Below are 94,434 nucleotides of genomic sequence, written 5' to 3'. Positions count from 1 at the left end.
AATGTAAGGATACGACAGAGTCGAATGGTATTTATCCCGTCAAGATCCCTCAGTAATGACACTACCAGCAGGCCTACTACCAGCAGGCCTACTGTATGGTCTATCCGCGACTAACCAGCGGATGTGTAAGATCGAGTATGAGTTACTACACATCAGTCAAGTCAGTAGTGAATTAGTACAAACTAGTTGTATAAGTACGCCTTATATGGACTTGGCAGGCAGACCATCATCAAGTGTAGAAACTAACTTATTGAGATCGACGCCATCCATTTTCTGAAGGTTGTATTGCCATCTCGCAAATCTTTCAAGCAACATATCGTTTTGAGAATTAAGCCTTTTATTTTCTGAACTAAGCCTTTCATTCTCTTTTTCAAGTTTTTCTACTTGCTTGATTAATTCTGCAATCGCTACGTCATCATTCCCTAGATTAGAAATAAGATCACTTAATTTGTCAGCACTTTCGAACAACGACTTGGCATCTTGGATAGCTTCTGATTTCTTTTGCCTTAGCTGCTCTTTCTTCAAATCAAAAGCATGCTTAATTTCATCATACTTGGTGAATGTGAAACGTGATGGCGGCTTTTTTAGGCCAAGTTCTAACTGTAATTTCTCAGCTAAAAGCTCATAACTAAGTTTGCCAGTCCACCCATCGATGATAGCCAGTATCGTTTCTTTGTTATCTGGAACAAAAGCCATTATGCCTCCCTCATATCAGATAGTGCTAAAGCCATAAGATCAAACCCTTGGATAGCGCTTTGTTCATTTATGTTCAATGAGCGCTTCACAGGAGATGGTGATAGCTCATCAGGTATTCTAACGTGTGCACCATCCGCTTTTTTTGGATCTTCAAGAAGAAAAATGAGTGTTTTTATCTTAGACAAGCGAAAGCCCAGAGCTGTAACCCATCTATCCGCGCCAAAAACCTGATCTTCTGCGGCGGCTTTCGCATGCCTCAATTGCTCTTCATATAGCGCTTCAAGAGTTTTTAACTCATCAAGAGAGTGAGGCATACCTTTAAGGCAAACATGTTCATTGCAGACCTCACAGTCACCATTTTTAACACATGGACTTTCGGCATAGTTGTGAACACAGAAGCCTAACCCTGTGAACTGAGCAACACCATTCCTATCAATCCCAAGAGCTTTCAGTGAGATGGGAAGTCCAAGGTCATGTAAAACCATTGGCGGTGGCGGCGCTTCGGCAGTGTAAAGTTCTAACAACTGGTTAGCTTGAGCAACAGTCATGACACCAGATCCAATCGTAACATGCCCAATACGCTGAGTTAGACGTGACTTTTGCTTTTCAGTTCGTCCGTCGTAAGCTTTGTTTTGCTTGATATCAGCTCGCCCTGACCATTTGGCGATAAGCCAATCAGCTTCACCTGCTAACTTTAATTTCGTGTTTAACCAGTGACGAAATTGGTGACTATTTAGCTTGAGAGGTGTCCCATCTTCATCTGTGATACCTAGCTCATCAAAAATTGATTCTATGCCTCTGTCAGAGCCGATAGCATCACTCAGAGAGCCATGTCCAAGATGAACCCATGAGAAGGGCTTAACAGCGAATTCCTTGTGAAATTCATGATCTCTGACTAATGTGATGCAATCCCATACTTTCATGTCGCCATAATTTGGGAAATCCAGCGTCTTGTATTGTTCATCAATAACAGAACGGAGATCCCTGTAACTAGGAAATCGAATGACGATTCCTGTTGGCTTACCAGTGTATCTATTTACGATCTCATTGTTCGGGAGAACGATGTGTCCTTGACACAAGTCCTTTTTCCAATCGTTCACATTGTTCAAGTCGCTAATTAAACGATTTAACCACTTGACGTTGCTACCATACGTCGTCCAAGTGATGTCGGTTCCTCTTTCTGATTTACCTGTTTTAAATCCCATTACTTTCGCGAACTGATTATATGTCAACGGCTTGTCTTGGGAGCTTTCTGAGTCACTACCCAACATGAACAGATCAGGATTGTCATACGCAAATTTTGCAGCAGACCTGGCTGGAGCAGAAATCTCCACAAGTCTTTCAAATGCCTGTTTAACAACGTCTTCTAGCAAAGCTGGCACCCACTTTCGAACGGGATCCCCTCCTTTGGCAGGATGCCACATCAAGTACCAACGACCTTTATCACTTTGCTGTAATGAATTGACAGTCAAACCATTCAATTCAGTATGTCTGCTGGGCTGGCACATCAACATAACGCAAAGACTACTAAAATACTTCTGGCGTGGTGTCTTAGCTTTATGAAAAGCGTCTGCTACCTGCAACATCTGATAATCTGACGGACATTTATCTTCCATTTCCTTGCGACTTTTTTCGTCTAGTTTTATGCTCGCGTCAGATTGACGAGGAAACGGGTTCGACCAATCTTGTAGATCTAGTTTAAATCGTTTTTCTTTGATGAATTTCAATACCTTTTCGAACGAAAGGCCGATATTGCGTTTGCCGCCAGCGCCTAAATCACTGCTCCGTATCTTCTGCTCTACGCGATCAATCACATTATTGTTGATGTTCATTATATCAACTGATGATTTATCATTGTGAACAGCGTGCTCTTCTAATGCTTGATAGAGGAAGACTAGCGATGAAGCCCAAGTAGTTGAATCTTTCTTGTTAAGCGATTGCTGGTAGCGAACATATGCTTTCGCAAAGTCAGAAAAAGGAGGCTGGAAAGGTGTATATTTTGAATGACTCTGACTTGCCCCAAAAACAATCGTCAGCTTTTTTCCTTTTTCCGTCTTCCACGACCACTTATCACATTCCCAGCCATTCTGAATAATGCCTTCAGGGGTTTTGAACTGAATGTCGTCAAACAGACTCAGATCATTTTTTGCAAAAGCGATAAAATCATCATAATTTTTTTGAAAATCAATTTGATGCTTAGGAGTAAACAGCAAAACATTAGACATTTAACGCTCCTTCATTTTCTAACTCTTGCTTTCTTGCGTTGCACTTTCGAATGACCGCCTTAATAGCATTGATACTGCGGTTATGTCCTTGCAAAACAAACTCACTGGCTCCCATTTCACGCTTTCGATCTCGTTTCAAAACGACGCTTTTCAGCATTTTCTCATGAGGAGCATTTAACCAAGGTTGAAATTTATTGCATGTGTAGCAATGCACAGAGCCATTAGCACAAAAGCCAAATGTTCCACAGTTTCCTAAAGGGTTGCCTTCGTCATTGTTAATTCTGCTTCGAGGATCGTTAGCTCGAATTGCGTCTTTTTCACTGTCTATTAACGTGCCAGAAAAAGCTTGAGCTAATGGGGTAAGATCGGTAGCTAGCGCCTCGTCGATTCTATCCGCCATCTCTTCATTAAACTCGGTATACACGGTGACCTGTTGAGTATCTTCATGCCCTAACTCCTCAGCTATCGTATGCTCGCTGGCTCCAAGCATAGCCATGTTCGTCGCATGAGTGTAACGAAATCGACGTGGATTAATATGCAAATCTCCATAATCGCCATCCAATTTAATTCGGGTTGTTTTTAAGGGACAAAGCCGAGCTAACCTTCTTACTATTTCTGCAACTGATGGTTTTGCACCATTAGTCCGTAAGCACAATAAATCAGGCGTTTTCTGTTGTATTTTTTCAAATGCACTAAAGTCAGTGAGATTCGATATCTCTCGCTCATTGATAAAAATGGGGATCTGCTTTTTCTGCTGACTAGTAAGGCTGACGTTGAAATGCTCTTCAACCATTTTTATTGATTGTTTTGCCTGTGCAGTCAGCACCAATATTAGGTCTTCACTAACATCTTTTTTGACTTGATAAGACCCTCTAAACGTTTCATTACGTTTTTTGGCGTTGGGGATTCGTAAATCAAAGTGCTCAATGCCAGCCTCTGTTCTTGTGAGTAGATCCTCATAATACAGATGGGTTAATTGAAGAGGCCGAGCACCCGTGTATTGCAATGCCATGATGAACGCATAGTCATATAATGAAATGAGCTGCTCTGTAAATGCATCTACGTACCACGTAATGAACGCAGATTGCTCATCCAGTGTATAAGCACCACTATATGGGCAGCCTAGTGCAACCGCTTTCCCTTTTTTATTTCCTGAAATTTTGAGCGCTGAGAGCAAGCCAACAACTTTCTTATCAACACCGTAGATTTCCTTGTCATGCCAATCAAGCAAAAAAGCACGAATATAGCCTAACTTGTATTCCGTAGTTTTACTAAGAGTTGCATTGTAGTTTATTACGTGCTGCTCAGTTACTTTGCTAGTAACACCAACCGCGAATAGCCAGCGACAATATCTAAAAAGATTATCGGTATATCGTGATGAAAACTCAGCAGCATAGTCTGCCAAAGCAAGTCTAAAGCTTTCTGTAAACTTTGGAGTTAGATTCAATGACTCCAGAAGTTCGAAATTCAAACGCACATTGGCATCCAACTGCCAATTATCCGAATAAACGTCAAACTCATAGTTAGCCTTACTTAGCCGCTTTTCTGACTTTGACTTTATATCTCTATAAATACTGTTTTTTTTCGCATTAATAGCCATAAACACCTACTTCAGCCTTGTGTTTTAAATTTGCATGCATCTTTCTCCGCATCTTATTGGCTTGTTCTATAACTGTTCGTTTCAAGTAAGGTCTGCCAGAGTTTAGGTCGGAATGTCCATTCTTCTCAGCTCTAATCTCTAGCTCGCGCGCTTCGGTGATTTTATTTTCATCTGCATATAGTTTGGCTGCTTGGGGCTTCCCTTCGGCTTCCAATCGCTTCACTTCTTCCTCAACCGCTTTTTTTTCTTGGTCAATACTTTTGGATAGCATATGGTTGAAATAATGCCTAAAGCTGTGTGGCGTGATCCCCCAAAAACGTTCAAAATTAACCTTACGAATACGATTAAAAATATCGTTTATCGTTTGCTTTACAATCGGTTGACCTGATTCATAGCTTCCGCTTTTGGCTTTGTGAGAGACAAATATAAATGGATGTTTTTTGGCCGCCTTTGTCTGAAAACGATGTGTTCTAACGTAGATATTTAGTAAATCTCTCAGTTCTTTCGAGATTGGGACGGCTCTACCAAGCGTCTTCGCTGTAGGCTCATCTAAACGAGGATCTTCTTTACTATTATGTCTGCGTACAACTGATAAGGTGGGGTTGTCAGAGTCAGTACCGATGTCACCAATTCTTAGAGCTGCTAGTTCACTGCGTCTAAACCCCGTTTCATACAAGATTTGAACGATGAGGTAATTTCGAAACCGAATGACAGAGTTACAAAATGGATTGTGTTCAGAGTTGGGTTTCGCCACGGCAACAAAATCTTCAAATACATCATCTGGTATCCCTGATTTATCTAAAGCCATTTGTTTGCTTTTTAAACGATCCTTTGGCATGTCGCTTTTTAGCTGCGTCTTCATTAAATCAAGCGCATCAGATAACTGCGAAGCAGACGGTTTCTTCTTAACTCGCTCTTTACCACAAAAGTGGAGATATTCAGTAATGTGAGCCATGCGAGAGATATACTGAGGCTTTGTGACAGTGGGCTTATCTTTTGATTTAGAGAGATAAAATTTGCCCATATCGGTAACATTTGTTTTAGTCTGATTTTTGAAGACACTAGCTCGATAGCTACAATGCTCTTTCAGAGCATTGATATCATCAAGGGTTGGAATGGCCCCATTGTAAATTTCTTCAAGCAGATCTCTACCATTTATACTTTCCCAAAGTTTTAAGTGTTTGATGGACTTTAGATACTGTTGAATTGAAGATGTGGTTAAATTCTTCCTGAGTTTATTAGTGACAAAGTGCGTTACCCAAAAATCAGGCATGCCGTCATCGTCTAGTAAAAAGACATAACGCTCACCGCTCATAAACTTCTTTATCTCAATCTTCATACCCAACCCAAAAATCAACATAAAAATTTGTAATTTAATAATACAAACGTTCAACCTTAAAAATAAACACTTTTTTTCAGCCAATAAAAGAAAAGACCGCTATTAGCGGCCTTTGGGGTGTTTTTCAACATTTTTATTTTTGTCTTTGTCTAGAATGGGATGTCGTCATCAAAATCCATCGGCGGCTCATTATATTGAGGTTGGCTCGGAGTTTGGTGTGATGGTTGAGAGTAACTTGGCTGACCTTGAGGTGGCTGACTTTGCTGCATTGTCGGCTGCTGAGGCTGCCCCCAGCTTTGCTGTTGAGGCTGTCCCATTGTCTGGCCTTGCATACCACCTTGAGCTCGACCACCTAACATTTGCATTATACCATTGTACCCTTGCACAACCACTTCCGTAGTGTATCTGTCCTGGCCATTCTGATCTTGCCACTTACGCGTTTGTAATTGTCCTTCAATGTACACTTGTGAACCTTTTCGCAAGTATTCTCCAGCGACTTCAGCTAGCTTGCCAAACAAGGACACTCGGTGCCATTCTGTTTTTTCACGCTGCTCTCCCGTGGTCTTATCACGCCAACTTTCAGACGTCGCAATGGTAATATTTGCAACGGCACCACCATTTGGCATATAACGTACCTCTGGGTCAGAGCCCAGATTACCGACTAAAATAACTTTGTTGATTCCACGGCTCGCCATGATTCGCTCCGTATAAATTCTTTGATTAACGTACAATAGCTAACAAGGATAACACGCTTTAGTCTGTGAACAAATTGCAATCCACGCAATGAACTTGTTTAGCACCTACCCACAAACTATTTTAGAGTATCTTTCTACCATTAAGTGACTGATAGATCTAAAACTTACCTATTTATATGAAACAAAACGCAATCCTGTAATAATAATTCGCACTATTAGCAATTCTCCTTCACCCTGCTCACATGTTCACACTACTGGCAAATTCGAATCTTATGGCAAAAAACATCTATGCTCGAACCATTTACTTCCTCACTGAGAAAAGTGACCAAAACAACCCCATTGTTGAGAGTATTCAAAATCAGCTCCATATCAATATACCGTACATAGAGCCAAGCGACCTCATGTACGCAATGCAACGACATAAACATAAGATACTGATGATAGATCATCAGTATTATCAATCTCTCAATAATCAAATTCGTGATCTGCCTTTATCAAACAAAATGTTTGAGATTATTTTATTTAATGTCATAAAGCGTCTGACAACAGAAGAATTACTGTGCTTTGGCAACATAAAAGCTTTGTTCTACCGCCACGAATCCATAGAATCCATCGCCCGTGGCTGCGAAGAAGTGATTAATAGCCAAAACTGGCTTCCACGTAAGGTTGCCGCGCAACTCCTCCATTACTACCGACATGTGATATTAAGCCAAACATCGCCGGCAACCGTCGATTTGACGTCTCGAGAGATACAAATATTACGTTGCCTCAAAACAGGCGCGTCGAATATACAAATTGCAGACGACCTATTTATTAGTGAATTTACGGTTAAATCTCACCTATATCAGATTTTTAAAAAGTTATCGGTCAAAAACCGAGTTCAAGCTATTGCTTGGGCAAACCAGCATATGTTGTCTTAATTGTGAACCCAAAAGTTCAAATCACTCTCATGACAATTTAGCAATGGGAAAAAAAATGCTATGGTTACGCCGGAAATACAAACCATCTTAATGACAAAGGTATTATCATGATCAAAAAGTGTCTTTTTCCGGCAGCTGGCTACGGTACACGCTTTCTTCCAGCAACTAAATCAATGCCGAAAGAAATGATGCCTGTGGTCAATAAACCCTTAATTGAGTACGGTGTCGAAGAGGCTATTCAAGCTGGGATGGACGGTATGTGTATTGTTACAGGACGTGGCAAACACTCAATCATGGACCACTTTGATAAAAATTATGAATTAGAACATCAAATTAGTGGAACGAACAAAGAAGCGCTTCTTGTCGATATTCGTGACATCATCGACAGTGCTAATTTTACGTATATCCGTCAAAGGGAGATGAAAGGTCTCGGTCATGCCATATTAACGGGTCGTGAACTTATTGGTGACGAGCCGTTTGCCGTTGTTTTGGCTGATGACTTATGTGTGAACGATCAAGAAGGCGTACTTGCACAAATGGTCGCTTTATTTAAGCAATTCCGTTGTTCTATCGTCGCAGTTCAAGAAGTGCCTGATGATGAGACACACAAATACGGGGTTATTTCTGGTGAAATGATCAAAGATGATATCTATCGTGTCGATAATATGGTTGAAAAACCGGAGCAAGGAACGGCACCAAGTAACTTAGCTATCATAGGACGCTACATCTTAACTCCGGACATTTTCGAGCTGATCGAAAATACAGAACCAGGGAAAGGAGGCGAGATCCAAATTACAGATGCTTTATTAAAACAGGCTAAAGCAGGTTGTGTTCTAGCCTATAAATTTAAGGGGACGCGATTTGATTGTGGTAGCGTAGAAGGCTATATCGAAGCGACAAATTATTGTTTCGAAAACCTGTACCTCAAAGACAGTAAAAAATCCGAGCTCGGAAAGCAATCCACCACCAAAGAATCTTAAACTCTTCAATAAAACAATCAGTAAAGATGCCTTAAACATGCGCATTTTTACTGTTTTTTTATCCAGTATTTCTTTGAACATTACTCACTCTATGTAATACTTAGGCCACTTATTTTTACATTGAGTGATAGTAATGGATAAGATCGACGTTCGCGGCGCACGCACCCACAATTTAAAAAATGTTAACCTCACAATTCCACGTGACAAACTAATCGTTATTACTGGGTTATCCGGCTCAGGTAAATCATCATTAGCGTTTGACACTCTTTATGCTGAAGGCCAACGCCGGTATGTAGAATCTCTCTCCGCCTACGCTCGACAGTTTTTGTCACTAATGGAAAAACCAGACGTCGATCATATCGAAGGTTTATCTCCTGCTATCTCTATCGAACAAAAATCCACTTCTCATAACCCACGTTCGACAGTCGGCACAATCACTGAAGTCTACGACTACCTGCGCCTACTTTATGCTCGTGTCGGTGAGCCTCGTTGCCCTGAACATAAAGTTCCTTTGGCCGCTCAAACCGTATCACAAATGGTGGATAAAGTACTGGAACTGCCTGAAGGCTCAAAAATGATGCTACTTGCACCAATCATTAAAGAGCGCAAAGGTGAGCATGTTAAAACACTTGAAAACTTGGCTGCGCAAGGGTTTATTCGCGCTAGAATTGACGGTGAGATTTGTGATTTATCCGATCCACCAACATTAGAACTCCATAAAAAGCACACCATTGAAGTTGTCGTTGATCGTTTCAAAGTGCGCAAAGATCTCCAGCAAAGACTGGCAGAATCTTTCGAAACAACACTTGAATTATCAGGAGGGATAGCCGTTGTTACCAGTATGGCTGGGAATGACGATGAGATAATATTCTCAGCTAATTTTGCTTGTCCACATTGTGGATACAGCATGCAAGAACTTGAGCCCAGACTATTTTCATTCAATAACCCAGCAGGTGCTTGCCATACTTGCGATGGTTTAGGTGTACAACAATACTTCGATCCTCAAAGAGTGATCATCGATGACAATCTCAGCCTTGCCGACGGCGCAATACGAGGCTGGGACAAAAAAAACTATTATTATTTTCAAATGCTCTCTTCATTATCTGAGCATTTTAAATTTGATTTATGCAGCCCGTTTAAGTCTCTACCAAGTAAAATTCAGAATGTGATCCTGAAAGGCTCAGGAAGAGTCGAAATAGAATTCAAATACATCAATGACAGAGGTGACATTAGAGTCAAACGTCATCCTTTTGAGGGTATTTTAAATAATTTGGAACGTCGATATCGTGATACTGAATCTAATTCAGTTCGGGAAGACCTTGCTAAATATATTTCCACTAGGGCGTGTAGCAGTTGTAATGGCAGTCGACTCAGACTTGAAGCTCGAAATGTCTTTATCTGTGATACTAGCCTGCCAGAGATTGTAGAACTCAGCATCGCTGATGCACTTACATTCTTCGAATCAATCCAGTTAGCCGGGCAACGTGCTCAAATCGCTGAAAAGGTCATGAAAGAAATCAATGATCGTCTGCAATTTTTGGTGAACGTAGGGCTCAATTATCTCACTCTTTCTCGAAGCGCTGAAACACTATCAGGAGGAGAAGCTCAACGTATTCGACTGGCCAGCCAAATTGGAGCTGGGTTGGTTGGCGTAATGTATGTGTTAGATGAGCCTTCAATTGGACTCCATCAACGTGATAACGAACGGCTATTAAAAACACTCACTCACCTACGCGATTTAGGGAATACAGTACTTGTGGTCGAACATGACGAAGATGCCATAAAAATGGCTGATCATGTCATTGATATCGGTCCTGGTGCGGGAGTTCATGGTGGTGAGATTGTTGCCGAAGGAACGGTGGCAGAAATCATAGCAACGCCAAAATCACTGACAGGGCAATACCTAAGTGGTAAAAAAGAAATTGCTATCCCTACTCAACGTACAGCAAAAGATAACGATAAAGTGGTAACCCTTAGCGGAGCTTCGGGAAATAATCTAAAAAATGTCACACTAGAGATCCCTGTCGGTTTATTTAGCTGCATTACAGGCGTCTCGGGTTCAGGAAAGTCAACGCTTGTCAACGATACCTTCTTCAAAATCGCTCACACCCAACTCAATGGAGCCACAACGGCTACACCAGCTCCTTATAAAAAAATCACGGGTTTAGAGCATTTTGATAAGGTAATTGATATTGACCAAAGTCCAATAGGCCGTACTCCTCGTTCAAATCCAGCGACTTATACGGGCATTTTTACTCCAATTCGAGAGTTATTTTCTGGCACTCAAGAGTCTCGTTCGCGCGGCTATAAGCCTGGGCGTTTTAGCTTCAATGTTCGCGGAGGAAGGTGTGAGGCTTGTCAGGGGGATGGCGTTATTAAAGTTGAGATGCATTTTCTACCTGATGTTTACGTACCTTGCGATGTGTGCAAAGGAAAACGCTACAATCGAGAGACTCTTGAAGTCCACTATAAAGGTAAAACCATTGATCAGGTGCTATCAATGACAGTCGAAGATGCACGTGAGTTTTTTGATCCTGTACCTGTCATTGCCCGAAAGTTACAAACTCTCATTGATGTAGGACTTGCATATATCCGCCTTGGTCAAGCGGCTACAACGTTATCAGGGGGAGAAGCTCAGCGAGTCAAGCTAGCTCGAGAACTCTCTAAAAGAGACACAGGGAAAACATTGTATATTCTCGATGAGCCAACGACAGGTTTGCATTTCCACGATATTCAACAGTTACTCACCGTACTCCATCGTTTAAGAGATCATGGCAACACGGTCGTTGTGATTGAACATAACCTTGATGTCATCAAAACCTCCGACTGGATAATCGATTTAGGCCCCGAAGGGGGGCAAGGAGGGGGAGAAATTATCGCTCAAGGTACGCCAGAAGAAGTCGCAAAAATAACTGGCTCTCATACAGCAAGATTTCTAAGGCCTATGTTAAAATAAACAAAAACCTATGCATAACAGACCATCTTGGGTCTGTTATCTTTTGAGGACATGATAAGCAATGGCAAGTATTCATCTCACTGGAACCAGTTTAGAGCCCCAGAAGCCCAAGCTGCCGATGACCAAACCTTTTCTTGCCTCTGTTGCGATCATTTTCCTACTCAGTATGCATATCTTTATGCCGAACCCTGGTGGCTCTGGATTAGAATTGTCGTTCAACAGTACAACATGGATTGCTGTTAGTATATCTTTGGCTCTAGGGCTTTATCAAATAGGCACTCAAGGGTTTATAAGATACAACAAGCTAACGCTCGGTCTATTTGTTTGCTGTGTATTATTAACCGTACCTGTATTCTATCCAAAGTCAGATATTTCTCTTTCACTAGGTCGACTTGTTGGACTGTGGTCTGGCATGGCAATATTTTTTATCCTTCAGCAATTTCGCTTTAGCAATAAACAAAAACAACGCCTGCTATGGTTTATCATCATCGCGGTTTTCATTCAGGCCATATTTGGCTGGGTTCAATACCTTGTTCTAGAACCCAATAATGCGTTTGGCTATAATACCCTGCAAAATCGTCCCTATGGCATTTTTCAGCAACCTAATGTCATGGCAAGCTTTCTTGCCACTGGTCTCACTCTGTCAGGATACCTACTGACTAAACATCCGAAAAAATACCATAACCGGCTCAGCGAAGTAGTACTTCTTTATTTGATGCCAACAATTACTGTCCCATTATTATTATTTCTTGCTTCTCGAACTGGCTGGTTAAGTACTTTTATTTCAACAATTTGCTTACTTCCCTACTTGTATCGATTTGCAACCTCCAAACGGTTTTGGGGCTGGATTCTATCTATATTAACCGGCTTGGTTATTGGCGTTGGTATTATCAGCGTAACCGGTGAATCTGAGATCATCGACGAGAAAGTACGGGTGACAGATAAAGCTAGAGAGCTTATTTTTCCACAGGCTCTAGACATGTTGATTGAAAAGCCCTTTACTGGCTATGGCTACGGGCGATTTGAACCAGAATACATGATTTACACGGCACGCCAGCATCAGTTGAATGCCAATTACAACCCTGGTTTTCCTTCCTTGAATCACCCCCACAATGAATTACTTTTTTGGGGCGTTGAAGGTGGACTGTTAGCGATTTTGGCGATAATCATCGCTTCTACAATAGTGTTGGTAAGGATCTACAATGCCAAACAAGGGACTCGCCTTGCTATGTTTGCTTTGTTTGTTCCTATCGTATTACATAGCCAACTCGAATACCCCTTTTACCACTCAGCAATCCACTGGATAACATTTGTCATTTTACTTTTTTGGGTTGATCAACGGGCTCGTTCATACCGAAGTACTTCGATTACATTTGCCACCAAAACTTCGCTCAGAGTGATGAGTTTAATCATCCCTATTACAGTGAGTGTCTATATGTTGACCGCCTTGCATACTAACTACATACTCACTCAATTTGAAACGTCAATGAACAAAGATCCGCAACTTCTTGAGCGAGTATCAAATCCTATACTATGGCGCGATAGATATGATTGGGACATATACAGCACTTACCTCAATATTGGCCTTTATCAACAAGAAGCGAAGTATATCCAGCCTTATATAGATTGGTCGTTAAAAATCATCAAAGATAAACCAAGGCCAGCCTTTTACAACAACCTGATCATTGCCTATCAAGGGTTAGGTGACACTGAAAGAGCTGAACAAATACGTAGCGAAGCACAATACCTATTCCCAATACGTGATTTTTCCAACGTTCATTATATCGCGCCAAACATTGATGCGCTAAAACCTGATAGCCATCAATAAGGGGATTCAATCAGGGCGGCAGATATGCCGCCTGAGTGTTTACTGCGCCATGACTTCTTCTAGGGCTTTTACACACAAAGAAACATTCTCATTTCTCGCGCCATAGCCCATAATTCCAATTCGCCAAGCCTTTCCTGCAAATGAACCTAACCCTGCACCTATTTCAAGGTTGTAATGGTTCAACAAATGCCCTCTAATTTTTGCGTCATCAATGCCTTGTGGAATAAAGACCGTGTTAAGCTGCGGCAAACGCACATCGGCCTTTACGACAAATTCAAAGCCTAAATCTTCTAGGCCTAATTTAAGTTTATTGTGTACCTCTTGATGGCGTTTCCATGCATTTTCCAGCCCCTCATTGTTAAGCATAATTAAAGACTCATGCAAAGCGTACAGACTGTTTACTGGAGCGGTATGATGATAGCTACGCTTACCCTTGCCACTCCAATACCCAAGCACCAAACTTTGGTCTAAAAACCAACTTTGTACAGGTGATCGCCTCGCTAGAATTTTCTCAATCGCAAGCGGTGAAAAAGTAACCGGCGATAACCCAGGAACACAAGATAAACATTTCTGACTTCCTGAATACACAGCATCTAACTGCCATTCATCCACTTTTAGAGGTATCCCAGCAAGCGATGTAACAGCATCAACAATGGTCAAGGCACCATGTTGTTTCGCTAATTTGCCAAGAGCCTCAGCATCACTCCGTGCGCCTGTCGAGGTTTCCGCATGAACAAAAGCCAGTATCTTAGTATCAGGGTGTGCTTTGAGAGCGCTTTCCACTTTATCCAAACAGACCGCCTCTCCCCAGTTATCATCAACAACAACGGCAATGCCTCCGGCGCGAATAACGTTTTCACGCATCCGCTCACCAAATACACCATTACGGCACACTATCACTTTGTCGCCAGGTTCAATCAGATTGACAAAACAGGCTTCCATACCCGCACTTCCTGGTGCCGATACTGCAATCGTAAAATCATTGTCAGTTTGGAAAGCATATTGAAGAAGTTGCTTCACTTCATCCATCATTTGGATAAAAAGTGGATCAAGATGGCCAACGGTTGGGCGGCTTAGAGCTTGCAAAACCTGCGGTGCAATATCTGAAGGCCCCGGCCCCATGAGAATACGCCTTGGCGGGTTAAAGCTTTGAATAGTCATCCTGTGGTCCTTAACGCTGTGAATTTAAAAAGTTTAACTATCACGATAAAACATATTGACCAGTGCAGCAATTTGACTACATGTCTGAAACATACATCTTCGTCACAAGTTTACGCATATCCCAAAGCTGAGTTCTTAAAGCATCAATCTCAGCTTGTAAGAAAACTAAAAAAATAGATCTTCGCAACCATTTAATAAATTTTGTACCGAGATTTAGAACTTAAAACTGGCATTCGATCAACGTTTAGTTGGCTTTTCTTCCAGCATAGTAAGAACGACTTTTTGCAAGCAAAAAATCTTTAATAATCATCAATATTTCTATAGAAACATATGGAAATTAAACAAGAATACTGTTTAAATATACAGTACTTATCCTGTTCTTTATCGAGGTAACAATGAACTTTGATGCAACCGAGCACATTCAGTGTGCGGACGTAAAAGTACAGCAACTCACAGCCGTTGCAACTGTAGCGGGAGAAGCAGCAAACCAAATAGATCACGCTACTTTATCTCTCTGTTTTCAAGTTATCGAACAGCTAGGAAGAGAATGCCAACAACACATTAACCACGCAGAACTCACAAGCGAAACTTAAAAAACACCATGAGTAAAATGCCCGCATCATCAATTGACCTTTTTCCTATCATGATGATTTTTCATCATAAATTCCACTAACGACTTACGGGCAGCAGCACTGAGCGTCCGTGCTGCCGCCGCAACATCGCATGCCATCACTGGTTTTAAATTAAGCAAGTCTAAAGCTAAGTCCAAATAGGTGATGTTTAAAAACTTCATCGCATCGACAAATTGTGACAGCTTCAATTCTGCTTTTCCTGACTCACATCGAACATAATGTCGCCGACTAACACCTATCACCTTTGCCATATCCATTTGTGTCAAATGGTCTCGTTCACGCCTTCTTTTTATAACCAGCATTAAGTCATGATGCGACATACGCCTACCTTGATGTGATTGTTCAATCCCTAATATAACTAAAAAGAGATTCATAGAGTTGAAGGTATTTACGTGTTATGCGTTTCCGATATTATGAAATTTAACTATATGCCAATTAGTTAATAAAAGGGATATGGAAATTTAATATAATAAAAACTAAGCTAGGAAAACATGACTTTATTTAACCTTATATTAGAAACGTATTATAAAAAAACTAAAATGCCACAGCTAATAGTTTTCATTCTAATCTCTCTGTTCATTGGTTGGATAAATCTTACCACAATAGAGTGGAAGTATTTCTCAATGATCGGAGTGACTGTATGAATAATGAGGAAAACTTGGATTTACTGGAGAGCGCAAAAGGCTTGGCTGCTTGCGGAAGTGAAGCTGCCACAAACTGGGAACAAGCGCATCTCGTCTGCTTGTTCATCGAAATAGAAAGGAAAATTGAAAGGGTCTTACAAAACTTAAATGAAGCTGAGGCTGTCTAATTTAAGCAACAGGAATTCAGGCCCAACACTACACCAGTTGGGCCAAGTGTTATGTTTAAGCACTACATAATTTTAGCTGAGCAATGTAGTGTTGCAGGCCTTTAAAACTTTGCTCAGGTAAATAAACCCCTTGCTCACCATTATCGTTAACCTTATACCACTCAAGATTTATCGGTGCCGGAGGGCAGTTTACGTCGGATACTGTTATCGAGCTGCACGCTACCAGAAGCGGCGCCAAAGTCATCACTAAAAGTTTCGATAGGGTTTTCATTAATACGCTCCATATGCTTATTGCTATTTTTTATTATTCTTTCTCTACGTTTATCTTGGTAGCTATCAACTAAATAAGGCGCAATTTTTAACATTTCCATAATTAATTTCAGGTATGGCATTTTCATCTCCACTTGAAGCACATTGGATTATTATCCAGATTGTTCTCGCGTAACCTAAATTGGAAGAATTTTTTTTAGTATCACAATCAACCAAACCGGTGATTTTGCCATTACTTATGGTTTAATAAACCAATTAATTGCAAGCATAAAAACCAGCCATACTATCGTTATAAGATAGTGGTATTTAAATTCATATCCAATAAAATTAATATCATCTTCATTGAAAGTAAAGTCATTACAAATAAGAGACAAGACAAAGTTCATTATCAAATATAATACTTAAAATAACTTCATATTAAATATATGGATAAAATCTAATACTATTTGATACCATTCAGTTATCACTCGCTGCGAGGCGCAGGTTATCGGCAATACGTTGTGACCATCCGCGTGAAAACAACGACCAAGTTTTAACATCTTTCATAAAGTCCAAACGTTCGGCTAAAAACTTTAAAAGAAGGTCATTATGGTCTGCCGCTTTTACCGCAGCATGGGTTTTCACGCCATAGTGGCCATCATCTTTGGTTCCTACAGAACGCTGCAGAAACTGAACGGCTCGCCAGCTGCCATGATGAATCGCGGCGTCAAAAAGCTGATACATAACGGCTTTATGGACTTTATCTCCGCCTAATTTCAACCAAAAATCACGATAATAAATACCTTTAGCTTGCTCTATGGTTAATTGCTTAATATTCAGGCTCGGGTAACTCATGGCCGAAATACCAAACTTAGTGCCTTTGCGAATACCTTTACCCACAGTTCCGCTTGTCCAATTTCCACGGTCGTAATACGAATTCTGATATTTACCTTCGTGGCCTATTACTCTGTTAAATGCAATTAAATATGATTGAGGGTATTTCATAATACCTCCTTATAATTATATGGGCCGAGTCGCTTCAACTTGAATAGTGTAAGAAGTACGGGTGCCTGTTAATATCACGCTGTCGATTGACCAATGACCTTTTGCACGAGGAGATTGAAAGCCTTGTAATATCATTACTGACTCTGCAAATAAGCCAGGCTGACCGCGCAAAGTAGCGCTAAACTTTTGTATTTTCCGCTTAAATTCCGCCAATTTAGCCTCTGCTGCCACTTGAGCTTCACCAGGGTGTTTAAACACGTCTTTAATACTAAAGTAAGGCTTAGAACCAATCACTTGAGTGTCACTCAGGCCGGTATCCGGTGTTTGCCAATATGCTTTAACGCCGTTAAAGCGCACAAAGCTGGGGTGGGCTAATTTCGCACTGCCTTGTTGTACATCTTGCGGAGTAATGGTCACCACTGGCTGCTCATGACCAGATAAGGTTTTCAGGCTACCGCGCTGACCAAACACATACATACGATCAATAGGCTTAGCAATGGCGTCGTGCTTTGCTGCCAAACGAGCAATAAAAGCTGAGTCTGTTTCCTCATTCTGATTGAGATGCTCGGTTGGCTTGTACGCAAACTTGGGACTCACTCTCACCTCATAACCATGTGGTTCCATCACTGCTTTAACCACATCTTGTATTCTTGCTGGTGGAAAGGTTCGTCGCCTTGGCTCTTTAAAGCCTTTTTCGTCCGCCACACAAAAAATGGCAGGGGTCAATTGCACAACCAATTTGACCGGATGTAGATACTCAGATATCGAAGAGATTTGGTAAACTCCCCTCTTCTCACCATCGATAAATACACGCCATTCAGTGCCACTTTTAGGAATAAGAGTTTGTGACTCCATGCCAGAAAAGGTTAATGATAACCGGTCAGACTGCATACCTTCACTGTCCGACAACGACCAGTTGGTCAGAAGCGGCATCAGACTTGCCGCTCCGTCACCTTTGATATCAATTACGTCCATACAATAATATCATCGCTTGTAGTCTCTAAGTCCTCCTCGAGATAAGGAAGCTCTATTTCTTGGTTAGCCCTTAAAAAAGGGGTGTTCTGAGTAGGATTAAGTCTGTAAAACTCTTCTTCAAGGTCGTCACAATCCACACCAAACACCCGGTAAAGTAAGGTATTAACGGTTTCGTACGGTTTTGCTCGGGTTTTCATCTTGTTGTCGATATTCCTTCAACGTCAGGGTCATTTTGACAATTTGGGCTTGGCCTTTTTCAACAATGCGTGTGTAGCTAGTTTTGATATTGCGAAGAGTAAACCTGCCCCATTTTTGCCCTTTGCCATCGGTAACGGTAATAATTTCATGCGACTTCATCATAGTTCGCAGAGCCTGTGCTTCACTCTCCCCATTGCCAGTGAAAGCAACCAGGTTCAGTGTCCAGTTATCCAAAGGGTTAGCGGTTGGGTCTTGTCGTGGACTGTGTATAGCGTCAAAATCAGACCATCCAGCAGAAGAGTCATACGAGTGCTCTTCTAATGGATTGCCTTTCACTACGCTTAACACATGATCGTTAAGTGCTAAGTGCTGCATTAGTTCACCAGTGAATGTTCAAAATCTTGAGTAAGATTGTCAGAATCTAGGCCATGTTCGCGAGCAAACTGTGCTAAGGCTTGTTGTATTGCGTCCATAGTCAAAGCCGCCGTTTTTTCGGGTTGTTCAGAACCCGTTACCTGAACCACAGGAGAGAAAGTCACGTTTGGCTTTTGCGCCTGTTCTACCTTTTGAATTTGCGCTGCTTTTATTTCTTCAGATTTGTTGGGTAAGTCATCTTTCGAAAACCAATCAAACAAGCTAGATGCGATATCCGAACCCGCGGAGTCTCCCAACATACCGCCAATAGTGGCACCGACTATAGTACCTACCCCTGGCAGTATCATAGTTCCCAAAGCGGCTCCTGCAGCGGCTCCCCCCATACCTCCCAATAACCCACCACCACTCTCAACGGCTGAAGCCGTATCGCCTTGAGCTAGGCTGGTTCCAATATCAATAGCTCTTAGCCCCATTTTTAAAGGACCAAAAGCCAACAGTTTTTTAGGTAGCGGATAAACACGCTTATCTTTTAACTTGTCACAAATTGTATGTGTGGTTTGGGCTACCTTCTTAGCTCCATTGGAAATAAGACTAGGCACCCCCTTCGCTTTATCAGCAAGGAAAGAAGCAGCACTAGTAGCAAAACTTAGGATACGAGGTTTGAGCTTATTTCGAGGACGAGAGCGGGGCTGTCTTGTTTTGGGATTACTTCTGGTTCTAACTTGATCTCCAGACTGATTCACACGCCTACTGCGGTTGGCTTTTTCTCGGCCATCGACATCATCACAATGTGTGCAAGCCGCATTCGATGCCCCATCAATAGCACTAGGCTGCTTTTTCATCCCCAGCGCTTCTTTGGTAATACCAGCAAGAGTACCAATAAACTTAGCACCTCGATATGCTTTATACGCAGCGAGGCCACCAAGTATTGCTCCCCCAAAACCTAAAATAGCAGAAGCCGCACCTTCTGATTCGGCTATCCACTGAGTGGTGGCTATGGTTACATCAGTAATGGCGTTTAATATTCCACTAAATGCGGGCCATATTTTATCTCCGACAACAATGGATAAATTGTTAAAAGCGTCTAACGAACGCTCCATATCCGCTTGCTTGGTATCTGCGCTTGCAGCGTACTCTTTGGTTACCGAATCAGGATTAGCATTCTCCGCTTGATTCTTAGTCTCGATAAGCTTTGTAGGATCGTTCAAAAGACTTTCAATGTAAGATACTGAGGCATTAGGAGAGTTAGCGCCAAATAAAGTCTTCACCGTAGCGAATTGATCTTGTTTATTAAGTCCTTTTATACCCTCAAGTACTTTAACAAGAGTCCCCATCGCATCCGTTTTCATTGCGGTTGATACTGACGTTGCATCCATGCCCAGCTTTTCAAAGGCAGCAACTTGATCATCGTTTGCCAAAGAGCCAAGGTTAAGAGCTGATGCAATATCTTCTGCCGATCTTGCCGCATCGTCTTTGTTCGCGCCGGCTAGCAAAAGTGAATTGGCGAGACTCAGAGCTTCTTGTTCTGTAAAACCTGAGTTTGACAAGCGAGGAGCAGCCTTGATCATGACATCAATCAGATCTTTCTCTGCTATACCGCTATTTTTGTTCACCTCATTGATCATGTTTGCCATTTGCATAAACTGCTTTTGGCCAACCTCTCCCTCTTCATACCCCATAGACGTACGAAGCGCTATACCTTTCTGAGCAGACTCCTCTTTAGTCATCCCCCAAGCTTGTGCCGTCATTATGGTATCACGGGTAAACACTTCTAGGTCTTGCTTGGCAATCCCTCCATTTGCGCCTAACTCGGCAATGTTTAATACATCACCATGCTTTGCCCCTGCCATTTCAACCGCTAGAGCGTTGAGAGCATGACGTAATTCTTTAGCCTCTTCACTAAGAAGCCCTTGTTCGCCAAAATCTAAATTATTGGCAACATTGATATAGGACGCCTCATTGTTCATTGACGAATACAATGCAGTACTCGCAGCAGTCATCATCACTTCCATAGCCTTATCGGACACGCCTGGCAAAGCTTCTAAAGCCTCTTGCTTTTGTTTTTCCCAGCGACTTTCTACGTCTTGGCCTGACTGCGATCTAGGCTTCGTTAACTCTGACTCTTTGGCTGAGTCTTTTAATCCTGCATTCGTTAACCTAAGTTTTTCATTTAATGCACTAAATTGTTTCTGGGTTTGCTCTAGTGTGGTGATTAACCCTTGTTGCACACTCTCTAGTGTTTTGAACCCAGCGACCACCTGTTGTGCGCTTATGGTGATGCCAGGTTGTGTTTTTTTATCCACGCTTCACCCCCAAATGAGCCAAAGCTAGCTCATAACGCCTTAAGGCAATTTCCGTTGTCCACTCAAGTGCATCCGTGGCGCAATAGCCCGCCAAGGGCACAATATCTAAAATGGTTTCAACGCTTTTTACTGAAAGTAAGCCGCTGGTTTGGTTAAAAAATGGGAGGCTGCACTAACAAGGCTGCGATAATCAGGCAGGGGTAAGTTCATGATCTCTGCTTCTTCTAAGTCAGTCAGGTTGGCCAAAATGAAGCAAGCACGCTTGATATCATCACTCATTTTATCTGCCATTTTTGATAGTTTGAGCGTAGGAAGTTCTAACGATACTTTTCGCTCACCACTGAAAAAGAGGATCGCGTCTTTAGCGGTATCAGCTTGTTTTTCACCCGCCAATTGGTAGCCTGTTTGATGATAAAAATCGTACGATGCGCTATACAATGTCAGCCAATCTGGACTTGATAAGGCATCAAGCTCTTCTTGATTCAAACCGGTAGAGGCCATCACTAGGGCTTCTTTCTCTTCTTGAGTAAAGGTGTCTCCCTTAGGTTCTATCTCCATGCTCGATTGACGACTCATGGGTTTTACTGTGACTTGGCGGTGATCTGCAACGGGCTTCAAAAGCGTGAAAGTGCGTTCTAGATAGTGAGTTTGGCTCATGCTCGTGTCTCTTTTCTGGTATAAAAAAGGCCACCGATTAGGTGGCCTTTAGTCAGGTAAATAAATGGTTTAAACGTTAAATTGCTTACCGCCTATGATGTATCGACCATTGTCAATATCAACATCAGCAAGCGTGCTACCGTTTTCTTTCCACAAATGCTTAGTGATTTGCCCCGTTAGGGTTAGCGTTTGCTGCTCACGCATCTTATTTGCGGCGTATTCAACCACTACTTCGCCTGTCATTGCGTGCTCAGCGTCATAACGTTTATGTTTATTGACACCATTTTCGTTGTAGATGATGACAGTTTTATCTGCATCTTTTAGTGCGCTTTTTACTACCGCAGCCATTTCACCTTTAATGGTGACTGACCACTCAGAGGCTTCGTAGCCAACACACACTTTCTTGCCCATAAAGGATCCCGGCACATCTGCATACACCTTGGTGTATTTGGGTGGCGTGAACTCTTCCATGTTGTTAGTGATTTTAATACCGCCTGGCAGCGTTAGTTTTCTCGCGTGAGTAACTCTATTAGACATATTTAACCTTTATTAACCGAATGTTTTAATTGCGTCGTCGACGTAGACTTTAAGCAGTTCATCGTTTTGATTGAGTTCAATAATGGAGTGCTCATTCGGACGATAAGCGCCCCAATCGATAACCAAGACCCATTCGCCGTTTTTATATCTTTGCAAGTTGTTGCGAGTTTCATGAAGATAGCATCGCGCGCCGATGATCTCGCCATCAGCTTGTAGGCTGGACAGCCAGTTGCTTAACTGAGCAATGCGCTGTTTAAAGAAATCAAAGTCTAGGTTGTATTTCATTGTGTCGCGGTGCGACTTAATGAGCTCGCGGCACAACTGGTTTTCAATCCCGATGATATTGCCAAAACTACCATCAGCGGTGCGAGTGCCAAGGAACATCAAGCCGCCATTTGGATCGCGAATCGTCACCGATACTCCGGTTTTATTCAACTCAACCCCTTCACTGTTTTGATCATTCACGCGGTATCCGACAATACGTGAAATATCATCCAAAGGAGTCGAAGCACCATTTGGTGTTTGAGAAGGTTTAACACTGCATCGCGCCGCCATACCAATCACAGAAGGTGGAATAGTATGATCCCAGCGCTCACCATTAACATCACAACACCATACACGCTTGTGTGTCTCTCCAAGCAATGCAGCAAATGTCTTCGCCGCTTCTGTGGTACCGTTGGGGCCATCGACCCAAGCTTCACAGTAGGTTTGGTTGGCAACACCAGCCAGTGCATTAGCAACTTCAATACTGTGAAAACCTGGTGCGGCAATATTGGTTGGCGCTTCAGGGCAAGCTTTAAAGGCGTGAATACCCGTTAAACGGCCGGCACTTGAAGTCCCACCAATCACATTGTTAAGGTTGGTTGCTTTGTTAGCATTTTCTTCGTACATAATGACGTAACATGGCACCTGAGCCACTTCTAGAAAATACTTGACGCTGTTGTACAAAACGCCGGCTGGCTTTTCTCTTGTGTCAATCAGTGCTAAGTCAGCAAGGGTGCGAATTTTCACTGGCTCGCCATAGTCAACATCTTCACTCTTGTGTTTGGTCGTACCAATAAAGCCACCAAGCTGGTTGTCTACGCCGCCCATAGGGCCTAGCGGTTCACTCACTTCCAGAGAGATTCCGTTATGAGTTTGTGTGGTTATCGTTGCCATTATTTACTCTCTTCGTTTAATTCAAGGACATTATTCATCAGGTAATATTCAGCTTGAGAAGGCATCAAACTGATGATCTCACCGGGCTCGCGCCAGCGTTGAAGAATGCGCTTTTCCACCAGCATTCGGTAATCACGCGGATCGTTTTCTCCCTTAGCGCGAGAGGTTGAGGCTTTTTTGCTTGCCATTGACATTTGCTCCATATAAAAAGCCCTGCAAAAGTGCAGGGCCAAAGTTGATATTTAGATATAAAAAAACCGCCGAATTGGCGGTTGGTTATAGCTCTTGGGGTAGTGGGTATCGAGTATTAATCTGTTCGACTTTTTCTCGGCACGCTTGCTCTTTTTGCGCATCTCGCTCAAATTGCAAATCAAGCAGCATGGGGTAGACTTCTTTTTGATACGCGGCGTTTCTTTTGTCTAACACAGCTTGCTGTTGCGCCTCCAAAACAATGCGCGCTTTTTCTTCTGCCGGAATATCGAGCGATTCAAATAGCTCTGAGCTAGGGTCAAAGTTGACATAACTTTGGTTATTGTAATTAAAAGAGATTTCCATGCTGCCTCCTATGACTTAAATCGAGCATCAGATAGAGTATTATCTTTATTCGCTTTTAGGATAAGGTCCTCTACATATTCAAAGCCTGTGGATTCGCTCGCCGTTAGATGACAAGGATTTGAAAGATAGCCTTTGTTTATTTGAATATCAGCCTGTCGCAGCGCAACTTTGTTGGGGCTTATGTAGCTATATGGTCCGCCCAAGAATACGGTGTTATCCGCAGAAAAGTTTAGAATTACACGACTGCGTGCAAGCGTAAAGCCGCCTCCAGCATAGAAAGTAAATCGAGCTGAATCATTCTTACTTGTACCGCTGGCTTCGACAATAATCGATTCCTGATAAGAGCCTATTGTGATGCTGCCGTATAAGACGGCTTTGCCTTGCATATCTAACACTGGAGTTGATGTATCATAGTGGTACTCATGACGCGTATCTTGGTTTTTAGTCCAAGGCACAATGTAAATATGATTAGCAAAAACACTAGTATCACCTGTTACCACATGCCTTTGATTCCGTTGCAATCGGATGGTACATACGGCACCTGAATGAGCAGAGCGGAGCGCTTTGTTTACGGTTTTAAAAGGGCGCTGGTCTGAGCCTGTTGCCAAGTCATCACCCGCTTCGGCATCAACATAAAACACCTGCTTTTGAGTAAGCCCTGTGTTAGCACGAATGTCATTGGCTACCGAATCCACTTTTCTGTCTATATCAGCGATTTTATCTTGAACGGTTTGGGTCAAACGATTCACCGCCTGAATCAACTGACCCGTCTCTGAACTTGCCATTACTTTCCTCATTAAAGATAGAAAAACGCCCTATCGGCTATTGGTTTTACCAACACAGATAGGGGCATTATTTAGATATAAAAAAACCGCCGAATTGGCGGTGGGTTATGCTTTGGGGGGCAATGGATAGCGGGCTTTAATTTCAGTCACCTTATCGCGCCATTGTTGTTCTTTTTCGGCTGTTTTGTCATATTGCCATTCTAGATACAGAGGATCGGATTCTTGATAGTAAGCCTTTTGACGCAAGCTAAGTACATTTAGACTCTCAATTTCTGCTATTTCATCTGATATCTCTGCAATATTCTCTACAATCTTTCCATGTTTAGAATAAGGGCCATCGACCAAATGGTAACCAGTTGGTCGCTCTTCAAGAGTAAAGTCACCAACACCGCTGATTTTTCCAGTTTCGGTTTCAACAAGTAACATTATCGATTACCTCCTATGTTTGTGTATACCATTGCGTTAAATTTCACGGTTAAAAATGGCAGAAATATTTCCCAAGTTGTCTCATCATTCATAACAGCAGAAAATATCTTGCCGTCATCAATATCACCGGCACTGAACTTCAGCCCGTCAATAGCACCAAACTTCCAAGACTGGCCTGTCTTTTTTGTAAAACCTCCCATATCAACTAAAGGCACATACAATGGTTTAGAAGCCACATTGGAAGCTCGACATTGAAAGCGGACAGAAGACCTAGTTGTTCCTTTTCTTGTTTGTTTGATAACCACTTTCTTGGGCAAATCATTACTTGGCCAAAATGCATTAGCATTTCTAGGAGTGAAGGCATTAGGGTTGCCCAGCACTTGAGAAATTTCTTGTTTATCTTGTTCAGTAAGCTCCACCACTTCAATTGTTGATTCACCCCCATAGAGGTTTGCTAACAAGTATTGATTTGGCGCACCTGGACCCACAGGTGAATTCTGAAATCCGGGATCGGGCAATAGGTTGATCGCTGGAATCAAACTTTGCAATTGCGACTTGAACGATTGAAAATCCTTCTCCGCAACATCTACATGCTGGTCGATATCCGCCATTTTATCTCTAACAGTTTGGGTTAACTCCGTCACCGCGGTAATTAAGTTGGCTATTTCACTTGTATTGGCCATGGTATTCCTTATTAAATGGGTTAGCGGCACTGCTTAATGACACGGTTGGGCACAGCCGCATGATTTGGGCTTAATTTAGGCATAAAAAAACCGCCGAATTGGCGGTGGGTTATGCTTTGGGTGGCAATGGGTAGCAGGCTTTAATTTCAGCGACTTTATCGCGCCATTGTTGTTCTTTTTCGGCTGTTTTATCATATTGCCATTCAGTGTAAATCGGATCAGATTCCAGTGCATAAGCTTGGCGACGCTCGGCCACCAAACTATCGTATATTGCCTCTTGCTGCGCTTGGTTGATCACCGCCTCGGGGATGTTTGCTTGCTGAGCATCCTCTACTGTGTAGTTGATATAATGCGCACCTTGATAAAAAAACGTTAATAACATGATCTACCCTTTCTTTTTTGTTAATACATCGCTGGCTAATAAATTGGTGGCATAGCCATGCAAACCATATCGCAACCCACCAAATAACTCTCGAGCTTCTACCTTAGCGCCAGACGAGTCGAACACTTTTGAATTGTGCATACTAAAACGCATGGTAGCTCCACCATATTGCAAATCAAACAGTGGTTTTCGATCGGTTGTTTCAATACGAACATAGGACAAGGCAACTGACATGTCGCCTTTCGTCTCACGCGCACTGGAGCGTAGAAAAGGGACTGGAGCTTCACTTGAACCATTACTTTCAACAAAAATGCCTGGGTCCTTAAGGTTGTAATTGTGCTGTTTGAATGTAATGGCACCACTAATAAAAGCTCCATAGTAATAATGCCCTGGTTCAGTATTTGGGAATAGGCGCGGAAGCATGGTTCTTACGTAAAGGAATCTCAACTCTCCTCCTGTGCGCCCATAAAAGTAGCCTTTCAATTCAGTCCTTTCGTGTTGTTCAGTCAACTTTTTGATTGGTTTAATGATTGTAGGTTTGTAGCCTTCACTCTCCATAGAGGAATAGCCACCAACAATAGTCACCTTTCTTGAGCCAATATTGATAGCGCTATCGAGCTCATAAATAAACCCTTCTTTAGTTTGTGGCAAATTGACTTTCACCTTCCCTCCGTCTGGAACACTATAAATAGCCGCCTTTAGGGTTTTAAATGGTCCATCGGGATTACTGTCATCGCCAATGTTTACATCGACGGTAACTCTTTTTTCTTCAAACATTGCAGGGATTTTGGCGACCGCTCTGTCTACGGTTTGGTCGATATCCGCCATTTTATCTCTAACAGTTTCGGTTAACTTCGTCACCGCGGTAATTAGGTTGGCTATTTCGCTTGTATTGGCCATGGTATTCCTTATTTGTGTTTATTTAATGCGACTTTCTAATGCGTTGAGTCGCAGCTCTTGCTTAATGACACTCAGCTGAGTCGAGACATGGCCTTCGGCCAAACTGGTAAAATCGTTACTTAATTGTTCACGAGACCTGTCCAAGTCTGCGATGATGGATTCTAGTTTTGTCGAGTGGCTCTCAAGCTGCTCACGCATCTGACGAGTAAACTGGTTGTACTCTTTGTTAGCTGCCAGCAAGTCCAGCTGCTGCTGAATATCATTGGTTTGGACACTCACTAGGCTTGTGCTTAGCGCAGTAAGCTCGGTATTGATACGGCCTTGAAAGCGCTCTATCTGACTATCGAGACTGCGCAAATGGGTGGTTTGAACTTCAAGCGTTTGGTTAACTTGCCCAGCAAACTCATCGCGCTGTTTTTCTGACTCAGCCATGCGCAGCTCTTGCTTTAACGATTGAGCCTGATTATTGACCACACTGGCGCTTAGCGCAGCGAAGTCTTCATCAATGAGAATATTAAGATTCTCTACCCCAACATTGACCTTGACTGAATCGGTCGGCAGCGCCGATAAGTCCATGGTAAATGGGATAATGACGTGTGCATTGGTGGCTTTATAGTTGAGGGTTTTGTCTTTTTCTGAGATAACCCCGAGCAAGGTGCCGCTTGATAACCAGATACCGATTTCCCGAATGGCAAATTCGCTATCGCCGGAAAACTTGGCGGTACATTGTAGTGATGCTTCTCCTGTGTCCCTGTATTCTGAAATTTCAACCCGCTGCTTTTCATTGCGCAGGCTAGTTTGAGTCGCGCTAGGTGTGTAGTCTCGGTCACCAACAGAAATCCATTTGATCTCAGCATGAATTCCTTTGGTTTTCTTGTTCACACACTCAGCTAACCCTTGCTCTGTGATGGTGACAGCTAGTGTCATAGCATTCTCACTTTAGTAAAAATAGGTAGTGTGGATAGACAGGGATAACCCTCTTGCTATAAGAAAGCGCTCAATATCTTGTGATTGATGTCCGCCGTTAGGCCAACGTCGGCGGTAGTATTGAGAAGATAGAGAAAATAGCTTGGGGTTATCCCCGTCACATCAAAAGCGGATGTCGACCAAGGTGTTACTTGGTATCGCTTGATTTTACTGCGTCGGTTTTACTGCGCCGACTTTCACCAAAAGATTCGTTATTCTCCCTGGTTGTACATCGGTTGGCTTTGTCGGCCACCTTACGTTAGCAAACACTTGTCCCTTGTCGGTAATGTCTCTAAGCGCTTGGCGATAGTCGCGTGCAGGCTTAATATCAAGGCCTTTATCCAACGCAATATTGACCAAGTGATCCGCTTCAATCAATAAAGGCGCGCGATAAGCGCGTATTTTCTCAAGCTCTTTTTCTGCTTGGTAAGCGCTCAAGGCTTGCTCTGCTTCGGCTTTAGATAAACCCATTTCGAGTAGTATGTGCATATCAGCGGGAACATTAATAAGCGTTTCACCGCGAAAGTTAAGTTGTTTGATCATGGTGATATTACTCCTTTGAAGTCATAGCTTAAATGATGGGGGGCTAGGTTGAGAGAGATCGTAACTTATGTACTCAGGTGGGACATTATTGTTCTCGTCTCCTGCTTCCGCCTCCGCCAAAGACACCGTTTTCGATAGCCAGTTGACATTGTTGTGGCTGCTCGAACTCCAACCAATCACTTCTCCATCAGTTTGATATAAATTAAAATTAATAAGTTTATTTGAGTAGATTTGGTATTTAAGTTTGCCGCCCCTAAGCATAAATACAGACCTGTTTGGCTCTATGTAACCAACTCCGGATTGGTTTCTATTTGTATTAAGGCCATCAGGGTCCCTCTTTTGGGCTTCACACCACGCTTTAAAACCGATGTGGGCCACACATTTTCGATAACGCTGTACGTTAACTACTGTGCGCAGATAATTGGCATTACCGCTCCAGCCACACGCTTGACCTTTAAGGATGACCAGGGCAGAAGCCACATGAGGATTGGCATTAAAATCATTATCATTTTTGTTCCAATCATAATGTCTATATATTTGAATTTCGTTTTCGTCCCCTGAATGCATTTGGAAATACACCGGATAAAACGTATCTTTATCGCCATCAACAAAGAGCTCAGTCATATAACGGCCTTGGCCTTTAATCTCTTCTGCTTTGACTTTCCCCTTCCATGCATCAAAACTTTGTTTGGCTTGTTGCAGTGTTTGGTCAATTTGGCCCATTTTATTGGCCACTTCGGTGGTTTGCGCCTGACTGGCCTCGGTTTGGGCTTGCGCCGCCAGTTTGACCTCTTGCAATTGGTTTAAAATTTCAGACATTAGTGTGTCTCCAGTTGTCTTAATCGCTCTGCTTGTTGCATTAGCATATGAGATTGTTGAGTTTGGACTGCTTGCGAGCGCATAAACGCCAGTGCATCTTTCATCATCTCGCTATCAATCAAAATATTGAGGTTTTCCACCCCAACGGATACCTGCACCGAATCGGTTGGCAGTACAGATAGGTCCATGGTAAAGGGAATGATCACCTGGGCTTTGGCTGCTTTATAGTTCAGGGTTCTATTCAGCGCTGAAATGACACCAAGTAAGGTGCCGCTTGCTAACCAAATGCCTATCTCTCGAATGGCAAACTCTGAATCACCGTCAAATTTGGCGGTGCATTGCAGCGAGGTGTCACCTGTGTCTTTATACTCTGATATCTTTACCCGCTGCTTTTCGCTGCGCAGCTTGGTTTGAGTTGGGCTTGGGCTATAGGCTTTATCGCCTGCCGAGATCCATTCAATCTTGGCATGCAGTCCTTTTTCTTTGGCGCTGATACATTCAGCTAACCCGCGCTCTGTAATAGTTACGGCTAGTGTCATGGCATTCTCGCAGTTATATAAATAGGGTTAACAGATAGGGGATGAAGACCAAGGGCTGAGCCCAAATAGTCATTACCAACTAACTTGGTTTGAGCCAGCTGAGCTTTAACTAACATGGGGCTAACCGAAATGGGTGCTCCGCCACCGGCGCCAAGTGAAACACGTCCACTGGTGCTTATCGGCCATAGCTTAACTTGGGCTTTAGTCGGCTGAATATTGACTCTCGGCAACACCGCCGCCTGAGCTCTAAATTTTTGCTCGACATCGTAGGCCAAGGTTAAATCGACCGTATCACGCTCAGATTTAACGTGATTTAACCGCTCAATAAGGCGGTGCGCCCGCTCTTTGGTAACATTTTGCGTGGTATTAGCCCGCGCCGTGACATAAACCGTGTAAGGCAAACCGCCTTGCACCTTGGTCCAATGCTCAATCTTGGCAGAGAAGTCCACCGCTTCCAGCGCCAGCTCAATCCCTGCATTAGTGCCGCTGGTTTGATGCACTGAATAAGAAACCTTGGTTATCGCGCGTTTTTGATCTTCAGTATCACTAAAAAACCAATCATTCACCCCTCGCTCTGAGGCGATGATGGGCAAAATCTCTTGGCTGGTGGTGCAAGGGTCTGCGATGGCGGCTAGCACATCTGTGCTTTTAACCAGTTTTTTAAACCCCTCTTCAAAGCTGCGTTCAAAAGAGGTGCGGTTGTCAGGTAAAAGAGTCTGCTCATCGATTGGCTTTGACATGCACATCCACCTCCTGACAATACGGCGCTTCAAACCATTCACACACCAGATCGGCTGATGGCTGCAAGATATTGAGCTTGGTGGCGTTGTGGTTATGCGCAATTTGACTTATCCGCGAACGCTGGATTTTTGCGCCGAGTTTATGCTGCTGCTCAGTGTAGTCTCTAAGCGCTTGCTCTAAAGCCTCTTCATCTATCAAACGGGTAGGCGCGGTTTCTTCCCAAGCCTCAATCTCAATCTTGTAGGGCTTGATGCTGGCAGAGCGCACGCTAATATGGTCAGACTCTTGAGCAATATCAGGGCGGCGACAATACTCTAACACCTCATCTTGCAGTTTTTGGCTCGCTTGACCATTTCCTTCAGGCGAGAGTATGCGTATTTCCACCTCCCCTGAATTTTTTTTCAGCATTCGTGCTTTAGCATCTTTGGGCCGAATCACACCCTCGGTTGGCGTGAACTCAAAGCGTTGAGTCACCACATTATCCGACTCGCTAGAAATCGTGATCAAAGGGCGCGCTCCCAACGTCATGGCATGGAATTTATAGCCACTTCGGGTTCCTGTGGTCGCCAAACCATAGGGTGCTAAGCTGTAGCGATGCAGTAACGAGGCATCCGATTCCTTTACAGCGGGAATGTTAGGCGAGACCGTATCATCACCAGCTTTAATGATTTGACGTTTCAAACCCAAGCGGGAAACCACCACATCCACCATTTCAGAGTCAGTCACGGTTTTTGCAAAGTGTTGTAAGTATTTGTAGTTATCGTTACGGGTTTCTTGTTGGCGAAATAAAATCATGGCATCAAGCAAAAGGGCAGCAGACTCGTTGGGGCTACGTAAGCCCGCGGTTAAGTTGCGCGCTTTTTCATTACCCACTTCCTTTTCGGCGTGTGGAAGAAAAAAGTCATTGATAAACCGCTCACGCATGTCTGCAAATTTTTCAACGGTCAATATTTGCGGGATTTTTATTTTACTCATAGCTCCAACACCTGTTTTTGTCCGTCGTATGTGTAGTTAATGCGGGTAAGAAAGCCCGCTCCATGTATTCGAATGTCAACTTTGGGGTTAACTATGTCTGATAAATCATTGGCAGGATTAGCAATAATTCGGTGAATGCGGTTAATGGCTTGCATGCGATTGTGCTCATTGGCAAGGCCCATAAGTTTTCGAAACTCGCCGCCAACATTGCGCCGTTTTTCTCTTGAACCTAGCTGAGTGGTGATTGCTTTAAATAATCGGCACTCAGCTTGCCTAGCCCCCCATACGCTTAAGCCTGTTGTAGGGTCTATACCTTGTTGCATAATAACCTCTTAATTAATAGGAACCTCGGTTGGCGCCCCTTCACGGTTCACTTTGTGGCGATGGGTACTAAATTTCACATTGGCGATCACAGCCTCAGAGAAGTTGGCGCCACTGCCTGCAAGGGAGAAAGCCCCCGGCGCATAACTCACTAGAGCTGGCGTTTTGATTTGGTTACTCACATCAAGCGAGCCTTTAATGCTGACATTGCCCTCTTGTGACTGAGTCCCCTTGGTGTTGGCCGTGTTCGCGGTTCGGTTATATTGTTTGGTCTGCATTGAAATAACCTCCGAGGCATCGACTGAGAAAGAAGGCGTGACAAACTTGACCGAGCTATCGGCTTCAACCAAGTAATTACCCGCAAAATCTGCGGTGACTTTAAACACATCGAGAATGCTTAAGGTGGTTTTGCGTGGGTCCGTCTCTTTGGGACAAAAGTCAGTACAATAGGAGGCTGGTAGAACGATCGCGTGCGCTTCATCAACGCCGCCAGATAAATTGAGCACCATAACTTGTTCACCAATGCTGGGCGCCCGCCATTTAATCACCTCGCCCGCTTCAAAAGCCACCCACTGAATAGGCGGTGAAAGATAGTCATCTTCAGTATTGGGCGCGTAATCAATTACAGCTTTTGAGCCTGATACTGACTTTACCCACCCTAGCCTAATAAGGTTTCTGAGCTGGCGCTCTAAACCGTTCACCCGGCCGATTAGATCAAGTATTGCTTGGTTCAAATTCATAGATCACCTGCTCATCACCCTTGCTTTCTTTAATGTTTAATGACTTAACCCAGAAGGTTTCCTGCTGCGGATTTCCATAACGGACCTTTTGTGTAAACCTAATCGCATAGCCGATATTTTCTGCGCTCAAATCTAAGGGATTTGCTTGGATTTCTTGCGGTTCATCCAGACAATCAAGATCTGCGTCAAGCGCCATAGTCTCGCCGTTGTCTTTATTGCCCATTTGCGCAGGATCTAAAAAAAGCTGGCCTGTTAATAAGGTGATTATCTTGTGTGCCACATTAGCCACTGCGAGAGTAGGATTGGCGTCATTCACATCTGGTTTAATCAATATCGTCACTTTGAGCAGATGCTGGTAACGGTCATCGGCCAAGTAATTGCACTGCTCGATACTTGGCAGCGGCAAGCTAACAATTGGCTTATTCACTTGTTGGCTGCCTGGTGTCTCTGCGTATTGCACCTTAACGCTTTGTCCAAGGGTGGTGGTAAGTAGCGCGCTAAGCCGCTCGAGATAATTACCAAGGCCAGTAATGTAGTTCATTTTCAATGCCTCACTTCAACATATAAAAAAGCGCCGTTATCACAGGCGCTTTAGCATTTAATATTCAAACCTAGAGTCAGTTAATTCATTGCAAGTCATAGGTTTTTTCCATGTACTCACTACAAGGCATCGCTCTCCACCACTTGGAAAATAACTTGGCCCTATCCAAACGCCTTTTCGGCACTCGTTCGATATTGGCTAGCAACCATGCGGCGACAATGATCAAAGACAGTGTGGGGTTATTGGATAAATGAGCAAAATTAATGGATTTCAAATCGATACCCAGTGAATTCAGAATCACTTTACGATGGTGATAGAATCTGTGGTGTTGCTGCATTAATCCAAATTGATAGTGAGAGATTGAACAAACCCCGCCAAACTGACTCTTTCTTTGACCTGACTTTGACTCAAGGTGAGTAATTTCATACAAAAAGTGTCCTAAGTTACGAATGCCAAATGCTTTTCCTACGAGAAAACAGGCTTCTTTTAGATGTGGTGAGGACAAAGCGCCATGCTCCATTTATTCAGCTCCTAGTGATTAGGATCCAATTGATAGGTAGTGCGATCTACCTTGATTTTTGGGCTCCATAAATACGTTAAACATCTTTCCGAAACGCTTGTTGAACAGTAAATCTAATGATGTGAACATGCCCAAGCGCCCCGAAAAGGCCATAAACGACAATTTGGCTGTATGTCATTCCTTGCATCAAACCTAAGTGCCACGCCCCAAATGCCATTGCTAAAGCAATAAACACTTCTGCAAAAAATATCTTAGGTGAGATTTTCTCTGACTTTTTTAACATCACGCCTAATCTCGCAATGATAAAAACAGCAACAAACAGCCAAAAGCCATTAGTCTCTTCATCATTTGTTAACATAAATTACAACTTAAGGTGTGAGTGGTGATTAAGCGATACCGACAAAAAAGCCCCTCTGCGGTAAGAGGGGCTTAAGTCGATAAGTCTTTTCTAGTCATGGTGATAACAAAGGAAATCTTCGACGATGACAAAATACTATCATGCAAGGTCAGGATAACGCAACAATAAATTACTCACATTTGAGCTCTTTTATATTAAACCAAAAAAAACACTCATCAGGAGCGCGTAAATACCTTGGATAAAAATAGAGAAACCTAACCTTTCCACAGTTAGGTTTGGCTATCAGCATTATGACTTCACATTAGATAGCATAGGCTTGAGCATCCATACCATGCTGATACTTGATTCTCATTGTAAGGGCTAGTTGCCTGACCTAACTTAAACAATAGCTTTATCTATTAAATAGAATAAGGCGTTAACAACGCCATGCATTTATCTATTTGCAATGCTAACAAAAAAGCCCCTCATATGGATAAGAGGGGCTTAGTCAGTTTAGATTGGTCATCGTGAAAACTTAACAATTCTTCGACGATGACCAAATACTATCATGCAAGGTCAGGACAATGCAACAAAAAAGACTCATATTTGAGTCTTTTTTTATTTTAAACCATTTGTATATTAACCTAGTGATTAAAAAATTGCCGCTGAAAAGTCCGTAACGAGAGCTCATCGAGAGCTTGAAACTGATCAGTGATACTCTCATTATGCTTGGCATAACACTGAAAGTATGTCTGCTTTTTCACACCGATTGCCTCAAATAAGTTTCGCTGTAAGCAGTCAACAAACTCACGCCGTGTTAAACGCTCAAAGACCATATTCCTAATCTTAGCTTTAGTTGGCTTACGACAATTCTCTATAGGTAGCTCTCCTTCAACTATGCTAACTAACTCTGGAACCATACTATCAGGCGAGCTTTCACCATATTTATAGATCAACCATTTAGCTAGATGTGAAGGCAATGACTTGAGAACTCTCTGCACCCTTAAGTGCTCAAACACATCATCTGAGCAGTTGAGCCGTGCACCCTTGTGGGAACGAGAAGCCTTGATGTGCAGTGGATCTGTTGTGCGTTCACCTTGCCTTTTTGAACTAGGGCGTTGCTCTAGTTTATACATAGCACCATCAAAACCAGCACTTGATTTGTGTGGTTGATAAATGGCCAGCGCCTGTGCAATCAAAGCTCGAGTTTCCTCTAGTTGCTGTTGGTCATAATTAGTCAAGTCACTCCCCCTTACTGGATATGGAATCTGTCTATTAAGATCGCAAATAAAACTCAAAGAACCAATAGGTAGTCATTATTAGATCAAAAAAATCACAAAATCAACAAAACAACTCAAATTTGAGCTTTTAGTTGAATTGTTATTTTATTTTGAACAAATAATATAAAGTAAACTAGATGATAAGAGCTCACCACATAGCAATATTTATAGGCAATAGAACAAATAAAACACAGCTATAACCCTTAACATCACTATGGAAAATCGGATAATAAGCATATCAAAAGCACTATTTTTGTGTCATAAAGTGATTTCATCTGTAAAAAAACTCTAAAATCATTCTTATTGTTCTAAGATGCTTTATAATCGACCAAAAAATAACAACAACACCACTGGGATAAACCAGAGGCATACTGGACTCTTTCTCTAGAGTAAAACAACTGAGTTGGGCGTTTAGATTCAAAATAGGAGTAAAGCATATGCCAGATGCACACCACGTTTTTACAGCAATACGAAAATCGAAAAAATTAAAGCAAAAAGATTTTGCCGGTATCGCAAGCCGCGCAACAATAGGAAGGTTTGAACAGGGAGAGGGTGACTTACCCACCCAAGTGCTAGTACGCGCGCTCGAAAAAATGGACACCACACTGGGTGAGTTCGTTACCCGTATGGAAACGGAAGAAATGCATGGCTATCACACAAAAAGTGTGAATATTCTAAGTTGGGCAGACATAGAAAAAGAGCAGCCAGACTCACAAGGTTCGACCTTTTATCCCAATGGCGCGAAGCCAGAAAGTTACGCTCTCAGAGTTCGTGACGCCGCAATGATCTCTTCAGACTTTGCGATCAATTACCCTATTGGCTGCTTTATTATCGTAGAGCCAATGAAATCGGCTAGTGATAACACTTTAGTGATCGTTAAAGCGGGTGGCACTTTCCACTTTAGACGTAAATATCGCGGTAAATTTATTCCAGCAAACCGAGAATTTGAAACTATCGATCAGGGAGAAGTCGTTGGCCGAGTGGTAGGCTGGGTTGGTCATGGTTAATCAACTATTTCACCAAGCGATAAACACAGCCCTAGCTCGACTATTTTTATTGACTTGAATAAGTAGAAAACCTATCGGTTTTCGTTGCCACTTTATAGATTATCCAGCTAAATTTTCCGTTGACAAACCGCTCATAAACACGTTCAATGCAAGAATTGCGGTATTCGATAAAACCGCACAAATGCATTTTGCAGAAGAGGAGCACTACCTAGGTAGGTGTTTTGTGGAGCCACAACTCCAATACATGACACTGAGGGGGAGTAGTGCCGAGGTAGATCAATAGTGTGGTTTTGATCTGTCGGTTGACTTGGGTTGACTCCCATCAACTGTCACCAGCTCAGTCTGGTGAAGAGCTTCTGAGGTAGCGATAAAAAAGAAAAGCCCCTCAACTCGCCCATTCTCTCTTCAAGCAAGGATTACTATTCACTTTTAGGAAGTTTTGGGAGAAAAATTGTGAGCAATTTTAACGTTGCTAAGTTTGGTGGAACCAGTGTGGCTGACTTTGAAGCTATGAGCCGCTGCGCTACCATCATAGAGCAAAGGCCAAGTACACGACTTGTCGTCATTAGTGCATGCTCTGGTGTGACTAACTTGTTAGTTGAGTTAGCAAATGGCGTGTCGGACAACGAACAACGCAGCCATCTGTTAACCAAACTCGCCACAATTCATGACGGCATACTTAACCAGCTAAAAGACGCGACAAAAACCGCCAGTGACATCTATGAAATCCTTGATACAGTAACCAGTTTAGCTGAAGCCGCTTCCATTCAACCAAACAAAAAACTGACCGATCATCTTGTCGCTTGTGGTGAGTTAATGTCTACTCACCTGCTGACTAAGCTGATGCAAGAGCGGGGGATCAACGCTCAACGATTTGATATCCGTGATGTACTGCGTACCGATAGTACTTTTGGTAAGGCTGAACCGGACCTCAATACCATATACAACCTTGCTCAATCACAATTAGTACCTTTGTGCCAAGAGCACATCGTTATTACACAAGGATTTATTGGCGCGGATGAACAAGGTAACACCACCACATTGGGCCGAGGCGGAAGTGATTACAGTGCTGCTTTAATTGCAGAAGCTGTCGAAGCCAAGGGCTTAGAAATCTGGACAGATGTACCTGGAATTTACACAACCGATCCTCGAATTGCTCCTAAAGCCTCTCCAATAGCGGAAATAAGCTTTAGTGAAGCATCAGAAATGGCTAACTTTGGCGCAAAAATTCTCCATCCTTCGACGTTAGTGCCTGCTCTTCGACACGAGATCCCTGTATTCGTAGGCTCATCAAAACAGCCAGAGCAAGGGGGAACATGGATTCGTCACCAAGTAGAAGACTCACCTTTATTTCGAGCATTGGCTCTGCGCTGCAATCAAACCATGGTGACTCTGCGCAGCGCTCGCATGTTTCATGCTTATGGCTTTTTGGCTAAAGTATTTGAAATTTTGGCCAAGCATAAGATTTCGGTGGATTTAATTACCACATCAGAAATCAGCGTCAGTTTAACTTTGGATCAAACCGATACGTCTGGTGGCGCGCCTCAACTTCCACAGGAAGTGCGTGCGGAACTAGAAGAATTGTGCAGCGTTGAAGTAGAACAAAATTTGTGTCTTGTTGCGCTAATAGGCAATAAGATGAGTGAGAGTAAAGGTTATGCAAAACGCGTTTTTGGTACGCTTGAAGAATTTAACCTACGAATGATCTGCTACGGCGCTAGCCCTCACAATCTGTGCTTCCTCGTCAATGAAACAGACTCGAAGTTAGCCATCCAAAAGCTTCATCATCAACTGTTTGAGCACGTTGACTGACAACAAAAGAGGGTTGATATAAACTTCAACCCTCTAACTTTAGTTAACCAAAAATTTCATTCACAGCGGGCTCGCCATCCTGACTGATTGTGTGCTCTAGTCTCCAGCCACTTTCATACTATCCAGTAAAATTGACCCGGTCTGAATTTGCGAGCGAGTTTCAATGTCACTGCCAACTGCAGCAATGTTCTCAAACATCGTCTTAAGGTTACCGGCTATCGTCACCTCGGAAACTGGGTACTGAATTTGGCCATTTTCGACCCAAAAACCTGCCGCGCCTCGAGAATAATCTCCGGTGACAATATTAACGCCTTGGCCCATCACTTCAGTTACCAGAAAGCCTGTGCCTAACTCTTTTAGCATTTGCTCAAAGTCTTGTCCCGTTGATTGCACGTACCAGTTGTGAATACCACCAGCATGTCCGGTTGGTGTCATGGCTAATTTTCGCGCCGCATAGCTCGTCAAAAGATAAGTGGAGAGCACGCCATCAGAAATGATTTCTCTATCTTGGGTAATCACACCTTCATTATCAAATGGACTGGAAGCAAGCCCTCTCAATACATGTGGCTTTTCGGACACGTTAAACCATTTAGGCAAAATCTGCTGACCGAGATGGTCAAGCAAAAAAGAAGATTTTCGATATAAATTCCCACCACTTATCGCCATGACAAGATGACCAAGAAGGCCCGTCGCCACATCGGCAGCAAACATAGCTGGGTACTGACCTGTTTTAAGCTTTTGCGCATCAAGACGGCTAATCGTTTTTTCCGCGGCTTTTTTGCCAACTGATTCGGGAGTCCAAAGATCATCTTTGCAACGTGCTACCGTATAGCTATAGTCACGCTCCATCACTCCGCCTTTCCCTTGACCAATCACACAACAACTGATGCTGTGACGGCTTGAAGCATAACTCGCCAATACGCCATGACTATTGCCATAAACTTTTAGACCATAGTGGCTGTCGTAACTGGCACCATCGCTTTGTTTGATTTTGTCGCTGTAAGACAAAGCTTGCTGCTCAGCACGAATCGCGATTTGCGCTGCATCATCAGGGTCAGGAGTATCAGGATGAAATAAATCAAGATCGGGTATCTCTTTCACCATTAGCTCTTTGGGAGCAGGACCGGCATAAGGGTCCTCAGAGGTATACTTCGCAATATCAAGCGCTGCCAACACTGCCTGTTGAATGGCCTTTTCACTCAAGTCAGAGGTCGATGCACTCCCTTTACGCTGGCCTCGGTACACAGTGATACCCAGAGCACCATCACTATTAAATTCCACATTTTCCACCTCACACATACGGGTAGAAACACTGAGCCCTGTACTTTTGGTAATGGCTATTTCAGCACCATCAGATTTTTCTGCAGCCATCTCGAGTGCTTTTGCAACTGCGGCTTCTAGCTCAGTTCTTTGCCGAGCAACTTGCTGTCTTACGTCCATATTTTCTTCATGCTTGAGGAGTCTTCTTCCTAGGATAACAAGAATTTCGCTTTCTCCCCATGATTCTTGTTAAAATAGAGAAATAGACAGTTAAATTAAGGCAGAAAAATGGCACGCAAAAACAAAAAAGCGCCATGGGAAGAAGAAGAGGAAATCATTTGGGTCAGTAAGTCCGAGATGAAACGTGATATGGAAGAGTTGCAGAAGCTAGGTGAAGAGCTAGTTAGTCTAAAGCCTTCCGTATTGGAAAAATTCCCTCTCAGTGAAGACTTGGCGGAAGCGATAAAAGACGCGCAACGTTTTAAAAACGAGGCCCGCAGGCGTCAACTGCAATACATAGGCAAACTAATGCGCGTTGAAGATCCAGAACCACTGCAAGCGGCTCTAGATAAAGTACGTAATAAGCACTCTCAAACCACGGCAGCTTTGCACAAATTGGAGCAGCTTCGCGATCGCATATTAGCAGAAGGTGATGATGCCATTTCGGATGTATTAGCGCTTTACCCCCAAGCTGATCGTCAGCATTTACGCCAACTGGCTCGTCAAGCGGCCAAAGAAAAGCAAGCAGGGAAACCCGCCAAAGCTTACCGTGAAATATTTCAAATCTTAAAAGCACTCTATGACGAAGAGTGTTAGAGCATACCTCTAAAGCTTCAAAAACGAGTATCACTGCTACACCAGTGTACTCGTTTGTATAAAATACTACTTTTTAAATCAGCGTGGCATAATACTTATTCGTTATTTACGTCAAATTTCGCTAGACACTTACCAAAGTAAATAGGCTGCATCTACAAATCCATATTTATTACATCTCATTTTACAATAAACTTTTATAAATCCTGCCATTTCATAATTTTTAAAAATCACAGCGAATCCCACACACCATCTACAATCTTAAATTTCAGTCAACTTTAATAAACATAAAAATCACACCTTATAGAAATTAACATTAAAAAAATCTATAAAACCAACAAAAAACATAACTAAAAACATAACTAAAAACGGTGGAATTCCCCCCTAAAACTGGTGTGAAAGAAAATTAAATACATCATAGAATATTTTCAAATATTTACTAACGGACTGTCAGTTTAATTAAAACATCAATAACAAAAAAATAATTATCACTTTAACAGGAGGGCAAAAATCAATAATTTCAATATGCTGAGATAATAAGTAACCCAAAAACATAAATTAAATATATATAAGGAATAACCATGAGTTTAAATATAAATACTAGTACTATTTTAGTTTCTTGCCTATCTGCATTTTGCTCTATATCTGCTAATGCAACGCCAAAAAATGCAGAATATCTACCCGTCGAATTATCTTTCATTAATACAACAACCTCATCAGCCCTAGATGAAAGTGACCATAACTTCAATTGTCAATCTGGATTTGTAATAACAGGTAGAAAGCATAAAGGCGATGAGAATGGAGATACTTGGTATACATGCAGTGAACCGCTGGCTAATGGGGAACGTTTAACTTTTAGAGAAACGTATCTATCCAGCGATATTGAAGAGTCAGATTCATACTTTTCATGCCCTGAATACTCAGTGATGACAGGTAGAAAACATAAGGGGGATGAAAATGGAGATACACGTTATACATGTACATATATTGAAATGAATGGTAGCCCTGTAAAAATTGATAGAGACAATACATATACCGATGGTTCACAAAAAGAGTCCAGTAGTGACTTTTCAAGTGTACCGTACAATATGATTATTACTGGGCGTAAACACGATGATGATGAAAATGGAAAAACATGGATGTATTATGCTGGCTTAAAAGCTGTAGGCCCGCAGGAACCAGGAGAGCCTGAAGAAAATATTAATCTTATAATCAAAAACCTTTCTAGCGATGATATCGTCTTAAATGCTGAGTTTTTAAATGAGGACTTTTCAACTATATCTATTTCCGATGAGCTAATAGAGATGAATCACTCTTACACTTCTCCATCTCTATTTGAACCAAGGAATGATGAAAACATTCCTCAAAGAATAGAAATTAAAACTTCTTCCGACCAACTCATACAAAGCTATTGCAATATCATTTATACAAAGAATGATGGGAACTTATCGGTAAGTGATGATTGTGACAACTTAGATGCTTATCTTGAAGTTAATGAAAATCAATCTTCAGCTGTTATAGAGGTTAAATAATAAGGGGCTGGGCTTATAAAATCAATTATAAGCCCATAACCTATTCAGATAGAACAAGTGACCTTATATTTAAATTAGTTGAATGAAATTTATAACCTAGGAGAATAGAATGAAAAAAATAGCCATAGTACCTCTCTTTCTAGCTATTTACTCATATAGCCAATATACGTTGTGTCAAGAGTCAGCAGTGCAAAACGGTAGTAATATCAATAATTTTTCTATGGTAACCATTTCAGACCCACAATTTTTCTGGACAGAAAATTATCTTGATGATGATTTAAATGAAGAACTTAGCATTAAGTTTAATAATTTTACAGTCGATGTTGTTAATGACATTATCAGAAGCACCCCAGATGCTAATTGGCAGGGGGTTATTGTTAATGGTGACCTCACCGCCTTTGGACATGGAAATGAGCTTCAAGCATATGAAGACTTTATTAATCAATTTTCGATCCCTATATACCCAGGATTAGGCAATCACGACTATGCAAACAATGTCGATGATTGCGGAGATAATGGCTGTGCTACCGATATGGTGCGCTATCTGATAGATCAAGTTAAAACTCAGATTCCTAGTAGCACGCTGAGACGGTTTGACTATATTAGACAAAATCATCCAGGCCCAGGAGAAGATGTATTTAAAGGCAGTATGTCCTACTCCTGGGATATTGGAAAAGTCCATTTTGTACAATTAAATAATTATCCTGAATATAAAGCGAGCTGGGAAAGTTCAAATGGAGATAATGGCAGCATAATGAGAATCAAGCACTCGATGAAATGGCTACGAGATGATCTCAGTCGAGCCATACATGAAGATGGTGCTGAAACCATTATTTTAAATATGCATGACTATGGAGACCATTGGGATCCTTCAAACAATAGTGAATTTCGAGATATTTTGGAGAACTATCCTGTGACCGCAATTTTCGCGGGTCACACTCATGGAACAACTGGCACAAGCATCAGTGGCGTACCTGTCTATCGAACAGGGGCAAGCCATAAGGCCGACTTTACACTACTGAACTTTTCAAATGAGCAAATGCATGTCACTGTTTATGATGCAGAACCACTTTATGAAGATGATATCATTGATAGTACTGAAGATTATGCTACCCCTGTTGAATATGATGTAACACTCAGAAATATGGATATTGCAGATGTTCCAAATTATCGTCGTCCAGAAGTAATATTCTATGAGAATAATTCCGACAATGACGTCAATGAACCTGATGATTTAAGCTGTTATTTTTCAGACCTTGAAGAGCCAGAAACTCAAAAAGGGACAATAGAAAATGAAGAATGTTTTAATGATGATGCTGGAGCTGTAGAACTAAAAGATGTACCTGCAGATACCGTAATTAAAGTTTACGATGATCCAAACGGAAGCATGGAAGACGATTACTCCATCATTAAGGTTTTAGATAATATCGAGGGAAGCTATCTTATCAACTCTCTTGAAAAAGACTTCAATGATTCAAAAATATCAATGATAAATAACGATAATAATGGTTTAAACGGTAAAGTTTCCCGTTTTGAAGTGTACCCACCAGGCACATATCAGCATGAACCTCTATTTGTATTCCATGAAGGCGATAATGGTGATGAAAACATTGTCTGTACGCTACCTGGTAATGCTGGAAGTGTTGAGTTTGATAACAACAAAGGCCCATATTATTGTGACAACGATGAAGCTCGTTCTGTTACATTAATTGATATACCAAAAGGTACAGAATTAGAACTGACTGACGATCCTGGCGGTGATCACGATCACGATTACGCAATTATTACTGTCAAAAAGGATATTCTTACATCGTATCTAGTCTACGCGTTTGATTATGATTATAGCGATGAGTTTGTGACAGTAAACTTCACTAAAAAAGATGATGGCGACCTAGAAGGTAAAGTGTCTCGTGCCAAGATTCGCATGGGTGAATACTAATATAGTATTTTCATAATTTTAATAGAGCTACTAAAGGTAGCTCTATTGCTTATGTTGGTACAGCCCTTTAAAAGTATCTATCAAAAAGTTTGTAATCGTGTCTGTATTAGCAGCTTTTTTTACTAATACGTGATTAATATTCATTGAAGTATTCATAAATGTGGTTTTCAGTTTGATCAACTGCCCATTCTGCACTAATGAATGACATAAGGCTTCAGGTAAAAATGCCCAACCTTCACCAGCCAGTATTGAGGTGATAATCTGCTCATAAGATACCAGCTGAATATGCCGTAAGGAATAAATGCATTTTTCCACTTCTCCTTCATCAAATCGGTCACTCAGCGTATACATCGTATCATTGATGAAATCAGGAAACGACATCCGTTTTTTCTTGTTGAGAGGTGAGTTGCTTCCTGTATATATATTCATAGCAATAGAACCCAAGTAACATCCATCCAGACCACTAGGAGGAATATATCGTACTTGATCAACAACCATTCTTGATATTGCAAGATCATATATACCTTTTTTTACTCCCTCTCGGGCTTCATAATTATTCTTATTTACCCATTTAATATTACAATTAGGAAACTTGTCACCAATCTCTTTATTAACATGAACAATATAATTATTTGGTACACACTGACTAATTGATATTTTATATTCACTTTTTTGTGATTCAAATTTATTCAAATTACTTATAAAATCCTCGAATTTATATACAGAAAACATAATACTACTAGCTCCTCTTAGGTATTGCCTACCTAAATCAGTCAACATAACATTATGCCCATTTCTTATTATTAATTCAGCATTAAGAGCGATTTGTAAGTTATCGATATGTTCTCTTACTGTAGTACGATCGCGATTTATTTTCCTCGCGCCCGAAGAATACGATTTAGTTTCAGCCACTGCAATAAAGGCCTTTAACTGCTCCAATGTAAAAGATAATCCCTTTTCTTTTCTCATTCCATTTATAGCTATTCTAATGATAAAAAACAACTCTAAATAAATAGATTCTTATGATCAAGTTATAATTTTAAAATAATTAAAACTCAATAATTAAAATATATAAATTTATATTCCATCTGTTGGAATTAAAGTGAGAATATCTTAAACACTTATTTTTCCAGCTTTTACAAACGCACTCAATATTGGGTCTTTATGCTCGGACGTCAAATCCTCAATATTGCCTGACACCCAGACTTTGCCCTTATCGACATAGGCAAAATGTGACCCTATGGCTCTGGCATCACTGAGATGATGAGTCACCATCACAAGGGTAATATTGCGTTCAGCGGCCAGTTTTTTTACCAAATCAAGCATTTCTTCACGAAGTACTGGATCTAACGCAGAGAAAGGTTCATCCAAAAGCCATATTGGATGAGATTGCACAAAGCATCTGGCCAACGCAACTCGCTGACGTTGACCACCTGATAATTGTTCAGGTAAACGATCGAGATAGTCGACAATACCTACTAGGCCCGCCGCTTGTTCTACCAAATAACGCTGCTCTCGATTTAATTTCAAACCTGGGTGCAAACCTAAACCTATGTTTTCTCTCACGCTAAGGTGAGCAAACAAATTATGCTCTTGAAACAAGAATGCAAATGGTCGCTGATAAGGTTCAAGGCCACTCAGTTCAATATCATTAGCAACAATGCTGCCGCCAATAGGATCAATAAATCCCGCCGCTAACGCTAACAAGGTTGATTTCCCTGCCCCACTCGGCCCCATAACGGCAACACAGCTACCGCGCTCAATGTGTAAATCAAATTGAAATCTATCCTTTTGATAGTCGTAAGTAACGGCATTAAACGTCAGCATATTTCACCTTAGGGTTGACTTTAAATAAGGTTTCAATAAGAGCAAAGCAGCCTAGACTGAGAACCAACAGCGTCAAAGAGACCACGGCTGCAGCATCAGTTTGATAGCTCCCTAAAAGTTGAAACAAATACAGCGGCAAAGTCCGAAAATCTTGGCTACCAAACAACGCGATGGCGCTGAGATCTCCGATAGCAAACATAAAACTAATCGCAAAAGCGTGTGCTATTGGTTGACGAAGCGCCCGCCACTCAACTAATAGAAACCTCTGTATGCCTTGCATTCCTAGAGTGGCACATAAATACTGAGATTGTTGCTCAATATGCAGCATAGGTTGCGACAGTGTTTTGATCACATAGGGCAGCCCCATTAAAGCATTGACCATCACCACGACGACAAAGCCCAGACTGAACACATCGGTAAAACTGCGCAGCAGCAAAAACAGACCCGTTGCAATCACCAAACTTGGTGTGACAAGAATAATCGTACCGATAAGCTCAATTTGGTCAGCGTAACGAGCTTTACGATTAAGCCTTAAACGCCGACTAGTAAGCAAAATTGTAATCCCTGCAAAAATAGCAAGACCACTTGCTAATATTGCCACTTTGCATGATGTCCATAGAGCGTCCCAAAAGGCTTGATCACTCAGTACAGCCAAGGCTTGTGCATTCAAGCCACTCCACACCACCATAAACAATGGAGGAATGACCAAGCACACACTCACAACAATCCAAAAACCATCCCAAAGGCGAGATCCCAATGTGTTGACTACAGAGAACTCCCGAGTTGCTTGCGTGGTCGGCGTGACTGAAACAGCTTTTGCCAAACGATGCACGGCTAAGGCAATAAAGCTACACAAAAGCATTTGCCATAGCGCCAAAATCGCCCCTGTTTGTAAATCGAAGTCAAATTTCATGGCTTGGTAGATCGCCAATTCAATCGTGGTAGATTTTGGGCCGCCACCAAGAGCCATCACAGTCGCAAAGCTTGTAAAACACAGCATAAATACTAAGCCCAAAACATGAGGCAGTTGCTGACGTAACCTTGGCCACTCTACCCATTTGAACTTATGCCAGTGCCTAATACCAAGATGAGCACAAAGTTCATGTTGTTCTGATGGAATCGCTTCCAATGCCATAAGCAACAAGCGACTGGCATAAGGCAGGTTAAAAAAAACGTGAGCGAGAAGAATACCGTTAAGACCATAGATGGAAAATGGCAGTTTAAAGCCTAACCATGAAAAGAGTTCGAATAGGATGCCTCGATTTCCATAAATTGAGACCAGTCCAAATATCCCAACTAATACAGGTAGAACTAAGGTTGAGGAAAACAGCTTGAGCAACCATTGTTTACTAGGAAAGGTATTTCTTGATAACGCATGAGCAACGGGAATTGCCAGCCCAACACTCAGAAATGTCGATAATAATGCTTGATAAAAACTAAACTTTGTAATGTGCCTGTAATAAGGATCAGACCAGATTTGTGACAAATCCAGTGACGGGGTTGAGGAAAACAAGGCACCAACGGCAAAAACCACAAAGGCCGCGATAAATATCGCGACCCACATGCCTATGGCTGGAATTTTACCCAAAGCGGCTCCTTAGAAAGTTAACGCGCTTTGCCACTCTCGAATCCATGTTTTACGGCTTTGAGACACATCGTTTTCATTTATACTCAACGCTTTTTGAGGTACGGTGAGCGTTGCAAAACCTTTGGGTAGTGTCACGTCAGTCACAGGATACATCCAATTGCCAGTTGGCATAAGAGATTGAAAGTCATCACTTAAAATAAATGACATGAATTCATCCGCAAGCTCGGTATTGGTTGAGGACTTGACCTTGGCCGCTACTTCAATTTGGGTATAGTGCCCTTCACTAAAATCGGCAGCAGCGTATCTTGAATCATTTTCAGCAATCAAATGGTAAGCGGGCGATGTCGTGTACGAAAGCACCATATCCGCTTCACCATCAAGAAACATCGAATACGCCTCAGACCAACCTTTAGTCACAGTAACCGTTTTTTTGGCAAGCTGCTGCCATGCCGGTGAGACAGCATCACCATAAACCGATTTCATCCACAGCATTAACCCTTGTCCAGGAGTCGAGGTACGCGGGTCTTGGTAGATCACTTTTAGATCATGACGAGATTCAACCAATTCCTTAAGACTCTGAGGCGGTTTTGCGAGTTTTTCTTTGTCATAAACAAAAGCAAAATAACCAAAGTCAAAGGGGATAAATACATTATCCGTCCAGCCATTAGGCAAGTTAATTGCTTGAGTGTTGACCCGATGCTCGGTCAGCAAACCGGTTTTCTTTGCTTCAGGCATGAGATTTTGATCAAGACCAAGGACCACATCTGCTTTGGTATGTTCACCTTCCAAACGCAGACGATTAAGAATCGACACTCCATCATCCAAAGCAACAAAGTTCAAGTTGCAGTGACATTTGTCTTCAAATGCCTGCTTTATCTTCGGACCAGGTCCCCAGTCAGCAGCAAAGGAATCATACGTGTAGACAGTTAATGTATTCTCTGCGGCTAACGCAGAAAAAGAAGTGAATAATGCTATAGCTATCGAGCTATAAAAGGTTTTCACTGCTCGCTCTCCTTGATTGAGCGGCACAGGCTTGAGCGAACATTCATTGTAAATGTTTTGACCCAATTCCTACGCCAGTATTATCTGGTTCAGGTAATACGGGTCCTAGGCAACGCCTAATCTCAGCCCTGTCATGTGCCGTGACAGTCAGCTCCCCGTTGAGTGTTGACCGAATTGTAATTGTTATTTTATGAATTATCTAGCATCCGTTGCTCTGGAGTCGTATCCCCAGCGCGGGACTATTTTTTGCTCTATTCCCAAATGGTCCAAAATCCTAGCCACCATAAAATTAACGAGATCGTCAATTGATGTGGGCTGATGATAAAAACCCGGAGCCGCGGGCATAATCGTTACACCCACTTGTGAAAGCTTTAACATGTTTTCTAGATGCAAAGTCGAGAAAGGAGTTTCCCGCACAACCAACACCAGTTGACCACGCTCTTTTATCACAACATCAGCCGCTCTCTCGATAAGGTTGTCGGAAATACCGTGAGCAATCGCAGCAAGGCTACCTGCAGAGCATGGGCATATGACCATCTGCTTAGGAGCGGCCGATCCTGACGCAACCGGAGAGAACCAATCGTCTTTCCCATACACATGTAACAGCTCAGCGTCGCAACCAAGATGCTCCACCAATATCTGCTGAGCCGTTTGAGGATTTGCGGGCAACTTCATGTCATGCTCGGTGGCAAGCACAACTCTTGCGGCTGAAGAAATCAGCAAATGCACCTGATAATTGGCGGCCAATAAACACTCTAGCAATTTCAGGCCGTATGGCGCTCCTGAAGCCCCTGTGAAAGCGAGTGTGATTGCTTTGTTGTTTGTTTTACTCATACGACTCTATTCGCTTATTCGGCAAGTTTTGCAAGAAGCTTATCTTGTATACCATCAAATCCACCATTACTCATCACCAAAATTTGATCGCCCGGCTTAACTTGCTCGCGTACCATTTCAACTAAAGTGTCAACGCAATTTGCGCTATACGCAGGCTGCTTACATTGCATGGCGATGTCACCAACGGACCAATCAATATTGTCTGGCTGATAGAGAAAAACAGCATCAGCATGATGAAGTGACTTAGCCAAGGTGTCTTTGTGCACGCCTTTTTTCATCGTCGCACTACGTGGCTCAAGTACTGCAAAAATTCGCTTACTGCCAACCTTATTACGTAATCCATTAAGAGTCAGCTCAATGGCGGTAGGATGATGAGCAAAATCGTCATAGAGACAAACCTGATTCACTTCACCTTTAAACTCTAGCCTACGACGAGTATTGACAAATTTAGCCAAAGCATGGCAGGCCAATTCAGGCACCACTCCGACATGGCGAGCGGCTGCAATCGCCATAAGGGCGTTATCAATATTGTGGTCACCCACAAGATCCCATTTTACGATTCCCGATTCCACACCATTAAAAAACACTTTAAATTGAGAGCCATCAATGACGAGCTTCTCGGCTCGCCAATCACCTTGTTGACCCGTCACTTCTTTCTCACTCCAACACCCTCGTTCGAGCACATCATCAATCTCAACATTTTCCGTCACAAGAATACGCCCATTACTGGGGACCGTTCTAACTAAATGATGGAATTGACGTTTAATCGCTTCAAGATCATCGAAAATGTCGGCATGATCGAACTCAAGGTTATTGATGATCAAAGTTCTAGGGTGATAGTGGACAAACTTTGAACGTTTATCGAAAAAAGCGCTATCATATTCATCGGCTTCAACGACAAAAAACATACTTTCGCCCAAGCGAGCAGAAACCCCAAAATTACCCAGTACACCTCCGACTAAAAAGCCCGGTTGGTAGCCACACTCTTCAAGAATCCAAGCCAACATACTCGATGTGGTGGTTTTGCCATGAGTCCCAGAAACCGCAAGCACCCAGCGGTCATGCAGAAGAAACTCCTGTAGCCACTGTGGGCCTGATGTGTAACGCATATTGGTGTTAAGTACATGTTCAACGCAAGGGTTACCACGGCTCATTGCATTGCCAATCACGACCAAATCAGGCGCAGGATCAAGCTGAGAAGGATCAAATCCTTCAATGATGTCAATACCTTGAGACTCAAGTAGGGTGCTCATCGGAGGATAAACATTGGTATCACTGCCCGTCACTTTATGGCCTAGCTGACGTGCCAACACAGCGGCCCCGCCCATAAATGTGCCACAGATACCCAAGATATGAATATGCATCTAAAACCGTCTCCTCAGGTTAAAGCTGACTCGATATTATGGTGATTATACGCATAAATGCGAGCATCTTAAGTTAGGTTTTGGTTGAAAGCACACAAATATCAACCGATAAACCTTTCTGAAGGATATAAACGCTAAGCTTGCGTCGCTGCAATTGTTTAATTTGGATTAAAAAACTCAAAGAACCCAGCCATCAAAGACTGAGGTTCATTAAAAAAGAAAGAAGCTGTAAATCTGCGAAACATTAATAGAAAGACCGCTGCAGCTCCTACTATGGATAGATAGGATCATCAAGTTTCCATATTTGAGCTCTCTACCCTCTATCTTTTTATTCCACAGCGTACTCAAATTTAGGAATCATGATCTCTACTCTGCGGTTTTTCTTACGGCCTTCAATTGTGCTATTTGGATATTTAGGGGCACTTTCTCCCACACCATAGGCGATAATTCGTTCAGAGTTGATACCTACCTCCAACAGCTTTTTTTCCACAGCTTGAGCTCGTTTTTCTGATAGACCTAAGTTATAGTCAGAAGCTCCCGAATCGTCAGTATGCCCAACAATTTCGACCTTCGCTTGTGGATATGCCTCCATCACTTCAACTAACTCTATGAACCATGGTAGGTTATCAGTTTTAAGCTCAAAACTGTTGGTATCAAAAGAATCTGAGTGGTGCTCCCAACGACGGAATATACCTGATGACTCATTTACTGCGACTTCTTCTTGGGGTTCCTCAGCAACACTTAATCCATCAACCGTATATACCGTTCTTTGCGAATTGCCGAAGCGATAATTGACTTTTAACCCAAACAAGGTTGCTGGTGACTCTTTAAACTCTACCCTATCAATCATAGTTTCTAACGACCAACTCGAATTAATGATATATTCCAAGCCTGCCGAATAATACAAAGATGTATTATTATCTGAACCACTTTTATTTTCAATTGCCACAACTTCATGATTAGTGTCAGCGTCCCAAAAGAACGCACCAGCACGCACCGACAATGTCCAATCAGGACTTAGAAAGTATCGATATCCTAGCTGTAGAGTTAAACCATCTCCAGATTCTATGGGAGCAATACTTTCTACATTTTCAACTGATGTTCCTGCCGGAACTGCTGCAACTATCTGTGAATCATATAAATTGAGATAACCAACCTCAGCGTGCCAATTTTCGGTTAAGTTATAGCCGACACCAAACCCATAAGAGAATCCGGTATCAGTAATGTCTAAGTATTGTCCATTGAAAGACCCGAGATCCGATTTATTATAATCACTGGTGGTATATGCCCCCTTGCCAAAAATATAGATATCAGAAAGAAAATTTTGGCTCATATCTTCAGCATGAAGTTTCTCGATCGATATAATATTTGCCACAGCTAACATTGTGAGAAGAATACATTTGTTCATTTTCTACGTCCTAAACCTACTAAAAATAACACCATCAAATAAGCTAGCCCAAAGGATCCCGCATCGACCTCTGCTATCTGCATACCATTTAGCGAATTCGGACTATTAATAAATTTATAATTTCCACTATTGTCTGCCGCCAACAATTCTTCAGAATCCGGTAAAGAATCATTATCACTATCTAGATCAAGGTAGTTAGGACGGCCATCATTGTCTGTATCAATTGGGAAAATGTCATCATCAACACCATCGCCATTGAAGTCATTCCCCAAGGTGACGTCTACATCAATGGCATCGTCAATTCCATCATTATCGCTATCTAGTCCTGATATCGCAGATTTACCTGTATTTTCGTTTACATCAGGAATCCCATCGTTGTCACTATCAAGGTCAACATAATCCGCTATACCATCGCCATCGCTATCTGTTGGTTCCAGAGAGTCATCCACACCATTGCCGTTACTATCATTACCCTGGGTATAGTCAACATCGAGTTCATCATCGATGCCATCAGCATCCAAATCTATACCCGATAACTCAGGGCTATGGCTGTCTTCAAGTGAGTCTGGGAATCCATCATTGTCACTATCTGCATCGCGGTAGTCAGGTATCCCATCCATGTCCGTATCGGTTACTTCTAAAGAGTCATCAACACCATTACTGTTATTATCCATGCCAGCTGTTTGATCTACATCAATCACATCATCAATACCGTCAGAGTCCGAATCTATGCCTGTCAACTCAGGTAAATTAGCTTCCTCTAATGCATCAAGAATACCGTCATTGTCGCTATCAACATCAATATAATCGGGAGTACCATCATTATCTGAATTCATCGGTTCAAAGGCGTCGTCCACACCATTTCCATTGGTATCCGTACCTCCTGTGCTATCCACATCAATCGCGTTATCAATACCATCACTGTCTAAGTCGTTACCTGTCAGATCTGGTAGGTTGATCTCTTCGATAGCATCTGGAATACCATCATTATCACTGTCAAGATCTAGGTAATCTGGTACGCCGTCGTTATCAGTATCTAATATGCAATCATCACCTTGTTTATCTAGAATTATTCCATCAATTCCCATATATGTATTAGCGCTACTTGCATTAGGGGAATAAACAGCAAACTTCAGCTTCTCTGTCTCATTCTTTACTTTAAAAGTGATTGAAAACTTCTCCCATTGTTGCTCTTCCATTGTGGTAAACGTCGTCAAAGGGGAAATTGCTGTTTGGTCACCAAACGTTATTTTCCACCCACCTTGTCGACTAGAGTCAGTCATTAAAATTTGATATGCCGATATACGAATTTCAGCACCTACCTCAAGCCCACTTAATTCTGTGGAAAAACCTTCAACAGCATCACTTCTAACCCATCCACTAGCGAGCACTCCCCCATCTGGCGATGCTTTATCTAGAAGCACACCATTTCTACCATCAAACGGAGCTAAAATACTGTCTGCTGAACCTCCATTATTTTCCCAACCACCTCCAGTAACATCGCCATTATGACCATCGCTCCTTGCTACATCACTAAGGCTCTCAAATGTACCATCAGCCCCACCTATAGAAATATCACACCCATTAGATTCAATATAATTAGGAATACCATCATTATCAGAATCCAAAATGGACCATTCCGGTGTATTTTGTGCTTGTACATTCATTGAGATAATTACCCCAATAGTAATGCTTAATATATTTAATTTATTGTCAAAAATTCTTTTCATTTTTTCACTCTATTAAAAACACCCATTAATTTACACTGTTTATAAATCCATCTATCAAACCTATTTTTCTAATGAATGGCTTAACCTAATCATTTTAAAAGGCAACACATGAAAGAAAATTTCCCACTTCAATCTTATAAAAGGATTTAATTACATATTTGAATATTATCTTTCACAAAGAGAAAGTTATTTAAAGTTTTAATCGGTAAAAGACAACGGCATCAATAATAAAATATAACCAGGTGGGAGTTCCTATTTTACAAATAAAAAAAAGCTAAAAAAAAACCTAAAACATATGTTATGTTTTTTATATAAATTTACATTCGCTAAAATTACAAATTGAAAACAGTCAAAAAGTTAAGTTCCAACTGAAAGTAAAAACCTCATCATTTGAGACCGTAGATTCCTTAAATCATCCCTAGGAAAGGGAAATGTTGAACAATACCGATTTCTGTTTAGGTAGAGGTAGAGGTAGAGGTAGTAACATGATACCTAGGTATGGACAAATCTCACAATCGTTCTACCTATTCAATAAAACGAGATCTTCGTCGGTTACTTCATTACCAATAATAAGAATTAGCTTTTAGAATAGAGCCTGGCAGAGTAGTGATCCGTTAGAGATCACCATGCCAATACCCTACTATTAAAGCGACTTAAAGGAAAAAACATGTCTGGTATGCGCACCCTTGGCGAATTTATTGTCGAGAAACAAGCGGACTTCCCCCACGCTAGCGGTGATTTATCATCACTACTTTCTTCCATTCGCCTCGCAGCTAAAATTGTTAACCGTGAAATTAATGCTGCTGGACTTGGTGATATTACGGGTGCCGTTGGAAGTGAAAACATCCAAGGAGAAGCCCAACAAAAACTCGATGTCTATGCCAATGAAAAGTTCAAGGCCGCTTTAGAAGCCAGAGATCAAGTCTGTGGTGTCGCCAGTGAAGAAGAAGATGAAGCGGTAGCGTTTAGTAAAGAGCTAAATAAGAATGCTAAGTATGTCGTGTTAATGGACCCTCTCGATGGGTCATCCAATATTGATGTTAATGTCTCCGTCGGTACTATCTTCTCAATCTACCGACGAGTGTCTCCTATTGGAACGCCGCCTACTCAAGAAGATTTCCTTCAGCCTGGGAACAAACAAGTGGCAGCCGGCTACGTTATCTATGGCTCATCGACTATGTTGGTTTACACCACGGGCAAAGGTGTGAATGGTTTTACTTACGATCCATCCTTAGGAACCTTTTGCCTCTCACACGAAAATATGATGATTCCCGAAGACGGTACCATCTACTCAATCAACGAAGGTAACTACATTCGCTTTCCTATGGGCGTCAAGAAATACATCAAGTATTGTCAAGAAAACGAGCCGAACGAAAGCAGACCTTATACTTCGCGCTATATTGGCTCATTAGTGGCCGATTTCCATCGTAACCTTTTAAAAGGCGGAATCTACCTCTATCCAAGCACTCAAAGCCACCCCAATGGTAAGCTACGTCTGCTCTACGAGTGTAATCCGATGGCTTATATTATTGAGCAAGCTGGTGGTGTTGCCTCAGATGGAAAAAATCGTATCATGGATTTAAAACCGACTGAGTTACACCAACGCGTACCTTTCTTCGTTGGCTCAAAAAATATGGTCAAGAAAGTCGAAGAGTTTTTGCTGTATTATCAAGAAGACTAAATAAAGAGGCGCTAAATAGCGCCTTTTTGACATTTTCTTGAGCCAAATCTCGCCTTATCTAGTTTACAAAAAACCAAGTTTGGCAGTAAGGTATTGCGATCTTATATAGCCCGAAGGCTATTTAAGATTTCAAGCGACATTTCGCAGTAAAAAGTCAATACAAACAAGGAACTTCCCAAATGAGCTTAAACAAGGTACCAGCAGGTAAATCTCTTCCTGATGATCTCTATGTCGTCATTGAAATCCCTGCTAATGCAGATCCGATAAAATATGAAGTAGACAAAGAATCCGGCGCTGTGTTTGTTGACCGCTTTATGTCTGCGCCCATGTTCTATCCATGTAATTATGGCTATGTAAACCACACCTTATCCCTTGATGGCGATCCGGTCGATGTTTTGGTTCCAACGCCATACCCTCTGATGCCAGGATCTGTCATTCGCTGCCGACCCGTTGGCGTACTAAAAATGACTGATGAGTCTGGCGAAGATGCGAAAGTCGTTGCCGTACCCCACACTAAGCTCTCTAAAGAATACGACCATATTCAGGACGTAAACGATCTCCCAGAGCTGCTAAAAGCACAAATCACGCACTTTTTTGAGCGATACAAGGAACTTGAATCCGGTAAGTGGGTAAAAGTAGACGGCTGGGAAGATGTAGAGTCAGCAAGAAAAGAAATTCTAGAGTCTTACCAACGCGCACAAAAATAATGATTAAAAAAGAGCCTCTTATGGCTCTTTTTTAATTCCATTAGACCCTTTGGCACCAGTCTCCCGAGGAAATCAATGTATCGAGCTTACTGCTGTTTTGATACAAGTAAATCCACGCTTGGCCAAAGGGTGTCTCAATCTGCTCTCGGCGATATTCAACCGGAACATCTTCTAATTGATCAAGATGACTGAGCGTTTGATCATCAATAAGGTAAACTTCACCCAAAATGGAATCATGACCTTCGATTACCGCTGGATATGAACCAAGATCATATAAAGCATAGTGAGGTAAGGTTTCACAGTGGCCTAAGCACTGATTCCCTAATAAATAATTATGGTTTCTTTCACCTTGTCTTAGGGTTCCATACACAAAAACTAAATGTTGCATCCTGCATCTCACTATTTAATTAGTTGAATTCAAACTGATAAAGTAAATCGACGGCACTATCTAGCCCAGAAACGGCCTCTACATAAAGGTCCTGCATTAAACGATAACGAACCGTAAACTCTCCAACTGAGTCAAAAATACCCACACCATACCTTACTTGAAGACCTGGGAACACATAACCACTCACGGTGACTTGAGAATCATCCCCCGAGCCAGCCGTGTCCAATTGCAAGTCTTGGACACCAAACGCTTCCCCTATTTCACCGACCACGTGACCACTTTTCGCTAAGCTAAGCCCAATTAAAGTAGAGGTCACGGTATTGCCTCCCGATTCTCCATCAATGTCTCGACCACGCAACAAATAAGACAATGCATTCGCTTGCGGTAAACTGGGCTCAGAAAATATTGTTACACTTGGTTCGTCGACTGGACCAATAACCTTAATTCCAGCAGTATAGCCATTCTGAGTATTGTCTGGGTTACGTATTGCGGTAATTTGTACAAATGGCTGATCAACAGGTCCATTCATCAAAATCTTTCCTTGTTGAATCAACAAGTCTTGACCAAAAGATCGATAAGAACCATCGATAATATTCACCTCACCAGTGACAAATGGCCCTTTATCTCGCTGTGAGATATTTAAGTTGCCAGATAACTCACCCTCAAGCCCAAAAGCGGATAGCTTGAAGTCATCACCAATACTTATGTTGATGTTGGTTTCGACGGTAAAAGGAATAGTAGTACGCGAATCCTCTGGCTCTAGCTGATCATTTAAGATCACCTGATCTTTAGACACGCCGATCGCACTGGGCGGTAGCTCCTCCACAACGACTTTCCCCCAAGGCAAAGAAATAGTACCGTCGATACGAGCTTGTTTCGGAGATGCTGATATCGTCATATCAGGAATGACTTTCACCTTAACCATCGGCGGTATATCTACCATAAGCTCATCGGCAAACACTCGCATATTGGTCTGCCAATTTTTAAGATCTCGCCAATCGGCATCACCTGAGGCTTGCAACTGACCATCTGGTGTATTGATCGCAGCCGTTAGACTTGCACCATAACCAGAGAAATTGATTTCAACCTTACCCGAATCAACCTCAATAGGGCTAACGTCCCCCTTAAGCAAGAGCTCATCAAGCAAAAACTGTCCCTGAATCTTAGGTTTCATAATAGGGCCAGAGAAAGACAATTTAGAATTCAGCGTCGATTTAAACTGACTGTAATCCCCCAAAAACGGCTCAAGAAAGTCCAATTTAAGTTCGGTCAGTTGAATATCACCCTGAATTGATTTCTTTTTATCGACGACGTTCTTGACTTTAGCTTTACCCGTAAACTCTCCATTATCACTCAAATCAATCAACCAATTTGCTGACAACGTATTGTTTTCTAGGGCTGAATTTAGCTGAATCTTCTCCCATCCCAAATGTATCGGATGGGTATTTTGATCGATTACTTTGCCTTGGGTCATATTAAGATCAAGCGATAATTGAGGCGGGGAGTCGGGGGCCCAATTCGCCATGGCAGAGAGATTAATATCGCCAACGAGTTCTGTTTTTTCAGGCACAAAAGCATTGAATTGTTTAAAGTCTAAATCTGTGACTGAAATCTGAGCTTTACCACTTTTACCCGCATTCATATCCTTATCTAAACAAATCGATGCACCAGCTTGTCCCCAACAATGAGCGGCAACAAAGACCTGTTGAGATTGCGCTGAAAATCCAATCGATGTGGCTTTTTTTAGTGTCCAAATGCCTTGTTTGGACTGGATAAACATATCGTCCAACACCCCTTGCCAAGCTAACTCTGGGGCTCGCTGCAAAGCCCCGTGTAAGGTCAGTTTAGTTGAGGCGACATTCGACTTCACATCCAAACTAAGTGTATGTTTCTGCTCGCTGCCTTCCGTTTTTAGCCAAACATGATCAATAGCATAACTCTGATAGTTCGCCCCAAGCACCGAAAGCTTTGCATTGCCTGATATTTGGCCCAGAGGTGATAACTCTCCCACCAGTTCGATAGATTTAGCCGTAAGGTCTTTTTGCCAGCCAACATCACCAGCGTTGAGCGCTAAGCTTACTCTAGGTTCATGTAGGTCACCCTTTAGTGCAATATCACCTTGTAGATTGCCACGTAAGTTCGGCACTGATAGCGACATATCAGGAAATGACACGGTTACCTGCATATCCGCATTTTGTTCAATAACACCGCTCGCTTTTACGTAGTTTGGTCCATGAGACAATACCACCCCAGAGGTGAGAAGCTTAACATCGCCAGAACCATCTTGGTCAGACGCCGACAACTGCCCATCAAGATTGATAGGATAGCCACGAACAATGCCCTCAATATCCAGCTCTGGGAGCGAAATCTGCCAGCCACCTTGCTCGGTCAATCCACCAGTGGTCGTCAGATGACCACTTAGGCGCCCTTCCGCCTCATGCCACTGCAATCCCGGCTGAATATCTCGCAATAAGAGATCTGCAGACCAGTTGATCGGAGTTTGCCAATTCGCCATCGCTTTACCAGACACTTCTCCACCCAAGGTTTTCAAAGACAGAGTTTGCAACACCACTTGGCTTTGGTCACCGCTACCCAGAATGTTCAATTGCGCATCTGGAATATCTTGACCTGAAAGGCTGGAAGCGAAATCAATGTTGTAGCCATCCAAAGAGCCTTGAGCATTCAGCTTATCAACAAGAACCCAATAATCCCCTTGTCCAAGCAAAGGCCATTGCGCTTTCCCATCACTCAACGACAACTCAAAAGGAACGTCCGAAGTCAATGGCTGGATAAACGCCTTTATTTTGCCTTTGGCTAGACCACCCAATTCTGCATCTAGGGAAAGCGTTGAGAGACTACCCGATGCTACAAGATTTAAGGTTTGTCCCTTGGCAACAGGCTGTTTGATTGTGGTTTCCAGAGTCAAGCTAATTGGGTAGTCTTCTGCCAAGGTGACTGCGCCATTTAATTGCCCTTCCAATTGAGGCATATCAAGTTGCAAAGTCTTTATATTGATTTCAGACCCTGCAGCTCGGGCCTCCAACCCCAAATGAGTGACAACAATTGGTGTTTCTTGTACCAAAGTAAAATCGTTAATATCGAGTCGAGACAATTCAATTTGTAATGGCAATACGATATCTGGCAATTCAATATCGTGTTTACTGTTGGTCACGGGAGTCGTTGAAGCTTGTGCGGTGTCTTTTTCTTCAGCTAATGTCAGTTTAGTGCTTGTTAGTGATGTATTCTCTATGCTTAAACGCGATCCTATAAAACTCAGCTCAGAGACAAAGGAACCGATTTGCGATTGATAGCCAAGAATATTGAGATCCACATCCGATAGAGCCAAACGTTTCACTCGAAGCGGGAGCGGTAATTCTATATTGGCATCACCACTATCCTCTGAGACCGCTGGACTGTCATCAGATGATGGCACCTCCGGCATAGAAAACCTTACTCCATCAAGCTTAAGGTCATCCACACAAATGCTTGGCTCAATGAAACATGAAATATCGACACCCAGTGTTATCGACTGAGCGTCAATATCCAAATTCAATGCTGGATCGTTAAAGGCAACTTTATTGAGTGTAAAACGCGGAAAAAGAGCCCCAGAATAAGAGTCAATCCTAAGTTGTGGAAGCGATTTTTCCGCAGCCCAAACAACCAGTTTCAACCCTGAATTGGTAAATAGGACAATAGATAACCCAATAATAACAACCAGTATCAAACTCATGGCCAGAACTGAAAGCCACTTAGACCACCTTACAACAAACTTGGTCATAACTCTGGGCCCATTGTGAAATGAATTTTGAATTCATCACCCGGAGTGGCATCAAGCCCCCAAGCAAAATCTAACCTTATCGGTCCAACAGGAGATGCCCAGCGCACACCGACTCCTGTACCTCTTTTAAAATCAGGCTCATCGTTAAAAGCATCACCATAGTCATAAAAAACGGCTCCCCACCAGTTACCATATACTCGATATTGATACTCAAGTGACGAGGTCGCAATATATTTTGCGCCCGTTAAGGCCCCGCTACTGTCTGTCGGTGAAATGGATTGATAGTTGTAACCACGCAAATTATTATCACCACCAGCAAAAAAACGTAATGATGGTGACAATCGGTCAAAATCTTCAGTGAGGTTCGCACCACCATCTATGCGGAAAATCCCTCGATGATTTCTCCCTGCACTACGAATCCAAGTCATCCCTCCTTGAAGGCGAAGTACCTTGGTTTCTGACAATGCTCGATCATCGCCAAATTCAAGTATTAATGATTGTTTATCCCCCCAGCTCGGCATTGCGCCACCACGGATTCTACTACGACTAAAACTCATACCAGGTAGTAGAAATTGCCCAGAATCATCTTGTAAACCTTGCTCGTAATTTTCCAATAGGTAACGAATAAAAAGGGTTCTATGCCATCCATTATCGAGCAACCAATGGCGTTCCAAGGCTAAATTCGATTCCAAACTTTGAGTATCTCGATTGTCGAGATTTTTCATACCGTACTTGAGTTGATAATACTCATTGAGAGCATCTTCAAGTGGAATTTTATAGCCTGCGGTCACCGTTTGCTCTGGGCCAGAGAGCGAGAAGCTACTGTTGAAGCTATGTCCGTGACTGTTCACCCAAGGTTTTTTCCATTTGAGCGATCCTTTGACGCCAACATCGGTAGAATAACCAAGACCGGTTTCTAATTGATTCTTAGCTTGTGGAGCCAAAGAGACTTTCATTGGCAATTCTCTTCCTTCTCCCAATTGAGAAAGATCAGGTTCAACAAGAACAGAAGAGAACCATTCTGTATTGGATAAGTTCTGATTATATTCTCCCACCGCAGATGCCAAATAGGGGTCACCCTCTTTGTAGGGTGACAGTGATTCAACACGTGCTATATCGATTTGACTCCCTGCGATAGAAGTTTGTCCAAAGACATAGCGAATTCCACTATCGAAATGAAGTCGAACAAAAGCCTGATTGAGATCAGGCGCCACTTCCAATCGACTTAAGGTGTAATCGCCATCAAAATATCCTTTCTGTAAGGCGAGGTTACGTATGCGTGATTTCAGGCCATCATACAGACTGTGATTTAATACCTGTCCCTGCTCTAGGCCGCTTTTATCAACCAACTTTGTAAACGCTTGATCATCTTGGGCCTCACCTGTGAGCTGTATATCAACCAGTGCAATTAATACTGGGTCACCAGGTGTGATTGTGACGATTAACTGCTGATCATCTTCGTCCACTTCAAATGAAAAATTAGGGTGATAATAGCCCAAGGCATTGAGCGCTTCAGTTAAACGCTTTTCTACTCGAGATTGAAAACGCAACCCAGTGTTATAATCTTCTTGGGGAATGGCTTCTAGGTATATCTCGACATTTTGCTCCAACTCTCCAGAAAGTCCACGGATAGACAACGCCACTTCCTGCGCTAAAGTAGAAAAACTGCTTAAAAGTAGAATTGCTGGAAAAATCGCTCTTATCATGGTCTATTGGTAGCCTACACGTCGTAACGAAATAATAACGCCACTGAAAAAAGATGTCTGTACGAAAACAGTCAATTAGGCGGTCTACTCCCAAGAATATCGTTTAAGGAGATGAATTATGCTCGACAAACAAGTCCAGATAACTGCAGAGCAAGCGCTTCCCGGCCGTACTCAGCCCCTCAAGGTTGACGAAAAGCATTACGTTAATCAATCCAATATCAAAGCAAGTCCACCTGCAAATTGCCAAGAGATATTGTTTGGAATGGGATGTTTCTGGGGGGCTGAGCGTTTGTTTTGGCAGCTAGAAGGCGTGATCAGTACCTCTGTTGGTTACGCTGGTGGCTATACGCCAAACCCAACCTATGAAGAAGTTTGCTCGGGTAAGACAGGACATACAGAAGTTGTTAGAGTGGTATTTGATCCAAGCGTCATTTCTGTTCAAAGCCTATTGCAAGTATTCTGGGAACGCCATAACCCAACGCAAGGAATGCGCCAAGGTAACGATCGGGGAACACAGTATCGTTCTGCTATTTATGCATATAGTGAGCAACAGCTAAAACAAGCTGAGACGTCTAAAGAAGACTACCAAAAGTTACTTGGCCAAAACAGCGCGGATATCACCACAGAAATCAAAATCGCTGGAGAATATTACTACGCTGAAACTTACCATCAGCAATATTTGGCGAAAAACCCTAATGGCTATTGTGGGCTCAATGGGACTGGTGTCTGTTTCCCGCCAAATTCATAAGACTTCACGACCAGATCATCATATTGAGCCAGTAAAAAACTGGCTCTCGTGCCAGTCACATTTTCAGTAGCCCCTAACTATTACTGAGTATTCTCCCCCAACCCTTTGCCAACCAATAACCGATTGGATCACAATTACACCGACAAAATTCTCTATGTCAGTAAGTGACGCAGCCAGAGAAAATTTTTCAATATATAATTGGTCCTCATGCAAGAAAGGAAGAATAAGATGAAAATAAAAACGCTGATTGCCTTGGCAATGGTATGCTCTTCAACAGCTTCAGCACATAACATCAAAGTTGATCAAATGCTGCCAGCCGTTGACGTTTCAAACTATGGCGAGATCATGGTGAATGGGAATGACATAACATACCAAGCATGGGCATCACAAGATATGCTCGGTAAAGTGAGAGTGATTCAAGCCATCGCCGGACGAAGCAGTGCAAAAGCCCTCAATCAACCACTTATGGCTGCTATTACCGCCTCAAAGTTTGCTCAAGACAGTTACCAAACAACGTCAATCATCAATCAGGATGATTCCATCTGGGGAACGGGTTCTTTTGTAAAATCGTCAGCAGAAGAGAGTAAGAAGGATTTTCCATGGTCTTCTATGGTTTTAGACGAAGATGGCAAGGTCGCAAGTGCTTGGGATTTACAAGAAGAATCATCAGCAATTGTGGTCCAAGATAAACAAGGCAGAGTCCTGTTTGTCAAGGAAGGCGCTCTGGATCAAGATGAGATTGAACACGTCTTAGCTCTAATCAAAGAAAATATTTAGCACAATTTTAAACATAGCGCTTTCATTTTGATTGTTATAACATAACAGTTGTTCTGTTGATGCCCAATTAAGCGCTATGACTCATCCAAATCGTTCAAAAATACGACACCCTAATGCAATGATTGCTATTGCGATTATTCTCGTATTATGGTTGAGCTGGGCCTATATTGCCCATCAATATGAATTCGATGTATCGAAACACCATCAACATCACTGCCAACTTTTTACATCTCTACAACACGCTGTTGGCCACACCCCGATTATCTTGATCAGTGAGCCCCAGAGCGATATTTTTAGCGTTAGCCCAATCTATCACCTGTTCCAACAAGTGGTATTTAGTTATCTCGCCCGCTCTCCCCCTGTCGACCTAATAAAATGAGTTAAATGAAAAACAAATTGCTGAGAAAAACGCAGCAACAATTTTAAATTACCATTGATTAGGATTTACAATGTACTCTATAAAGAAAATCGCCATCATTGTTAGCTTTGCTCTAAGTACTGCAGCACTGGCAAATGAAGAGTTTCGTCAACATGAAGCTCACGTACACGGCCATGTCGAGTTAAATATTGCCCAAGACGGTCAGGAATTATTGCTAGAGATTAATGCTCCTGGCGCCGATGTATTAGGCTTTGAGCACGCTCCTCAAAATAAACAACAGCAAGAAGCTTTGGATAATACCTTAGCTCATCTCGATAATGCAGCCTCTCTGTTTGCTCTGACTTCCAATGCGGGATGTCAAATCATACACCATTCTGTAACTCACACTCTAGACGCAGATGAACATGAAAGCGAGAACTGTCAAGACGGCCAAGACGGTCAAGACGGTCAAGACGGTCAAGACGGTCAAGACGGTCAAGACGGTCAAGACGGTCAAGACGGTCAAGACGGTCAAGACGGTCAAGACGGTCAAGACGGTCAAGACGGTCAAGACGGTCAAGATTGTCAAGATTGTCAAGATTGTCAAGATTGTCACCATGAGCATAATGATAGTCACCAAAAACATCATCACGACCACGCTCATCACGCTGACGCTGGCCACGGCGAATTCACCATTGAATATCATTACCAATGTAGCAATCTAAGTGCACTCTCAGAGATTGATACGCAGTGGTTCAATCACTTCCCAGCAACACAATCTATCAGAGTGAATTTAATGACAGACAAAGCTCAGAGCGTTACAGAGCTGTCTGAGAATAACACTAAGATTTCACTATAAAGCAGCTTTCGCCTGAAGACTCTGTTCTTCAGGCTTCTTATTTAGGTCATCTGCTATGATAAAAAATACTGATCACTATGTGGTCGAAATGGACCATGTCTCTTTTACTTGGCCAGATAATAAAGCGCCAACATTGTGTCTCGATAATCTATCTATCAAAAAGGGCGAGCACCTGTTTATCAAAGGTCCTAGTGGCTGTGGCAAATCGACATTACTAGGGTTGCTCACAGGTATTCACACAATCGATACTGGGAAGCTACATGTATTAGGAAAAGATCTAGTACAAATGTCAGGCAGTCAACGAGATAAGTTCCGCGCCGATCATATTGGTTATATCTTCCAGCAATTTAACTTGCTGCCCTACCTTAGTGTGATTGAAAACGTCATTCTTCCGTGTCAGTTTTCTGAGCTGCGAAAATCTAGGCTCGACACACTACCTATCGAGCAAGCAAAAGCATTACTAGAAAAACTGCACCTAGCAAAACATTTAATGCACAAACCCGTGGTTGAGCTAAGTATTGGTCAACAACAACGTGTCGCAGCAGCACGAGCACTGATTGGTAAACCAGCGTTAATTATTGCAGACGAACCGACCTCCTCACTGGACTACGATAATCGCAGCGCGTTTATCGAACTATTGTTGGAACACGTCAATCAAGCGCAAGCAAGTTTGTTATTTGTAAGCCACGATCCAAGTTTAGAAAGTGTATTCGATCGAACTCTCAATCTAAGCCAAATTAATCAAGCAGGAGCAAAGCTATGACTCCAATATTTATGCTTGCGTGGAAAAGTGTCCTAAATCGCAGAGTCACCGCCATATTAACCATCATGACAGTCGCGATCTCTGTCATTTTGCTGCTGGGCGTTGAACGTGTTCGCACTCAAGCAAAAAATAGCTTCGCCAACACTATTTCGGGCACCGACTTGATTGTTGGTGGTCGCTCAGGGCAAGTCAACCTACTCCTATATTCTGTCTTCCGTATTGGTAATGCCACCAATAATATTGATTGGAAAAGTTTCGAAGAGTTTAGCCATCACCGCGCGGTAAAATGGGCGATCCCTATTTCTCTAGGCGATTCTCACAAAGGGTTTCGCGTTATGGGCACCAATCATGACTACTTCCAACATTACCGCTATGGTAAAAAACATCCGTTAACCATTTCCAAGGGGAAAGAATTTAATGGATTGTTCGAAACGGTCATTGGTTCAGAGGTTGCCCGAGATCTGGGGTACAAAATCGGAACAGAAATCATCATAGCCCATGGAGTCAGTGATGTCGGTTTTAGCCGTCATGATAACTTGCCATTTAAAGTCGTTGGTATACTTGATCCCACTGGGACGCCAGTAGATAAAACCGTGCATGTCTCGCTAGAGGCCATTGAAGCAATTCATGTCGGTTGGGAATCAGGAGCGCATCTTGGCAACACACCTAGCGCCGATCAGCTAGAAAGTCAGATATTTAAACCCAAACAGATCACGGCTATGCTGCTTGGCCTAAATTCCAAAATTCAGGCTTTTTCACTACAACGTCAAATTAATACCTATCCTAAAGAGCCTCTGAGTGCCATCCTCCCTGGTATCGCACTGCATGAACTTTGGGGAATGATGTCAGTTGCAGAGCAAGCATTAATGGTCATTTCCGTCTTCGTCGTTATTGCAGGATTGCTCGGCATGCTCTCGAGCTTACTGACCAGTTTACAGGAACGCCGCCGTGAGATGGCAATTTTGCGAGCAATGGGTGCAAGGCCAAGACACATATTGTCCCTACTTGTTTTAGAAGCAAGTTGCCTAACCTTGTTTGGACTGGTGGCAGGTGTCGTTGTCTTGTATGGACTCCTCGCGAGCGCTGCACCTCTCATTCAACAAAATTACGGCATTAATATTGAACTGGTCGCCTTATCTCATTATGAGTGGAAGCTTCTTGCAGCCGTGCAACTGGCAGGGACATCAATCGGCTTTATACCCGCTTTTCACGCATACAAGCAATCCCTAAGTGATGGAATGACAATTAGAGTGTAACCATGAAAAAAATATTAATCATACTCCTTGTTGTAGCGAATTCATTAGTAACAAACCTAGTCAGTGCTAAACAAGATACGGTCAAAACTGCTACACAGGAAAATATAACAACATCCCCAAAAGAATCAGCAGCCAAAGGAGAGCAAGCAAGCAGCACGAACACCAAAAAAGACACGAAAGAAAACACGAGTGATATTCTACAACTCGATTGGATAGATCTGATTCCCAAAAGTGAGCGCAACCAGTTTAACGCTCAAGGCATGCCCATAACCAACCACTCAGGAAATGCGGCTAAACAATCTTTGCAAGGTAAAGTGCGACAAGAGCTCAGTGGCAGCATGGTGAAAATTCCAGGATTTGTCATTCCTTTAGAAGGTGATGCCAACACAGTCACTGAATTTTTGCTCGTGCCATACTTTGGGGCATGCATACATGTGCCACCGCCACCACCCAACCAAATCATCTATGTAAAATTTCCACAGGGTGCTCCTATTCAGCAACTTTGGGACGTTATTTATGTGGTCGGTAGATTAAAAACGGTGAGCATGAGCCATGACTTGGCCGAAACTGGGTATATGCTTGAAGGGACGAGTATCGAAGAATATGATGACGACTAGAGATTAGAAAGTCTTAACAAAAATACAACCTGTCAATTATTTCTTTCTACTTATACATATCTAGACAGATAAACTAGTACTGCTAGATAAATAAAAAATAATAAGGTGATTGACAGGCTCTTTCTCAGTTTGTTCTCATTTAAAAGCTTCATAAGCCCTCCATGCACATGTAACAATTTTAACAAGTTATTATCATTTGGCATAGCGTCAATTTTCAAAGATTGCTCACAGAGTTTCTCTGGCAGCCCTGACAGATAAGAGGTAAATTTAAAGGATGTCTGTTTCTATTATGGTCAACTGGCCGTAGGTATTCCCATGTCCGAGAAACAAAAACCCGTGGTGCTCGATCATGAGCCAACTTCTGAATCGCAACATGAGAAAAAACCTAACTACATCAAAGACAGTGCCAGTCGTATCCTGAGTATTGCCCAATCTCACGGATTAGATGCTCTGTTACAAAAAGAGACGCCACAAAAAACCGCGTTAGAACGAGCGCTTGTGCGTGAGCGACGACAAAAAGAACTCCAGCAAAAGAATCTCGAGCACATCCTTAAACTTGCACACATGTCATGTAAAAATGAAACCGCTGGAGACCCAGACCATGACTGGCTACAGCGTTTTTTCACTATGGCTCAGGAAGTCCACAATGCATCGATGCAACGCCTTTGGGCACAGGTACTAAAACGAGAAGTCACCAACCCAGGCTCTACCTCGATGAAAGCACTTAAGACTCTCAAAGATATGTCTCCAAAAGAAGCACAAGTGTTACAAAGAGCAGCTTCTCTCGCATGCAGTTTTGGCGGAGATACGAGCCGCAAGCTTTTAATAGGCTTTCGTGCTCAAGGGGGAATTTTTAGTTTTGGCAAACGTAATATTACCGGCAACATAAATGTGGGTAGTTTTCAGCTACCTTATTCAAGTCTGCTGGTGTTATTTGAGCTCGGCCTAATGCACGGTACAGAATTGGAATCAGGGGTCATTGATTTGGATTCTCCCCTCCCGCTATTTTACCAAGGGAAAGAGCTGTCGCTTCAAGCCCATACTAGTGGAGTTCGTCTGCTGTATTACCGGTTTAGCCCAACAGGCAACGAACTGTGTAAGCTACTCGGTAACAAGCCAAATATGCAATATTATGATCAATTAATTGCCCTGCTGGGACAAAAGTTCACCCTACATACTGACTCTCAGAGCAGTATCGATCACACCGTTTAACCGACTTGCGCACATTTTATCCCAATGAACAAAAACGCCAGCTAAATAGCTGGCGTCACATCATTCATATTCTATTATGCTTTAAAGGCTTTGAAAGCGTTAATCAATCCATTCGTTGAACCATCGTGAGTGGACACTTGAGAGCCATCAGCCAATTCTGGTAAAATCTGGTTAGCAAGCTGCTTGCCCAATTCAACCCCCCACTGGTCAAAGCTAAAGATATTCCATATAACGCCTTGAACAAAGATTTTGTGCTCATACATTGCGATAAGATTTCCCAAGGTACGCGGTGTAATCTTCTTTACCAAAATAGAGTTGGTTGGACGATTACCCTCAAATACTTTAAAGGGAACTAACTCTTCTATCTGCTCCGCTGTCATCCCACTTTTAACTAGCTCTTCCTTGACTGTGGATGCACTTTTACCAAATGCCAGTGCCTCTGTTTGAGCAAAGAAATTGGACATCAGTTTCTGATGATGATCACCAGCTGGATTGTGACTGATTGCTGGTGCAATAAAATCACAAGGAATAAGCTTAGTGCCTTGGTGAATCAATTGGTAAAAAGCATGCTGACCGTTAGTACCAGGTTCGCCCCATATAATAGGCCCTGTTTGGTATGTCACTACTTTGCCATCGCGATCAACATACTTACCATTTGATTCCATATTGCCTTGCTGGAAGTAGGCAGCGAAACGATGCATATACTGATCATAGGGCAGTATAGCTTCCGACTCAGCACCATGAAAATTGTTGTACCACAAACCAATTAGGGCAAGAATAACTGGAAGGTTACTCTCGAGTTCCGCCGAGGCAAAATGGTTATCCATTTCATGTGCCCCTTCGAGAAGCTCAACAAAATTGTCAAAGCCAATTGCAAGCGCAATCGACAGGCCAATCGCAGACCACAAAGAATAACGACCGCCTACCCAGTCCCAAAACTCAAACATATTGTCAGTATCGATACCAAACTCAGACACAGCTTCTGCATTGGTAGACAATGCAGCAAAATGCTTAGCTACGTGGGCATTATCATGAGCAGATTGAAGGAACCAATCTCGAGCAGTGTGAGCATTGGTCATGGTCTCTTGAGTGGTAAACGTCTTAGAAGCTATCAAAAACAAGGTTGTCTCTGGATTTAATGGCTTTAACGTTTCAACGATATGAGTACCATCGACATTCGATACAAAATGCAGATTTAGATGATTTTTATACGGTGCTAACGCCTCTGTCACCATATAAGGGCCAAGATCTGAGCCACCGATACCAATGTTGACGATATCCGTTATTGCTTTGCCTGTGTACCCTTTCCACTCACCACCAATTACACGTTCAGTGAAAGAGTGCATTTTATCCAACACCGCATTGACAGCAGGCATGACATCTTCGCCATCAACCAAAACAGGTTTATTGCTTCTATTGCGAAGTGCCGTATGCAAAACAGCGCGGCCTTCTGTTTGGTTGATAGCATCGCCACCAAACATAGCGTCAATAGCAGAGTTCACTTCCGTCTGGCTGGCCAGAGAGAATAAATGCTTGAGGGTTTCATCATTGATTAGGTTTTTCGAATAATCAACGAGAATGTCAGAACCAAATTGAGCAGAGAACTTTTCAAAGCGCTTCTCGTCTTGAGCAAAGAGCTCCTTTAGGTTCATATCTTGTGCCGACTCAAAGTGCTCCGTAAGCGCTTTCCAGGCTGGTGTTTGCGTTGGGTTAATATTTTTCAACATGGTGACGATCCCGATGTTAGAGTAGATACAATTCTACTTGTTTTGGTCAAGATAGTGTGGAAAGCTGCGACTGCTAGCAGCCCCGATTAAGCAAAAATAGTTCTGTTCTCATCTCGAAACAAGCGAACAAAACTTTGTAATAAATTTTCAGAGTGACATTATGGCTCAGTCACAAAATCACATTATTGAGTCAAATCACATTAGATGATAATTAAACGACCCAATCTGTAATAACTTCTAATCCTAACCATACCGACAATGATGTCATTTGCCAAATAGATTTTGGAGGAAGCAACATGTGGAGACAAAAGAGCATTCAACTCAAAGCAAGGGCACGCGGATTTCACCTCATCACTGATGAAATAGAACAACAATTACCAGAGATTGCGTCTTTTTCTGTCGGAATATTACAGTTATTTATCCAACACACTTCCGCAAGTTTGACTATCAATGAAAATGCCGATCCCACTGTGCGTCATGACATGGAAAAACACTTTAACCATTTTGTTCCAGAAAGAGCCAAGTATTATCAACACACTTATGAAGGAGATGATGTACGGGTTATATAGACACGGATTATCGTACCGGGTTATATGGTGACTATATAGACATCAGGTTTCTTAGTTAATAAACTTTCTTGCAGAACTATAAGTATGATGTTTGCTCTGATCTGCTCTTTACTGGCAAACATCTAGTTCTTTAAAGCCTGAACTTACCCGATATGGCGACAGGGTGAGAAAAAGCTAAATATTCCTGCTGATAAAGAGTGAACAACAGCGGTGTAAACCTTGTAATGCAACACTATGTTATCTTCTCTTGATTTGACAAAGTCCACTCAAGCATCTAGGCAAACGGTTATTCTTTTTTAAAACGGAGTTCATCAAGTTCCTCCGGTACTTCCAAGATTACATTTTCATCGGCTGTTATTAAGCCACCATCTTTATAGCCGTAGATTGGCTCATTAAAACTTGAATTTAGTATGCTCTGTCGCTGCTTCTCGATTTCTTTAAGGGAAAGTGCCATATCCTTTGGACAAGGTGACCGTCCCCACCAGTTCAAAAGCAGTTCTATTTTATGCTTTGGTGGTAAGTCTTGCAGAATGCTATTCATGAGTGTGCAGCATGCAACTTGGTTGGTAAATCCTTGGTAATCCCCCATTGAGCTTGGAATGATGTGTTCAATAGATGCATCACGCTCAAGAAGCGGCTTTCTACAGTAAAAGCAAAAGCCACCTTGCCGGTGAATCAAAGTGTTTAGCTTCATGTTGTTATCCAAGTGTATTGAAATCGTAATATCAGATTAATGCAAAATGAGCGATATATCCCGTGGTGATATAGACTACATTTGGTGATAGTTCTGTCTTTTAGGCAGAGCAATTATGAAAGATCCGCGCTTGGTCGCTTTTGGTGAAAAAGTTCGTAAAACTAGAAAAGAGAAAGGTTTATCTCAGGAAGCGTTGGCTGATCTTGCAGGGATCGACCGTAGTTATATGGGACACATTGAACGAGGAGATCAGAACATTACCCTCACCAAGATCTATCAGATATCTGAAGCTTTGAGGGTGTCAGTTTCCGATTTGATTTCTGATTAGCTGTTGCGTAGTCGTGCATTTATTTGCTCCTATGAATTCAGTAATCAATTTGCGATAACAGTAGCCATCCCATCCAACCGCTCTTTCGTATTTTCCCACCTTGGCATTACCTGACCCAATAACCGATAGAACCGCTCGCTGTGGTTATGTTCGGCGATGTGGCAAAGCTCATGCAAAATCACATAATCAATGCACTCACGAGGCGCTTTAACCAGGTGTGGGTTCAGGGTGATGCGGCCATTGGGTGAACAACTGCCCCATTGGGTTTGCATGGTCAGTATGCGCAGAGGTGGTCGTTCCTCTACCCAAAGGGCTTGTTCCAGCATCGCATCGAGGCGCTTGGCGAAGGTTTCTTTGGCCCGTGCTTTGTACCAGTCAGTCAGTAGCTCTTTCACCTTGTCGGTGGACTTCGCTCGTACTGATACTTCCAGTTTGCCACGTAGCAGTTTCACGCCTTGAACCTGCTCAGGCGCTTCAATCACTTTCAGCAGGTACTGCTTCCCTAGGTAGTAATGGCTCTCACCACTGATGTATTGCCGAGGTGTGGTGAATTCAAGCTGTTTGCGGAAATCTCGAAGCTGTTCGTATATCCAACGCCCACGCTTTTTAACAGCAGATAACACGGCTTCGCTCGCAGCCCCTTCAGGAGCCGATGCGATGACCCGACAATCGGGATGAACCTTGATTAATACCTTGCCTGTGGCTTGCGGACGCTTAACTCGCTCAAACGTAATCTGCTCGTCGCCGTAGCGGAAGCTCATGGTCTGACTTTGGGGTTTAATCGGCACATTCATCTGGTTATACCCATTCAAGCAACGTTCAACCCGACCCGAGTGATCTGAACAATCATCTCAACAATCTTCTTGGCCTGATCCATTCCGCCACCAATGGCTTTGCATTCATGGAACATGCGCGGCAGTAGCTTTTTGCGGATGTCGGCTTCGATGTTCTGTGGATTGATGGAGTTTTCCGCGACAGAGGTTTCTACCGCCTGGTCAATTTCAAAGGCGACTTTTATCCACTTATCCTGAACCTGGCTGTCGAGCACAGCTAAGGCTTCAGGCAGCACTTTCTTGAACACACCAAAGTAAGCCTGGGCATGACGATTACCGGCAAAAGCATCGGGTATGTCGTTCAAGCGTCTGTCTTGAACTTGCTCTTCGAATTCACGGAACAGCATGTACTGTTTCAGTGGGTGGTCGAATAGCTTTTCGGCCTCTTCAATGGCTTGTCGCAGCAGTTTTGAGAACGCTTCCTGAGCATAAGGGTCATCCCGTAGCTCTTGTTCAATCATGCGGGTTACGCGGGTTTTGATGATGTCGGTTTCGTTGCGGGTTTTATCTTCGCTCCAGTCTTCCGGCTGTTGCTTTTGTCCCATCTTGCCCACTTCATACACGCCACCGGGTTCTTTAACCTCGACACCCACCACATGCTTGTCCAGCAGCTTTTTCACTTGTTCGGCGTATTCGTCGTAGTCAATCCTCTCACCGGCATCTTGCTGAACCAGTTGGCGCAGGCTGGAAAATTGCTTCACTGTTTCTTTGTAGTGACGACGATCCTGGTCGCTAAAGCTCTTGTCTTCAAAGAAGGTAGCCGATTGCAGCGCTACCTTCAAGCAGCTGGCGAAGGCCGTCAGGGCTTCGTAGAAGTCCTCTCGCACTTTCAGGTGCACGTCAACGAGCTCGCCGCCACGCTCTTCAATCTTTGGTACCAGTACCTGACGCAATTGCTCAATGTCGCTCTTGTTTTTCACGCCATCGAATATGGCCCATAGCTGCTTATACAGCTGTGGCAGGCGCTTATACTCGGTACTCATCTGATTGTACAGGCCAGCAATATCGTTAATGTCGTAACCGCCCTGAGTACGGGAGGCCAGATCCTGATATTTTTGGATGGTGGTATCCAGTTCCGCCAGAATGCCGCGATAGTCGATGAGCAGACCAAATTTCTTTTTCGGGTGCAGGCGGTTTACCCGTGCAATCGCCTGGATCAGGTTGTGCTCTTTTAGGGGTTTGTCGATATATAAGACAGCGTTTTTAGGTTCATCAAAGCCGGTAAGCAGCTTATCAACCACGATGAGTATCTTCAGAGAATCATCTTTGTCGAAGCGCTCAATCAGATGCTTGGTGTAAGCCTGTTCATCTTGACTACCCACGTTGTCTTTCCACCACTGGGTCACTTCCGGTGTGGTGGCCTCATCGACAGCAGTGTTACCTTCACGGCTATCAGGCGGGCTCATCACCACGGCAGATTCAAACAAGCCTGCTTCGTCCAGATACTTTTTGTACTTGATAGCCGAGGCTTTGCTGTCGCAGGCTAACTGACCTTTCAAACCTTCGTCGATGTTCTTTACGAAATGGTTGGCAATATCCAAGGCAATCAAACGAATGCGATCATCTGCACTGTATACTTGGCCTTTTTTGGCAAACTTGCGCTTTAGGTCGGCTTTTTGCTCGTCTGAAAGCCCTTCGGTAATGCGCTCAAACCAACTGTCGATGGCGCGTTCATTCACATCCAAATCGGGAATGCGCTCTTCGTACAGCAGCGGCGTAACAGTCTGGTCTTCCACCGCGCGTTGCATGGTGTAAGCGTGCACAATGGGGCCAAATTTATTGGTGGTCTTGTCGTCTTTTAACAGTGGCGTGCCGGTGAAAGCGACAAATGCGGCATTGGGCAGCGCCTGCTTCATACGAATGTGGTTTTCACCGCCCTGGCTGCGGTGGCCTTCATCAATCAGCACAATAATGTCAGAGCTGTTGTTTACACACTCTGGCATTTTGGTAGCGGTATTAAACTTCTGAATGAGCGAGAAGATAATCCGCTCAGTGCCTTTGCCAATCTGTTCAGCCAGGCGTTTACCAGAGGTCGCCATCGCTGCTTCTTTGTCTTTCTTCCCGGCCAGTTCGCCGCCAGAGGCAAAGGTTTTGCTCAGCTGGGTTTCCAAATCTACCCGGTCAGTCACCACTAAAATACGGCATTGTTTCAGGCTTTCGTGCAGGATCAGCGCCTTACTTAAAAACACCATGGTAAATGACTTACCCGAACCTGTGGTATGCCAGATTACACCGCCTTCACGTCTCGTCGCTCCCGGCATCCTGCCTCCCGCGACATTAGCACCTCCCTGTGCGTCACCGGCTACATCATTCATAGTGATGCGTTCAATCAGCCGCTTAATGCCAAACACCTGCTGATAACGGGCAACGATTTTGCCAGCCTTTTTATCGAATAAGGTGAAGTAACGGGTCATCTCCAGCAACCGGGCAGGGCTTAACAGGCTGATCAGTAATTGATCTTGCCCAGTCACAGCAAGCTCCCCCGCAGCGGTCAGGCTCTGGTACCAATCCAGATCTTTTGCTGGGCGGTGGCTGAATAAGCCTGCTAACTGCTCATTTTTGAGTCTTTTGTTTTTGATGGCGTACATCTGGCTATCTGCGATGTCTTCTTCACGCCAGGCGGCCCAAAACTTAGCGGGTGTGCCACAGGTACCATAGCGGCCTTCGTTGCCGTTTATGGATAACAACATTTGGCTATAGGCGAACAATAGCGGGATTTCATCATGACGCTGGTTACGCAGGCTTTGCGAAATGCCTTCGTCAATGGTGGGGCCCTTCTTGGCATTACCATCCGGGCGTTTCGCCTCAATTACAACCAGAGGAATACCGTTCACAAAGCACACAATGTCGGGTCTGCGGCTTTCCACTCCGCCAGAGCGGGTAACGGTAAACTCTTCGGTGAATACAAAGCTGTTATTGGCCGGGTTTTGCCAATCAATCAGTGCAACGGTTGGGCTCGCCTTTTTGCCCTCCACAAACTCCGTGACCGAGATGCCATACAGCAGGTGGTTGTACAGGCGCTCATTGGCGGTTAACAGGCCTTCGTTCAATGCAGGGCTACACACCTCGGCAATCAGGTTGTCGATCGCCTTTTCAGACAGCGGGTAGCTTTTACCGGCAAAGATGAAAGTGCGCTTCTTAAGTTCACTGCGTAATACCTGGCGTAACACCACCTCATCGGCCTTGCCACCACGAGCGGCTAATGCAAGTTCAGGAGAGAGGAACGACCACCCGAGGTTGGTCAACAACGTCAGCGCCGGTAACTTGGCACTGTATTCTTCCTGAAATTTGGGCGTGTATTGTGTCATTCCTAATCTCTCTTCAACCCCTGAAACCCGAGGTGCGTATAAAATTAAAGTGTCGCTCGCTTCAAATATTCTTCACGCCAGGTTTTTAATGAAGTCATATCGGCCAGAAGATCGTCTGGCTTCGGCAGCTCCACAGGTGATTCTGTTGGCTGCGAGTGTTCAAATCCGGAGTATTTAGTCATAAGCGAATCAAGGAGATTGCAATCCGCGTCCTTCAATTTGGCCAGATCCTTGAGCTTCAACGTATGGACCGGTCGTTGGAATCTTTGAACCACCCCGCACAGCAAATCATTTTCAATAGAGCGCTCCACCAATGTCCTGAAGTCGCTGCATATCGATTTCAGCAAGATTTCGGCATGTTCAAACTCGCCGTTTTCACTTGCCTTCTTTGCATCCTGATACCGCTGATTCATGAGTGTGTTCAGGGCGGATTTGATGTCACTCTGTGAAAGTGGAATGGGAGCTGGCTCTCCGGTCCCCCAGTCCGCAGAGCGAATGCTCACCACATCGGGCTTGATGGTCTTTTTCTCGGCAAAATGCCGGACCGTTCCCAGCAAGGACAGGCGGTGAGTAAAGACAATGACCTGCTTGTCCTCAGACAGCTCGATCAGTCTTTGAACCACGGCCTCCTCATAGCTTTGGTCGAGTGAGGATATTGGATCGTCAAAGATAAACGGGGCCTGGTTGCTCTTGCCGGTGACATCGGCCAAAAATGCCGCAATGGAAACGATCCGATTTTCTCCCTCGCTCAGCACATCGGCGAGCCCATTCTGAGAGGCCCCTCGAAGCTGGAGCTTATGAAGGACGCGGCCCTTGGAGACTTTTGACTTCACGAGCTCGACTTTCACCTGAGACGCGCCCAGGGCCTTGAGCTCCGCCTTGAACCTTTGCACGAACGCATCCGTGATCAATGCTTCTGCCAACTCGCCTTTCTTTCTTGATAAAGCTGTCGTATCAGCGGATTTTTTAGCCGCTTTGATCTGGTTCAGCAGCTTCAATCGGGTGACTTCTTCATCAATGGCGGCGCGGTGTTCAGACAACCACTTTCTGGTCTGCAGGCTGTTTAGCTTTTTCTTGATCTCCTCTCGATTGTCGCTTTTGGCGTCTTCGTCATATTTTGCCGCGAGTTCACCGAGGTTTTTCGACTGGGCGTTGGCTTCTTCGATCCATTTCGGTGAGAGTAGTGGGTCGGGAATGGCTTCTTCGGAATCGATCCCAGGGAGCAGGTCTTTTCTGGCCTGTAATTGGGCAAAGAAATCCGTCACCTGGCTGGCGACATCCTGTGGAATGCCAGCCGCATCGATACGTGTCTTCAGCGTCTCCGATGTCGGTAGCGCCTCGATAGTTTGACTGGCGGTATCGTATTCCTTGGCCGCATCCGTTGCGGCTTTCTGCATTTCCCCCTTCACGAAGTTTTCGAAGGAGATCAACCGCTCCTTGGCCTCCTGGGTCAAGGTCTGGTGACACAGGACACAACGGGAACCATCGGAAACATTCGGGTACTCTGCTTCTTTGTAGGCAGCCGATAGGGAATAGCTCCGGGCGGCTTCCCAAAGCTCTTTCCAGACATCAGAGCCGATGCCTTCAAGTTCGCTACCGGAGAACATCTTTTCCGCCGCCGTATCTGCCGCTGCCTTTTTGAGAATCGACTTCTTCTTGGCAGCGATGATCCGTCGGTAACTCTCGTCCGACAATTGCTCCAGATACTTTTGGGCATCCTGGACTAGAGTGTCGATATGCTGTTTCTGCTTTCTCAGCTGCTTCGCTTTTTCCGCCGGTGCCTGTTCGGCAAGGCGCTGCTGCAGCGTTTGCATCTCGGTCTCGTCAGCACTGCCAAACGAGCAATGCTTGTCAATATCCTGGGTGCTGGTCTTGGCGCTGATGGCTTCGTACCAGATACCTTCAGGAGTTACCTTCTTGTCAGTCGGGATATTCGGCTTTTTGGACTGGTGCCGGTTGGCCTCGATGTCCAGAGCCGATGCGACCTTTTCGCATGTGAGGATGAGCGAGCTGAAAAAGGATAATACCGGCGGCTCGTAGCTCACCTCGTCTTCGCTGCTGACAAACACCTTGCCAAACGAAGTGTCGAAAATGTCAACGCTGTTGAGGTCATCGCAGATACCTTGCCCAGACCAGGTATGAGTCTTCGGTACGCCATCCTGCTCAAACGAAATGCAGGCTTTCTGTGCTGCCGCGCCGGGCTTATAGACATTGCGGTGGAGGGTACCCGTCTCGCGGGCTCCGCATACATGTTTGAGGAGTCTGACGTAACCGGACTTGCCTGACCCGTTGTTGCCATAAACAATCGTGATATTGCCCTTACCAAACTCAAGTGGCTTTTTCGGAGCAAGGGCGTTTACTCCTTCGACTTCACTGATTGAACACAAACGCAGGGAGCCTGCTGCGCCCTGGGAGAAGGCAGTAGCAGGAAAGGAACAGGTCGTTTTGGGCAGCTTACCGTCGGCTTCCTGCTGGCAAAGGTTTGCGAGCTCAGAGACGTCATTGGCAGTAAGCTCAGACTGCTGAAGTAGCCGAGTAGCTGCAATCTGGAGCCACTGAGGGCGCTCTGAAACCCACTTATTTAAATCATTTACAACCTCGGTGTTCATATTTTGTCTTCCTTTACTCTATGACGACACGGCGCTTACCCGTGAGTAGCTGCTGCATCAGGGCTTTTTTCTCTTGCTTTAAGGCATCGAGCTTTTGTTGCAAAGCAGAGATTTCCTGATCGGCGGTGGAAAGTACGGCAGCGATTTTTTGTTGTTCTTCCAAGCTAGGGTAAGGCAGCTTTAAGAATGAAAAATCACTGTAGCTAATCTGTTTCCCATCTCGAATACCAATCACGGCAACTGCCAGATGTCCAATGAAGTCGTAGGATTTGTAGTAATGCTTGTAGAACTCATCATCGATAGATTTGATCGGCTCGAGAACGGTGTACGCAGGACTTACCAAACCACGGTAGCCCGAGTATTCCAAACCGCCTTGAAATGACCTCAGGCTGATTATGAAGTTACCTGGCACTACGAGCTTATAGCCATTTGTTGATCCGTCAGGCATGACAACCCTTCGCTCTAGAAGTGAACGTGGTAAGACGCCTTGGTCCTGAGTTACAGCAAGCAACTCTTCCGAATCAGAGTTATTTTTCTTAGATACAGGCTTAAATAACTCACTTGCTCGCAACCACTTCCACTCCCCACTAAACCTAACCCCATGCTTATCCAACAGCCGTTTTTTGCCGGTGAGCAGTTGTTGCATTAGGGCTTTTTTCTGCTGCTGACTGTTGGCGAGCAGTTGTTCGGTGGTGGTAATGGCCTTATCCCAGGCGGAGAGGATTTGGGCTATTTTCTTTTGCTCCTCAACCGGAGGAAGAAGAAGCGTGACTGTATTCAAATCACTTCGGTTAATTTTCGGCATGCCTGTGCGCATAGACATTGCCACTGCAACTTTATAAAACTGGGGCCCGAGCATAAAGTGAAGCAGAAATTCAATATCTAACTCACCCTTTGCCCAGATTGGATACATGTCTGCACTACAAACACCTTTAAATCTTGGCCGGCAAACCTTGTTCAAATTCGGGCGGATTTTCGAATATACAATTGCGTTCTCATCAAACTCGTACTTTCCAGAGATAAGATTAGATTCTTTGCAGGTTACGACACCGATAATTTGACCAGAGTCAGAAACAACATTTTCTGGGCCAATATGCAGCATACTTAAGTATGGCTCCACCTTAGGGTCTACCTGACCATTAGCGATTTCAGTTACCGCGCCAAAATTAGTCTTTAACCACCCCTTAGGCACCATAACCAAGCTCCTCAAGATACTTTGCCATCTCGGTTTCCAGCTCAGTCAGTTGTGCTTTCAGCTGCTCACGCTCGGTTCGCACTGCCATCAAGTCGATTTCTTCCTCTTCCTCAAAGGTATCGACATAGCGCGGAATATTCAGGTTGTAGTCGTTCTCTTTAATCTCTTCGAGGCTGGCGACATAGGCGTATTTATCGACATCGTTGCCAGCGTGATAGGTGGCTACAATCTTGGCGATATGATCGATGGTCAGCAGGTTTTGGTTCTTACCTGCTTTGAAGTCTCGGCTGGCGTCGATAAACATTACGCTGTCGTCGCTTTTGTTCTTCTTGAAAATCAGGATTGCCGCTGGAATGCCGGTACCGTAAAACAACTTCTCTGGCAGACCAATGACGGCGTCGAGCAGGTTTTCATCAATGAGTTGCTGGCGAATTTTGCCCTCTGACGAGCCACGGAATAACACGCCGTGCGGCACCACAACGCCCATTCTTCCGCTTTTGGGTTTGAGGGTTTCGATCATGTGCAGGATAAAGGCGTAGTCGCCTTTGGTTTTTGGAGGTACGCCACGGCGGAAGCGGCTGAACTTGTCGTGCTCGGCTTCGTCGTGACCCCATTTATCTAAGGAAAACGGTGGGTTGGCGGTCACAATGTCGAACAGCATCAAGTCGCCGTTTTTATCGAGCAGCTTGGGGTTACGGATGGTGTCGCCCCATTCAATTTTGTGGTTGTCTTCGCCGTGCAGGAACATGTTCATCTTGGCCAGCGACCAAGTGGAGCCAATGGCTTCCTGTCCGTACAGGGCGTATTGCTTGCTACCGTGGTTGGCCACGACCTTGCGACCACACTTCATCAGCAGCGAACCAGAGCCACAGGCTGGGTCACAGATGCTGTCGCCCGGTTGCGGGTCTAACAACTCGGCGATAAGGTCACTGACTTCTGGCGGGGTATAAAATTCACCGGCTTTCTGACCACCACTGGCGGCGAAGTTTTTGATCAGGTATTCGTAAGCATTACCGATCACATCGAGTGTGCCGACACGGGTGGGCTTTAGGTTCAACTCGGGTTTGGCAAAGTCTTCCAACAGGTGACGCAGAATGGTGTTCTTTTGCTTTTCTTCACCCAGCTTGTCGGTGTTAAAGCTGATGTCCTGGAACACGCTTTTACCGGCGTCTTTGAGTTTGGTGCCGTTGGCTTCTTCAATGGCATGCAGCGCCTGGTCGATGCGCTCACCGTTGCCGGGTTCGTGGCGGCGTTCGTACAGGGCGTAGAAGCTAGCCGCTTTGGGCAGTACAAAGCGCTCGTTTTTCATCATCTCTTCGATGAGTTCCGGCTCGTCGCCGTACTCGGCCTGGTAGCCATCGTAGTGATCCTGCCATACATCGGAGATGTACTTGAGGAACAGCATAGTCAGGATGAAGTCTTTGTAGGTGTCGGCGCTGATGGTGCCACGGAAGGTATCGCAGGCATTCCACAGCGCTTTGTTAATGCTGTCTTGGTTAATTTTATCGTTACCGCTCATGGCTGTGTCGTTCATCCATTGCTTCCTTTTATGTGGGGTCAATCAATAACAGGCCCGGTTCAAATCTTAAATTAGTTGTGCAGGCTGTTTAGTGGCCATGCGCCTGGTATAAGTCGTTGGCGATTGCGCCCATCATGCGCTCACCGTTGTTTACTAGCCTTTGTATCAGCCTCTGCTCTTCACCCAAAGTGTTGGCCATCGCAATAATTGCTCGCTGCTTGGCAAGGGGCGGAACAACGACTGGGGCATCTTCCAGCACACTGCGGCGAATACTTTTTGTTAGGGTGCCTTCGGCATTTTGCTCAAAGTAACGTTGAGCCGGTGCCTGATTAAGTAACCACACCATAAACTCGGGCAGGATGTCTTTCTTCTTCAGGCTGACCACAAAAAAGTGTGGCGCAGCAACGGCCTGTTTACCTGTGGTGGCCAATAACTGATCCACCTGTACGGCGTAGTTATGGCTGCCTCGGGCGGCCACTAAAATATCACCTGTGGTGAGGTAGTCGGGTTCGCGCTTGCCGGGGAGCGTGGTTTCCAAACAGTCTGACCAGCGAATCCCTTCGGTTAGCGAGACATCCTTCATCTGAACCGCTACCACGGCAGAGCCTGGCACTTCAGGAATTTTGCCCCTAAATGGATAGCCTGCATTGATGGTTGCGATCTGTTTCAGCTTCACGCCTTCACCTGTTCATAGTCAATGATGCAGAAATAATCTGTTGATCCTGGTTAAATGTCAAGCTAAAGTTGTTTCATCGCCTTTGATGCAAATAAACTGCTCAAGGGATTATTATTGAGCGAGGTGATTGCATCATTGTCTATGAAGCTAAATTTTCGTGTCAGAGTCGAGGTGATTCGCAAGCTGGAATGCTATGAGCCGTCAACTATAGAACTTGTGGGTAGCCATGTATGCAGTGCTACCGCCAAAAGTCGTGACTATTATCGGCACCCGGCGCAGGACGTGGCACATGACGTGTTTTACCACTACCCGATGATTGTTGACCCGGACGGTTCACTTTGGGCAGAGGCTAATCGCTATCTACTAAGCAGACTTAACGGATTTGTGCCTGTAAAGCACAGAACTCTCGAATCTATAGCGGGGGATCTGGCGCATTTCAGGCGGTGGCTACTGGAAGAGGAAATCGATTTTCTGTCCATATCTGCCCGGCCTAGGGCCAGGCCTACGTATCGCTATTGCACTTATTTGCACGATGAAATTCGTCAGGGAAAGCTAAAGGCACGCACGGCTAAACGACGCATGAGTAGTTTGCAGAATTTCTATCGTTGGTTGGAAACTGAAGGTTTTAAGTTTGCTCATCCGTTGTGGCTTGAAGATGAGGCCGCACTGATGTTCAGAGATGCGCGAGGTTTTCAGCGCAGAAAGTCAGTAAAAAGCACAGACCTGACTCGATCGTTCAGGGTAGTGAAGAGCAATGATGACTACAGCGAGTACATTGATGACGGCGGTAAGCTCAGGCCTTTACCAAAAGATGAGCAAGCGGCCTTAATTCAGGCTCTGAAAGCCATTGGTAATACCGAAATGACATTGGCGTTTTTTCTTGCTTTGGCGACTGGCGCACGGTTGCAAACTGTTTTCACGCTTCGTCGGCAGAATTTTTTGGATGAGCCGTATAAAGGCGCAGTGTCTCACAGGATAAAGGTCGGTGGCGGAACACCTGTCAGCACCAAATATGGCAAGCAGATGGTGTTACTTGTACCGTTATTTCTGTATCGCAGAGTGCAAATCTATATGAATTCTGAGCGTTGTCATCAACGAATGAAGTTGTCGAAGCATATATATCCAGAAGATGGCGATCAATATTTGTTTCTGACTCGCGCTGGTCAGCCTTACTACATGGCTGAGAATGACCCTTTCGCGCTCTTGTATCGAAGCCCGCCAAGGGGTAACGCCGTCACTCAATTCATCAGACAGCAATTAAAGCCAGAGCTGTACCGCCATGGGTACGAATTTGAATTCCGTTTCCATGATCTGCGAGCAACCTTTGGAATGAATCTTTTGGAAAGTTTTGTTAACCAAATGTCGAAGGCCGAAACCCACTTGGTTGTAAAGGCAGATATGACAAAAGCCCTGATGCTGGTTCGCTCCAGGATGGGGCATACAAGTATTCGGACGACAGAAGCCTACTTAAACTACCGCGAAAAATACCGCGTCGCGCTTGATTTGCAATCGGAGTATGAGGCCTACCTCGAATCCATGCTGAACGAGGTAAATACCGATGACATGGAGTAAGCGAAAGACCGTTTCATATACCATCGAACAGTTGCCCACGGATGAAACGGGAAACGTGGTGCTGATAGATCCTTCAGCTGTGAAGGTTTTTATCCCAGGATATAAATATGCGGTGGATATTGGTAGTTGGTGTTACACCAAAAGACGGCGTATGACGGCAGACACTTCAACCGAAGCTTGCGCGTCTAATCTGGTGAATATGGAAAGCTATCGGTCTGCCAGAAAAGAGTTTGTCTCTTTGTATATCGAGTTTTTCCTTCATCACATAAAGATGGGAAGGTCTGCACACTCGCTTAAAACAAATTTCGGGCAGTTTAATAGCTTTGTACGGTGGTGTGATTCAAGTTGTATTCGAGGGCTTGATTCTATGGATGATTTTGCAGAGGCCGTAAGGTTGTTTACGGAATATCTGATTCATAAGGTCAGAGCTAGTGATATGAACGTTAATACTGCTGCAACTTTGCAGCAGTTGACAATGGGTGTCGGGCGCCATGTCTATGGTGATCCTTACGGAGATCTTTTTCGAAATGTCAGGAAAATAAGGAGATCTCTGAAAGCAGTTAATAAAACTGAGATACCAGAAGATACAAGTGTGGCTCGCACTCTGACTGTCTATCTTCAAGTATTTAATCAACTATCCGACTTTGTTGTTGATTTTCAGAAGTTCCCAAAAGAGATAGTCATTGAGAATAATCGCTTCTGGTTCTTTCCCGTATCTGTGCCCTTCGGAGGGAAATCGACTGTTAGTAATAAAGCAGCATTGAAAGATCGCTTTTTGGCATATAACTATATAAGCGGCTGTATTCGAACTGTAGAGGAAATAACGAAACTTTCAAAGACTAATCTAATCGCTAGTCATCGAGCATCCCATAATAATGCAATCAGTAAAATGGAGATCGCCAATTCATCCCGATTTCATAATAGGCGCATAGATGCTTCCCGAATGGCATTTCAGGCTTTTGTTATGCTATTTTCTGCAAACACTGGCATGAATCTGGGGCAAATGTTGCAACTCCCGTGGTCGGGTGATCATGAGGTTCTAAAAGACAAACTGGGATTTAAGGGGATTAAATATAGAGCGGGGAAGAGAGAAGTCGTTTTTCATATATCTTCGACCTTTTACCAAACTTTCAAGAAGTTTCTGTTACTTCGACAGTACATACTGGATGCACTCAATATACATTCTTATCCCTTGCTATTTTTTAAGATTACATTTAACCAGGCAGAGCCACTCTCTATGGGTATTGCGGGCGACCTTCATCGACGTTTGAATGTATGTTTTGGCTTTGATTTAAAAATAACAACAAGAATGTGGAGGGCGTATAAGGGCGATTGGTTAATAAGGAATACAGATGTCGCAACGACCTCAATTGTTTTACAGAATAGCCCTGTTACGGTACTAAGACATTATTCGGAAGGTAGTAAAACTCGCAATGATAGCCAAATTGGCAGCTTTTTCGATTCTTACAAGGCCATGATTATAGATATACATGCCAAGGCGAAAAGCACACCTGTTGGTCAGTGTATCGGAAGTAGTCCTGCCGCCATCGGAGATACACCCATTGAACCAGATTGCAGGACGCTTGAAGGCTGCTTGTTTTGTAAAAACTATAAAGTTCATCCTGATATCGAAGATGTTCATAAATTAATCAGCTTTAAGTACCTGCTTAAAGAGTCTTTAATACTCGCGCATTCAGAAAAACACTTTAATGAGAAGGTGTTACCTGTTTTAAATCGTGTAGAACAAGTGCTTGATGTCATTAAATCAAATTTCAATGGTAATATTGGTCAATTAGATAATATTGAACGCAATGTTTTTGATAGGGAGATCCTATCTGAATATTGGCAAATGAAACTGGACACTTTGATTGAAATTGGAGTGTTTTCATGAGTGCGAAGATATATCGTGCTAACTTCGAATGTTTTGTAAAATATAATAAAGCATCATTTCCTGACGCCTTTGAGATAAATGGGAGAATTCAAGTACCTTCTGATAAGTTTGTCGTTTCTCGAAATAAACAAGGAATTCCAATATCCCGATATGGTGATGATGTTTGGGATTTCAGATTCTATCGTTTAGCTGGAGATTCAGGCTCAGCTCGGATTAACTTCGAATTTGCACAAAAGAGTTATCGGAATGAGGCTAAATGGCTTGCGTTTCTTCTGATCTATTGTGCTGAATCATCAGTAAATTACGGCATTAGCATAGCCACAATAATGAACTATATGAAGTCTGTACGTCGGCTTATTGGTTATGCTTCAAGTCAATCAAGATCAATCGCAACTCTCCTGTCCGAGAAAAAACACCTTGATGAATTCATCAGCACACTTGAAACGCGAACACTTCTGACTGGTTTTTCTTCTTTGGTTGGTCATTTGGCACATATTCCGAGCGATATTTCTGGGTACAAAATATCCAGTCTATATTCTAGTTTTTTGGCCAGAGAAAAGTCGAAAGAACTGCCCGTAGATTTTCAGCACCCTGTAATACCTCCGCGGCTATTGTCTTCATTAATTTCTGATCTGGAAATGTTCCTTAATGAAATTCTGGCGAGTATAGATAACCTCATAGGATTTACTAAAAACATAATACACGACCCTTTGTTTGCTCGCTGTGATTCTAAGCAACGCCAGTTGGGTGTTCAAAGGCGAGGAATGGCCCCATTTTTTTATGAAGCTTCATCTATATATGGGCTTGGAGAATTATTATTTAAGTATAGCGTCTCAAATATTCCTGGGTTGAGTAAGTTCCTAACCAGAATACAACATGCCTGTCGCATATACATTCATATATACACAGGGATGAGACATTCTGAATGCCTTAGCCTCAAAAACAACGCCTTAGTAATCGAAAAGATGATGGGTCGGAATGTCTATAAAGTTTTTGGGGACACAAGTAAATTTGTTGGACAAAAGAAAAGAGTCGCTTGGGTGACCAGCAAAGAGGTTGTCAAGGCGTTTGAAATTGCACAGAAGATATCTATTTTAATCTGTTCTCAGTGCGACATCTTACAGGATGACGCGCCATTATTTATAAGCGTGAGCTACTTGAGGTTTACTGGTGCGAATATTGACTTGAACGCTCCCTTGATTATTCAAAAGCATGCGAATAAAGATCAGGAGATATTTAATTTTTTTCCCTCAGAGCCATATGCAATAGAGGATTCTGATTTTGAGCATTTAGTTGCCATTGATCCGTTTCGTACATGGCACAAAGAGAAGGCTTTTCAACTAGGTTCTGTGTGGCGTTTTACTACTCATCAGCTTAGGAGAACCTTGGCGTTTTATGTGTCTCAGTCAGCGAATGTATCCATTCCGGCACTTAAGAGTCAGTTAAAACATATATCGAGAGAGATGACACTCTATTATTGCAATGCCTCTGCTTGTATTTCCGAATTCGATCATGATGAGCATATATCGCACCTGATGAGGGAAATTAAACCTGAGAGTGATGCTCATGCATACTTAGCAGTTGTTGCAGATCGAACTGAACCTTTGTTTGGTACTTATGGGCGGTTTGTCGATCGCAACGTTACCGAACGAGAAAGCGAAGGCCTGCTGCTCAACGATCGTAAGGAGTTGGTAAGCCGTTTCAAAAAGGGTGAGCTTGCCTATAAAGAGACACCTCTGGGGGCATGTATGACGACATCCCCATGTGACAAAAAACTACTTCGCCTGGTTTCTGCCTGTATTAGCTGTGATAAAGCAATCATCAAAACAAGTAAACTGGAGCGAGTCATTGCTCGTCAAAAGGTCTTGGTTGATGAGTTAAAAAGTAAGGATGATTCGAGTATTGCACTTAGAACTGAGTTGTCAGAATTAGAAGACCTCGAAAGTTACCAGCGTCGGATTGCCCTTTTGAAGAATAAGGAGGTTTAGCATGCAAGAGTACTGGGATGCGCTAGAACGTTTGAAGGCAGGATGCCCAAGCCGAGTTCCACTAGGTTCTTCGATTAACAAGGACACCGTAGCATTGGAGGCTGGCAGAAAGCGTGGGGCAATTAAGAAATCCAGGATCAGCTTCGGGAAGTTGATTGCAGCAATTGACACAGCGAACAGAGAGGTTGATGTACAAGCTAGCCAACCTAGAGATTTGTTTCGAAAAGTCAGAGCAGAGAAGCAAAGTTACAAAGAGCTCTATCATCAGGCTTTGAATCGAGAGTTGATGTTGCTTGATAGGTTGGCCCGCTTGGAGAAAGAGTTGGCCCGTTTTTCAAATGTACTGCCAATTAGAAAATAGAATTATGTGGATTCAAAAAGAAGTAAAAATCTCACCCAAGAAACGAGGATTTCATCTGATTACAGATGAAATTGTAAGGCAGGTACCTGAGTTGTCACAGGTATCAGTAGGACTTGCTCATATTTTCATCAAACACACATCGGCGTCTTTGACGATCAACGAAAACGCAGATCCTACCGTACGTGATGACTTTGAAAGCTTCTTTAGCCGTGCGGTTCCCGAAGGTGAACCCTATTACAAACATATTTATGAGGGGAGTGACGACTTGCCCAGCCATATTAAGGCCAGTCTGCTTGGGAGTAGTGTTTCTGTTCCTGTGTCCGATGGAAGCTTTAACATGGGAACCTGGCAAGGTATTTATCTATGTGAACATCGTAATCATGGTGGCTCTCGCTGTCTCTTGGTTACCATCCAGGGAGAAGTCTCATGATGTGCCACGATAACGATTTGTATGGACAATCTTTGGCCATACGTCTAAGTATCGGTATGGACGAGTTAGAATATCAAATGTCTGGGACTATATAGGCTAGAGTTGTCCATAATATGGACACATCATCCGTATAGTGGATATGCCCGCACACATTAAAGCATCCACGCTTGGCAGTAGCGTACACATCCCAATAAAAGACGGTCGATTAGCATTAGGGACATGGCAGGGAATCTATTTGGGGGAACATAGGAGCCACGCTGGAAGTCGGCGTATTATCGCCACCTTGCAAGGCGAATAGTTCTACCAACAAACAGCTCCTCTTAAAATAGAGGAGCTATTGATTAATTTAGCCTAGTTAACGAAATTTAATTGTTGACCGTTATTGACTGGTAATATATTCCATTTCAACTCGTGAGGTGAGCTTGGTTACTAACTCATAAGCAATGGTGCCGATGTGGTTAGCCACCTCTTCCACTGGCAGATCTCGGCCCCATAAAACCGCTTCATCACCGACCTTATCAACCGCATCTGGCCCTAGGTCAACGGTTAACATGTCCATAGATACACGCCCTGCGACAGGAACTTTGCGACCATTGACTAATACTGGGGTTCCGTTAGGCGCCATTCTTGGATAGCCATCACCATAGCCTATCGCTATTACGCCAACTTTTGTATCCCTAGGTGAGGTCCATACGCCGCCATATCCGACACTTTCGCCAGCTTTAACCTCTCGTACAGCAATCAAATGGGACTTTAGAGTCATCACAGGTTGGTAACCCATTTGTGCCGCCGTTTTATCATTAAAAGGCGATACTCCATACATGATTATACCAGGGCGTATCCAGTCTAATTGACTATGGGGCCAAGCCAAGATACCCGCTGAAGCCGCTAAGGAACGCTCTCCCTCACATCCTTGAGTTAGAGACATAAATAATTCCGTCTGCTCAGTCGTCGTTGGCTTATCTAACTCATCAGCACAACCAAAGTGGCTCATGTAGCGCAGCGGCTTGGCAACGTTCGGACAGTGTTTAAGACGTGTAATAAACTCTTGATATTGCTCGGGCCTTACGCCAAGTCTGTGCATACCACTGTCTATCTTAAGCCAAACCACGACAGGATTATCAAGCTCTGCCTCTTCCAGCGCATTAAGTTGCTCTTCACAGTGCACAACCGTTTGAATGTTATTGGTCACTAACACAGCCAAATCGCCGGGTGAATAAAACCCTTCTAGTAACAATATCGCTTTTACTACGCCACTGGCACGCAATTGCAAGGCTTCTTCTATGCGCGCCACACCAAATGAATCCGCCCCTTCGGCATTTGTCGCTATATGCCTTAACCCATGCCCATACCCGTTAGCTTTGACCACCGCCATAATTTTGCTTTCAGGCGCTTGGGATTTGAGCTGTTTCAGGTTATGTTTCAGCGCATTTAAATCTATACACGCTGTTGCCGCTTTCATATAACTCATAGGTTACTCATCATCCACATCAAATGCAGGGCCTGCATAATTATCAAAACGAGACCAATGTCCCTGAAACGTCAATCGCACCGAGCCTATTGGACCATTTCGCTGTTTACCGATAATGATTTCTGCTGTTCCCTTCATCGGGCTGTCTGGATGATAAACCTCATCTCGATAAATAAACATTATCAAGTCAGCATCTTGCTCAATAGAGCCCGATTCACGCAAATCTGAGTTTACTGGACGCTTGTCCGCCCGTTGCTCTAACGAACGGTTGAGCTGAGATAAGGCCACCACAGGAACATTCAACTCCTTCGCAAGAGCTTTTAATGAGCGTGAAATCTCAGCGATTTCCAAGGTTCGGTTTTCACTAATGGATGGTACTCGCATAAGTTGAAGGTAATCGACCATAATCATGGATAATCCGCCATTATCACGAGCAACTCTACGTGCACGTGAACGCAGCTCTGTTGGAGTAAGACCGGAACTATCATCGATATAGATGTTCTTCTTTTCCATTAATAATCCCATGGTCGAAGAAATACGAGCCCAATCCTCATCATCTAATTGACCGGTCCGGATCTTGGTCTGATCAACACGAGAAAGTGACGCTAACATCCGCATCATCAGCTGCTCTGAGGGCATCTCCAGTGAGAAAATCAATACTGGTTTATCCTGTGCCATCGCAGCATTTTCACACAAGTTCATTGCAAAGGTCGTTTTACCCATAGAAGGACGAGCAGCAACAATCACTAAATCAGAACCTTGTAGGCCTGCTGTTTTCTTATTTAAATCCGTAAACCCAGTGGTTACCCCAGTAACACCATCTTGGGGCGACTTATACAACAGCTCTATCCTTTCTAACGTCTTTTCAAGGATGCTATCGACGTTTTGCGGCCCATCACTGTCATTGGTCCTAGATTCAGCGATGGCAAACACTTTGCTCTCCGCCATATCCAATAAATCTTCTGGAGAACGGCCTTGAGGATCATAACCTGCATCAGCAATTTCATTCGCGACACTAATAAGATCGCGAGTCAATGCTCGCTCGGCAACAATATCGGCATAAGCATTAATATTGCCAGCACTGGGCGTATTTTTGACCAAATCAGCGAGATAAGCAAAGCCACCGACATCATCGAGTAACTCACGTTGCTCAAGGTATTCTGACAAGGTAATCAAATCCAGCGGTTTACTTTCTTCGAGAATGGCTTGAGAGGCTTCAAACATCAAACGATGAGGGCGACTATAAAAATCTTTCGCAACAACACGCTCAGCTACCGTATCCCAACGTTCATTATCAAGTAATAAACCACCAATCACAGACTGCTCCGCTTCGATAGAATGAGGGGGGGCTTTGATTGCATCCACTTGGGCGTCGATTGGCTTTTTATTGCGATTGTCTGATTTAAAATCTGCCATGTTATTGCTCAGAAACTAGATTGTGAACGCTCATTATAGCTAGAATGAACTTGATGTCTGTATTAAACAAGGGGTTTAAAAGCATATCATATAGAATTAACTTAGAACTGACTGAAATTATATAAAAACTCTCTAGTATTCACCTAATACAATAATTAAAAAGAGGCAATGAGTGGCAAAACTTTGGCTCATAACGACTAGCCTACTGCTCAGCTCCGTAGTCTATGCGGATGAATCACAACAAAACCAAGACAAGATTGATATTCCCTCACCTTGGAAGAGCGAAATCGAGTTCGGTTATCAGTCACATACAGGCAATACTGACTCACGTTCAGTCAACTCAAGACTCAGTGCTGAATACCTATCCGGACGCCATAGAACGACAGGTGAATGGAAATATTACCAGCTGTACAAAGATGGTGAAGAAGATAAAAGACAATCCACCTATTTGGCACAAAGCGACTATAAACTAGGTCCCAAAACCTACCTCTACGGCAACTTCCAAGGTGTCGACTCACGTTATAGTGCCTATTTTAAGGACTACACACTGTCTGGTGGTCTCGGTTATCAGTTCTACAACACAGACACGTTCGTTCTTGAACTGGAATTAGGACCAGGTTACCGATATCAAGAGCCCAATACCGATGAAATTGATGACAAAGACATTGTCTTTGATGAAATCGTTCAAGAGGCCATCTTTCGTGGTCACGTCAAAAGTAACTGGCGCATAAATAAAAGCTTAAATTTATCGGCAGGCGTCACACTTGTTGCAGGTGAAAGCAACGTCAGAACAGATACTGACCTGAGTGCAACTAACAATATTAATCAACATGTCGCCTTAAAGATATCTTATTCTCGGCAGTATCATGACCGAGTCCCAGAAGGTTTACAAAACGCCGACAGTATTTTCTCAATCAATTTATTATTTTCATTATAAAAAAAGCACCTCACAAGAGGTGCTTTTTTTGAAGCTTAAATACTGAATTACTCAGCAGCAACAACCTGAAGAGCAACAGTCGCGAATACTTCAGAATGAAGTTGAACGCTGATCTCGAACTCACCAGTATTACGTAGAGCGCCTTCAGGAAGACGAACTTCGCTTTTAGCTACTTCAACACCAGCCGCAGTAATTGCGTCAGCGATGTCACGAGTGCCGATAGAACCAAATAGTTTACCTTCGTCACCCGCTTTAGAAGCGATAACAACGGCTTCAAGAGCGTTAACTTTCTCAGCACGTGCTTGTGCAGCTGATAGTTGCTCAGCAACTTTAGCTTCCAGTTCAGCACGACGAGCTTCAAACATTTCAACGTTAGCTTTAGTTGCCATTACTGCCTTAGCTTGAGGGATAAGGAAGTTACGAGCGTAACCAGATTTAACGTTTACAGTATCGCCAAGACCACCTAGGTTACCGATTTTATCAAGTAGAATAACTTGCATTGTTTAATCCTCTTTCTTAATAAAACGAACCGATTACTGATGCTTATCAGTGTACGGTAGTAAAGCTAGGTAGCGAGAACGCTTGATAGCGCGAGCTAGTTGACGCTGATATTTAGCACTAGTACCAGTGATACGGCTAGGTACGATTTTACCAGCTTCAGTAATGTAGTTTTTAAGAGTTGCTACGTCTTTGTAATCAATCTCTTGTACGCCTTCTGCAGTAAAACGGCAGAATTTACGACGACGGAAGAAACGAGCCATGGGCTATCTCCTGATCTTAAATTTGAGTAAAGTTATCTGCCTAAGTCACAGCAAAAATAAATTCTGAGCTCAACTTAGGCTGAGTACTAAATCTGAGTATGATTACTCAGCAGCTTCTTCTGATCTAGCTTCAGAACGCTCTTCGCGACGAGGAGCACGCTCTTCTCTTTGCTTAAGCATAATAGACTGCTCAGTGATAGCCGCTTTAGTACGCATGATCATGTTACGTATAACTGCATCGTTAAAACGGAAAGCAGTTTCTAGTTCATCAATTACAGCTTGGTCAGCTTCAACGTTCATTAGAACATAGTGAGCTTTGTGAAGCTTGTTGATTGGGTAAGCCAATTGACGACGACCCCAGTCTTCTAAACGGTGGATAGTACCGCCAGCTTCAGTGATTGAACCAGTGTAACGCTCGATCATGCCAGCAACTTGCTCGCTTTGATCTGGGTGCACCATGAATACGATTTCGTAATGACGCATTGGTTGCTCCTTACGGATTATTCAGCTTCCACAAATGGCTCAGTCGTCCAGAGGAAGCAAGGAACTAAAGATAATTGACTGAGATTAAGGAGCACGAATAGTACAGAAACAAAGCTGTTTACGCAAGGAAAATAATTAAGCAGTCCTAATGACAGAGGTCATCACTCTAGAGGACTTTTGAGTACCTGAATAAAGGTAAACTTGGGTATTGAGTTACTCTTCATCAACGTATTGAGCTTGAAGGTAATTTTGGATACCTGTCATATCAATTAAGCCTAGTTGTGTTTCTAACCAATCGACATGCTCTTCTTCGTCTTCGAGTATTTCCTGAAATAGATCACGTGATACATAGTCATGACTATCTTCAGCATAAGCGATAGCAGACTTTAAATCTGGAATTGCCATCATTTCCAACTTAAGATCGCACTCGAGCATCTCTTTGGCATCTTCACCAATCATTAACTTACCAAGATCTTGCAAATTTGGAATACCTTCCAAAAATAGAATACGTTCTACCAAATGATCCGCATGTTTCATTTCATCAATGGATTCATGATACTCTTTGTCTGCTAAGTGTTTTAGCCCCCAATCTTTATACATACGGGCGTGCAGGAAATACTGGTTTATTGCAACCAACTCATTGCCGAGAATCTTATTGAGATGTTGAATTATGATGGGATCGCCTTTCATGACACGCCGCCTCCTATTGGTCCAATATAAACTGTAGAACCAATTTAGGGAGTGTCAACGCAAGCAAAACTCACCCTAGCTTGCTTTGGTGTACTCTATGATCTCATTCTCGTTGAGGATCTCTTTAGCCATCTTGACACACTTACCACATTGACTGCCAAGTGCAGTACATTTCTTTATTTGTTTAATATCTGTTATACCTTCCTCTAAAATCAATTGTTTGATTTTCTTATCAGATACACCATGACATAGACAAACATACATACCAAAAACCATAAAGCAAACACAAACGATAATAACTATTATTACCAGTAATAATACAAATAAGCTAAGAATGATTTGTTATAAAAAAGCGGCAAAAGTGGGAATTTATAAGACTTACATTCGAAGCAATATTTTTCCTCACTGTAGATATGAAAATAACCTATTGCTTTATATACAGAAGAAAACTGAAAAACTTTTTTCCTCAATGGGTGTAATATTATTTTTTTATAACCAAATAATGAAAAAGAGAAGCATAAGCTTCTCTTTTTCTAGATGCGATTTCTTCATATGTGAAGAAAAATGCAAGATTTCGATATCAATTCTTAAGAGTTATTCGAAGATCTTAGCAACAACACCAGCACCTACTGTACGGCCACCTTCACGGATCGCAAA

88 protein-coding genes, 3 pseudogenes and 2 riboswitches are annotated in these 94,434 nt (G+C 43.2%); of the genes and pseudogenes, 30 read left to right on the top strand and 61 right to left on the bottom strand.

The features are described from left to right. Positions 1-201 precede the first annotated feature (201 nt). The 5 genes from QQK21_RS00460 to QQK21_RS00440 form a co-directional block, all read right to left on the bottom strand. Positions 202-696, bottom strand: a complete 495-nt coding sequence (locus QQK21_RS00460) for a hypothetical protein (protein ID WP_284190246.1) — start codon at positions 694-696, stop codon at positions 202-204. Next, the gene (locus QQK21_RS00455; RefSeq protein WP_284190245.1) at positions 696-2,921 is read right to left on the bottom strand and encodes a hypothetical protein; all 2,226 of its coding nucleotides are present in this window, start codon (positions 2,919-2,921) and stop codon (positions 696-698) included. The genes QQK21_RS00460 and QQK21_RS00455 overlap by 1 nt, the downstream gene beginning before the upstream one ends. Further along, on the bottom strand, positions 2,914-4,521 hold the full coding sequence (locus tag QQK21_RS00450) for a site-specific integrase (RefSeq protein ID WP_284190244.1): 1,608 nt from the start codon (positions 4,519-4,521) through the stop codon (positions 2,914-2,916). Before QQK21_RS00450 ends, QQK21_RS00455 begins: the two co-directional genes overlap by 8 nt. Then, positions 4,511-5,944, bottom strand: a complete 1,434-nt coding sequence (locus tag QQK21_RS00445) for a tyrosine-type recombinase/integrase (protein ID WP_284190243.1) — start codon at positions 5,942-5,944, stop codon at positions 4,511-4,513. The genes QQK21_RS00450 and QQK21_RS00445 overlap by 11 nt, the downstream gene beginning before the upstream one ends. A gap of 65 nt (positions 5,945-6,009) precedes the next feature. Further along, on the bottom strand, positions 6,010-6,555 hold the full coding sequence (locus QQK21_RS00440; protein ID WP_284190242.1) for a single-stranded DNA-binding protein: 546 nt from the start codon (positions 6,553-6,555) through the stop codon (positions 6,010-6,012). Positions 6,556-6,827: 272 nt separating this feature from the next. Here QQK21_RS00440 and QQK21_RS00435 point away from each other — a divergent pair, with 272 nt between their 5' ends. The 4 genes from QQK21_RS00435 (at position 6,828) to QQK21_RS00420 (ending at position 13,239) form a co-directional block, all read left to right on the top strand. Further along, positions 6,828-7,475 (top strand): response regulator transcription factor, encoded by a 648-nt coding sequence (locus tag QQK21_RS00435; protein WP_284190241.1) that lies wholly within the window; start codon positions 6,828-6,830, stop codon positions 7,473-7,475. A gap of 107 nt (positions 7,476-7,582) precedes the next feature. Continuing rightward, positions 7,583-8,455, top strand: coding sequence for a UTP--glucose-1-phosphate uridylyltransferase GalU (gene galU / locus QQK21_RS00430; RefSeq protein WP_284190240.1), 873 nt, complete (start codon positions 7,583-7,585; stop codon positions 8,453-8,455). Positions 8,456-8,588: 133 nt separating this feature from the next. Next, the gene (uvrA, locus tag QQK21_RS00425; RefSeq protein ID WP_284190239.1) at positions 8,589-11,411 is read left to right on the top strand and encodes an excinuclease ABC subunit UvrA; all 2,823 of its coding nucleotides are present in this window, start codon (positions 8,589-8,591) and stop codon (positions 11,409-11,411) included. Positions 11,412-11,472: 61 nt separating this feature from the next. Then, positions 11,473-13,239, top strand: a complete 1,767-nt coding sequence (locus QQK21_RS00420; protein ID WP_284190238.1) for a PglL family O-oligosaccharyltransferase — start codon at positions 11,473-11,475, stop codon at positions 13,237-13,239. 39 nt (positions 13,240-13,278) lie between these two features. Here the strand turns inward: QQK21_RS00420 and QQK21_RS00415 are convergent, their stop codons facing one another. Beyond that, positions 13,279-14,400: a pyridoxal-phosphate-dependent aminotransferase family protein gene (locus QQK21_RS00415; RefSeq protein ID WP_284190237.1), complete on the bottom strand. Its 1,122-nt coding sequence runs from the start codon at positions 14,398-14,400 to the stop codon at positions 13,279-13,281. A 395-nt stretch (positions 14,401-14,795) separates the two neighbouring features. On the opposite strand from QQK21_RS00415, the gene QQK21_RS00410 reads away from it, so the two are divergent. Then, complete coding sequence (locus QQK21_RS00410; protein ID WP_284190236.1) at positions 14,796-14,993, top strand: hypothetical protein; 198 nt, start codon at positions 14,796-14,798, stop codon at positions 14,991-14,993. A 29-nt stretch (positions 14,994-15,022) separates the two neighbouring features. Here QQK21_RS00410 and QQK21_RS00405 read toward each other — a convergent pair whose 3' ends face one another. Next, positions 15,023-15,352, bottom strand: a complete 330-nt coding sequence (locus tag QQK21_RS00405; RefSeq protein WP_284190235.1) for a helix-turn-helix domain-containing protein — start codon at positions 15,350-15,352, stop codon at positions 15,023-15,025. A 320-nt stretch (positions 15,353-15,672) separates the two neighbouring features. On the opposite strand from QQK21_RS00405, the gene QQK21_RS00400 reads away from it, so the two are divergent. After that, complete coding sequence (locus QQK21_RS00400; RefSeq protein ID WP_284190234.1) at positions 15,673-15,843, top strand: hypothetical protein; 171 nt, start codon at positions 15,673-15,675, stop codon at positions 15,841-15,843. 161 nt (positions 15,844-16,004) lie between these two features. Here the strand turns inward: QQK21_RS00400 and QQK21_RS00395 are convergent, their stop codons facing one another. The 27 genes from QQK21_RS00395 to QQK21_RS00265 form a co-directional block, all read right to left on the bottom strand. Further along, positions 16,005-16,235 carry a hypothetical protein gene (locus QQK21_RS00395; RefSeq protein ID WP_284190233.1) on the bottom strand — a complete coding sequence of 77 codons (231 nt, stop codon included), beginning with the start codon at positions 16,233-16,235 and terminating at the stop codon, positions 16,005-16,007. Positions 16,236-16,569: 334 nt separating this feature from the next. Continuing rightward, positions 16,570-17,097: a glycoside hydrolase family 108 protein gene (locus QQK21_RS00390; RefSeq protein WP_284190232.1), complete on the bottom strand. Its 528-nt coding sequence runs from the start codon at positions 17,095-17,097 to the stop codon at positions 16,570-16,572. Between the two features lie 15 nt (positions 17,098-17,112). Continuing rightward, complete coding sequence (locus QQK21_RS00385; RefSeq protein ID WP_284190231.1) at positions 17,113-18,072, bottom strand: contractile injection system protein, VgrG/Pvc8 family; 960 nt, start codon at positions 18,070-18,072, stop codon at positions 17,113-17,115. Positions 18,073-18,234: 162 nt separating this feature from the next. After that, positions 18,235-18,645 (bottom strand): phage tail protein, encoded by a 411-nt coding sequence (locus QQK21_RS00380; RefSeq protein ID WP_284190230.1) that lies wholly within the window; start codon positions 18,643-18,645, stop codon positions 18,235-18,237. Continuing rightward, the gene (locus QQK21_RS00375) at positions 18,645-20,948 is read right to left on the bottom strand and encodes a phage tail tape measure protein (protein WP_284190229.1); all 2,304 of its coding nucleotides are present in this window, start codon (positions 20,946-20,948) and stop codon (positions 18,645-18,647) included. The genes QQK21_RS00380 and QQK21_RS00375 overlap by 1 nt, the downstream gene beginning before the upstream one ends. 126 nt (positions 20,949-21,074) lie before the next feature. Beyond that, the gene (locus QQK21_RS00370; RefSeq protein ID WP_284190228.1) at positions 21,075-21,605 is read right to left on the bottom strand and encodes a hypothetical protein; all 531 of its coding nucleotides are present in this window, start codon (positions 21,603-21,605) and stop codon (positions 21,075-21,077) included. A 69-nt stretch (positions 21,606-21,674) separates the two neighbouring features. Further along, positions 21,675-22,142, bottom strand: coding sequence for a phage major tail tube protein (locus tag QQK21_RS00365; protein ID WP_284190227.1), 468 nt, complete (start codon positions 22,140-22,142; stop codon positions 21,675-21,677). Between the two features lie 12 nt (positions 22,143-22,154). Next, on the bottom strand, positions 22,155-23,300 hold the full coding sequence (locus QQK21_RS00360; RefSeq protein ID WP_284190226.1) for a phage tail sheath protein: 1,146 nt from the start codon (positions 23,298-23,300) through the stop codon (positions 22,155-22,157). Continuing rightward, on the bottom strand, positions 23,300-23,488 hold the full coding sequence (locus QQK21_RS00355; protein ID WP_284190225.1) for a hypothetical protein: 189 nt from the start codon (positions 23,486-23,488) through the stop codon (positions 23,300-23,302). The genes QQK21_RS00360 and QQK21_RS00355 overlap by 1 nt, the downstream gene beginning before the upstream one ends. 88 nt (positions 23,489-23,576) lie before the next feature. Next, complete coding sequence (locus QQK21_RS00350) at positions 23,577-23,855, bottom strand: hypothetical protein (protein WP_284190224.1); 279 nt, start codon at positions 23,853-23,855, stop codon at positions 23,577-23,579. Positions 23,856-23,863: 8 nt separating this feature from the next. Continuing rightward, positions 23,864-24,640 carry a hypothetical protein gene (locus QQK21_RS00345; RefSeq protein WP_284190223.1) on the bottom strand — a complete coding sequence of 259 codons (777 nt, stop codon included), beginning with the start codon at positions 24,638-24,640 and terminating at the stop codon, positions 23,864-23,866. Between the two features lie 105 nt (positions 24,641-24,745). After that, positions 24,746-25,066 carry a hypothetical protein gene (locus QQK21_RS00340; RefSeq protein ID WP_284190222.1) on the bottom strand — a complete coding sequence of 107 codons (321 nt, stop codon included), beginning with the start codon at positions 25,064-25,066 and terminating at the stop codon, positions 24,746-24,748. Beyond that, positions 25,066-25,749, bottom strand: a complete 684-nt coding sequence (locus QQK21_RS00335) for a hypothetical protein (RefSeq protein WP_284190221.1) — start codon at positions 25,747-25,749, stop codon at positions 25,066-25,068. Before QQK21_RS00335 ends, QQK21_RS00340 begins: the two co-directional genes overlap by 1 nt. A 109-nt stretch (positions 25,750-25,858) precedes the next feature. Further along, positions 25,859-26,131, bottom strand: a complete 273-nt coding sequence (locus QQK21_RS00330) for a hypothetical protein (protein WP_284190220.1) — start codon at positions 26,129-26,131, stop codon at positions 25,859-25,861. 3 nt (positions 26,132-26,134) lie between these two features. Then, positions 26,135-27,031, bottom strand: coding sequence for a hypothetical protein (locus QQK21_RS00325; RefSeq protein ID WP_284190219.1), 897 nt, complete (start codon positions 27,029-27,031; stop codon positions 26,135-26,137). 18 nt (positions 27,032-27,049) lie between these two features. Then, positions 27,050-27,958, bottom strand: coding sequence for a phage tail-collar fiber domain-containing protein (locus QQK21_RS00320; RefSeq protein ID WP_284190218.1), 909 nt, complete (start codon positions 27,956-27,958; stop codon positions 27,050-27,052). A 207-nt stretch (positions 27,959-28,165) separates the two neighbouring features. Beyond that, positions 28,166-28,540: a phage tail assembly chaperone gene (locus QQK21_RS00315; protein ID WP_284190217.1), complete on the bottom strand. Its 375-nt coding sequence runs from the start codon at positions 28,538-28,540 to the stop codon at positions 28,166-28,168. Between the two features lie 21 nt (positions 28,541-28,561). After that, positions 28,562-29,359 (bottom strand): hypothetical protein, encoded by a 798-nt coding sequence (locus QQK21_RS00310; protein WP_284190216.1) that lies wholly within the window; start codon positions 29,357-29,359, stop codon positions 28,562-28,564. Continuing rightward, a complete protein-coding gene (locus QQK21_RS00305; RefSeq protein ID WP_284190215.1) occupies positions 29,359-29,898 on the bottom strand; it encodes a phage tail-collar fiber domain-containing protein in 540 nt (179 codons plus the stop codon). The genes QQK21_RS00310 and QQK21_RS00305 overlap by 1 nt, the downstream gene beginning before the upstream one ends. Then, positions 29,895-30,638, bottom strand: a complete 744-nt coding sequence (locus QQK21_RS00300; protein ID WP_284190214.1) for a phage tail protein — start codon at positions 30,636-30,638, stop codon at positions 29,895-29,897. The genes QQK21_RS00305 and QQK21_RS00300 overlap by 4 nt, the downstream gene beginning before the upstream one ends. Further along, entirely contained in the window at positions 30,619-31,614 is a 996-nt protein-coding gene (locus QQK21_RS00295; protein WP_284190213.1) for a baseplate J/gp47 family protein, read from the bottom strand. The genes QQK21_RS00300 and QQK21_RS00295 overlap by 20 nt, the downstream gene beginning before the upstream one ends. Beyond that, positions 31,611-31,937, bottom strand: coding sequence for a hypothetical protein (locus QQK21_RS00290; RefSeq protein ID WP_114787508.1), 327 nt, complete (start codon positions 31,935-31,937; stop codon positions 31,611-31,613). Before QQK21_RS00290 ends, QQK21_RS00295 begins: the two co-directional genes overlap by 4 nt. Positions 31,938-31,946: 9 nt before the next feature. Next, positions 31,947-32,675 (bottom strand): phage baseplate assembly protein V, encoded by a 729-nt coding sequence (locus QQK21_RS00285; protein WP_284190212.1) that lies wholly within the window; start codon positions 32,673-32,675, stop codon positions 31,947-31,949. Beyond that, on the bottom strand, positions 32,650-33,216 hold the full coding sequence (locus tag QQK21_RS00280) for a hypothetical protein (RefSeq protein WP_284190211.1): 567 nt from the start codon (positions 33,214-33,216) through the stop codon (positions 32,650-32,652). Before QQK21_RS00280 ends, QQK21_RS00285 begins: the two co-directional genes overlap by 26 nt. An 85-nt stretch (positions 33,217-33,301) precedes the next feature. Next, on the bottom strand, positions 33,302-33,736 hold the full coding sequence (locus QQK21_RS00275; RefSeq protein WP_284190210.1) for a hypothetical protein: 435 nt from the start codon (positions 33,734-33,736) through the stop codon (positions 33,302-33,304). 76 nt (positions 33,737-33,812) lie between these two features. Continuing rightward, positions 33,813-34,094: a hypothetical protein gene (locus QQK21_RS00270; protein WP_114787512.1), complete on the bottom strand. Its 282-nt coding sequence runs from the start codon at positions 34,092-34,094 to the stop codon at positions 33,813-33,815. Positions 34,095-34,717: 623 nt separating this feature from the next. Beyond that, positions 34,718-35,314: a bacteriophage antitermination protein Q gene (locus QQK21_RS00265; protein ID WP_284190209.1), complete on the bottom strand. Its 597-nt coding sequence runs from the start codon at positions 35,312-35,314 to the stop codon at positions 34,718-34,720. Between the two features lie 476 nt (positions 35,315-35,790). Between QQK21_RS00265 and QQK21_RS00260 the strand changes: the two genes are divergently transcribed. Together QQK21_RS00260 and lysC are read left to right on the top strand one after the other, a co-directional pair. Further along, the gene (locus QQK21_RS00260; RefSeq protein ID WP_284190208.1) at positions 35,791-36,360 is read left to right on the top strand and encodes a helix-turn-helix domain-containing protein; all 570 of its coding nucleotides are present in this window, start codon (positions 35,791-35,793) and stop codon (positions 36,358-36,360) included. A 186-nt stretch (positions 36,361-36,546) separates the two neighbouring features. Then, positions 36,547-36,724, top strand: a riboswitch (Lysine riboswitch). Between the two features lie 89 nt (positions 36,725-36,813). Beyond that, positions 36,814-38,172 carry a lysine-sensitive aspartokinase 3 gene (gene lysC, locus QQK21_RS00255; RefSeq protein WP_284190207.1) on the top strand — a complete coding sequence of 453 codons (1,359 nt, stop codon included), beginning with the start codon at positions 36,814-36,816 and terminating at the stop codon, positions 38,170-38,172. A 96-nt stretch (positions 38,173-38,268) separates the two neighbouring features. Here the strand turns inward: lysC and pmbA are convergent, their stop codons facing one another. Continuing rightward, positions 38,269-39,612: a metalloprotease PmbA gene (gene pmbA / locus QQK21_RS00250; protein ID WP_284190206.1), complete on the bottom strand. Its 1,344-nt coding sequence runs from the start codon at positions 39,610-39,612 to the stop codon at positions 38,269-38,271. Positions 39,613-39,720: 108 nt separating this feature from the next. On the opposite strand from pmbA, the gene yjgA reads away from it, so the two are divergent. The 3 genes from yjgA to QQK21_RS00235 all read left to right on the top strand — a co-directional run bounded on the left by yjgA (position 39,721) and on the right by QQK21_RS00235 (position 43,716). After that, positions 39,721-40,248, top strand: a complete 528-nt coding sequence (yjgA, locus tag QQK21_RS00245; RefSeq protein ID WP_284190205.1) for a ribosome biogenesis factor YjgA — start codon at positions 39,721-39,723, stop codon at positions 40,246-40,248. 578 nt (positions 40,249-40,826) lie between these two features. Then, entirely contained in the window at positions 40,827-41,777 is a 951-nt protein-coding gene (locus QQK21_RS00240; RefSeq protein ID WP_284190204.1) for a hypothetical protein, read from the top strand. A gap of 109 nt (positions 41,778-41,886) precedes the next feature. After that, positions 41,887-43,716: a metallophosphoesterase gene (locus QQK21_RS00235; RefSeq protein ID WP_284190203.1), complete on the top strand. Its 1,830-nt coding sequence runs from the start codon at positions 41,887-41,889 to the stop codon at positions 43,714-43,716. A 42-nt stretch (positions 43,717-43,758) separates the two neighbouring features. On the opposite strand, the gene QQK21_RS00230 is transcribed toward QQK21_RS00235, so the two are convergent. The 8 genes from QQK21_RS00230 to QQK21_RS00195 form a co-directional block, all read right to left on the bottom strand. After that, complete coding sequence (locus tag QQK21_RS00230; protein ID WP_284190202.1) at positions 43,759-44,685, bottom strand: LysR family transcriptional regulator; 927 nt, start codon at positions 44,683-44,685, stop codon at positions 43,759-43,761. 144 nt (positions 44,686-44,829) lie between these two features. Then, positions 44,830-45,543: a thiamine ABC transporter ATP-binding protein gene (thiQ, locus tag QQK21_RS00225; RefSeq protein WP_284190201.1), complete on the bottom strand. Its 714-nt coding sequence runs from the start codon at positions 45,541-45,543 to the stop codon at positions 44,830-44,832. After that, a complete protein-coding gene (thiP, locus tag QQK21_RS00220; RefSeq protein ID WP_284190200.1) occupies positions 45,530-47,131 on the bottom strand; it encodes a thiamine/thiamine pyrophosphate ABC transporter permease ThiP in 1,602 nt (533 codons plus the stop codon). Before thiP ends, thiQ begins: the two co-directional genes overlap by 14 nt. Before the next feature lie 9 nt (positions 47,132-47,140). Next, positions 47,141-48,133, bottom strand: coding sequence for a thiamine ABC transporter substrate binding subunit (gene thiB, locus QQK21_RS00215; protein WP_284190199.1), 993 nt, complete (start codon positions 48,131-48,133; stop codon positions 47,141-47,143). Between the two features lie 49 nt (positions 48,134-48,182). Next, a riboswitch (TPP riboswitch) is annotated at positions 48,183-48,301 on the bottom strand. A 27-nt stretch (positions 48,302-48,328) separates the two neighbouring features. Next, entirely contained in the window at positions 48,329-48,967 is a 639-nt protein-coding gene (locus tag QQK21_RS00210) for a flavin prenyltransferase UbiX (RefSeq protein WP_284190198.1), read from the bottom strand. 14 nt (positions 48,968-48,981) lie between these two features. Beyond that, on the bottom strand, positions 48,982-50,331 hold the full coding sequence (mpl, locus tag QQK21_RS00205; RefSeq protein WP_284190197.1) for a UDP-N-acetylmuramate:L-alanyl-gamma-D-glutamyl-meso-diaminopimelate ligase: 1,350 nt from the start codon (positions 50,329-50,331) through the stop codon (positions 48,982-48,984). Positions 50,332-50,659: 328 nt separating this feature from the next. Then, positions 50,660-51,739: an OmpA family protein gene (locus QQK21_RS00200; RefSeq protein ID WP_284190196.1), complete on the bottom strand. Its 1,080-nt coding sequence runs from the start codon at positions 51,737-51,739 to the stop codon at positions 50,660-50,662. After that, entirely contained in the window at positions 51,736-53,469 is a 1,734-nt protein-coding gene (locus QQK21_RS00195) for a hypothetical protein (protein WP_284190195.1), read from the bottom strand. Before QQK21_RS00195 ends, QQK21_RS00200 begins: the two co-directional genes overlap by 4 nt. Before the next feature lie 667 nt (positions 53,470-54,136). Between QQK21_RS00195 and fbp the strand changes: the two genes are divergently transcribed. Together fbp and ppa are read left to right on the top strand one after the other, a co-directional pair. Then, on the top strand, positions 54,137-55,150 hold the full coding sequence (gene fbp / locus QQK21_RS00190) for a class 1 fructose-bisphosphatase (RefSeq protein ID WP_284190194.1): 1,014 nt from the start codon (positions 54,137-54,139) through the stop codon (positions 55,148-55,150). Positions 55,151-55,329: 179 nt separating this feature from the next. Further along, positions 55,330-55,857, top strand: coding sequence for an inorganic diphosphatase (gene ppa, locus QQK21_RS00185; RefSeq protein WP_284190193.1), 528 nt, complete (start codon positions 55,330-55,332; stop codon positions 55,855-55,857). 40 nt (positions 55,858-55,897) lie between these two features. Here the strand turns inward: ppa and QQK21_RS00180 are convergent, their stop codons facing one another. Genes QQK21_RS00180 through tamA form a run of 3 tightly spaced genes read right to left on the bottom strand, consistent with a single transcriptional unit; the run spans position 55,898 to position 61,729 of the window. Beyond that, positions 55,898-56,245, bottom strand: coding sequence for a gamma-glutamylcyclotransferase family protein (locus tag QQK21_RS00180; RefSeq protein WP_284190192.1), 348 nt, complete (start codon positions 56,243-56,245; stop codon positions 55,898-55,900). A 19-nt stretch (positions 56,246-56,264) separates the two neighbouring features. After that, a complete protein-coding gene (tamB, locus tag QQK21_RS00175; RefSeq protein ID WP_284190191.1) occupies positions 56,265-60,023 on the bottom strand; it encodes an autotransporter assembly complex protein TamB in 3,759 nt (1,252 codons plus the stop codon). Continuing rightward, entirely contained in the window at positions 60,020-61,729 is a 1,710-nt protein-coding gene (tamA, locus tag QQK21_RS00170; protein ID WP_284190190.1) for an autotransporter assembly complex protein TamA, read from the bottom strand. Before tamA ends, tamB begins: the two co-directional genes overlap by 4 nt. Positions 61,730-61,847: 118 nt before the next feature. Between tamA and msrA the strand changes: the two genes are divergently transcribed. The 8 genes and pseudogenes from msrA (at position 61,848) to QQK21_RS00130 (ending at position 68,319) form a co-directional block, all read left to right on the top strand. Further along, positions 61,848-62,477, top strand: coding sequence for a peptide-methionine (S)-S-oxide reductase MsrA (gene msrA, locus QQK21_RS00165; protein WP_284190189.1), 630 nt, complete (start codon positions 61,848-61,850; stop codon positions 62,475-62,477). Positions 62,478-62,705: 228 nt separating this feature from the next. Then, positions 62,706-63,254 (top strand): YtfJ family protein, encoded by a 549-nt coding sequence (locus QQK21_RS00160; protein WP_284190188.1) that lies wholly within the window; start codon positions 62,706-62,708, stop codon positions 63,252-63,254. 76 nt (positions 63,255-63,330) lie between these two features. Next, positions 63,331-63,633, top strand: a complete 303-nt coding sequence (locus QQK21_RS00155) for a DUF2607 family protein (protein ID WP_284190187.1) — start codon at positions 63,331-63,333, stop codon at positions 63,631-63,633. Positions 63,634-63,703: 70 nt separating this feature from the next. After that, entirely contained in the window at positions 63,704-64,471 is a 768-nt protein-coding gene (zrgA, locus tag QQK21_RS00150) for a zinc uptake protein ZrgA (protein ID WP_284190186.1), read from the top strand. Positions 64,472-64,526: 55 nt separating this feature from the next. After that, a complete protein-coding gene (locus QQK21_RS00145; RefSeq protein WP_284190185.1) occupies positions 64,527-65,234 on the top strand; it encodes an ABC transporter ATP-binding protein in 708 nt (235 codons plus the stop codon). Next, a complete protein-coding gene (locus QQK21_RS00140; RefSeq protein WP_284190184.1) occupies positions 65,231-66,490 on the top strand; it encodes an ABC transporter permease in 1,260 nt (419 codons plus the stop codon). Before QQK21_RS00145 ends, QQK21_RS00140 begins: the two co-directional genes overlap by 4 nt. 191 nt (positions 66,491-66,681) lie before the next feature. Beyond that, positions 66,682-67,107: pseudogene (locus QQK21_RS00135) on the top strand (DUF3299 domain-containing protein); the annotation flags it as partial. Between the two features lie 315 nt (positions 67,108-67,422). Then, the gene (locus QQK21_RS00130; protein ID WP_284190183.1) at positions 67,423-68,319 is read left to right on the top strand and encodes a TIGR03899 family protein; all 897 of its coding nucleotides are present in this window, start codon (positions 67,423-67,425) and stop codon (positions 68,317-68,319) included. 74 nt (positions 68,320-68,393) lie between these two features. On the opposite strand, the gene pgi is transcribed toward QQK21_RS00130, so the two are convergent. After that, positions 68,394-70,046, bottom strand: coding sequence for a glucose-6-phosphate isomerase (gene pgi, locus QQK21_RS00125; protein WP_284190182.1), 1,653 nt, complete (start codon positions 70,044-70,046; stop codon positions 68,394-68,396). Between the two features lie 296 nt (positions 70,047-70,342). On the opposite strand from pgi, the pseudogene QQK21_RS00120 reads away from it, so the two are divergent. Further along, positions 70,343-70,600 (top strand): annotated as a pseudogene (locus QQK21_RS00120) (secondary thiamine-phosphate synthase enzyme YjbQ); the annotation flags it as partial. A gap of 301 nt (positions 70,601-70,901) precedes the next feature. Here the strand turns inward: QQK21_RS00120 and QQK21_RS00115 are convergent. Further along, positions 70,902-71,309, bottom strand: a complete 408-nt coding sequence (locus QQK21_RS00115) for an HNH endonuclease (RefSeq protein ID WP_000774098.1) — start codon at positions 71,307-71,309, stop codon at positions 70,902-70,904. A 115-nt stretch (positions 71,310-71,424) separates the two neighbouring features. Between QQK21_RS00115 and QQK21_RS00110 the strand changes: the two genes are divergently transcribed. Beyond that, positions 71,425-71,637: a helix-turn-helix domain-containing protein gene (locus tag QQK21_RS00110; RefSeq protein ID WP_032475767.1), complete on the top strand. Its 213-nt coding sequence runs from the start codon at positions 71,425-71,427 to the stop codon at positions 71,635-71,637. 44 nt (positions 71,638-71,681) lie between these two features. On the opposite strand, the gene QQK21_RS00105 is transcribed toward QQK21_RS00110, so the two are convergent. The 6 genes from QQK21_RS00105 to QQK21_RS00080 all read right to left on the bottom strand — a co-directional run bounded on the left by QQK21_RS00105 (position 71,682) and on the right by QQK21_RS00080 (position 81,777). Then, positions 71,682-72,431: a M48 family metallopeptidase gene (locus QQK21_RS00105; RefSeq protein WP_032475768.1), complete on the bottom strand. Its 750-nt coding sequence runs from the start codon at positions 72,429-72,431 to the stop codon at positions 71,682-71,684. A 14-nt stretch (positions 72,432-72,445) separates the two neighbouring features. Beyond that, entirely contained in the window at positions 72,446-75,778 is a 3,333-nt protein-coding gene (locus tag QQK21_RS00100; RefSeq protein ID WP_284190181.1) for a type I restriction endonuclease subunit R, read from the bottom strand. A gap of 44 nt (positions 75,779-75,822) precedes the next feature. Then, positions 75,823-78,387 carry an AAA family ATPase gene (locus QQK21_RS00095; RefSeq protein WP_032475770.1) on the bottom strand — a complete coding sequence of 855 codons (2,565 nt, stop codon included), beginning with the start codon at positions 78,385-78,387 and terminating at the stop codon, positions 75,823-75,825. A 13-nt stretch (positions 78,388-78,400) separates the two neighbouring features. After that, on the bottom strand, positions 78,401-79,582 hold the full coding sequence (locus QQK21_RS00090; protein WP_032475772.1) for a restriction endonuclease subunit S: 1,182 nt from the start codon (positions 79,580-79,582) through the stop codon (positions 78,401-78,403). Further along, on the bottom strand, positions 79,572-81,116 hold the full coding sequence (locus QQK21_RS00085; RefSeq protein ID WP_032475773.1) for a type I restriction-modification system subunit M: 1,545 nt from the start codon (positions 81,114-81,116) through the stop codon (positions 79,572-79,574). The genes QQK21_RS00090 and QQK21_RS00085 overlap by 11 nt, the downstream gene beginning before the upstream one ends. Positions 81,117-81,189: 73 nt before the next feature. Then, a complete protein-coding gene (locus QQK21_RS00080; RefSeq protein WP_032475774.1) occupies positions 81,190-81,777 on the bottom strand; it encodes a restriction endonuclease subunit S domain-containing protein in 588 nt (195 codons plus the stop codon). Positions 81,778-81,918: 141 nt separating this feature from the next. On the opposite strand from QQK21_RS00080, the gene QQK21_RS00075 reads away from it, so the two are divergent. The 6 genes and pseudogenes from QQK21_RS00075 to QQK21_RS00050 all read left to right on the top strand — a co-directional run. Beyond that, a complete protein-coding gene (locus tag QQK21_RS00075; RefSeq protein ID WP_032475775.1) occupies positions 81,919-83,349 on the top strand; it encodes a tyrosine-type recombinase/integrase in 1,431 nt (476 codons plus the stop codon). Further along, complete coding sequence (locus tag QQK21_RS00070) at positions 83,336-85,240, top strand: hypothetical protein (protein WP_032475776.1); 1,905 nt, start codon at positions 83,336-83,338, stop codon at positions 85,238-85,240. Before QQK21_RS00075 ends, QQK21_RS00070 begins: the two co-directional genes overlap by 14 nt. Further along, positions 85,237-87,228: a site-specific integrase gene (locus tag QQK21_RS00065; RefSeq protein WP_284190180.1), complete on the top strand. Its 1,992-nt coding sequence runs from the start codon at positions 85,237-85,239 to the stop codon at positions 87,226-87,228. Before QQK21_RS00070 ends, QQK21_RS00065 begins: the two co-directional genes overlap by 4 nt. Position 87,229: 1 nt before the next feature. After that, a complete protein-coding gene (locus tag QQK21_RS00060) occupies positions 87,230-87,589 on the top strand; it encodes a hypothetical protein (protein WP_001158934.1) in 360 nt (119 codons plus the stop codon). 4 nt (positions 87,590-87,593) lie between these two features. Further along, on the top strand, positions 87,594-88,019 hold the full coding sequence (locus tag QQK21_RS00055) for a secondary thiamine-phosphate synthase enzyme YjbQ (protein WP_032475781.1): 426 nt from the start codon (positions 87,594-87,596) through the stop codon (positions 88,017-88,019). Between the two features lie 136 nt (positions 88,020-88,155). Continuing rightward, positions 88,156-88,317 (top strand): annotated as a pseudogene (locus tag QQK21_RS00050) (secondary thiamine-phosphate synthase enzyme YjbQ); the annotation flags it as partial. Between the two features lie 81 nt (positions 88,318-88,398). On the opposite strand, the gene alr reads toward QQK21_RS00050, so the two are convergent. Both alr and QQK21_RS00040 read right to left on the bottom strand, forming a co-directional pair. After that, complete coding sequence (alr, locus tag QQK21_RS00045) at positions 88,399-89,481, bottom strand: alanine racemase (protein ID WP_284190247.1); 1,083 nt, start codon at positions 89,479-89,481, stop codon at positions 88,399-88,401. Between the two features lie 12 nt (positions 89,482-89,493). Further along, complete coding sequence (locus QQK21_RS00040) at positions 89,494-90,906, bottom strand: replicative DNA helicase (protein ID WP_284190179.1); 1,413 nt, start codon at positions 90,904-90,906, stop codon at positions 89,494-89,496. Between the two features lie 172 nt (positions 90,907-91,078). Between QQK21_RS00040 and QQK21_RS00035 the strand changes: the two genes are divergently transcribed. After that, positions 91,079-91,843, top strand: a complete 765-nt coding sequence (locus QQK21_RS00035; RefSeq protein WP_284190178.1) for a DUF481 domain-containing protein — start codon at positions 91,079-91,081, stop codon at positions 91,841-91,843. Positions 91,844-91,890: 47 nt separating this feature from the next. Here the strand turns inward: QQK21_RS00035 and rplI are convergent, their stop codons facing one another. The 5 genes from rplI to QQK21_RS00010 form a co-directional block, all read right to left on the bottom strand. Continuing rightward, positions 91,891-92,343: a 50S ribosomal protein L9 gene (gene rplI, locus QQK21_RS00030; RefSeq protein WP_284190177.1), complete on the bottom strand. Its 453-nt coding sequence runs from the start codon at positions 92,341-92,343 to the stop codon at positions 91,891-91,893. A 33-nt stretch (positions 92,344-92,376) separates the two neighbouring features. Next, the gene (rpsR, locus tag QQK21_RS00025; protein ID WP_000090472.1) at positions 92,377-92,604 is read right to left on the bottom strand and encodes a 30S ribosomal protein S18; all 228 of its coding nucleotides are present in this window, start codon (positions 92,602-92,604) and stop codon (positions 92,377-92,379) included. A gap of 102 nt (positions 92,605-92,706) precedes the next feature. Then, a complete protein-coding gene (rpsF, locus tag QQK21_RS00020; RefSeq protein WP_284190176.1) occupies positions 92,707-93,087 on the bottom strand; it encodes a 30S ribosomal protein S6 in 381 nt (126 codons plus the stop codon). Between the two features lie 213 nt (positions 93,088-93,300). Next, on the bottom strand, positions 93,301-93,777 hold the full coding sequence (gene bfr / locus QQK21_RS00015; RefSeq protein ID WP_284190175.1) for a bacterioferritin: 477 nt from the start codon (positions 93,775-93,777) through the stop codon (positions 93,301-93,303). 75 nt (positions 93,778-93,852) lie between these two features. After that, positions 93,853-94,041, bottom strand: a complete 189-nt coding sequence (locus QQK21_RS00010; protein WP_284190174.1) for a (2Fe-2S)-binding protein — start codon at positions 94,039-94,041, stop codon at positions 93,853-93,855. Positions 94,042-94,434: the final 393 nt, after the last annotated feature.

The organism is Vibrio zhanjiangensis (assembly GCF_030161235.1).
Classification (GTDB): Bacteria; Pseudomonadota; Gammaproteobacteria; order Enterobacterales; family Vibrionaceae; genus Vibrio; species Vibrio zhanjiangensis.
This window is presented reverse-complemented; position numbering and strand designations above follow the sequence as displayed.

Bases quoted from the DNA above. Each gene is read 5' to 3' on its own strand.
- QQK21_RS00230 (WP_284190202.1), bottom strand. From the start codon at position 44,685: ATGAGAAAAGAAAAGGGATTATCTTTTACATTGGAGCAGTTAAAGGCC.
- rpsF (WP_284190176.1), bottom strand. From the start codon at position 93,087: ATGCGTCATTACGAAATCGTATTCATGGTGCACCCAGATCAAAGCGAG.
- tamB (WP_284190191.1), bottom strand. From the start codon at position 60,023: ATGACCAAGTTTGTTGTAAGGTGGTCTAAGTGGCTTTCAGTTCTGGCC.
- QQK21_RS00180 (WP_284190192.1), bottom strand. From the start codon at position 56,245: ATGCAACATTTAGTTTTTGTGTATGGAACCCTAAGACAAGGTGAAAGA.
- pmbA (WP_284190206.1), bottom strand. From the start codon at position 39,612: ATGGACGTAAGACAGCAAGTTGCTCGGCAAAGAACTGAGCTAGAAGCC.
- QQK21_RS00300 (WP_284190214.1), bottom strand. From the start codon at position 30,638: ATGTCAAAGCCAATCGATGAGCAGACTCTTTTACCTGACAACCGCACC.
- QQK21_RS00320 (WP_284190218.1), bottom strand. From the start codon at position 27,958: ATGACACTAGCTGTCACCATCACAGAGCAAGGGTTAGCTGAGTGTGTG.
- QQK21_RS00295 (WP_284190213.1), bottom strand. From the start codon at position 31,614: ATGAGTAAAATAAAAATCCCGCAAATATTGACCGTTGAAAAATTTGCA.
- QQK21_RS00010 (WP_284190174.1), bottom strand. From the start codon at position 94,041: ATGTATGTTTGTCTATGTCATGGTGTATCTGATAAGAAAATCAAACAA.
- galU (WP_284190240.1), top strand. From the start codon at position 7,583: ATGATCAAAAAGTGTCTTTTTCCGGCAGCTGGCTACGGTACACGCTTT.
- QQK21_RS00055 (WP_032475781.1), top strand. From the start codon at position 87,594: ATGTGGATTCAAAAAGAAGTAAAAATCTCACCCAAGAAACGAGGATTT.
- QQK21_RS00340 (WP_284190222.1), bottom strand. From the start codon at position 25,066: ATGTTACTTGTTGAAACCGAAACTGGAAAAATCAGCGGTGTTGGTGAC.
- QQK21_RS00290 (WP_114787508.1), bottom strand. From the start codon at position 31,937: ATGCAACAAGGTATAGACCCTACAACAGGCTTAAGCGTATGGGGGGCT.
- QQK21_RS00160 (WP_284190188.1), top strand. From the start codon at position 62,706: ATGAAAATAAAAACGCTGATTGCCTTGGCAATGGTATGCTCTTCAACA.
- QQK21_RS00440 (WP_284190242.1), bottom strand. From the start codon at position 6,555: ATGGCGAGCCGTGGAATCAACAAAGTTATTTTAGTCGGTAATCTGGGC.
- QQK21_RS00095 (WP_032475770.1), bottom strand. From the start codon at position 78,387: ATGAACACCGAGGTTGTAAATGATTTAAATAAGTGGGTTTCAGAGCGC.
- QQK21_RS00410 (WP_284190236.1), top strand. From the start codon at position 14,796: ATGAACTTTGATGCAACCGAGCACATTCAGTGTGCGGACGTAAAAGTA.
- fbp (WP_284190194.1), top strand. From the start codon at position 54,137: ATGTCTGGTATGCGCACCCTTGGCGAATTTATTGTCGAGAAACAAGCG.
- QQK21_RS00115 (WP_000774098.1), bottom strand. From the start codon at position 71,309: ATGAAGCTAAACACTTTGATTCACCGGCAAGGTGGCTTTTGCTTTTAC.
- QQK21_RS00140 (WP_284190184.1), top strand. From the start codon at position 65,231: ATGACTCCAATATTTATGCTTGCGTGGAAAAGTGTCCTAAATCGCAGA.
- alr (WP_284190247.1), bottom strand. From the start codon at position 89,481: ATGAAAGCGGCAACAGCGTGTATAGATTTAAATGCGCTGAAACATAAC.
- QQK21_RS00315 (WP_284190217.1), bottom strand. From the start codon at position 28,540: ATGATCAAACAACTTAACTTTCGCGGTGAAACGCTTATTAATGTTCCC.
- QQK21_RS00085 (WP_032475773.1), bottom strand. From the start codon at position 81,116: ATGAACGACACAGCCATGAGCGGTAACGATAAAATTAACCAAGACAGC.
- QQK21_RS00330 (WP_284190220.1), bottom strand. From the start codon at position 26,131: ATGTTATTAACGTTTTTTTATCAAGGTGCGCATTATATCAACTACACA.
- QQK21_RS00415 (WP_284190237.1), bottom strand. From the start codon at position 14,400: ATGACTATTCAAAGCTTTAACCCGCCAAGGCGTATTCTCATGGGGCCG.
- QQK21_RS00195 (WP_284190195.1), bottom strand. From the start codon at position 53,469: ATGAAAAGAATTTTTGACAATAAATTAAATATATTAAGCATTACTATT.
- QQK21_RS00365 (WP_284190227.1), bottom strand. From the start codon at position 22,142: ATGTCTAATAGAGTTACTCACGCGAGAAAACTAACGCTGCCAGGCGGT.
- QQK21_RS00040 (WP_284190179.1), bottom strand. From the start codon at position 90,906: ATGGCAGATTTTAAATCAGACAATCGCAATAAAAAGCCAATCGACGCC.
- QQK21_RS00275 (WP_284190210.1), bottom strand. From the start codon at position 33,736: ATGGAGCATGGCGCTTTGTCCTCACCACATCTAAAAGAAGCCTGTTTT.
- QQK21_RS00110 (WP_032475767.1), top strand. From the start codon at position 71,425: ATGAAAGATCCGCGCTTGGTCGCTTTTGGTGAAAAAGTTCGTAAAACT.
- QQK21_RS00105 (WP_032475768.1), bottom strand. From the start codon at position 72,431: ATGAATGTGCCGATTAAACCCCAAAGTCAGACCATGAGCTTCCGCTAC.
- yjgA (WP_284190205.1), top strand. From the start codon at position 39,721: ATGGCACGCAAAAACAAAAAAGCGCCATGGGAAGAAGAAGAGGAAATC.
- tamA (WP_284190190.1), bottom strand. From the start codon at position 61,729: ATGATAAGAGCGATTTTTCCAGCAATTCTACTTTTAAGCAGTTTTTCT.
- QQK21_RS00380 (WP_284190230.1), bottom strand. From the start codon at position 18,645: ATGCAGCACTTAGCACTTAACGATCATGTGTTAAGCGTAGTGAAAGGC.
- QQK21_RS00130 (WP_284190183.1), top strand. From the start codon at position 67,423: ATGTCCGAGAAACAAAAACCCGTGGTGCTCGATCATGAGCCAACTTCT.
- thiQ (WP_284190201.1), bottom strand. From the start codon at position 45,543: ATGCTGACGTTTAATGCCGTTACTTACGACTATCAAAAGGATAGATTT.
- QQK21_RS00370 (WP_284190228.1), bottom strand. From the start codon at position 21,605: ATGAGCCAAACTCACTATCTAGAACGCACTTTCACGCTTTTGAAGCCC.
- QQK21_RS00355 (WP_284190225.1), bottom strand. From the start codon at position 23,488: ATGGCAAGCAAAAAAGCCTCAACCTCTCGCGCTAAGGGAGAAAACGAT.
- QQK21_RS00270 (WP_114787512.1), bottom strand. From the start codon at position 34,094: ATGTTAACAAATGATGAAGAGACTAATGGCTTTTGGCTGTTTGTTGCT.
- uvrA (WP_284190239.1), top strand. From the start codon at position 8,589: ATGGATAAGATCGACGTTCGCGGCGCACGCACCCACAATTTAAAAAAT.
- QQK21_RS00405 (WP_284190235.1), bottom strand. From the start codon at position 15,352: ATGTCGCATCATGACTTAATGCTGGTTATAAAAAGAAGGCGTGAACGA.
- QQK21_RS00455 (WP_284190245.1), bottom strand. From the start codon at position 2,921: ATGTCTAATGTTTTGCTGTTTACTCCTAAGCATCAAATTGATTTTCAA.
- QQK21_RS00210 (WP_284190198.1), bottom strand. From the start codon at position 48,967: ATGAGTAAAACAAACAACAAAGCAATCACACTCGCTTTCACAGGGGCT.
- ppa (WP_284190193.1), top strand. From the start codon at position 55,330: ATGAGCTTAAACAAGGTACCAGCAGGTAAATCTCTTCCTGATGATCTC.
- QQK21_RS00350 (WP_284190224.1), bottom strand. From the start codon at position 23,855: ATGGAAATCTCTTTTAATTACAATAACCAAAGTTATGTCAACTTTGAC.
- QQK21_RS00235 (WP_284190203.1), top strand. From the start codon at position 41,887: ATGAAAAAAATAGCCATAGTACCTCTCTTTCTAGCTATTTACTCATAT.
- QQK21_RS00305 (WP_284190215.1), bottom strand. From the start codon at position 29,898: ATGACACTAGCCGTAACTATTACAGAGCGCGGGTTAGCTGAATGTATC.
- QQK21_RS00075 (WP_032475775.1), top strand. From the start codon at position 81,919: ATGAAGCTAAATTTTCGTGTCAGAGTCGAGGTGATTCGCAAGCTGGAA.
- QQK21_RS00280 (WP_284190211.1), bottom strand. From the start codon at position 33,216: ATGAACTACATTACTGGCCTTGGTAATTATCTCGAGCGGCTTAGCGCG.
- QQK21_RS00285 (WP_284190212.1), bottom strand. From the start codon at position 32,675: ATGAATTTGAACCAAGCAATACTTGATCTAATCGGCCGGGTGAACGGT.
- QQK21_RS00070 (WP_032475776.1), top strand. From the start codon at position 83,336: ATGACATGGAGTAAGCGAAAGACCGTTTCATATACCATCGAACAGTTG.
- QQK21_RS00090 (WP_032475772.1), bottom strand. From the start codon at position 79,582: ATGGTGCCTAAGGGGTGGTTAAAGACTAATTTTGGCGCGGTAACTGAA.
- QQK21_RS00360 (WP_284190226.1), bottom strand. From the start codon at position 23,300: ATGGCAACGATAACCACACAAACTCATAACGGAATCTCTCTGGAAGTG.
- zrgA (WP_284190186.1), top strand. From the start codon at position 63,704: ATGTACTCTATAAAGAAAATCGCCATCATTGTTAGCTTTGCTCTAAGT.
- QQK21_RS00060 (WP_001158934.1), top strand. From the start codon at position 87,230: ATGCAAGAGTACTGGGATGCGCTAGAACGTTTGAAGGCAGGATGCCCA.
- QQK21_RS00145 (WP_284190185.1), top strand. From the start codon at position 64,527: ATGATAAAAAATACTGATCACTATGTGGTCGAAATGGACCATGTCTCT.
- QQK21_RS00260 (WP_284190208.1), top strand. From the start codon at position 35,791: ATGCCAGATGCACACCACGTTTTTACAGCAATACGAAAATCGAAAAAA.
- QQK21_RS00200 (WP_284190196.1), bottom strand. From the start codon at position 51,739: ATGAACAAATGTATTCTTCTCACAATGTTAGCTGTGGCAAATATTATA.
- QQK21_RS00065 (WP_284190180.1), top strand. From the start codon at position 85,237: ATGAGTGCGAAGATATATCGTGCTAACTTCGAATGTTTTGTAAAATAT.
- QQK21_RS00460 (WP_284190246.1), bottom strand. From the start codon at position 696: ATGGCTTTTGTTCCAGATAACAAAGAAACGATACTGGCTATCATCGAT.
- QQK21_RS00395 (WP_284190233.1), bottom strand. From the start codon at position 16,235: ATGCCATACCTGAAATTAATTATGGAAATGTTAAAAATTGCGCCTTAT.
- QQK21_RS00325 (WP_284190219.1), bottom strand. From the start codon at position 27,031: ATGGCCAATACAAGCGAAATAGCCAACCTAATTACCGCGGTGACGAAG.
- QQK21_RS00390 (WP_284190232.1), bottom strand. From the start codon at position 17,097: ATGAAATACCCTCAATCATATTTAATTGCATTTAACAGAGTAATAGGC.
- QQK21_RS00420 (WP_284190238.1), top strand. From the start codon at position 11,473: ATGGCAAGTATTCATCTCACTGGAACCAGTTTAGAGCCCCAGAAGCCC.
- QQK21_RS00100 (WP_284190181.1), bottom strand. From the start codon at position 75,778: ATGACACAATACACGCCCAAATTTCAGGAAGAATACAGTGCCAAGTTA.
- QQK21_RS00310 (WP_284190216.1), bottom strand. From the start codon at position 29,359: ATGTCTGAAATTTTAAACCAATTGCAAGAGGTCAAACTGGCGGCGCAA.
- QQK21_RS00385 (WP_284190231.1), bottom strand. From the start codon at position 18,072: ATGGACGTAATTGATATCAAAGGTGACGGAGCGGCAAGTCTGATGCCG.
- QQK21_RS00400 (WP_284190234.1), top strand. From the start codon at position 15,673: ATGAATAATGAGGAAAACTTGGATTTACTGGAGAGCGCAAAAGGCTTG.
- bfr (WP_284190175.1), bottom strand. From the start codon at position 93,777: ATGAAAGGCGATCCCATCATAATTCAACATCTCAATAAGATTCTCGGC.
- msrA (WP_284190189.1), top strand. From the start codon at position 61,848: ATGCTCGACAAACAAGTCCAGATAACTGCAGAGCAAGCGCTTCCCGGC.
- rpsR (WP_000090472.1), bottom strand. From the start codon at position 92,604: ATGGCTCGTTTCTTCCGTCGTCGTAAATTCTGCCGTTTTACTGCAGAA.
- QQK21_RS00450 (WP_284190244.1), bottom strand. From the start codon at position 4,521: ATGGCTATTAATGCGAAAAAAAACAGTATTTATAGAGATATAAAGTCA.
- QQK21_RS00335 (WP_284190221.1), bottom strand. From the start codon at position 25,749: ATGGCCAATACAAGTGAAATAGCCAACTTAATTACCGCGGTGACGGAG.
- QQK21_RS00345 (WP_284190223.1), bottom strand. From the start codon at position 24,640: ATGGCAAGTTCAGAGACGGGTCAGTTGATTCAGGCGGTGAATCGTTTG.
- QQK21_RS00240 (WP_284190204.1), top strand. From the start codon at position 40,827: ATGAGTTTAAATATAAATACTAGTACTATTTTAGTTTCTTGCCTATCT.
- QQK21_RS00155 (WP_284190187.1), top strand. From the start codon at position 63,331: ATGACTCATCCAAATCGTTCAAAAATACGACACCCTAATGCAATGATT.
- QQK21_RS00435 (WP_284190241.1), top strand. From the start codon at position 6,828: ATGGCAAAAAACATCTATGCTCGAACCATTTACTTCCTCACTGAGAAA.
- pgi (WP_284190182.1), bottom strand. From the start codon at position 70,046: ATGTTGAAAAATATTAACCCAACGCAAACACCAGCCTGGAAAGCGCTT.
- rplI (WP_284190177.1), bottom strand. From the start codon at position 92,343: ATGCAAGTTATTCTACTTGATAAAATCGGTAACCTAGGTGGTCTTGGC.
- mpl (WP_284190197.1), bottom strand. From the start codon at position 50,331: ATGCATATTCATATCTTGGGTATCTGTGGCACATTTATGGGCGGGGCC.